Raw genomic sequence first — 93756 nt, 5'->3', positions numbered from 1 at the left:
AGTCGCCGCCGAACTCAACGCCCGACCCCGCAAACGCCACAACTGGGCAACCCCAGCCGAAGAACTCCACCGACTACTCTCGAATCCGTCCACATACGTTGCAGCGACCGCCTGAATCCAAGCGACGATTCGCGATCTCCCAGCACACTCGATGTCGTTGGGGGGGTGCGCGGTTGGGGGCTACGGGTTGATCGTGTTCTCACCGAGCTGGCGTCCCCACACGTGGTCGACGGCCAGGGGTTGACCCAGCTCCAGATGGTTGTAGGGCGCGATCGACGCACCGGTGTCCATCACCAGATACGGCATCGGCCACAGGTCGCGGGTCACCGACTGCCAGCAGCCCGGCCGCCCCTCGGGACCGCCGTGAGCGTTCACCCGTGGCAGGTTGTCGGGGTAGACGTAGGGGTTGGCCGCGCCGACGAGTTCGTCGCGCAAATTCAGCGAATAGCCGTTGCCGCCACCGAACCTCGAGAATGCGGGCTCGACGTCGTGGTAGTTGCGGATGGTGCAGAACAACTCGGGGCTGTACTCGTCGAGCAGGGCGCTGGTGGGCACCAGATCGGCGGCGCCGCGCACCAGGAAGGGGCCACCCCGTTCGACGACGTCGCCCGCGGTGTTTCCGAACCCGACCGACGCCATCAGCGCGGCGTCGAGGTCGTCGCTGCGCTCGTCGAGCGTGCGAGCGGTGGTGACCGCACCGGCCAAACCGTCGAAAAGGTCTGGCGCACTGGCGGAATAGACGTCGGCCAGATCGGCCAATCCCCGGGTGTCGTCCCGGAACCGGGGTAGCAGCGGAGTGACGTCGGCCAGGATCGCGTTGCCGTCCTCGACGGACTTGCCGAACCGGGTGCCGAGCCCGCTCAGGGCCTGCGCGGTTGCGCTGAGCGTCTGGTTGAGCTTGATCGGGTCGACGTGCTGGGTCACCTCGACGACGGTCTCGAAGAGCGTGTTGAACTCCGTGCTGGTGTTGGCCGAGCGGATCGGCGTGGCGGCGCTGACGCGCTGCGGCACTGGCTTGGCCGGGGACGACAGCGCGACGTACTTGTTGCCGAACACCGTGGACGCCTTGATCTGTGCCTCGACGTTGGCCGGCAACAGCGCCACGTCGGCGGGGTCGACGGCCAGTGCGATCTTGGCCATCGGCGCGCCGTCGACGTTCACGGCGTCGATGGCGGCGACGCGGCCGATTTCGACGCCGTTGTAGGTCACCTTGGAGCCCTGATCCATGGACAAGCCGGACCGAGGGGAGAGCAGCGTGAGCACGGTGGTGTCGGCGAAGACGCCGCGAAATTGGCACCACACCAACACCACGACGACGACGACGGCGAGGAACAGCACGGCCGCGGAGGTCTTGACCGGCGGGTCGTGGCGCCAATGTCGGAAGCGGGGCTCCAACGCGGCCACCGGAGAGCGCATGCCCCAGCTCCCTTCGGACCGTCGGCCACCGGCTGGAACGACGGCAGAAGTGTCCCAACCGGTTGGTGGGGGCGCAAGCATCACGACCAAAATGCGGCGTTGATCACCTACCCAGACGAAACATGGCCTGGGACACACTCATCGAGCACCTCAGGCGTTGCCAAAGCCAATCAGACTGTGCACGAGGGGCAGCGTCGCGCCGGTTGCAAAGCCGGGTGCGGCCGCGCAGACCGCGGGTATCGCGTTCACGACCTGCATCGCGGTGGCGACGTTGGCCGCGTTGACGTGCTCGAGCATCGACGCATCCCGCTTGAAGCTGGCCAGCGACATGAAGTGGGCCCGCATGGACGGATCGCCCTCGATGGTCAACGTCCACCCGTGCTGCGGTTTTGGCCAGTGCCCGGGGTATTCGTTGCCGACGGTCCACAGCGTCTCGATCTCGACCAGCGGCCGACCTTCGCGCCGGCCCACCCAGTTCCAACGCTGCCCCGCGGTCGTCCCGGCCAGCAGGACGCGATCGAAGATCTCGTGGTCACGCTTGGCGGCGACGGCGTCCACGCTGGCGGTGACCTCGTCGATGCCTGCGTGCAGCGCATCGGCCAGGAGCCACACCTGCTCGGTGAAGATCGAACTGTTGAAGGCCAGGAAGTCGCTTGCCGTCACCGAGATTTCGCCAACCGGCTGGCCGAAGCGCATGTTCTCGAAGGTGATTGCCGTGCTGTCGTAGGCCGACCAGTCGGCCCGCTCCTGCAGCTTGATCTCGTCGACGGTGCGACTCATACCGGACAGCGCCAGCGGCAGCACACCCGAGATGTTGCCGGGGTTCAGACCGCTGCCGTGGACGCTGGTGCCGCCACGAAGGCAAGCTGCCAGGACGCGATCGCGGTCGCGAAGACGAATCCTGTTGGGATGGAACAAGAAAGCGGTGGTGACGACGTTCTTGCCGCTGGCGAGGATGGCGCACACTTCGTCGACCGAGGTGAGTCGTGGCGTGTACACCACGCAGTCGGCCTCGACGGCGAGCACCCGTTCGGCGTCGGCCGAGGCGAGAACCCCGACCGGCGCGCGACCGAGGATGGTGCCCGCGTCGACGCCGTCCTTGTCGGCGGAATGAACCTTGACGCCCACCAATTCGAGCCCGGTGCGGGAGTCCAGGATGGCAGCCAGCGCCTCCCTGCCGACCGCGCCCGTTCCCCACGCGATGATGCGAAGTGCCACCACATCACAGTGACACGTCAGCCTCGAACTGTCTTCTGTTCGAACCTAGAGCATCCGGTCGAGCAAGTAGTGCGCCGTCGCCGTGACCAGAGCTCGGTCGTAGGTGATGGTGTAGTCGAAGCGCCGATCGGCTTCGGTGATCGAGCCGGACCCGTCTCGTTCACGGGCGATGAGCGCCGCGGCGGTATGGGCGCCGAGTGCGACCACGATCCATTCGGTGCACATGGGGTCGTCCGGATCGAGAGGGACGCCGCGGATGCCGTCGACGACGTCGGACGGCATGTCCTCGCCGAACACGGCGACCAACGGTGAGGTGCGTGCGAGTTCACGGTAGCGGCGGCGCGTGCCCGAGGTGAACTGGTCGACCCGCTGCAGTGCGCTGAGCACGATCGGAGGATCCGCGGAACGGGTTGCCTGACTTTCGATGTGGCGCGAGAACGCGGTCAGCGTGGCCTTGCGCGCGGTGCGAAGCCGTCCGGCGGCGGCTAGCTGCTCGAGGGGCGATTCGGCTCCGGGTTCGGTGAACGGCGCCCGCGGACGACGACCCCAACGGGCGGGCGCCCCTTCCTCGAGAGGGCCGGGATGGCCGAACCGGTAGCCCTGCCCGAGCGTCGCGCCGATCGACAGTGCCTGTTCGAGGTGCTCGGCGGTCTCGATTCCCTCGGCGAGGATGACGGCGCCGGCGCGCTCGTGGTGAGCGAGTACCGCAGCGAGGATGCGGGCTTGCTCGCGGTCGGGTTGGGATTGCACCAGGCGCAGGTCGAGCTTGATGACGTCGGGGTCGACGACGTCGAGCAGGGCCAGCGAGTCGGGATGACTGCCCACGTCGTCCAGCGCGATCGCGAACCCGTCGATCCTCAGCGCCGCGACCTTGTCCAGCAACGCCCGCGGGTGCGCGAGCAGGCCTCGCTCGGTCAGCTCGAAGATCAGGTCGAGTTCGGCGTGCCCACGCGCCAACATCTGGCTGTCGGCCACCGCGACGTGCCGCGTGGTGGGCTCGCAGTTGACCGCCAACATCGTGCCGCGCGCGAGCTGACCGTCGAGCGCGCCGGCGATGGCGGCGTCGATGCACGACCGGTCGAGCGCGTCGACTTCGCCGGCGGCCGCCGCGCTGTCGAAGACCGACAGCGGGTCGGCACCGCTGACCGAGGGCCACCGGGCCAGCGCCTCGAAGCCCACCGTCGCGCCGTCCTCCAGCGACACGATCCGCTGATAGGCCGGTTCGAGCGCCCGGCCCGTCAACGCGGGGTCCCAGCCGGTCGACGTCTCCGTGCGCGGTGTCATGGCAACTAGGTGGTCACCGACCGACTGGCACACGAACTCGATTGCTGCCTCATCGGATCGACGCTAGCAACGGAGTGGCACGGACGCGCGAATCCCCGAGCCCGCCTAGGCGAACGTTCGCAAATTGGCTAACCGCTCATGCGTGCCACGACGCCCATCGTGACACCGCGACGGTGACGACCGGTCCGTCGAGTGCCACCCGCTCGTACTGGCGGTACTTCCCGCGGAGCGCCGCGTAACCCACGGCCATCTGCTCGCCGCTCTCGTGCACCGTGGCCAGCCCGTCTGCCCGGACCCACCACAGGCGGGTCCAGTCGTCCTCGTAATGGTCGACCAGCAGACTCACCCGCGGGTTGGCGGCGATGTTGGCAAGCCGTCGCAACCGCCACGTCGACTTCCGCTTCGCGTCGACCGCGGTGTACAGCGTCGTCTCGCCGCCGACGGTCCGGGCGGTGAACACGACGGGCACCACGTGTGGCGCACCGTCGTCGCCAACCGTGGAGAGCACGGCCACCGGCGCATTCGAGAAGTGGGTGACTGCCTCGAAGTCGTTCACCGAGAGGGCTTTTGGGGGCTCACGCTCATCGGGGAGCGGGTGACGTTGATTTCCGGCTTCTTCGTCGGTCGCGAGGGCGGTCGCACGACGACCGGAGCCCGCTGGATCTCCGAGGCAGGTGGCGGTGGCGGCGGCGGTGGTGGCGGCGGGGGAGGTGGCGGCGGGGCCGGGACGTCACTTGTGGTCGTCGGAACGTCCGACGCGGTGGGCGCATTCGAGGTCTGGTCGGCAGGGGCGGTCTTCTCGTTGGAGGATCCCCAGAACGCCAACAGGACCACCGAGACGACGAGGGCCACGGCCGCGACCGAGACCGCGGCCACGACGACCGCCGTGCCACCCGTGCGGTACCACGGCGTCGGCGCGGGCTTGAAGTTCCACGTGCTGGAGTCGAAGGCGTCGAAGGTTTGCTCTTCGGCCGCGGTGGGAGGTGGCGGCTCGACCCAGTCGACATCGGGCTCGGGGTCCTCGGACCGTGCCAGGGCCAACCGATCCGTGTCGACTGCCTCGTCGACCGGATCGTCCAACCTGGCCTCCCCCGAGGCCTCGCCGTCCGCCACCCCACGATGTTAGGTGGCGACCAGCGCCGATGGACGCCCGGATGGCAAATTTCCCTGTCGTGTCGGTGATCCCCTCGAGGTAGACCGACAGTTCGAGAACCCCTGCCGACCCGAAGGCTCGACGGTAAGGTCCCCCGAGACTGATAGTGCAGACCCGATTCGTTCATCGTCGCGACCAGGCGCCGTCACCCCGACGCCACCGTCGCGCTTCCGGCCCCATGAGAAGGTTCGCCAATGAAGAAACTGCGGCTCGCCGCCAGCGCCTTGGTCCTCGTCGTCGCGGGTGGTCTCGTCGCGTGCGCGCCACCGGAGTCAAAGGACAAGGGAGAGAAGACCTCCACCGGAGTCAACGCCAGCGAGGCGACCTCGGCGGCCGACTTCGGCGGGACGGACATGTCGGGACTGGTCGACGCCGCCAAGAAGGAGGGCGAGCTCAACGTCATCGCGCTGCCGCCGGATTGGGCTAACTACGGCGCCATCATCAAGGCGTTCGGTGACAAGTACGGCATCAAGGTCAACTCCGCTCAGCCCGACGCGGCCAGCCAGGACGAGATCAACGCCGCCACCCAGCAGAAGGGCAAGTCCACCGCCCCCGACGTGTTCGACCTCGGATCGGCCGTCGCACTGGCGAACACCGCGCTGTTCGCGCCGTACAAGGTCGCGAAGTTCGACGAGATCGGCGCCGAGATGAAGGCTCCCGACGGCGCCTGGGTCAACGACTACGGCGGCTACGTCTCCATCGGTTACGACTCGGCCAAGGTGCCGGAGGTCAAGACCGTCGACGACCTGCTTCGCCCGGAGTTCAAGGGCAAGGTGGCCCTCAACGGCGACCCGACGCAGGCCGGGGCGGCGTTCTCCGGCGTGATGATGGTCGCCCTTACTCAGGGCGGGTCACCCGACGACATCGCCCCCGGTGTCAACTTCTTCGGAAAGTTGAAGCAGGCGGGCAACTTCCTGCCCGTGGACCCGACGCCGGCGACCGTCGAGTCCGGCCAGACGCCCGTCGTCGTCGACTGGGACTACCTCAACGTCGCCGAGACCAAGAAGCTGCCGTCGTGGAAGGTGGTGGTCCCACCCAACGCCGCGCTGGCGGGCTACTACTACCAGGCGATCAACAAGGATGCGCCGCATCCCGCGGCGGCCCGGTTGTGGCAGGAATTCCTCTTCAGTGACGAGGGCCAGAATTTGTACCTGCAGGGCAGCGCTCGGCCGGTGCGGGCCGACGCCATGGTCAAGGCGGGCACGATCGACAAGGCCGCCTACGGTCAGCTGCCACCGGTCGAAGGTTCTGCGGTCATCCCGACCCAGCAGCAGACCGACGCGGCCAAGAAGTACCTGGAGGCCAACTGGGCCAAGGCGATCGGCTGATCGCCCTGGCCAAGATCCGTAGTCGCCTCGTCGACTCCCTGCCACTGCTGCCGTTCTTCGCGGTGGTCGGGATCTTCCTGATCGTGCCGACGGTCACCGTCGTCGCGAGCGCGGTGGTAGAGGACGGCCACTTCACCCTGGCCCGGCTCAGCGCGTTGTTCTCCGGGACTGCGCTGACCGCGCTGGGCCGCAGCGTGTTCCTCTCGGGCAGCACGGCGGTGCTCGGTGCGGTGTTCGGCGCGCTGTTGGCGTGGCTGATCGTCTCGCGGCCCGCCACGTCGATGATCCGCCGCGGCGTCATCTCGCTGTGCAGCGTCCTGGCTCAATTCGGCGGCGTGGCACTGGCATTCGCCTTCCTCGCCACGATCGGTCTGAATGGGGTCCTGACACTCTGGGTGCAGGAGCACTTCGGCTGGAATCTGGCCGGCTCGGGGTGGTTGTACGGACTGCCGGGTCTGGTGTTGGTGTACACCTACTTTCAGATCCCGCTGATGGTCATCGTCTTCCTGCCAGCCCTGGAGGGATTGCGAGAGCAGTGGCGCGAGGCCGCGGTCAGCCTCGGCGCGTCGACGTGGCAGTACTGGCGCCAGGTGGCGGTGCCGCTGCTGACACCGGCGTTCCTGGGTGCGGTGCTTCTGTTGTTCGCCAATGCGTTTGCCGCCTACGCGACCGCGGCGGCACTGGTCAGCCAGGGCAGTCCCATCATCCCGCTGCTGATCAGAGCCGCACTCACCAGCGAGGTGGTGCTCGGCCAGTCGGGCTTCGCCTACGCCCTGGCGTTGGAGATGATCGTCGTCGTCGCCCTGGTGATGGGCGCCTACAGCCTGCTGGTCCGGCGGACGTCACGGTGGTTGCGATGAGCACCCGGGTGGCCAAGGCCGCACTGTGGGTGGTCTTCGGGCTGTTCTTCCTCTTCCCGCTGTACGCGATGGCCGACTTCTCCACGCGCAACTTGCTCAAGGGCGGGCGCACGATGGCGGCGTGGGCCAACCTCGTCACCGACGAGGCGCTCTACCAGTCGATCGTCACGTCGCTCTTGCTCGCGGTACTGACCGTCGTGGCGATGCTGATCCTGTTGGTGCCCACCATGATCTGGGTGCGACTGCGGACGCCGTGGGCCAAGGGCGCGGTGGAATTCCTGTGCTTGCTGCCGCTCACCATCCCCGCGTTGGTGGTCGTCGTCGGCTTGAAGAACGTCTACCTGTGGGTGACGTACTTCTTCGGAGAGTCCGCGCTGACCCTGACCTTCGTCTACGTCGTCGTGGTGTTGCCGTTCTCCTACCGCTCCATCGACGCGGCGCTCTCGGCGATCGACCTGGGCACCTTGTCGGAGGCGGCGCGGTCCCTCGGCGCGGGATGGGCGACCACGATCGCCCGCGTCGTGGTCCCCAACATCTGGTCGGGTGTGTTGTCCGCGGCATTCATCTCGGTGGCCGTCGTCCTTGGCGAATACACCATCGCCTCGCTGTCGGGCTATCAGACGCTGCCCATCCAGATCGTCGCGCTCGGCAAGACCGACGGACCCACCTCGGTGGCGGCGTCCCTGGCGACGCTGCTGTTCGGTTTCGTTCTGCTCCTTACACTTTCACTGGTCACCCGACGGAGGCGTCACGCATGAGCACCACTGGCGGGGTGGCGGTCGAGCTCTCCGACCTCACCCGCACCTACGGCACCGTGAAGGCGCTCGACGGGCTGAACCTGAAGATGGAGCCCGGTGAGTTCATCGCGCTGCTCGGGCCGTCGGGGTGCGGCAAGACCACCGCGCTGCGCATCCTGGCCGGGTTGGACAAGGCCACCTCCGGCACGGTCACCGTGGACGGCAAGGATCTGACGTCGGTGCCCGCCAACAAGCGGGACATGGGAATGGTGTTCCAGGCCTACAGCCTGTTCCCGCATCTGACCGCGGCCGAGAACGTCGAGTTCGGGCTCAAGATGCGGGGCAGCGCGAAGGGTGAAAGGGCAACGCGCGCAACCGAGATGCTCGAGCTGGTCGGGTTGTCCGAGCACACTCACAAGTACGCGTCGGAGATGTCGGGCGGTCAGCAGCAACGGGTGGCGTTGGCGCGTGCGCTGGCGATCCGGCCGCGGGTGTTGCTACTCGACGAGCCGCTCTCGGCGCTGGACGCCAAGGTGCGTACCCAGCTGCGCGACGAGATTCGCCGGGTGCAGCTGGAGGTGGGGACGACGACGCTGTTCGTCACCCACGACCAGGAGGAGGCGCTCGCCGTCGCCGACCGGGTCGGCGTGATGAGCAAGGGCCGCCTCGAGCAGCTCGCCCCGCCCGCGGAGGTGTACGCCAACCCCGCCACCCCGTTCGTCGCGGAGTTCGTGGGCCTGAACAACCACGTGCCTGCCCAGGTGTCGAACGGCCGGGCCACGGTGCTCGGCGCGGAGATGCCTGCGCTCGCCGGGTCGATCACCTCCGGCGTGGGGACGGCGATGGTGCGCCCCGAGTCGGTCACCGTCACCGCCGACGACGGCGACGCAACGGTCCGGTCGGTGGCGTTCCTCGGGCCCATCTCGCGGGTGTACGTCGAACTGTCCGACGGGTCAGTGGTGCATGCCCAGCTGAGCAGTTCGGCGGCCAGGGAATTCACTCCCGGCCAGCGGGTCGCCGTGGGCGTCGACCCCACCGACGTGCTGGTCGTGCCGCAGAAGTCCTAGACGTCCCTGACGGGTTCGATGCCCAGGTCACGGTAGGTGACCAGCGCCGCGAACGGCACGTTGCGACGGGCGAACCGACCGGCTGCCACGTCGCCACGGTCGACCATGGGGATGACGCCGGTGACGACCGCACCCGCGGCGACGACCCGGTCGAAGGCGATCTCGGTCGACCCGCCGGTGCTGATGACGTCGTCCACCAGCAGCACGCGCATGCCCGGTTCGATGCGGGTGCCTTCGATCCACTGTTCGCGGCCGCGCTGCTTCTGCTCCTTGCGCACCGAGAACCAGGCCTTGCCGGCCACCATGGCGATGCCGTGCGCCAGCGGGTCGGCGCCCATGGTCAGTCCGCCGACGGCGTCGTACTCGATGCCGGTCATGGTGGCGAGGTCGGCGCAGGCGCGGCTGACGACGGTGAGCCGCTCACCGGTGTCGATCGCGAACTTGCCGTCGATGTAGTCGTGGCTGAGCTGGCCGCTGGCCAGCGTGAAGGGTTCCTCGCGACGTTCGTAGCCACGGGTGCGGATCAGGTCGAAGGCGGCTTGCCAGCTCTCGGGGCGCTCGGACACGCAGTGATCGTAGGCCACGCGCTGGCGGGCCGGCTCAGGTCGCGCGCGTGGCGGGCCGGCTCAAGTCGCGCGAGCCCTCCGCGTCAGTTCGACCGTCGCCGCGCGCAATTCGTCGGCGGACCCGAGACGCTCGGCGAAGCCGATGCGCGGGTAGGCAACGCCGCGGTCGGTGGTCACCTTGAGGTCGAGACCGTAGCGGTCCACCCCCGTGCACGTGGCGGCCGTGGCGTCGGGGTAGCCGCCGAGCGTCCTGGCCATGGCGACCAAGGCCTCGGCGTGGTCGGCGTTGAGGTGCTCGAGGGCGCCTGCGGCGACCACCTGAACGGGATCGGGTTCGGCCGTGGCGTAGTCCGGCCCGGCGGCGGAGTCCATCCGGCCGTACCCGCCGACCCAGCGCACCCGGTCGACGCGCAGGACCCAGAGGGTGAAGTCGCTGTAGTCGACGTAGTACTTCGCCGCGGGGACGGCGTCGAGGTGGGCCTGGCGGGCGGCGGCCAGCTCGTCGCCGGCCGGCCGCTCGACGGCGCCGGCGAGAGTGATGCGGGAGTTGGCGAGCGGGTCGCTGTCGGTGGCGGCGGCGACGATCGCGATGCTGGCCCTGGGATCGCCGGCCAGGTTGCGTCCATGTTCGGCGAGGTTGGACACGCACAGCACCGGGGCCCCGCCGAGCAGCCCGTAGGTGACGAACGACGCCCACGGGTCACCGCTGGCGGTGAGTGAGGCCAGCGTGCCGGTGTTGGTCGACGCCGCGATCGTGCGGGCCTCCTCGGCGGCCGAGGGTCGAGCGGTGTTCACCGCCGCCGTCAGCGGGGGAGGAATCGACGGGGCGTCGCCAGGGTCGCCATGGTCGCGCAACGAGTCACCGGATGCCACGTCCGCACCCTACCGCCGCGCCCGCCGGGGGTGGCCGCTGAGCGGGCGTCGACCAGTTCGCTGGCGGTGGTCGGCGACCCGAAGCTCGGCCGCGTGGCGGTGTCCTGTGAGACAATCAACTCGTAGTATTTCAGCAGCTCAGGAGTCAAATTTAGCTGAGACGGGAGGGTCGTGCCGAACCCCGTGCTCGCAGTGCCGAGGCCAGTCGCCGCGTTGATTGCAGCGTTGCTGATGAGCTGCGCCGGCATGGGTGTGGCGGCCGCGGACCCCGACGACTCCGGCACGCCGAACGACCCCGGCAGCGGCACCGAGACGCCGCCGTCCAGCGAACCCGAACCGACGACGGGGATTCCGCCGAGCGTCACCCCTGAGATTCGGCCACCCAGCATCTTCGACATCCCCCAGACGATCGCCACGCAGCTGCGCGACATGTTCGGCAAACCGCTGAGCGTGTTCGGCAACGGCCGGGTGCCTGGCACCTTGACGTCCCCCGACGTCCCCGTCGGCGGTGCGTCCCCCGGACGCAAACGCGACCGGCCCTCGGCCGGGGACGTAGCGGAGGCGCCGGACTCGGCGCCACCGGAGGTCGTCACGCCAGCACAGGGCCGCCGGGCCGGCAGCACCGTCGAGGTCACGCTGCCGTTCACCCCGCCGGTCACCGTCCCCGTTCCGTCTCTCCCCGGGCCGGGTAGCGGGTCCATCCGGTGGTCGCTCGACCTCACCGACCCGTACGCCGCCTACACCTCGGTGGCGGAGACCCTGAACACCGTGAATTCGCTGTTGAGGGACGTCTACGCGCCACCCGACCCGTCGCCGGCCCCGACACCGTCTCCGTCGTTCCGCACGATGCAGGAGGAGCCGTCGGTCGTCGAGGCCGACGGGACCGACGGCGGGATGGCGCCGTCGACGGGGTCATCGAGGCTCTCGGTGCTCCAGGTGCCGGTACTGGTACCGCAGATTCACGTCCCGACGCCGCGGCCCATCACCGGATCGCCGCCCGCTGGTGCCCAGGTCTTCGAGGCGGGTTCGGCGGGCGCGCGGGCCCCCGCGGTAAAGGGCTCGGCGGCGCAGACCGGATCGACCCCGACCGAGCAGTTGCCTCCCACGGGGTCGGGCCAGGCGGGTTCGGCGTCGGCGTCGGGAATGGGCGCACCTGCGCCACGGCAGGGCTACCCGCGGTATCTGCGGACGGCGCGGGCCAACGAGATGGCCATGGTCGCGGTGCCGGGTCTCGCCGGTCTGCTCGCACTGACGTTCAGCGGCGGCGTGATCGGATATCGGCAGGCCAATTCGGGCCGCTACCTCCGGACCGGCGCCGCGCGCTTCCTGACGTGAGCCGGGCGTCGCCGCTGATTCAACGTGACCGCGCGTGGGTAGCTTTGAAGACTGATGACTGAGGCGATGAACCTTCCGTTCGACCAATGGCTTCCGACCCAGCGGTGGTACGCGGGCCGGGGTCGCGAGCTCTCCGAAGTGCGGATCGGCGAGGTGGTGCCGCTGCGCGGCGACCTCGACTTGGTGCTCCTCGACGTCGAGTTCACCGACGGCACCTCCCACCGCTACCAACAGCTGGTGCGGTGGGACGGCGATCCGAGCGCCGCGACCATCGGCACCTCGGGGGTGCACACCGGTTACGACGCGCTCTACGACCCGGCCGCGGCGACGTTCCTGCTGTCGCTGGTCGACGAGTCCGCCACCGTCGGCCCGTTGCAATTCTTGAAGGAGCCCGACGTCGAGCTGCCGCTGCACCTCGACGGTCGCGTCATCGGTGCCGAGCAGAGCAACACCAGCGTGGTCTTCGGGAACGCCGCAATGTTCAAGGTGTTCCGCCGCGTCACCCCCGGCGTCAACCCCGACATCGAGCTCAACCGTGAACTGGCCCGCGCCGGGAATCCGCACGTTGCCCGGCTGCTCGGGTCGTTCGAGACGAGCTTCGACGGCGAGTCGTACTCCCTGGGCATGGTCACCGAGTTCGCCGCCGATTCCTCGGAGGGGTGGGACATGGCCACCGCGAGCACGCGGGACCTGGCCGCCTCGGGCGCCGACTTCGCCGAGGAGTCCTACCACCTTGGAGAGGCGGTGGCGTCGGTACACCGGACGCTGGCGGACACCTTGGGCACCGAGGAGCGGCCGTTCCCGGTCGACGCGCTGCTGGAGCGCCTCGCGTCCGTGGCCGCGATGGTGCCCGACGTCGCGCGGTACGCACCGGCGATCGAGCAGCGCTACCGCGCGCTCGACGGCCAGTCCCAGACCGTGCAGCGGGTTCACGGCGACCTGCATCTCGGGCAGGTGCTGCGAACCCCGCAGCGGTGGCTGGTCATCGACTTCGAGGGCGAGCCCGGCCAACCCCTCGAGGAGCGCCGCAGGCCCGACTCCGCGTTGCGGGACGTCGCCGGAGTGCTGCGGTCCTACGAATATGCCGCTTACCAACGTCTGGTCGACGGATCCGCGGCCGACGACGAGTTGGCCGCGCAGGCCACCGCCTGGGTGGACCGCAACTGCGCGTCGTTCTGCGACGGGTACGCCGCCGGGGCCGGCACCGACCCCCGGGATTCCGGCGGAACGCTCGCCGCCTACGAACTCGACAAGGCCGTGTACGAGGCCGGCTACGAGGCGCGCTACCGCCCGAGTTGGCTGCCCATTCCGATGGCGTCGATCGCGCGTCTCGTGGGCGGCTAAGCCAAGGCGGCGACGGCGGGGCAGCCCGACCGTCCCCAGTAGTCTCACCGCTGATTCACAGGCGGGCCGAACGTCGGAATGGATCACTGTCTGATGTGACGTTCGCGCCCGGGACCGTGGTCGACCCGCCGGCCGTCCCCCAGCCCGCGTCGGAAGGGCTCCCCGCCGCGGTCTGGACCGGGGACCGGGTTCGCGTGGCACTCCTCCTGGTTGCCACCGCGGTGCTCTACCTGTGGAACGTCACCGTCAACGGCATGGCCAACCCGTACTACGCCGCCGCCGCGCAGGCCGGCTCGGTGGACTGGAAGGCCCTGCTCTTCGGATCGCTCGACGCGCACGACTTCATCACCGTCGACAAGCCGCCGCTGTCGCAGTGGGTGATGGGGCTCTCGGGTCAGCTGTTCGGCTTCAGCAGCGCCAGCATGCTGGTGCCGCAGGCACTCATGGGCGTCGGCGCGGTTGCCCTGCTCTACGGGGCGGTTCGTCGCATCGCCGGACCGGGCGCGGGCCTGCTCGCCGGGGCGGCGTTGGCGGTGACGCCGGTGGCGGTGCTGATGTTCCGCTTCAACGATCCGGATGCCGCGATGGTGTTGCTGATGACGGCCGCGGCCTACTGCACGGTCCGCGCCGTGGAGCACGGATCGGGCCGGTGGTTGGCTGCTGCCGGGGTGGCGCTGGGCTTGGCGTTCCTGGCCAAGATGCTCGAAGGCCTGCTGGTCATGCCTGCGTTGGCCGCGGCCTACCTGCTCGCCGCGCCGGTGCGGCTACGAGTGCGGCTGATGCACCTGGCCGGCGCTGGTGCGGCATTCGTGGTCTCGGCCGGCTGGTTCGTGGTGTTGACGATGCTGTGGCCGGCATCGTCGCGGCCGTACATCGCCGGGTCGACCGACAACGACTTCATGAACTTGGTGCTCGGGTACAACGGGCTGGCCCGGGTCATGGGCCACGGCCGTAGTGGCGGAGGCTCGTTCGGCGGCGGCCACGTCGGGGTGGCGGTGCTCGGGGGTGGGGGTGGCCATCCGCAGGGGCTCGGGCGGTTGCTCTCCGGAGAGTTCGGGTTCGAGATCGGGTGGCTGGTTCCCGCCGCGGTGGTGGCGACGGCGTCGACGGTCGCGCTGCGCGGCCGGGCGTCGCGCACCGACCCGGTGCGTGCCGGTGCGGTGCTGTTCGGCGGATGGTTCCTGGTCGACGGTCTGGTGTTGAGCTTCATGCAGGGCACCGTTCACCCGTACTACGGCCTGTCCGTCGCGCCACCCGTGGCGGCGATGTTCGCGATCGGCGTCACCGAGGCCTGGTCGCGCCGAGGCTACGCCTGGTGTCGCGCAGCGCTCGTCGCCATCGTGGCGACCGCGGGGCTGTACGGCTGGTGGCGGCTCGGCACCGGTGCGGTGTCGTCGCCCCTGCTGCGGTGGAGCGTCCTTGGCGCCACGACGCTGGCGGCGGTGGCGTTGCCGTGGTCGTCGCGGGTCGGGTGGCGCCACGTCGGGCCGGGCCTGCTGACGGTGGCGCTGCTCGCCGCGCTCGGCGGGCCCACCGCCTACGCGCTGGCGACCGTCGCCTCGGCGCATCAGGGCATCGCACCCTCGGTTGGCCGCTCGGGCACCGGCTTCGGCGGTGGACGCCCGCTCGCCAATTCCCAGCTCGACGCACTGCTGGAGGAGACCGACACGCCGTGGTCGGCGGCCGTGGACCGTTCGACGTCGGCGGCCGGTCTGGAGTTGGACACCGGCACGGCGGTCATGGCCATCGGCGGCTTCTCCGGCGCCGACCCCGCACCCACGCTTCGACAGTTCCAGGACGACGTCGCCAACCACCGGGTCGCGTACTACCTGGCGCCGCGGGGATCGGGTCGGGTGCCGTCGGCCGCGACCAATGGCAAGCGGTTGGCCTCCGACGTCGTGGCGCGGGCGCACTCCGACATCCTGCAGTGGGTGCGCAGTCTGTTCCCCGCGACGACAGTCGGCGGTGTGACGGTCTACGACCTGCTGGCACCCCACCGGGCGGGCGCTACCTGACCAACCGCCGCAGCAGCGACGACGCGGTGAAGACTCCGAGCGCCGCGGCGACCAGCAGCACGCCCACGTCGGTCAGGGTGTTGCCCGGCATGTCGATGAGCAGCGCACGCAGCGCGTTGACCTCGTAGCTCAGCGGATTCACCGCAGACAGCCACCGCAGCCACGGCGGCATCACGTCGACGGGGTAGAGGGCGTTGGAGGCGAAGAACAGCGGCATCGTGATGGCCTGGCCGATGCCCATCAGGCGGTCCCGGTTGCGCACCAGACCGGCCAGGGTCATCGAAAGGCACGCAAAGAACGCCGACCCGAGCACCACCACGACCATCGCCGCGAGGATGCGAAAGGGGTTGGCCGTCAGGTGAATTCCCATCAGGTAGGCGATCACCATGACGCCGACGACCTGTGCGACCGATCGCACCCCGGCGGCGAACGCCTTGCCGGTGATGAGTGCCGAGGCCGGTGCGGGGGTGACCATGAGCTTGGCGAGGATGCCGGCGTCGCGATCCCAGACGATCTGGATGCCGTAGAAGATCGAGATGAACAGCGCCGACTGGGCGATGATGCCGGGGGCGAGGAACGCCAGGTACGGAACCCCGCCGGTGTCGATGACGTGCAGCCGTGAGAACGTCTGCCCGAAGATCAACAGCCACAGCGCGGGTTGCACCATGCGGGTGATCAGCTCGCTGCGGTCGTGGGACAGCTTTTGCAGCTCGACGAGGGCGAATGCGCCCATGCGCCGCAGCAGCCCGCTGGCGCGCCGGATGCCACGCGGCGCCCGGATCAGCTCAACTGGCACGTCGCGCAGCCCTTCTGCTGGAACGAATTTCGTTCAATCCCCGTTTCGCCGCATCCTCGGTCAAGTCGGACCCGGCGTGGTGGCGGAAGACGTCTTCCAGGGTCGGGTCGGGGGAGGTGTCGGAGCGCAGTTCGGACTTCAGGTCGTGCGGTGAGCCGACGGCCTGCAGCACGCCGTGGTGCATGAGTGCGACTCGGTCGCAGAGCGCGTCGGCCTCCTCCATGTAGTGGGTCGTCAACAGCACCGTCATGCCGTACTCGGCTTGCATGTCGGCCACCTGGGACCAGACTCCGTCGCGGGCAATGGGATCCAGGCCGACCGTCGGTTCGTCGAGGATCAGCAGGGAGGGCCGGTTCACGAGTGCCTGGGCGAGTTCCAGCCGGCGCACCATGCCACCGGAGTACGTACCGGCCACGTTCTCGGCGACGTCGAGGAGCTGCATCGCCGCCAGCGCCTCGTCGACCCTCGCCCTGCGCTGCTTGCGGGGAACGTCGTAGAGCCGGGCGAACAGGTCGACGTTCTGCCGGCCCGTCAGGGCGGACTCGATCGAAAGTTGTTGTGGCACATAGCCCAGGTTGTGACGGATGTCCATCGTGTCGCGTCGGGCGTCGAGTCCGAAGATGCGTACCTCGCCGTGCTGAACCGGCGTGAGTGTGGTGAGCACCCTGACCACCGAGGTCTTGCCCGCACCGTTGGGGCCGAGCAGGCCGAGCGTCTCGCCGGCCTGGACCTCGAGGGTGACGTGGTCGACGGCGGTGAACTCGCCGTAGCGGTGCGTCAGGTCGACGCACTCGATCGCCGGGGTGGGGCTCACGCTTCCTCCTCGTGCAGCAGGCGGGTGACTTCGGACAGCACGGTCAGCCCGTCGCGGAGGCGCTCACGTTGGTCGTGTTCCAGGCGGGCCAGCACGGCGGCCAGTGCGGCCCTGCGGACGGCCCGCGATTCGTCGGCGACCCGCTGGGCCGACTCGGTGAGCTGGAGTCGACCGACGCGCCGGTCGCCGGGGTCGACGGTGCGCACCAGGAGCCCGTCGGCGCAGAGCCGCGACACCAGGGTGGACGCGGTGTTGGGGGCAAGGCCGAGCTCGGCGGCGGCGTGACGCACCGAGATGTCGGGCTGACGGCCCACCAGTCGCAGCAGTTCGGCCTGCGATTCGGGCAGGCTCGAGCCGATTCGGGGGCCGCCGCCGGACCGGCGGACCTGTCGGCGGAAGCGACCCGCGGTGGAGAGCAGTTCGGCCGCGAGGTCGGTGCTGATGGGCATCCGACCACGATACCTCTGTCGCAGAGGTAATTATGCGGACATCGGGGTTTATCCGACCGAGCCGTCGGGCAAGATGGCGGCATGTCCACATCCGATTTCGACGACTTCCCGCTGTCGCAGTCCGAAGAGCTCGACTCCGACGAGATCCGCAACGCCGACGGCGACGAGGTCGCCGATCCGCCCGAGCGCTGGATCGAGGCCAAGGACGACGAGACCCTCGACGAGCGACTGTCCGAGGAGGTGCCCGACGTGACGGCCGACCTCGACGACGAGGACGAGGACGACGCGACGGACGCCCACGACTCCGACGCCGGCGGCGGCCTCGAGGTGGTCTCCGACGACGAGCTCGACCGGCTCGACACGGAGCGCCACGGCACCGAGCGGGGTCAGATCGACGGCACGCCGGAAGACGGCACCTCGTTCTTCGACATCGTCGAGTAAGACCGCGGGTACCGGATGGCCCACCCACGGCGGGCCATCCGGCACGCGCTACTGCTCCGATTCCTCCGGGGCGGCCTGCAGCACCATCACCGAGCGGGCCTCGATGGTGATCGGCTTTCCGGCCGGCACGGGGCGGGCGCCCTCCATGACCGCACCCTCCACGGTGTAGATCACCGGCTGCCACGCCGAGCCGAATTCCTTGGGCGGAAGCGTGAAGTCGAGGGGCTCGTGGTGCGCGTTGAAGCTCATCACGAACGAATCGTCGGTCACGCGCTGCCCGCGGGGGTCCAGGTCGGGGATGCCCTGACCGTTGAGGTACACGGTGATGGACTTGCCGAAGCCGGAATCCCAGTCCTCGTCGTTCATCTCCGAGCCGTCGGGCCGGAACCACGAGATGTCGGGCAGGCGTTCGGAACCGCGCACGCGAACCGGTCGTCCGTCGAAGAACCTGCGCCGACGGAAGATGGGATGCGCGGCCCGGAGCGCGGCCACCGATTGGGTGAAGGCGATCAGTGACTCGTCGGCCTTGGACCAGTCGATCCAGGTGATCTCGTTGTCCTGGCAGTAGCCGTTGTTGTTGCCGCCCTGCGTGCGGCCCAACTCGTCGCCGTGACAGATCATCGGGACACCCTGGGACAGGATGTTGGTGGTGAGGAAGTTGCGCACCTGCTGGGCGCGCAACGCCAGGATCTCCGGGTCGTCGGTCTCACCCTCCACACCGCAGTTCCACGACTGGTTGTTGCTCTCGCCGTCGTTGTTGTCCTCGCCGTTGGCCTCGTTGTGCTTCTCGTTGTAGGACACCAGGTCTCGCAACGTGAAGCCGTCGTGCGCGGTGACGAAGTTGATCGACGCGACCGGCCTGCGCGCGGTGTGCTCGTACAGGTCCGCAGACCCGGTGAGCCGCGAGGCGAACTCCCCGAGGCTGGCGTCCTCGCCACGCCAGAAATCGCGGACGGTGTCACGGTACTTGCCGTTCCACTCCGTCCACTGGGGCGGGAAGTTGCCCACCTGGTAACCGCCGGGGCCGACGTCCCACGGCTCGGCGATGAGCTTGACCTGGCTGACCGTCGGATCCTGCTGCACCAGTTCGAAGAACGTCGAGAGACGGTCGACGTCGTAGAACTCACGGGCCAGGGTCGACGCGAGGTCGAACCGGAAGCCGTCGACGTGCATCTCGGTGACCCAGTACCGCAGCGAGTCCATGATCAGTTGCAGGGCGTGGGGACTGCCGGCGTTGAGGCTGTTGCCCGTGCCGGTGTAGTCCATGTAGTAGCGCTTGTCGTCGTCGACCAACCGGTAGTAGGCCGCGTTGTCGATGCCACGCATCGACAGCGTGGGACCCATGTGGTTGCCCTCGGCGGTGTGGTTGTAGACCACGTCGAGGATCACCTCGATGTCGGCGTCGTGCAGCGCACGCACCATGGCCTTGAACTCCTGCACCTGGCCACCGGGGGTCACGCTGGAGGCGTACTTGGAGTCCGGCGCGAAGAAGCCGATCGTGTTGTAACCCCAGTAGTTGGACAGGCCCTTGTCGATCAGGGTCGAGTCGTTGGCGAAGTGGTGCACCGGCATCAGCTCGATCGCCGTGATGCCCAACTCCTTGAGGTGCTCGATGATCGCCGGATGCGCGATCGCGGCGTAGGTGCCGCGGCTGCGCTCGGGAATGTCGGGGTGGGTCTCCGTCAAGCCCTTGACGTGCGCCTCGTAGATGATCGAGTCCGCGTATTCGTGCTGCGGCGGCCGGTCGGTGCCCCAGTCGAAGAACGGGTTGATGACCACGGACTTGGGCATGCTGGCCGCCGAGTCGTCGTCGTTGCGGCTGTCGGGATCACCAAAGTCGTAGCCGAACAGCGACTGGTCCCACTGGAACAAGCCGTCGATGGCCTTGGCGTACGGGTCGAGCAGCAGTTTGTTGGGGTTGCAACGCTGCCCCGAGGCCGGGTCGTAGGGGCCGTGCACGCGGTAGCCGTACCTCTGACCGGGTTCGACGTCAGGCACGAAGCCGTGCCAGATGTAGCCGTCGACCTCGGGCAACGTCAACCGGGTCTCGACGCCGTCGGCGTCGAACAGGCACAACTCGACGGACTCGGCGGCCTCGCTGAAGACGGCGAAGTTGCTGCCAGACCCGTCGTAGGTGGCACCGAGGGGATAGGCCTTTCCCGGCCACATCTCCCACTGAATCTGGACCGGGTCGGGCGCACCCGGCAGGGACTCCGGGATGACGGGGTCCGTCGCGGTCTCCTTGGAACTGGTGGCGGGCGAACTGGGTGAGGCCAAAGTGCACACTCCGTGTCGGGTGAAGATGGAACAAGCGACGATACGGGGCGAACGGCCGCACGAGCATGGCGGGCGAAACGCACCAACGTCAGGTATGCCGGTTGGCCACCGGGTGTGATCTGCCCGATTACGGGTGGTTGCAAACCGACGTCAATTTCCGTGTGTCCGCGCTCACGGCCTGGGCGGAGACGCCGAACGACACGGCGTTCGAGCGCCGCCCCGGGACGCGTGTGATGAGCCTCACCCGGTGGCGGCATTCGGGTCACCCGTCGGTCACCGACTCAACCCATGACGTCACGAACCGCCCCGAGGGGCCCACTCATCACCTACTCACGGAGGACGATCACATGACCACCACGCATCCCAGCACCAGCCTCACCGCCGCCGGCCCGTCGGCGCTGGTCACCTCGCAGGGCACCACCACGATCGCCGACACCGTCGTGACGAAGATCGCCGGCATCGCCGCTCGCGAGGTGCACGGCGTCCACGATCTCGGGGGCAGCGCCTCCCGTGTCGTCGGTGCCCTGCGCGAACGCATCCCCGGCGCCAACGTCGACCTCTCGCAAGGTGTTTCGGTCGAGGTCGGCGAGAAGCAGGCCGCGGTCGACCTCGAGATCGTCGCCGACTACGGCGTCTCGATCGCCGACCTGGCCACCGGACTGCGCCGCAACGTCGTCACCGCCATCGAGAGGATGACCGGACTCGAGGTCACCGAGGTCAACGTCACCGTCCATGACGTGCACCTCGACGGCGACGACGACGAGAAGGACGTCGCGCGGGTTCAGTAGAACCTGGCTGATCAGACGACGGCGACGCCCGAGGCTCGAAGTGATTCGAGGGCCTCGGTCGTCGTCGGCGGCGACACGCCCGCAGTCAGATCCGTCAGGACTCGGGTGGTGAAGCCCTCGGCCGCCGCGTCCGCCGCGGTGGCCTTCACGCAGTAGTCGGTGGCGATGCCGACCACGTCCACGGCGTCGACGTCGTGGTTGCGCAGCCAGTCTCCGAGCGTGGTGCCGTGGTCGCAGTGAAACCCCTCGAACCCGCTGTAGGCCGCGGAGTAGTGGCCCTTGTGAAAGACGTCCTCTACCGACGACGCGTCGAAGGCTGGGTGGAACTCCGCGCCGTCGGTGCCGACGACGCAGTGCTGCGGCCACGTCTCCTGAAAGTCCGGCTCGTCCGAGAAGTGCTCACCGGGGTCGACGTGATAGTCCATGGTGGCGACGACGTGGTCGTATTCGGCGCGGCGGACGGGGTCGGTGAGCAGGTCGGTGACGGCCTGGGCCACCGCGGCACCACCCTCGACGGCCAGTGAGCCGCCCTCGCAGAAGTCCTTCTGTACGTCGACGACGATCAGCGCGCGCATGCCCTCAGGTTATCCGCCGAAGAGCAGATAGAGCCCGGTGAAGGTGTAGCCGACCATGACCAGCATCATCGCGAGTTGCCCGGTCACCTGGTGTCCCTTGGGGAGCAGGTGCAGCGAGCGGTCGTGGGCCGCGATCACGCCTGCGACGTGGCCACCCACCACGAACGCCACCTTCAGCGTCGCGAGCACCGACGGGTGCGACGACAGCACGTAGACCGGCTGCACGTCGCCGAGCCAGCCCGATCCGAGGGGGTCGGCCAGGCGCAGCAGCGTCTGCTGGCCCCGTTCCACCAAGTAGGTCAGGTAGTGCGCGAAGACGTATCCGATGACGATGGGAATCAACGAATGCGCCATCAATCCTGGCAGTCGGCGGCGCTGTGCGGGGTCCACGCCGCCGGTCGCGCGGGCGGCCAGCCAGAACGTCGTCGCCACCACGGCGGCGAAGAACGCGAGCCCGGCGGTGCGCATCAGCACCGCGACCGTCGTCGCGTCCCCCGACACGTCGTCGACGAAGTTCCGCCACAGCGGCAGCGCCGAGAAGCTGTCGAATGCCGTGGATCCCAACAGGATGGCGAGCACGCCGAGGGTGCCCGGCCGTACCGGCATCGACGGCAGATGGTCGAAGGGGTTGCCGATCGCGATGCGCCCGTCGTCGTTGCGCCGCATCGGTGACAGACGTGAGGCCACCAGGCCGTACACCTCGAACGGATCGGCGCGGGCGGTCCACCGCGTCCCGAAGCACAGCGCACCGACGAAGGTCACCACCAGGTACGCCGACAGCCAGATCTTCACCGCCGTCAACGAACCCGGATCGGGGCTGGCCAGCTCGAGCCACACGAATGCGAACAGTCCGGCCGCGGCCGGCCAGTAACCGAGTGCGTCCGGATAGGTCAGGGGAGGTGGCCTACGGGAGGGCGCCAGCAGGCGGTAGACGGTCCGTACCGGCGAGAGCACCCGCCACACGGGACCGACGGCGAGCGACAGTGCCACCAGGCCGACCCACAGCAGCACGTAGAAGGTGCCGGGTAGCGCGTTGTCGCCGTCCTGCGGGCCGAGTACCGCGGCGGCCGTCACCCAGCCTGCCAGCAGCAGTCCCGCGCCGGCCACGATCCGGCGCGTCGCGGGCGCGTCGACGGCCGCGGTGATCGATTGCGGCAGTGGGCGACCCGGTTTGGCCGGGTCGAATCGTGGCTTCTTCCACGCCAATACGACCACCGCGAAGGTGAACGTCAGTGCCCATGCCGCACCGATCAGCGCGTAGGTGTAGGGGATCGGCAGATCGTTGGAACCGCCTAGGCCATGCGCAAGGATCACTGCACGGCGATGGAGGCGATCGTGCGGTTCAGTTCGTGCAGTTCGACGTCGACCTTGCCCGGCACGGCGACGGTGAACTGAAACGACTGACCGGCCTTGGGCTCGACGTCGAAGGTGTGCTCCGGGTTGGAGTGAACGTGCAGCTTGTCCGCGGCGTCGCTGTCGACCCGTATGACGATCGCCTCGCCCACCTTGGCCTGCAACTGCTCGTTGGTGGGCGTGACCTTGCCGTCCTTGATGTTCACGTCGACGACCAGTTGTTCCGGCGGTGCCTGCTGATCCGACATCTGCGGTGCAGCAGAGGAATTGGCGGTACCGGGCGCACTGCTGGTGGCGTCACCGGAGCCGTTGGATCCACCGCAGCCCGCCAGCAGAAGGGCGACGGCGGTGACGGCAACGAGGGTCGTGGGTGTCGTCTTGGTGATCATGACGGTCCATCTTCGTCGGTGAATCCTGTGCTCCCACTGTGGGTCCGGTCGTCCTCGGCGTCCTCTTCGGCGGCCAGCCGGCGATCGCGTCGCGCCACCCAGACGACGACCGCCACCACCACGATGGCCGGCGCGAAGGCCGGGATCGCCAGCAGCGCCGAGTGATCCGCGAGGATCACCACCTGGGTCGACTGCGTCATGCCTGCCCGGACGGCTCGAACTCGGGCTTGGTCGTCGTCGGCTCGTTCTTGTTGAGCCGGCCCGCGCCCCAGGTGAGTCCAGCGATCATGATCAACGTGCTGGCGAGGACGGTCAAGCAGCCGATCAGCCACAGCACCTGAGGGGTGTCGGGGTTGCGCTCGCGCTGCAGGATGGTGATCTCCGAGACGAACGGTCGGGTCATCTGCGCCTCGGCAGGCACTTCCGGCGCACCGATGCCAGGATCGCCGTGCAGGTAGATGGGCACCGCGGTCAGCATCCGGCCGTCGTGCACGCGCAGCAGCGTCTTCCACTGTCCCGACACGGGCATCGGCGCGGTGGAGCGGTAGTGGCCGGGGCCCACCTTCTCGAGGTGGTCGACGAAGACGCCGCGTTGGTTCGCCAGACCGCCCTGCCAGCCCAGCACCGACACCCAGTTGGGGTCCGCGCTGATGAGGTCGGGCGGATTGATCCGGATGTCGGCGGTGACCATCTTCTGGTCACCGATGCTCGGCGCCGGGGTCAGGGTGAACGAGGCGGTGGCGTTCTGCGGGACGTCGTAGCGCAGACCGTTGGCGGTCGCACCGCCGATGGCGAGGACGGTCAGCGTCACGATGCCGATGCCGATGGCGCGACTCGGCAACTTCTGGTTGGTCAGCACCATGCCGGCCATGGCGCCGCAGACACCGACCAGCGCCGCGACCGGCACCGCCATGGCGAGTGCCTCGGGCCAGATGCTGGTGGGCCAGGGGTACCGATACACGGCGTCGATCCAGAAGGACTCCAGCCACAGCCCGATGGTCGCGACGCCGATGCCGCCGACGAGACCGAACAGGAGGGGTTTCTTGACGAGCGGCGTGAGACCGATCAGCTCGACGACCACGGCGGCACCCAGGTACAGCGCGAACCAATTGATTGGCGCGCCGAGCACGGGGCCGACGATGAACGCGATCACGCCGCGAAGCGCGAGCGCCAGGATGGCCGCGATGATTGCCGCACCGCGGCCCAGCATCATCCTCGCGGCGACGAGTGCGAACGCGCCGGCGGCGGCGATCAGCATCGGTTCGAACACCTGGCGGAACTGCATCACGCCGAAGTCGAACTCGATCTGGTACACCGACAGGCCGATGACGATGCCGCCGAAGGCCAGGTACTGGATGAACTTGATGCCGGGGCCGTCCTTCGGCTTCTCCTCGCCGACGGCTCGGCGGCCCTCGTGTTCGAGGAACAGCGCAGTCAGCGTGGAGAAACCTGCTCCGCCGATCAGCATGAGGTGGGTGGGCCCCCACAGGGTGACGTCCTGACCGAAGATGCGATGCCAGACGTCGTCGAGCGGGAAGCCGATCAACGCGTAGAGGCCGCAGCCCGCCATCAGGATGCCGCCGACCGGGGCGTACCAGTGCCGCGTGATGCGCACCGCGGATGGCCCCGGCTTGTCATACGGCAGTACGCACGCCACGCAACCGGCGACGAAGAGAATGAACAACCCGAACAGGATGAAGTAGTGCGCGGGGTTCGCCAGCGGGCCGGGGTCGCGCCCCTTGCCGATGTGCAGGCTGACGTCCCAGATGAAGCCGAACAGTGCGGTGATGATGGTCGTGATGAAGAGCGCGATCGGCAGCGCCACCCAGGCGGGCCGGTTGAACTTTCGCCCAGCCCACTCACCGAGATCGTTCAGCCAGGTGATCTTGCGCATCCGGTGCTGGTAGCCGATCCACAGCAGCGCGGCCCCAACGACCACACTGGCCACGGACAGGCCGATCACCTCGTTGAGGGCGGCGCCGCCACCCTCGGTTCCCTGCGCGAGCAACGTGACGTTTGGTTGCAACGACTGCACTGTCATCTCCACCTGTCGAGTAGTGCGGGCGGGTGAACCCTACCGGCCGGTAATGTTGCCAGAGACGTCCAAGCGATACCAGGGGTACCGCACAGTTTGGTCGTCACTTCTTCCTCGGGGGCTTGAGCGCCTTCATCGCGAGATTCATCACCGGCTCCGGCACGCGGTCGCGCGCCTCCATCGCCCTGTTCGCCACCCGGGTCCGCGCCGGGGTGCCGCGGCCGAACCAGGCGTTCAGCGGTCCGCCCGTCGGCTCGAGCTGGACGTGCATCGGTGGGCGGCCGTCTGCCGCGCCCAGCGCGTTGGAGATGACCATCCGCTGGATCTCGCTGGTGCCCTCGAAGATCGTGTACAGCTTTGCGTCGCGGTACCACTTCTCCACGGGATGGTCCTTGATGTAGCCGTAGCCACCCATCGTCTGAATCGCGCGCTCGGTGGTCTTGACCGCGAGCTCGGTGGCGGCGAGCTTGGCCATCGACCCCTCGCCGCGTTCGAACGGGACGCCGGTGGCCGCCATCCAGGACGCGCGCCACGTCAGCAACCGCGCCGCGTCCAACTGGGTGGCCAGGTCGGCGAGCGGAAACGCGATGCCCTGGTTGTCGATGATGGGGGCGCCGAACGCCTCGCGATCGTTGGCGTAGGTGGTTGCGTACTCGAGGGCCGCGCGGGTGATCCCCAGCGCCTGAGCGGCCACCATCGGGCGGGTCTGCTCGAGCGCGCCGAGTGTCGCCGATCCGGAGTGCTTGCCGCCCTCCACCGCCTCGCGGGCCTTGGCCAGCTTGTGTTCGAGTTTCTCGTGGCCGCCGAGCAGGTTGGCGCCGGGCACGCGCACCGAGTCGAACCGAAGCTCCGCAGTGTGGGAGGCGCGGCAGCCCAGCTTGTCGAGTTTGCGCACCATCTCCAGCCCCGGTGTGCCGCCGGGCACGATGAACAGGGCCTGGCCCTTGTGGCCGAGCTCCGGGTCGACGTTGGCGTTGACGACGTGCACGTCGGCGATGCCGCCGTTGCCGATCCACATCTTGTGACCGTCGATGATCCAGTCGTCCCCGTCACGGCGGGCCGTGGTGCGCAGGTTGCGCACGTCGCTGCCGCCCTCGGGTTCGGAGATCGCGAGCGCAGCGAGCTTGAGGTCGCCCGGGGTGCCGAAGCACTGCGGCGCCCATTCCAACATCTGCTCCGGGGAGGCGGCCTGCCCGATGGCCGAGAGGGCCAGGGCTGGCATGACGACGGCGAGCCCGATGCCCGCGCAGCCCCAGAAGAGCTCCTCCATGAACATCGGCAGAGACAATCCGGTGGGGTCGCCGATCAGGTCGCGGTAGAACAGCGGGCTGTAGAAGCCCTCCCGCGCAGCCTCCTCGAGCACGGGCCACGGGAACTCCTGGCGGGCGTCGTAGTCGGCGGCCACCGGCCGGACGACCTCTTCGGCGAACACGTGTGCGCGACGCGCAAGGTCGTGTTGGGCGATCGTGGGGGTGAGGTCGAAGCTCATCGGAGGTCACCTGCTTCCTCGGTGCCGACGCCGGCGCGGCGGCTTTCAGTACACATGTGTTCACTGATACCCATCGACGGCTCAAAGGAATCGTGGTCGGCCTAGCCTCGAGTGGTGCGGCTTCCAGCCCAGGGGCTTCGGCAGCGTGACGGCGTGACGTGTGGACCCGCCGTCGCCGTGATGGCGGGTGCCCTGCTCGACGCCACGTCGGACGCACCCCCGGACCCGGCCTGGTTCGCCGCCGAGCAGGTCCGCGTGCACGCCGCCGTGAACCGGGTCTGGCCGCGGGCCCTGGGCACCACCCCCCGAGGCGTGGCGCGCGCCATCGGTGCGCACGGCGTGCGGTACGGCTGGCGACGGATGCGGCGTGGTGACGGGTTCGCCGACGTGGAACGCGCGGTCCGTGCGCACCGGCCGGTGGCGATGCTGATCGGCAACGTGGTGCCGCGGCACTGGGTGCTCGTCATCGGCTGCGACGGTGACGTCTGGGAGTGCTACGAGCCGTCCTCCGGGCAGGTCAGGCGGGTGTCACCGGCGGCGGTTCGCGGCGGGCGTCTCCACGGCCTCGGGTTCCCGAGGGCGTTCGCGTTCGTCCTCCCGCATTCGAACATATGATCGAAGCATGGGCGAGTTCCAGTCGATCGGCTATCACGGTCAGCCGGTGGCCCAGGCGTTTCGCCGCGTCGACCCGCCCATCCCCGTACTGGTCGACCTGGCTGCCGTGTTCCCGCGTGAGCCGCACCGCGCAGGCGGGTACAACCCGGCCGGTCTGCAGATGCACGCCGTCGTCGAGGGTCGGCTCAGCTGCTGGGGTCTGTGCGAGCAGGGTTTCTGGTGGGGTCTGGTGACCTACGACATCGCCTACGGGCCGAGTCGCAAGTCCGTGACCCACTGGATTCCGTCGTGGACGCTGCGGCGCCAGAGCGAACGGCGTCCGTAGGGTGCAGGTATGGCTCGCAAGTTCGCTACCGCTGATCGGGTGGACCGCCCCGCACTGCTCGACTTCGTCCGGCCCAGGCACCACATGGTGCTCACCACGTTTCGCTCGGACGGCTCGTTGCAGAGCTCGCCGGTGACGGGCGGCGTCGACGAGGCGGGCCGCATCGTGATCGCGAGCTATCCGCAGCGGGCCAAGTCGGTCAACGTGCGCCGCGATCCGCGGGCCAGCGTGACGGTGCTTTCGGAGGAGTTCAACGGTCCGTACGTCCAGGTTGACGGGGACGCAGAAGTCCTGGACCTGCCCGACGCGGTCGAGCCCCTCGTCGAGTACTTCCGAGCGATTGCCGGTGAGCACTCGGACTGGGACGAGTACCGGCAGGCGATGGTCGACCAGGGGAAGTGCCTGATCAGGGTCACCCCGGTGCGGTGGGGCCCGGTGGCCACCGGCGGATTTCCGCCGGCGTGAGGGCGGTGCTCCCGGCCGGGCGACGACGCCGCGTTGCGGCAGCTAGCCGGTCAAACTATAGTCTGGACACATGTCCAGAGCGCAGATTCCCACTCTGGCCGCGGTGAGCTAGCCATGCGGATTGCGCTTCTGTCGTATCGAAGCAAGACCCATTGCGGCGGGCAGGGCGTCTACGTCCGTCACCTGAGTCGCGGTCTCGTCGAGCTCGGCCACGACGTGGAGGTGTTCTCGGGGCAGCCCTACCCGGAGGGTCTGGACCCACGGGTCCGCCTCACCAAGGTGCCCAGCTTGGACCTCTACCGGGAGCCCGACCCGTTTCGGGTGCCCCACGTTCGAGAGTTGCACGACCGCGTCGACGTGCTCGAGCTCCTCACGACGTGGACGGCCGGATTTCCCGAACCCAAGACGTTCTGCATGCGCGTCGCCCGCATCCTCGCCGGGCGGCGCGACGACTTCGACGTCGTCCACGACAACCAGAGCCTGGGCGACGCCCTGCTGAAGGTGGCCAAGCTGGGGTTGCCGGTGGTCGCCACCGTGCATCACCCGATCACCCGCGACCGCGTCGTCGACGTCGCCGCCGCGAAGTGGTGGCGCAAGCCGTTGGTCAAGCGGTGGTACGCGTTCGCCGAGATGCAGAAGCAGGTGGCCCGCAAGATTCCCGAGCTGCTGACGGTCTCGACCTCGTCGGCCGTGGACATCGCCGACGACTTCGACGTCGACCCCGAGCAGTTGCACGTGGTGCCGCTCGGGGTGAACACCGAGTTGTTCCGGCCCAGTGAGAATCGGGTGCGCAACCGCATCATCGCGATCGCGAGTGCCGACGTGCCGCTCAAGGGCGTCAGCCATCTGCTGCACGCGGTGTCGCGGCTGCGGGTCGAGCGCGATCTCGACGTCCAGTTGGTTTCGAAGTTGGAGCCCAACGGTCCCACCGAGAAGCTGATCGCCGAACTCGGCATCTCCGACATCGTGCACAGCTCGAGCGGTCTGAGCGACGAGGAGCTGGCGGCCCTGCTCGCCTCGGCCGAGGTGGCCTGCATTCCCTCACTGTACGAAGGCTTTTCGCTGCCTGCGGTCGAGGCAATGGCCAGCGGTACGCCCATCGTGGCCAGTCGCGCCGGCGCATTGCCCGAGGTCGTCGGCGAGGACGGCGTGTGCGCCCGCCTGGTACGGCCCGGCGACGTCGACGACCTGACCAGGGTGCTAGGTGAACTGCTCGACTCCCCGTTGGAGTTGCGCAGGCTCGGCGCCAACGGCCGCACGCGCGCCGTCGACGTCTTCAGTTGGGAATCCGTGGCCGCTCAGACGGTCTCGGTCTACGAACGCGCGATGAAACGGGTGAAGACATGTTGACCGTCGACTTCGACAGGTTGGGCGTGGGTGCGGGTAGCAGCCTCATCGACGTGGGATGCGGTGCCGGACGGCATTCGTTCGAGGCGTTCCGCCGGGGCGCCGACGTCGTCGCGTTCGACCAGGACGTCGCCGAACTCAACAACGTCGACGCGATTCTCCACGCGATGCAGGAACAGGGCGAGGCGCCCGCGTCGGCGAAGGCGGAGGCCGTCAAGGGTGACGCGCTCGACCTGCCGTACGACGACGGCACCTTCGACTTCGTGATTGCCTCGGAGATCCTCGAGCACGTCCCGCAGGACGACGCGGCCATCGACGAGCTGGTTCGCGTGCTCAAACCCGGTGGCCGACTTGCCATCACGGTGCCGCGCTGGCTGCCCGAGAAGGTGTGCTGGGCGCTGTCGGGCGAGTACCACGCCAACGAGGGCGGTCACATCCGTATCTACCGGGCCGACGAATTGCTCGAGAAGGTCACCGCCAGGGGGCTGCGATTCGAGCACCAGCATCACGCGCATGCGCTGCACTCGCCGTTCTGGTGGCTCAAATGCGCTGTCGGCGTTGACAAGCCGGACAATCCGCTCGTCAAGGCGTACCACCAGATGCTGGTGTGGGACATGATGTCGCGGCCGTGGTTGACCCGCAACGCCGAGTCCCTCCTCAATCCCCTGATTGGCAAGAGCGTCGCCCTGTACTTCGAAAAGCCGGCGGCCTGACCCATGCGGCGTCATGACATCCCTGGGATACCAGGCGTGTTGACGCCGGAGCAGTGCCGGCAGACGGCGGTCTCCATTGCCGCGACGCAGGAATCCTCCGGTGCGCTGCCCTGGTTCGCAGGCGGTCACACCGACCCGTGGGACCACGTCGAGAACGCGATGGCGCTCACCGTGGCCGGACTGTGGGAGCCCGCGCGTGCGGCCTTCCAGTGGTGCCGCGACGTACAGCGCGACGACGGGTCGATGCCGATCCAGATGCGCAACGGCGTCCTCGAGGACGGCAACAGCGACAGCAACTTCTGTGCCTACGTCGCCACGGGCGTGTGGCACCACGTGCTGGTCACCGGTGACCTCGGCTTCGCCAGGTCCATGTGGCCGGTCGTCGAGGCGGCCGTCGAGTTCGTCCTCACCATGCAGCTCGACGGTGGCCAAATCGCTTGGGCAAGAGGCCCTTCGGGCATCATCCCGGAGGCGCTGCTGACCGGGTGCGCCAGTATTCACCACAGCATTCGCTGCGCGTTGGCGCTGGCGAACCGCCTCGGCGAGTCCCGGCCGGAGTGGGAGGTGGCCGTCGGCAGCCTCGGTCATGCGATCACCGAGCATCCCGAGGCGTTCAACCTCAAGGACGACCACGCGATGGAGTGGTACTACCCGGTGCTGGGCGGGGCGCTGCGCGGAGACGCCGCCCGCGCGCGCATCGACGAACGGTGGAACCGGTTCGTGGTGTCCGGTCTCGGCATTCGGTGTGTCGACCACCGGCCGTGGGTGACCGGCGCCGAGACATGCGAGCTGGTGATGGCACTCGATGCGATTGGCGATTCGGCACGGGCGCACGAACAATTCGCGGCCATGCAGCACCTTCGCGAGGAGGACGGCTCCTACTGGACGGGTCTGGTGTTCACCGACGGCAAGCGCTGGCCGGTGGAGCGCACCACGTGGACCGGGGCTGCGGTGATCCTCGCCGCCGACGCCTTGTCTTCGACGACGCTGGGCAACGGGATTTTCCGCGGCGCCGATCTTCCCCGCGGTCTGGTGGGCGACTTCGACTGCGCCTGCGCGTCGTTCGGGCGCTGAGCGACGCTCAGCGCGTCGGGCCGTGGTGGTGGCTCCTGTTGCCGCCGCTGCGCTTGGCGCTGTACATGGCCTTGTCCGCGACGCCGACGAGGTAGTCCACCATCGCCGCGTGCTGCTGGGCGGGCACGTCCTCCAATGGGGCGCATGCGGTGCCGACGCTGGCGGTGATGGACACCGGGAGGTCCGCGACGGCCTCGCAGATGCGCTGCGCCAGCGGGCCCGCGTCGCCGACATGGGACGTGTCGGCCACGATGAACTCCTCGCCGCCGCTGCGCGCGACCACCGCCGTGTCGGCCGTGCTCGCTCTCAGGGCCTTCGCCACCTCGACCAGCACGCGGTCGCCGGCCAGATGACCGAAGCGGTCGTTGATGGACTTGAAGTCGTCGAGGTCGATCACCGCCACGAGCAGGAACATGTCGGCGGCCGGCCGGGCGACGATCAGCCCCATGGTCTCGAGCTTGAACGACCGTCGGTTGCACAGGTCGGTCAGCGGGTCGAGGTCGGCCCGGACGAGGTCGTCGCCGAGCGCACGGATCAACACCTGGATCGCCAGCGGCATTGCGATGTTCACCTGCAGCACCAGGAACAGGTCGACCACGGCCAGGGCGACGTGTCCGTCGGCCATCATCCTGCCTGCCGCGTAGCCGGCGACGACCGCCGCGACGGTGAAGTTGTAGACGACGTACTTCGAGGTGAGGAAGAACGCGATGTAGGCGCCGCTGATGGCAAAGGCGACGCAACCGACTAGCGAAGCCATCGGGGCCGGGTAGGCCAGGCAGGCCAGCGCGATGGACGTGTTGGTCACGATGGCGAAGGCGGTCGCCTGAGCGCGGGTCGGCCAGCGCACCGTCCACAGGATCATGCCGGCCACGCCGCCGGCGAACGCGGTCCACGTCATCGCGATGGCTCCCGCGTCGCCGGGGCCGTCGGTGCCGACGACCAGGGCTACCAGGCACAGGGCCAGCGACGCGGAGATTCCGGCCATCATGACGCGGGCGGTCGCACTGATGCCGTGCGCGTGCAGGTATCCACTGAGCCAGTCGTAATGACTGGGCTGCAACCACCATCGGCTGAATGAAGCCACGTCGTCCCCAATCCCGGTGTCCGATTATGCACGAACGTAAGTTCTCGGATATGCCGTGTGACGGGACGAATGCCAGCAAGCGTCGGTAGCGTCGTCGGCTGGGCGACCTGAGGCGTCGCCGCACTGGCAGTGAGGAGTCCACGGTGGGCACAGCTTTGGACCGCGCGACGTGGGAGTTGCGCACGTGTGCGCGGCGGGGACACGTGACCTACGCCCCGGACGACGAGGCTCTGGCCGAGCGGCTCAGCGGGACGACGGGTCTTGGCGAGGTGTGGCGCTGCCTGCGCTGCGGCGACTTCGTGCCTGGTCCGCCCCACGGGCGAGGGCCGGCCGACGACGCCCCGATGGTCATCCGCGGCAAGGCATTGCGGCAGGCGATCATCCTGCGGGCGTTGGCGGTCGAGCGCTGGATCCGTGCGGTGGTCATCGCGCTGGCGGCCTACGCGGTGTGGAAGTTTCACGGCGCGCAGGGGTCCATCCAGGCGGCCTTCGACCGCGACCTCCCGCTGTTGCGCAACGCCGGCATCAAGGTCGACCAGATGACCGCGATCCACGAGCTGGAGAAGGCCTTGGCGGCCAAGCCGTCGACGCTGGCGCTGCTGACCGCGGCGCTGATCGCCTACGCGGTGATCGAACTGGTGGAGGGTGTCGGCCTGTGGTTGCTCAAGCGCTGGGGCGAGTACTTCGCCGTGGTCGCGACATCGGTGTTCCTGCCGTTGGAGGTGTACGACCTGCTGTCCAAGGGCGTCACCACGACGCGCCTGGGTGCCTTCGTGATCAACGTGGCGGCCGTCATCTATCTACTGGTGTCCAAGCGCCTCTTCGGCCTCCGCGGCGGCCGCGCGGCCTACGATGCGGAGCGCCGAGGCGAGCAGCTGCTCGACGTCGAGCGGGCCGCCGCTCGCGCATAGGAGCAGTCGAGCGGGCCGCCGCTCGCGCATAGGAGCAGTCGAGCGGGCCGCCGCTCGCGCATAGACCGAACTAGGGCAGCGTCTCACCGGGTGTGCCGGAGGTGCGCTCCAGGACCCGCATCGAGCCGATCGCCGAGACCTCGCGGAACGAGCCGGTGTCGAGCGCGCGTCGGTATACCCGGTACGGGGCCTGGCCGCCGTCGTCGGGGTTGGGGAACACGTCGTGGATGACGAGCGAGCCGCCGACGGCGACCCAGCGCGCCCAGCCGTCGAAGTCCTGCTGGGCCGCGGCGTCGGTGTGTCCGCCGTCGATGAACAAGAGCCGCAACGGAGTTCGCCACGAGCGGGCGACGAGCGACGACTTGCCGACGACGGCGACGACGTTCTCGTCGAGTCCGGCGGCGTCGAGGGTGTGGCGGAGCGTCGGCAGGGTGTCGAAGAGCCCGGTGACGTCGTCGACCATGGTGGTGTCGTGGTACTCCCACCCGGGCTGGTGCTCCTCGGAGCCGTGGTGATGGTCGATCGTGTAGAGCACGCCGCCGGTCTGCTGCGCGGCCGCACCCAGCATCACCGTCGACTTGCCGCAGTAGGTGCCGATCTCGACGCCCACTCCGTCGCCGAGGTAGGTGACCGCCGCGTCGTAGAGCGCGCGGCCCTCGTCGGCCGGCATGAACCCCGTGACCTGCTCGGCGAGTGCGAAGAGGCGGGCGGCCGCGGGCGGCAGGGCGGTGTCGGTGGCACTCATGACGGCCAACTTACCGTTGCTGGTGTCACCGAGTTGTAGTAGCGTCCGGACACGTGTCCGATCCGGCCTTGGAGTCGACTCGGCGCCGTCTGACCGCCAAGCAGGCCGAGACCGTGGACCGGCTCGGGCGAGCCGCGGTCGACCTCCTCAACCGCGACGGCTTCGCCGCCTTGACCGTGCGTCGGGTGGCCGCCGAGGCGGGGGTCGGCGCGGCTACGGCCTACACCTACTTCTCGTCCAAGGAGCACCTCGTCGCCGAGGTGTTCTGGCGCCGCCTGGCCGCAGCGCCGCCGGCGCCCCACGAGTCCGACGACCGGGCCACCCGCGTCGTGGACGTGCTGCAGCACATTGCGCTGTTGGTCGCCGACGAGCCGGAGTTCGCGGGCGCGGTCACCAGCGCGCTGCTCGGCCGGGATCCCGACGTCGAGGCATTGCGTCAGCGCATCGGCGTCGACATCAGGGCGCGGCTGACGGCGGCGCTGGGTCCGCAGGTCGACGAGGACGTCATCGACTCACTCGAGATGCTGTACAACGGAGCGCTGGTGCGGGCCGGGATGGGCTACGCGTCCTACGAGTGGATCGCACAGCGCTTGGAGAAGGCGGCGCGCCTCATCCTCGGCTGATCGGCAGGCCGAGGATGGCTCGGGCCGCGGTGACGGCGGGGTCGACGATGCCCCGGACGTCCTGGCCGTCCTCCACCAGCAGCGCCGTCAGCTCGCGGAGACCGCCGAGCAGGATGAGCGCCAGGGGGCGCGAGATCGGCGCCAACCCGGCGGCGTCGAAACCGGGACTGTTGCTGATCGCGACGAGCATGTCCGTAAGGTGTTGCATCGCAACGCGATTGAGCGGGCGGGCCAGATCGCCGAGGGCGGGCGCCTCGCGGATCCAGCTCAGGGTGATCGCAGGCCGGGATTCGATGTGGTCGACGTACGCGCCGACGGCGGCGGCGATTTGCACCTCGGGGGCGGCGTCGCCGTCGACGGCGGCGGTGATGCCGGCGATCAGGTCGTCGTTGTTGGCGCCCAGCAGTTCGACGAAGCACTCCTCCTTGCTGGCGAACTCGTCGTAGAACGTCCGCTTGGAGGTCTTGGCGCCCCGGACCACGTCGGCGACCGTGGTCGCTCGGTAGCCGCGCTCGGCGATCGACTCCGCCAGGCCGTCGAGGAGTCGTCGGCGAAAGGCGGTCGCACCGGCCGGTGAGGTGTCGTCGACCGTGGCGGTACTCATCGTCGGTTCACCTCCACCCTTGCGCGCGCTCGGTACTAAGCGGTACCGTACTACACCAAAGCCGGTACGCCGCGGTACCGCATGATCTGGGGAGCCCTTCATGAGCGAAGCCACCATCGAAGCGCCAGCCTCGACGCCGGCGCCGATCCTGCCGCCCAGTCCGCGGCTCCCCAAGGCGATCCAGGCCCTGGGGTTCGTCGTAGCCCGGCGCCGCACGGTCGAAGCCATGACCCGCCGCCACGGCGACGCGTTCACGCTGCGTGTGCCGGTCTTCGGCAACATGGTCGCCGTCGCCGAGCCGCAGCTGGCCAAGCAACTCTTCGCGGCCAACACCGACGACGTCGGCAACATCCAGCCCAACCTCAGCCGGATCCTGGGTTCGGGTTCGGTGTTCGCCCTCGACGGCGCCGAGCACAAGCGCCGCCGCAAGCTGCTGACGCCGCCGTTTCACGGCAAGAGCATCAAGAACTACGAGGTCATCTTCGAAGAGGAGACGCTGCGCGAGGCGGCGTCGTGGCCCGAGGGCCAGCAGTTCGAGTCGCTCGAACCGATGATGCGCATCACGCTCAACGCCATCCTGCGGGCCGTCTTCGGCGCCGAGGGCGAGCAGCTAGACGAGCTGCGGCGCATCATTCCGCCGTGGGTCACGCTGGGATCGAGACTGGCCGTGCTGCCGACGCCGTCGCGCACCTACGGGCGTCTTACCCCGTGGGGTCGGCTCGCCGCCTACCGGCGCCAGTACGACGCCGTCGTCGAGCGGCTGATCGACTCGGTCGCCGCCGACCCTCACTTCGAGGAGCGTGACGACGTCCTGACGTTGCTGCTGCGCAGCACCTACGAAGACGGCTCGGCGATGTCCCGACGCGATATCGGCGACGAGCTGCTGACATTGCTCGCCGCCGGTCACGAGACCACCGCGTCGACGCTGGCCTGGGTGTTCGAACGGGTGTCGCGCCACCCGCAGGTGCTCCGTCGACTGGAGGACGAGGCGCGCACCGGGGACAACGAATACCGCCAGGCCACCATCCTGGAGACGCAGCGGGCGCGCACCGTCATCGACTTCGCCGGCCGCCACGTCTACGCGCCGACGTTCGCACTCGGCGACTACGTGATTCCGCGCGGATACTCGATCTTCGTCGCGTTGGGGCACATCCACGGCCGCCCGCAGGAGTTCCCGTCGCCCAAGCTGTTCGACCCGGAGCGCTTCCTGGGCAAGCGGCCCGCGACGCCGGGGTTCGTCCCCTACGGCGGTGGCACCCGTCGCTGCGTCGGTGCGGCGTTCGCCAACGTCGAGATGGACGTCGTCCTGCGAACGGTGTTGCGCCACTTCGAGATCCAGACCACCACCGCGCCCGACGAGAAGATCCACTCGCGCGGGGTCGCGTTCACGCCGAAGGCGGGCGGCCGCGTGATCGTCCGCCGCCGCCCCACCCCCCTGGCCTGACCCCTCGCGGGGAAAGCGCCCTACTGCGAGGCGGTTTCGCGCTTGGGCAGCTTCCAGCCTGCCCGCGGGAAGTGGCAGGTGTAGCCGTTGGGATACCGCTCCAGGTAGTCCTGGTGCTCGGGCTCGGCCTGCCAGAATTCGACCGCGGGCGTCACCTCGGTGACCACCTTGCCCGGCCACAGGCCAGAAGCCTCCACGTCGGCGATGGTGTCCAGCGCGACGGCCTTCTGCTCGTCGTCGACGTAGAAGATCGCCGAGCGATAGCTGCTGCCGACGTCGTTGCCCTGGCGATCCTTGGTGGTCGGATCGTGGATCTGGAAGAAGAACTCCAGGAGCGCGCGGTAGTCGGTCTGCGCGGGGTCGTAGACGATCTCGATGGCCTCGGCGTGCCCGGGGTGCTTGCGGTAGGTCGGGTGGTCGTTCTGCCCGCCGGTGTATCCGACGCGCGTGTCCACCACGCCCGGCTGCTTGCGGATCAGGTCCTGCATCCCCCAGAAGCAGCCGCCTGCCAGGATTGCCTTCTTGGTCGTCATGCCTTCGCCTCTCGGTTGCCGAACAGTGTCGTGTACTCGCCGTAGCCCTCGGCCTCGAGGTCGTCGAGATGGACGAACCTCAGCGAAGCGGAGTTGATGCAGTAGCGCAACCCTCCGGCCTCGCGGGGACCGTCGTTGAAGACGTGCCCCAGGTGACTGTCGCCGTGCGCCGACCGGACCTCGGTGCGCACCATCAGATGGCTGAAGTCGCGCTTGGAGATCACATTGGCGGCGTCGACCGGTTTGGTGAAGCTGGGCCAGCCCGACCCGCTCTCGAACTTGTCGGTCGAGGCGAACAGCGGTTCACCGGAGACCACGTCGACGTAGAGACCCGGCTCGTGGTTGTCCCAGTACTCACCGGTGAACGGCCGCTCGGTGCCGTTCTTCTGCGTCACCTGGTATTGCTCCGGCGACAGCGCGTTCACCGCGGCCGGGTTCTTGTCGTAGGTTCTCTGCTTCGGAGCTGCCACTGGTCCTCCTCGGGTAGACATTCGTGTAACCCCCGGCACCCACTGAAAAGTTCCCGTCGACTGCTCGACAAACCCAGGTAGAACGTGTTCTAGTCGGTGGCGTGACGGGTACCACGTTCAGTCGCGCCGAGCTCGTCGAGGCGTTCGCCGGATTCGAGGCCACGGTCGGGCGGGCCGCCGCCACCAGGGACTGGGATCCATGGGTTGACCAGTACACCGAGGACGTCACCTACGTCGAACACGCGGCGGGCACGATGCGCGGCCGCGAGCAGGTGCGGCCTTGGATCTGGCGCACGATGGAGAACTTCCCCGGCAGCTACATGACGTCGTTCCCGTCGCTGTGGACGGTCGTCGATGAAGCGCGAGGAGTCGTCATCTGCGAGCTCGACAACCCCATGCGCGATCCCGGTGACGGCACCATCATCAGCGCCACCAACATCTCGATCGTCACCTATGCCGGTGACGGTAAGTGGCGCAGGCAAGAGGACGTCTACAACCCCCTGCGCTTCGTCGCGGCGACCGTGAAGTGGTGTCGCAAGGCCGACGAGCTCGGCACGCTGCCCGACGAGGCGGCGCAGTGGATGGCCACCTACGGTGGGGGCGCCCGATGACCGCCCTGGTGATCGGCGCCAACGGATATCTGGGTTCGCACGTCACCCGCCAGTTGGTGGCCGACGGCCACGACGTCCGGGCGATGGTGCGAGCCGGAGCCAAGACCGTCGGCATCGACGACCTCGACGTGACGCGCATCGTCGGCGACATCTGGGACGACGACGCCCTGCACGAGGCGATGCTCGGATGTGACGTCGTCTACTACTGCGTCGTCGACACCCGCGGCTGGCTGCGGGATCCCGCGCCTCTGTTCCGCACCAACGTCGAGGGCACCCGCAACGTCCTCGAGGTGGCCTGCCGCGACGACGTGGCCGCCGGTCTTCGACGGTTCGTCTTCACCAGCAGTTACGCGACGGTGGGACGCAGGCGCGGCCGGGTCGCCACCGAGGAGGACGTGATCGACCGCCTCGGCCGCGTGACGCCGTACGTCCAGTCACGCGTTCGGGCCGAGAACCTCGTCATGCAGTACGTACGGGATCGCGGTCTGCCCGCCGTCGCCATGTGCGTCTCCACGACCTATGGCGCCGGCGACTGGGGGCGCACCCCCCACGGGGCGATCATCGCGGGCGCCGCCTTTGGCAAGCTGCCCTTCGTGATGAGCGGCGTCGAACTGGAGGCCGTCGGAATCGACGATGCGGCAACGGCTTTGATCCTGGCGGCCGAGCGAGGCCGAGTCGGGGAGCGGTACCTGATCTCGGACAGGATGATCAGCAACGCCGACGTCGTACGGATCGCTGCCGAGGCCGCCGGCGTGCCGCCGCCCACCCGGTCCATCCCGTTGGCGCTGGCCTGGGCGATGGCCGTGCTGGGCAGCGTGAAGGCGCGTGTCACGGGCACCGACCAAAGGCTCTCGGTCGACTCATTGCGCCTGATGCGGGCCGAGGCACCCGTGGACTGCAGCAAGGCCAAACGCGAACTCGGCTGGCAGCCGCGACCGTTGGAGGAATCCATCCGGGAGGCGGCCCGATTCTGGGTGGGTCTGCGGGAGGCCAAGAAGCGCAGCACGCAGACGGGCTGACCCTCAGGCTTCGAGCCGCCGACGAATTACCGAGATGCGTTGCCGTAGTTCGTCTTCGGTGATGACGCCGCGGACCAGCAGCGAATGTGCCAGGGACACCAGCTGACTCTCCGGATAGGGCAGGTCGGAATAGACGGTGGCCGAGAGCGCGTCCTCCTCGTCGCGACGTGCCTTGAAGTCGGGCACCGGTGCGTCGCAGCCCGCGTTGTCGAGCGCGTCGCAGAGCCCGTCCAGGCTGGTCTTCCACGGCGGCACGGGGTTCTCGACGCCGTACTTGGCGGCCACCTTGGGCCAGACGTGATCGCCGTCGATCATCGTTCGCAGCACGTCGGGTTCGGCGGCCATCGTCATTCCCCGACCGGGTGCGTCGCCGGCCGGGTCGCGGTGACGACGTTGGTGGTCACGCCGGGCTTGGGCAGCGCGACGCCGATGAGACAGTCGCGGGTGACGATCTCGGTCAGCTGGTCCTCGGTCCAACCGTCGGTGCCGGCCGGTCGCACGGGCATGACCATGAAGCGGTGCTTCTGGTTGGAGTCCTGGACCCGCACCTCGACGTCGTCGCCGAGGTAGAGCCCGAATTCCGAGAGCACCTGCCGCGGCCATCGCACCAGTCGCCGACGGTAATTCGGCGTGCGGTACCACTCCGGTGAGTTGCCGAGGATGGGGCGCGGATAGCAGGAGCACAGGGCACAGACGATCACGTGATGCAGTGTCGGGGTGTCGGCCAGGATCTGGAACGCGGTGAAGTCGCTGGGCGTGCCGAAGCCGGTGGGTTCGAGCCAGTCGACGCCGACCTCCTTGCTTGCCGTCATCGGTTCGGTGACGGCGAGGCGTGCGAAGTCGGGGTCGAGCCACGCCCTGGCGACCAACCGTGCCGCAGGGGTCGGACCGATCTGCTCGGCGAACTCGGTGAAGAGCCGATGCTCGGCGGCGGTGAAGATGCCCTTCTCGATGCAGAGTTCACGCAGCGCGATCTCGAGCACCTCGAAGTCGGTGACCTCGTCGACCATCGGCTTCACCGTGCGGTCGTGGTCGTGGTCGTGGTCGTGGTCGTGGTCGGTCATGTCGGTCCGTTCACTCGGCGGCGAGCAGCCAGCGCTCGGGGATCTCGGTGCGCAGCGTGTCGGCGGCCGGGCCGTTGAAGTCGTCCCACAGCTCGGCCATGGTGAACTGCACGACGTAGAACCACTCCGGCTTGGCGTCGGGGATGTCCCAGGTCTCGTCCTCGGCGGCGGGACTCTCGTAGGCGACCGCGGCGATCTCACCGGTCGCCCCGCGCACGTATTCCGGTGTGCGCGTGTAGAACAGCACGGGCAGCTCGCGGACGAGCACGCGATCACCGACCGCGAACTTCGGCGCGCCCGCCCTACCCGCGTAGACCTGGGGGTCGCCCTTGCCCTGCGCGTGCACGATGTGGGTGTTGCGCGTGATGCCGGAACCGTCGCCTTCGAATCTCGGTTGCGCCCGCAGGGTCTTGCCCTGCAAGCCTCCGGCGTAGCGCTGCTGCACCTCGGCCATCCGCTCGGTGAGTTCCGTTAGCCCGACGAGGTGCTTCTCGACGAGCACGCGCGCCACCGACAGCAGCCACCTGCCGTAGTAGGGGAACCCCAGGTACACCGTCCGCTGGACGTCGACGTTGCCGATCCGGCGCCGCTCCTCGGACAACCAAATGCCACGCCAGGCAAGCACTTCGCAGATGACGTAGGTCATGTGCTCCCAGTACTCGTAGTCCTTGTCCTCGTACTTCATGGGAGCGTCGGGTTCGCCTCCGACGTCGTGCACCGGCTTCATGTAGGCGACGAACCGGGCATGGTCGAGCTGGTCCGGCGTGGGTGCGTCGGGAAGTTCGGGGTAGGAGGACTTGAGCCGTGCGACGAGGGCGAGTTGAGTGGCACGTTCGGCCGCAGTGCTCATCGCGCTGATCCTCCGCCGTCGGAAGCTGCCGATGGTCGAGCGCCCTGCACTGCCAGCGGCTGCGTCTCGTGAGGCTAGCACCGGGGCGTTTGCCGAGGTGGCGATTTCGAGGTGTCCGGGAACGGCCTCACCGCCACCCTCAGGCAGCATGGGGGGATGACCGTCACCTTCATCACCGGAGCCAACAAGGGCCTGGGCTACGAGACCGCACGCCGACTCGTCGAGCAAGGCCACACCGTGCTGCTCGGCGCCCGCGACCCGGCGCTCGGCACCGCCGCGGCCGAGGCGCTCGGCGTCCGCTTCGTTCAGGTCGACGTCACCGACGACGCGTCGGTGGCCGCCGCCGCCAAGGACGTCGAGACCCACGAAGGCGTGGTGGACGTGCTCATCAACAACGCGGGGGTCTCCGGGCCCTACGCCGACGCCGCGGACCTGACCGCCGCGGACTTCCACGCCGTGTTCGACGTCAACGTTCTCGGCGTGGTCCGCATGACCACCGCCTTCCTGACCCTGCTGCGGCGCTCGGCCGACCCGGTCGTCGTCAACGTGGGCAGCGGCATGGGATCCCTTGAGCTCACGCATGATCCGACGCGCCCAGAATCGTCGATGGTGGCGGCGGCGTACACGTCGTCCAAGGCCGCGCTGACCATGTTGACGACGCAGTACGCCAAGGCATTCAACGACATTCGGATCAACGTCGCCGACCCGGGCTACACCGCGACGGACATCAACGCGAACTCCGGACCACAGACGGTCACCGAGGGCACCGACGCCATCGTCGCGCTCGCCACCGAGGGTCCCGGTCACCGCTCGGGGCGCTTCGTGGACCGCCACGGCGAGACGTCCTGGGGGTAGTCACGCGCTGACTGCTCGCGCGCCGAGCACGGGTTGACGCCGCCTGCCGTCGTCGAACCCGGGGGCCCAGGGCCACCGGCCACGGCCGTCGGCCCACACCAATTGGACGGCGCTGACGTCGTAGCCGCCGATGGCGATAGCGATTCCCATGTGAGCGTCGGGGTGCGCCACGTCGACGACTTCCACCCGGGTGTTGGCGGGCAGCACGAGCCGGTCGCCCGCCACGGGCCGACGACCGGGGACCATCCGCTTGACGAACGTGTCGAGCAGCCAGCGGGCGTCCCTCGGGGGCAGGCCGGTCACCAGGATCTCCGGCAGGCCGCGATAGTGCAGCCCGACGGTGTAGGAGAAGGGTGTTCGGGCGTCGTCGACGTGTTGCACGGCCCAGCCGTGTGCCGCGATGGTGTCGCGGATCAGCTCGAGGTAGTCGTCGAGTGTCTTGTCCGGGTGGTCGCATTGCCAGCACATGGCGTTTCCGTCCTTCTGTCGATTCGTGCCACGAGCGTGCGTCGCGGCACCGACAGCCGGTGCGTCCACAGCCGCTGAGACGGTGCGTCATCCACAGTGGCGAATCGATCCACAGGCGGCGCTACCCCATCCGCCCCGCGTCGACCATCCGAATCACCGCCGCGCCCTCCTCGTCGGACGCCTCCAGGTCTACCTCGACGTCGAAGCCCCAATCACGGTCACCCGCAGGGTCGTCCAAGATCTGACGCACCTCCCACAGGCCGGGCTGGCGGTCCACGATTAGCAGGGCCGGACCACGGGCGTCGGCGCCGGTGCCCACCGACTCGTGCTCGTCGAAGTACTCGTCGCCGATCTCGGCCCAGCGCTCCGTGGTCCAGCCGGCGTCGCCGTCGAGTTGCCCGAGGTCGTACCACCGGCGGCGGGCGAAGAGTTCGACCCGGCGGAAGAGGGCGTTGCGGACCATTGCCGTGAAGGCCCGCTCGTTGCCCGTCAACGGACGCGGTCGGGCCGGCACGGCCACCGGGGCATTCAGTGGCTGGTCGGGGCTGGTCAGCTGCTCCCACTCGTCGAGCAGGCTCGAATCCACTTGGCGCACCAGCTCTCCGAGCCACTCGACGACGTCGGTCACCTCCTCGGTGCGGGCCGAGGCGGGCACACCGGAGCGCAGCGCCTTGAACGCGTCGGACAGATAACGCAGTACCGCGCCCTCCGACCGGGTCAACCCGTACACGCTGACGAACTCGCGGAACGTGAATGCCCGCTCCCACATCTCGCGCACGATCGACTTTGGCGACAGCTGACCGTCGGCGGCCCACGGATTGCTCTGCAGATACACGTCGTAGACGTGTCCGAGCACGTCGGCCAACGGCTTCGGGTGGGTGATCTCGTCGAGCAGCGCGATGCGCTCGTCGTACTCGATGCCCTCGGCCTTCATCGCGGCGACGGCCTCACCCCTAGCCTTCTTCAGTTGTGCGGACAGGATCTGTCGCGGATCCTCCAACGTCGCCTCGATCACCGAGACGACTTCCAGCGCAAAGGTTTCCGATTCGGTGTCGAGCACGTCGATGGCGGCGAGCGCGAACGTCGACAGCGGTTGGTTGAGGGCGAAGTCGGTCGGCAGGTCGACGGTCAGCCGGTAACGCCTCCCGTCGGCCTCCGGCTCGGGGAGTCGTTCCAGCACCCCGGCCTGCAGCAGCGACCTGGCGATGCCGACCGCTTCTCGGATCAGCCGCAGTTGACGCTTGCGCGGCTCGTGGTTGTCGGTGAGCAGCCGCCTCATCGCGACGAAGGGGTCGCCCGGTCGATCCACGACGTCGAGGATCATCCCGGTCGACACCCGCATGTTGCTCACCAGCGGCTCGGGAGTGGCCTCCGTCAACCGCGTCATGGTCTTCTCGCTCCACGGCACCATGCCCTCGGGCACCTTGCGGCGCACCAACTTCCGGCGCTTCTTGGGGTCGTCGGCGACCTTGGCGAACTGCTTGAGGTTCTCCACCTCGTGCTCGGGCGCCTGCACCACGACGGTGCCCGCGGTGTCGTAACCCGCCCGGCCGGCGCGGCCGGCGATCTGATGGAACTCCCGGGCGTTGAGCAACCGGGTGCGGGTGCCGTCGTACTTCGACAACGCCGAGAACACGACGGTGCGGATCGGCACGTTGATGCCGACGCCGAGGGTGTCGGTCCCGCAGATGACCTTGAGCAGTCCGGCCTGCGCCAACTGCTCGACGAGGCGGCGGTACTTCGGCAGCATCCCGGCGTGATGGACGCCGATTCCGTGCCGAACCAGACGCGACAGCGTCGACCCGAACGCCGACGAAAAGCGAAAGGCACCAATCAATTCGGCGATGGCGGCCTTCTCCTCCTTCGTGCTGACGTTGACGCTCATCAGCGCCTGGGCGCGTTCCAGCGCCGAGGCCTGGGTGAAGTGCACGACGTAGACCGGAGCCTGCTTGGTGTCGAGCAAATCCTGGATGGTCTCGTGCATCGGCGTGGTCGCGTAGTAGTAGTGCAGCGGTACGGGTCGTTCGGCTCCCGCGACCAGTGCGGTGGCCCGGCCGGTGCGCTTGCTCAGGTCCTCCCGCAGGAACGTGACGTCGCCGAGGGTGGCCGACATCAGCAGGAACTGCGCGCGGGGAAGCTCCAGCAGCGGCACCTGCCAGGCCCAACCCCGGTCCGGATCGCCGTAGAAGTGGAATTCGTCCATGACGATCATGTCCGCGGCCGTGTTGGTCTCACCTCCCTCGCGCAGTGCGGTGTTGGCCAGCACCTCCGCCGTGCACGCAATGATCGGCGCGCCCGCGTTGACCGACGCGTCACCGGTCAGCATTCCGACGTTGGCCGCCCCGAACACGTCGCAGAGCGCGAAGAACTTCTCGCTCACCAAGGCCTTGATGGGCGCGGTGTAGTAACTGCGCCGGCCGCCGGCGAGCGCCGCGTACAGCGCCCCGGTGGCGACCAGCGACTTACCCGAGCCGGTCGGGGTGGCCAGGATGACGTTCGCGCCACTGACCACCTCGATGAGCGCCTCTTCCTGGGCGGGGTACAGGACGGTGCCGCTCGCCTCGGCCCACGCGGCGAACGAGGCAAACAGCTCGTCGGGATCGGCGCCCTTGGCGCGCAGCGTGGACAGGTCGCTCGGGTCGGGCAGGAGGGCTGCAGGGGTGGTCATCGTGGGTCCAGCCTGCCCGACCGGACCGACTTGGAGTAATTCCGTGCCCGCGAGGGCATCCCCCTCCCCATGTCCAGGCGAAACGAGTACACCGGCCAGACGTGCGTCTGCGGCCGTCCGACCTATTACCGCGTGGTGCAGGTCGGCAACCGGCCGGAGTCCCGCCGTGGGCCGTCCTGCTGGCATGACGGTTGTGCCGAGCACGGCAGCTGGCAGGACCGCGACTAGTCCCCAAGCGGCCTCCGAGGTGCTCTGACAGACTCTCGTGGTGCCTACCGTCAACGGCCACGTCTCCCACTGGTTCGACAAGATCCCCGCACCGCGCACGGCGCTGCCGGGTGACCGTGACGCCGACGTCTGCATCGTCGGCGCCGGCTTCACCGGACTGTGGACGGCCTATTACCTGAAGCGCGCCGACCCGTCACTGCGCGTGACCGTTCTGGAGGCGCGGTTCGCCGGGTTCGGTGCGTCGGGCCGCAACGGTGGTTGGCTCTCCGGAATGGCCCCGGGCGACCGGCACGCGATGGCCCGCGAGCGCGGCCGCGACGCCGTCGTGGCGTGGCAGCGGGCGCTCAACGAGGCCATCGACGAAGTCGTCGACGTGGCCGCCCGCGAGGGCGTGGACGCAGGCATCGTCAAGGGCGGCACCCTGCAGATCGCGCGCAACGCCGCCCAAGCCCAGCGCCTCGCCGAGCGGATGGCCGAGGAACGCAGCTGGGGCGCGACCGACTACGCCGAGTTGACGAGTGACGAAGCGGCGCAACGCATTCGGTTCTCCCGCGTGGTCGCGGCCTATCACACGCCGCACTGTGCGCGCATCCAGCCGGCGGCACTGGCCCGCGGGCTGGCCGACGTCGTGGAACGCCTCGGCGTCGACGTCTACGAGATGTCCCCGGTGACGGAGATAGCCGCCGGGCGGGCCACCACGCCGCGCGGCACCGTCCGGGCGCCGGTCGTCCTGCGTGCCACGGAGGGCTTCACCGCGGGGCTGCCGAGTCTCAAGCGGCAGTGGTTGCCGATGAACAGCTCACTGGTCGCCACCGAGCCGATCGCACCGCAGGTGTGGGATGCCATTGGGTGGGCCGGTCGCGAGACGGTCGGCGACATGGCGCACGGATTCTTCTACGCCCAGCGCACCGTCGACGACCGCATCGCCATCGGCGGGCGCAGCGTGCCCTACCGCTACGGCTCGCGCACCGACCTCGACGGCCACGTGCCTTCTCGCACGATTCGGGAGCTGACCGCCGTGCTGCACGATGTCCTGCCTCAGGTGCGCGACGTGCCGATCGCGCACGGGTGGTGCGGCGTGCTGGCGGTGCCCCGGGACTGGTCGGCGGGGGTGAACTTCGACCGCTCGTCGGGGCTGGGCTGGGCCGGTGGCTACGTGGGCCACGGCGTCACCGCGACCAACCTGGCCGGGCGCACGCTGGCTGACCTGGTACGTGGCGAGAAGACCCCGCGCACGGAGCTGGCATGGGTGGGGCACCGGTCACGGAAGTGGGAGCCCGAGCCGCTGCGATGGCTCGGCGTGCGCAGCCTCTACCTGGCGTACAAGGCCGCCGACCGGCACGAGTTCGGCGGGCGTACCACCACCTCGCCGATCGCCAAGGTCGCCGACCGGATCACCGGCAAGCCCTAGGCCCTGGCCTCTGCCGCGGCCTTCAGGCGCTGCAGCGTCAACTCGATGTTCTTCGCGTTCTCCGACGTCCGGTCCGAGACGCCCGTGGCGATGCCCCCTGGCTTGCGGAACCAGCCAGGCCGACGGTCCCAGGTCTGCTCGGTGACGCGACATCCGCCGTCGACGGGTTCGATGTCGTAGCGCCAGTGCGCGATGGGGATCATCGTGTGCTTGACGTCGAAGGCGAACACCCGGCCGGGCTCGGCGTGGGTGACGGTGCACGTCGTGGTCCACGACTTGGCGCCATTGGCGTTGTGTCCCTTGAACACCGCGCCGGGGGTGGCGGGCTCGCCCCGGTGCCACCGCATCGCGTCGGCCTCCTCGGCCAGCGTGGCCATGGTCGGCAGGTCGGTGATGAGCCCGTACACGTCGGCGCAGCTGGCCGCGATGGTCACCGATGCCTTGGCGGTGGGTTCGCTCATGGCGCGATGGTAGCGAGCCGCCTCGGAAACATTGACCCCTTCGCAAACGTTGGGTGGGTCATGAGCGAACGTACGATCCTTCAGCCCACCCGAGAGCACCCCATCACCGTCACCCCGACCGGCGCGCACGTCGTCGTCACGGTGAACGGCGAAGTGGTCGCCGAGACCGACGCCGCGCTGACTCTGCAGGAGTCGACGTATCCGAGCGTGCAATACGTGCCCCTGTCCGACGTGGTGCCCTCGGCGCTCGTACGCAGCGACACCACCACCTACTGCCCGTACAAGGGCGAGGCGAGCTACTACCACGTCAGCGCCGGCGGGCAGACGGTCGACGACGTCATCTGGACCTACGAGCAGCCGTACGACGCGGTCGCCCCCATCGCAGGTCATGTGGCCTTCTACGCCAACAAGGCCGACGTCGTCGTCGGATAATCTTTGGCGGTGTCCAGTCACGCCAGCGTCACCTTCTCCGGGCCCGCCAGCCCGGCGATGACGCTGTCGCCGCAACGCCGTGGTCCGGGTGACCCGTGCTATCGCACCGTCGACGGGGCCATCTGGAAGACGAGTCTGCTGCCCAGCGGGCCGGTGACTGCGCGCATCGTGACGTCGGCGCGCAGCATCGTGGAGTGCGAGGCATGGGGGGCCGGGGCTTCGGAGTTCCTCGACCGGCTGCCGGCGCTGCTCGGGGTGGACGACGACCCGAGCGGGTTCGCCCCCGAGGAACCCACGATCGCCGCGGCCCACCGCAGGGTGCCGCACCTTCGCCTCGGCCGCACCGGTCAGGTGCTCGAGGCGCTCGTTCCGGCCGTGCTCGAACAGCGGGTGGCGGGCAAGGACGCGTTTCGGGCCTGGCGGCTGCTGGTGACGAAATTTGGTGCGCCCGCGCCGGGTCCGGCTCCGGACCGCATGCGGGTCCCGCCGTCGGCCGACGTGTGGCGGCGCATCCCGTCGTGGGAGTTCCACCTCGCCAACGTCGACCCGGGTCGGGCCAGGACACTGGTGGGGTGCGCCCAGCGCGCGGACGCGGTCGAGCGTCTCTCGACGCGGCCGCCCGAGGCCGCGCGCACCGCGTTGATGACGCTGCCCGGGGTGGGGATCTGGACGGCCGCCGAGGTCGCCCAACGGGCCTGGGGTGACGCCGACGCGTTGTCGATCGGGGACTACCACCTGTCCAACGTGGTCGGGTCGACGTTGCTGGGGCACCGGATCGACGACGAGGAGATGATCCGCCTGCTGGAACCGCTTCGGCCGCACCGGTTTCGGGCGGTTCGGCTGCTGGAGGTCAGCGGGCTGGCCCGCAACCCGCGATTCGGCGCGCGGATGGCCATCCCGAACCTGCGGGCGCTCTAGTCGCCAAGGCGGGCGGCCACCCATTCGACCAGCGGCCGGGCCGCACGCCAGTCCGCCCTGACCGCGTCGACGAACGCCGGGGTGTGGATGATCGGCTCGAAGCCGTACTCCTTGGTGATCGTCAGCGAGCGATGCCGCAGCAGGTCGATGCGGGGATGGTCGGCGTCGAAACCCCGCGGTGAGGTCTTGAGGCGGTCACCGCCGACGGTGAAGCCCGCCCGGGTCAGCTTCGCCAGGATCTTGACCAGTTGGTCTCCGGTCAGCTCGTTGACGATCGACGCGCGGATCCTCGCCAGATCCGACGAGCTCGCGTCGTAGAAGCCCGCCCCGGTACGCACCCCGCGGGCGGCGATCTCCACGTACCACCCGCACGCGGGGCCCGCCCCCACGTACGCGCCCTGGTGGGTCTTGTACGGCGTCTTGTCCTTGGCGAACCGGACGTCGCGAAACGGGCGAAAGACCTTGGCAGTGCCGAACTCGGGCTCGAGGGCGGTCACCAGCGCGGTGGTCGGTGCCTTGACGCAGGTCAGGTAGACGTCGCGATGCGCCTCCCAGAACGACTTGGTGTTGTCCATCTCCAAGTCGTCGTAGAAGTCGAGTGCGGCTTCTGGGAAACCCGCGAACCCGCCCGTCGGCTCAGTCACGAGGCCGAGCGTAGCGACGTGATCGCCGGGGCCGGAAGGGTGTAACCCGGAGTGCGGGTGGGTAGGAGTCATCTCGAATACGCGATCGAGATTAAAGGGAGATACGACGCATGGCTGGTTTCACGATTCCGGGTATGTCCGACAAGGACGCCGGCGAGGTCGCCACTCTGCTGCAGAAGCAACTGAGCACCTACAACGACCTGCACCTGACGTTGAAGCACGTGCACTGGAACGTCGTCGGCCCGAACTTCATCGGGGTTCACGAAATGATCGACCCGCAGGTCGAACTGGTTCGTGGCTATGCCGACGAGGCTGCCGAGCGCATCGCCACGCTGGGCGCGTCCCCGAAGGGCACGCCGGGCGCGATCCTCGAGGACCGCACGTGGGACGACTACTCGGTGGGCCGCGACACCGTGCTGTCGCACCTGGCCGCACTGGACCTGGTCTACAACGGGGTCAACGAGGACACGCGCAAGGCCATCGAGACGCTCGAGGAGCTCGACCCCGTGTCCCAGGACATGCTGATCGGTCACGCCGCCGAGCTGGAGAAGTTCCAGTGGTTCGTGCGGGCGCACCTCGAGAACGCCGGCGGAGAGCTGGCCAACGAGGGAGCCAGCACCGAGAAGGGCGCGGCCAAGAAGGCCAAGGCGTAGCGATCACCGGCTGAGCCAACAGCCGCAGCGGGCCCGCATCCTCCTCGGGTGCGGGCCCGTGGCGTGCGTGGCTCAGTTCACCTCCTCCAACTTGTCGTCGCGAACCGGACGGTCGGCGAGTTCTTCGTTGCGGCCGAACAGAAGTGGGTATGCCGCCCCGGCGACGGCCGCGCCAACCAACGGTGCCAACCAGAACAGCCAGAGCTGGGCCGGTGCGCCGGCGCCGTTGAAGAATGCCACCGCCGTCGACCGTGCCGGATTGACCGACGTGTTCGAGATGGGGATCGAGACGAGGTGGATGAGGGTGAGGGTCAGGCCGATCGCCAGACCCGCGAAACCCCTTGGGGCGCGGTCATCGGTGGAGCCGAGGATGACGAGTAGGAAGATCGCCGTCAGGACCACCTCGGCGATGAGCACCGCGACCATCGAATAACCGCCGGGGGAGTGGTCGCCATATCCGTTGGCGGCCATGTTGCCCGTGGCGCTCCAGCCGGCCTTGCCCGAGGCGATCACGTAGATGACGCCGCCGGCAACGACTCCGCCGATCACCTGGGCAATCCAGTACGCGGGCAACGCCTTCCACTCCACCCGCCGCGCGATCGCGGCACCCAGTGTCACGGCGGGGTTGAAGTGGCCACCGGAGATCGTGCCGAAGGCGTAGACGCCTGTCAGGACGGTCAGACCGAATGCCAGCGACACGCCAAGGAATCCGATGCCGAGCGCTGTTCCGTCGGACGGGAACTTCGCGGCGAATACGGCGCTGCCGCATCCACCGAGTACGAGCCAGAACGTTCCGATGAACTCGGCTGCCAGGCGGTGCGGCATGGTGGGTGCGGTCATGGGGGGCCTCCCTCGGCAGCACGTCGTTGAACTGCCCGTTCCGCCAGCATCACACGCGACCAAACACCATGGGAACCGTCGATGCCGAACCTTGTCCCGATGGTGACCGGGCTATTCGAACTCGTCCTTGACGATCTTCGCCTCGCCGCGCCGTTCGGCCTCGGCGCTCTCGCGGTTGATTCGCTGGGATTCGTAGATCGAGACGTTGCTGCGCGTGATGAGCAAGTAGGCGATACCGACGGTGATCATCGCGCCGGGCAGCACCGAGAACGACCCCGTCATCTCGGCCACCATCAGCATCAACGCAAGCGGTGCGTGGGCAATGCTGCCGAAGCACGCCATCATGGCCACCACCACGAAGACGCCCGGGCCACCGGGAAGTGCGGGCAGCCCGGCCAGATCGGCCAGTCGCCAGATCGCCGCGCCGACGAACCCGCCGATCACCATGCCGGGGCCGAAGATGCCGCCGGAGCCACCGGTGCCGATCGACAGCGACGTGGCGAGGATCTTGGCAAAGGGCAGGATAAGCACGATCCACAGCGGAATGGTCATCAGCGTGTCGCGCGCCGACGCCAGCTGAACCCAGCCGTACCCGCTGGCCAGGACTTGCGGGACGAGCAACGCGAGCAGCCCGACGAGCAGTCCGCCGACGGCGGGCTTGAGCACTTGGCCGCCCGGCAGGCGCTTCGTCAGCGCGACGGTGCCGTAGAACACCTTCGCGTAGAGGTAGCCGACACCCGCCGAGACGACGCCGATCAGCAGGAACCACCCCAGCTGGGTGGGCACGAACTGGTAGTCGCGGGCTACGAAGCCGAACAGTGGGTCGAAGCCGAGCAAGGAGCCGTAGACCGCGTACGCGGTGCCGGAGGTGATGAACCCGGGGACCAGCGCGCGGTAGTCGAAGTCCTCCCGGTAGACGATGGACGCCGCCAGGACGGCACCGCCCAGCGGCGCACCGAAGATGGCGCCGATACCGGACCCGATGCCAAGGGACACCGCGACGCGTCCGTCGACGTCGGACAGGTCCAGTCGGCGTGCCAGCAGCGAGCCGAAGCCCGCCGAGATCTGTGCGGTCGGGCCTTCGCGGCCGGCCGAACCGCCCGAGCCGATCGTCAGTGCGCTGGACACCAGCTTCACCAGGACCGCCCGCGACCGGATGGACCGGGGATCGGTGTGGACGGCTTCGATCGCACTGTCGGTGCCGTGCCCGGCGGCTTCTGGGGCGAACTTGGCGACCAGCAGCGCCGAGATCAGCGCACCGCCGAAGGTGACCAGCGGAATGGCCCAGGCCCGGCTGAAGCCGATGGACCCCCGTTCCCCTCCTTCGGCTGCTGCCGCGGGCGGTCGATAGCCGCCGAGATCGCCGAGCAGGAACTCCCCGGCGTACTCCAGCGCCAAGTAGAAGACCACAGCGCCCAGGCCGGCGATGACGCCGATCGCGATGCCAAGGATCAACCATTTGCGCAGATAGCCCGAGTTTCGGACGACGGCGCCGAGCCAGCCGCCGGTGCTGCCAGCCTGGGTCATGCGCGGATGCTAACAGCGGGAAATGGGCGTCCAGGGGACCCGCCGAAGTGCGTCGTTGGCCACAGGCGGTGGACCCTCGACGAGGGGGTGGGGAGCTAGGGCACGCGGTCTTCGTGGTCGCCGCGTCGACGCGTGGTCTGCGCGCCGACGAGCGGGATTTCCGACATCGAGGCGGAATGGGTTGTGGCGCAGGAGGATTGGACCGTGCACTGACCTGGTGGTCGGCATCGGCTGCGGCCGTGGTCGGCGGGTGTCGCGTGCGAACCCCCGCGGGGCGGCCGTGGACACGGTAGTCTGGCCCGCAAACCAATTGCCAGCAAATTTCTTACCTCGGTATGTCGCGAGAACATGGTCGTTATGAATCTCCACAGCAAACTGTGCGGCAACATCCTGGGTGGCGGGGTGGGAACCGCCGTCATCCGCCACGGCGACGCGAGTGCCGTCACCGGCGCACCGCAACAACGGATTTCGTCGTCGCGCCCAAGCGGCGGCCGCCACGTGCCCAGATCGACCCAGCAAGATCGTTAGGCTTGACTAAGTTGGCATGTCAGGCGGGGTTTGTCATATCGTTTCTCCATTCGTGGCGAGTGGGAAGTCCCGTCGTTCAGTGCTGCACGCAGATCGACCCATCGCCCGCCGGCAACAGCCGTCATCGACGGCTGTCAGCATCAGGCTTCCATGAGGTGTGAAGGGCAGGTGGGAATGGCGCCCAGCGACCATGGCTCGAGGCAGGGAGGCCGCGCACAGGGCCTCTACAACCCGGCCTACGAGCACGATTCCTGCGGCGTGGCGATGGTGGCAGACATGCACGGCCGCCGCAGCCGCGACATCGTCGACAAGGCCATTACCGCCCTGCTCAACATGGAGCACCGCGGTGCCCAGGGTGCCGAACCGAACACCGGCGACGGGGCCGGCATCCTGCTGCAGGTTCCCGACGAGTTCCTGCGCGCAGTCTGCAAGGAGGAGGGCTTCGATCTTCCGCCGGCAGGCACCTACGCCACCGGCATCGCGTTCCTTCCGCAGTCCTCCCGTGACGCCGCGTCGGCGGCCGAATCGGTGCAGAAGATCGTCGAGGCCGAGGGCCTGACCTTCCTGGGGTGGCGCGACGTACCGACCGACGACTCCTCCCTTGGCGCGCTGGCCCGCGACGCGATGCCCACGTTCCGGCAGATCTTCATCACCCTCGGCGAGCGCAGCGAGGGGGACTGGTCGGACGCCGACGTCATGGCCCTCGAACGCCGCGCCTACGTGGTGCGCAAGCGTGCCGAACACGAGCTCGGCACCAAGGGACCGGGCCAGGACGGTCCCGGTCGCGAGACCGTCTACTTCCCAAGCCTTTCCAGCCAGACGTTCGTCTACAAGGGCATGCTCACCACCCCGCAGCTCAAGGCGTTCTACCTCGACCTGCAGGACGAGCGGCTGACCAGCGCGCTGGGCATCGTCCACTCCCGCTTCTCGACCAACACGTTCCCGTCGTGGCCGCTGGCGCACCCGTTCCGGCGCGTCGCCCACAACGGCGAGATCAACACCGTCACGGGCAACGAGAACTGGATGCGCGCCCGTGAGGCGCTCATCAAGACTGACGTCTTCGGCTCGCACGCCGACGTCGACAAGATCTTCCCGGTCTGTACGCCCGGTGCGTCGGACACCGCCCGCTTCGACGAGGTGCTCGAGCTGTTGCACCTCGGCGGGCGCAGCCTGCCGCACGCCATGCTGATGATGATCCCCGAGGCGTGGGAGCGGCACGAGAGCATGGATCCCGCGCGTCGCGCGTTCTACGAGTACCACTCCTCGCTGATGGAGCCGTGGGACGGCCCGGCGTCGGTGTGCTTCACCGACGGCACCGTCATCGGCGCCGTGCTGGACCGCAACGGTCTGCGGCCGTCACGCATCTGGGTCACCGAGGACGGTCTCGTCGTCCTGGCGTCCGAGGCCGGCGTGCTCAACCTCGACCCGTCGACGGTGGTGCAGAAGATGCGCCTGCAGCCCGGCCGGATGTTCCTGGTCGACACCGCCCAGGGCCGCATCGTCTCCGACGAGGAGGTCAAGGCCGAACTGGCCGCCGAGCAGCCGTATCAGGAATGGCTGGACGCCGGCCTGTTCCACCTCGGCGACCTGCCCCCCGGTGACTACGTGCGCATGCCGCACCACCGCGTCGTGCTCCGTCAGCAGGCCTTCGGCTTCACCTACGAGGAGCTCAACCTGCTGGTCGCCCCGATGGCGCGCAGTGGCGCGGAGGCCATCGGCTCGATGGGCACCGACACCCCGGTCGCCGTGCTGTCGTCGCGGCCGCGGATGTTCTACGACTACTTCCAGCAGCTCTTCGCCCAGGTGACCAACCCGCCGCTGGACGCGATCCGCGAAGAGGTGGTCACCAGCCTGCAGGGCACCGTCGGCCCCGAGGGCGATCTGCTCAACCCGACCGCCGACTCCTGCCGTCAGATCGTGCTGACCAACCCAATCCTGCGCAACGCCGAGCTGTCGAAGCTGATCTGCGTCGACCCCGACCACGAGATCCGCGGCCACAAGCACGGGCTGCGCGCGGCGGTCATCCGCTGCCTCTACCCCGTCGCCCGGGGCGGCCAGGGACTCAAGGAAGCCCTGGACGACGTCCGGGCGAAGGTGTCGGCCGCCATCCGTGACGGGGCCCGCATCATCGTGCTGTCCGACCGCGAGTCCAGCGAGTCGCTGGCCCCGATTCCGTCGCTGCTGAGCGTCTCGGCCGTGCACCACCACCTGGTGCGCGACCGGACGCGCACCCAGGTCGGTCTCGTCGTCGAATCGGGCGACGCCCGCGAGGTGCACCACATGGCCGCCCTGTGCGGTTTCGGTGCCGCCGCGATCAACCCCTACATGGCGTTCGAGTCCATCGAGGACATGGTCGACCGCGGCATCATCACCGGCATCAGCAGTGATCAGGCCAAGGCCAACTACACCAAGGCCGCCGGCAAGGGCGTGCTGAAGGTGATGTCCAAGATGGGCATCTCCACGCTGGCGTCCTACACCGGCGCCCAGCTGTTCCAGGCCATCGGCATCAGCCAGGGTGTGCTCGACGACTACTTCACCGGGCTGCACTGCCCCACGGGCGGCATCGACCTCGACGACATCGCCGCCGACGTCGCGTCCCGTCACACGCTGGCCTACCTCGACCGTCCCGACGAGCGGGCGCACCGCGAGCTCGAGGTCGGCGGCGAGTACCAGTGGCGCAGGGAGGGGGAGTACCACCTCTTCAACCCCGACACGGTGTTCAAGCTGCAGCACGCCACCCGCACCGGCCAGTACGCGATCTTCAAGGAATACACCAAGCTGGTCGACGACCAGAGCGAGCGGTTCGCCTCGCTGCGTGGGCTGCTCAAGTTCCGCACCGGCGACGATGCGGTGCGGCCACCCGTTCCGCTCGACGAGGTGGAGCCGGTATCGGAGATCGTGAAGCGATTCTCCACCGGCGCAATGAGTTACGGCTCGATCTCGGCCGAGGCGCACGAGACGTTGGCCATCGCGATGAACCGGCTCGGTGGTCGCTCCAACTCCGGTGAGGGCGGCGAGTCGGTCGACCGATTCGACCCCGACGCCAACGGCGACTGGCGCCGCAGCGCGATCAAGCAGGTGGCCTCGGGCCGGTTCGGCGTGACGAGCCACTACCTGACCAACTGCACCGACATCCAGATCAAGATGGCGCAGGGCGCCAAGCCCGGTGAGGGCGGCCAACTTCCGGGCCACAAGGTGTACCCGTGGGTTGCCGAGGTGCGGCATTCGACGCCGGGCGTCGGGTTGATCTCGCCGCCGCCGCACCACGACATCTACTCGATCGAGGATCTCGCGCAGCTCATCCACGACCTGAAGAACGCCAACCCGAGCGCCCGCGTGCACGTGAAGCTGGTGTCGGAGAACGGCGTCGGCACCGTCGCCGCCGGTGTCTCCAAGGCGCACGCCGACGTGGTGCTGATCTCCGGTCACGACGGCGGCACGGGTGCCACCCCGCTCACGTCGCAGAAGCACGCCGGCGCTCCGTGGGAGCTTGGCCTTGCCGAGACGCAGCAGACGTTGCTGCTCAACGGTCTTCGCGATCGCATCGTCGTGCAGGTGGACGGTCAGCTCAAGACCGGCCGCGACGTCGTCGTCGCCGCACTGCTGGGCGGCGAGGAGTTCGGCTTCGCGACCGCCCCGCTGGTGGTGGCCGGGTGCATCATGATGCGGGTGTGTCACCTCGACACCTGCCCGGTCGGTGTCGCCACCCAGAACCCGTTGCTGCGCGAGCGGTTCAACGGCAAGCCCGAATTCGTCGAGAACTTCTTCCGCTTCATCGCCGAGGAAGTGCGGGAACTGATGGCGGAGTTGGGCTTCCGCACGGTCAACGAGATGGTCGGTCAGGTCGGCACGCTGGACACCCGTCAGGCCGCCGCGCACTGGAAGGCGCGCAAGCTGGATCTGTCGCCGGTGCTGGTGGAGCCCGACTCGGCGTTCATGAACCAGGATCTCTACTGCAGCTCGCGTCAGGACCACGGGCTGGACAAGGCCCTCGACCAGCAGCTCATCGCCCAATGCCGTGAGGCCTTGGACAATGGGTCGACGGCACGATTCAGGACCACCATCGCCAACGTCAACCGCACGGTCGGCACCATGCTCGGCCACGAGCTGACCAAGATTCACGGCGGGCAGGGACTTCCGGACGGCACCATCGACATCACCTTCGACGGATCCGCGGGCAACAGCTTCGGGGCCTTCCTGCCCAAGGGCATCACCCTGCGCGTGTACGGCGACGCCAACGACTACGTCGGCAAGGGTCTGTCCGGTGGACGCATCGCGGTGCGACCGTCGGAGTCCGCGCCCGCCGAGTTCGTCGCCGAAGACAACATCATCGCCGGCAACGTAGTCCTGTTCGGCGCCACCAGCGGTCAGGCCTTCCTGCGGGGGCAGGTCGGCGAGCGGTTCGCGGTACGCAACTCGGGCGCCCACGCGGTGGTCGAGGGTGTCGGCGACCATGGTTGTGAGTACATGACCGGAGGCAAGGTGGCCATCCTCGGCCCCACCGGTCGCAACTTCGCCGCGGGCATGTCCGGCGGTATCGCCTACGTCTACGACCTGCACGGCACGTTGTCCGACAACCTCAACAGCGAGATGGTCGAACTCGAGAGGTTGGACGACGACGACGTCACGTGGCTGCGCGACATCCTCGTCGCGCACGTCGACGCCACCGATTCGGCCGTCGGCCAACGGGTTCTGTCCGATTGGGAGTCTCAACTGAAGCACTTCGTGAAGGTCATGCCGCGTGACTACCGGTCGGTTCTGACGGCCATCGCCGAGGCCGAACGCAACGGCGAGGACGTCAACACCGCGATCATGGCGGCGGCTCGTGGCTGATCCGCGCGGCTTCCTCAAGCACACCCACCGCGAGACGCCGCAGCGTCGCCCCGTCCCGCTGCGTCTGCGTGACTGGAACGAGGTCTACGAGGACTTCCCCCACGACGTACTGCAGAACCAGGCGGCCCGCTGCATGGACTGCGGTATCCCGTTCTGTCACAACGGATGTCCTCTCGGCAATCTGATCCCCGAGTGGAACGACCTGGTGTTCAAGGACCGGTGGCGCGACGCGATCGAGCGGCTGCACGCCACCAACAACTTTCCGGAGTTCACCGGGCGGCTGTGCCCGGCGCCGTGTGAGGCGTCCTGCGTCCTTGGCATCAACCAGGATCCGGTGACGATCAAGCAGGTCGAGGTCGAGATCATCGACAACGCCTACGACGAGGGCTGGGTGGTGCCGCTGCCGCCGCACCGCCTGACCAACAAGAAGGTCGCCGTCGTCGGATCGGGTCCCGCGGGCCTGGCTGCCGCACAGCAGCTCACCCGGGCCGGGCATCAGGTGACGGTGTTCGAGCGCGCCGACCGCGTCGGTGGCCTGCTGCGCTACGGCATCCCCGAGTTCAAGATGGAGAAGCGCCACATCGACCGTCGTCTGGAGCAGATGACGGCCGAGGGCACGACGTTCCGTACCGGGGTGGACGTCGGCGTCGACCTCACCGCACAACAGCTGCGGTTGAACTACGACGCCGTGGTCCTCAGCGGTGGTGCCACCGCGTGGCGCGACCTGCCGATCCCCGGCCGCGAACTCGACGGCATCCACCAGGCGATGGAATACCTGCCGTGGGCCAACCGGGTGCAGAACGGCGACCCCGTGGTCGGCGACGACGGCGAGCCGCCGATCACCGCCAAGGGCAAGAAGGTCGTCATCATCGGTGGCGGCGACACTGGAGCGGACTGCCTGGGCACCTCGCACCGGCAAGGCGCTGCCAGCGTGCACCAGTTCGAGATCATGCCGCGGCCTCCCGAGGAGCGCGCCGACTCGACACCGTGGCCGACCTACCCGCTGATGTACCGGGTGGCCTCCGCGCACGAAGAGGGCGGTGAGCGGATCTTCTCGGTCAACACCGAGGAGTTCATCGGGGTCGACGGTCACGTCACGGCGCTCAAGGTGCACGAGGTCGAGATGCGTGACGGCAAGTTCGCCAAGGTCGAGGGCAGCGACTTCGAACTCGAGGCCGACCTGGTGCTGCTGGCCATGGGCTTCGTCGGTCCCGAGAAGTCGGGCCTGCTGACCGACCTACGGGTCGAGCTGACCGATCGCGGAAACGTCAAGCGCGACGACGACTTCCAGACCTCGGTGCCCGGCGTGTTCGTCGCCGGTGACATGGGGCGTGGACAGTCGCTCATCGTGTGGGCGATCGCCGAAGGCCGGGCCGCCGCCGCGGGCGTCGATGCGTACCTCATGGGTCAGACGGCGTTGCCGGCGCCGATCAGGCCGACGGCCGCACCTCAGCGCTAGTTCTCGTTCGCCGACACTACGGTTGTTGCGCGTTATGGCGCTGAAATGCGTCAACAACCGTAGTCTCGCGGGCCGGGCGCGAGTCTCAATAACCACTTTAGTCACATCAGAAACATCCGACTTTTGTTCGGCGCGTCTGCTGGTGTTAGCCAGATCACAGGTGTCTAATGGTTCCCGGGGGTTATGCACCAGTGTTTCCCCACGGTGAGCCAGACGACGGCAGGAGTGAGCACCGTGTACAGCAATTCAATCGTCCGTTCTCGTATGGGCCGTATTGCCTGGTCCCTGCTTCGACACCCGGTGCGGAGCCGCGACTTTCCGGCCAAGCACGAGCGCTTGATGACGGCCGCCGAACTCGTTCGCTACGGCGTCTGACCCAACTGCTGCATCCCCGTGGCCTTCGGGGAAAGTTTGCTTAGGCCATGTATCGACTCGGGCGTCAGTAACCGCTAGAGAGCAATCGTTTCCCTGCTGCGGTGCGCCTCACCGGTAACCGCGTCGAAGAAGTACGTGCGCTCCGCTGGCATCGACACCCCGATCGGCGTTCCGGGGTCCAGCATCGTGCCCGCCGGCGCGTGCACGATCATCCGGGTGTCCTCGCCCACCAGCGCGGTGACCAACGTGTGACTGCCCAACGGCTCGACGAAGTCGACGCGGGCCGGCACCATGCCGTCCGCCCGGGTGGTGTGCACCGAGACGTGCTCCGGTCGCGCGCCGACCGTCACCGGCCCGTCCGGGGTCGCCGCCACGTTGATCGCCGCATCCGCGACGTAGAGCATGCCACCGCGCACGACGCCGGGCAGCAGGTTCATCGGCGGACTGCCCATGAACGCCGCCACGAAGGTGTTGGCCGGGCGGTTGTAGATGTCGTCGGTCGTGCCGACCTGCTGCACCTCGCCCCCGGACATGACGCACAGCCGATCCCCGAGCGTCATCGCCTCCACTTGGTCGTGGGTGACGTAGATCGACGTGACGGGCAGTTCCCGGTGCAGCCGCTTCAGATCACCGCGAACCTGGTTGCGCAGCTTCGCGTCGAGGTTGGACAGGGGTTCGTCGAGGAGGAATGCCTGCGGTTGACGCACCAGTGCCCGTCCCATCGCCACCCGCTGCCGCTGCCCGCCCGAGAGCTGGCCGGGCTTGCGGTCCAGCAGACTGCCGATCTCGAGCAGGTCGGCGGTCTCGCGGACGCGCCGCTCGATCTCGGCCCGCGGAGTCCGGCGCTGCCGCAGCCCATAGGACAGGTTGCGGTACACCGTCATGTGCGGATAGAGCGCGTAGTTCTGGAAGACCATCGCGATGTCGCGGTCGCCGGGCGCCAGACCGTTGACCACCGAGCCGCCGATCCGGATCTCTCCGGAGGTCGGCTTGTCCAGGCCGGCGAGGAGCCGCAACGCGGTGCTCTTGCCGCACCCCGACGGCCCCACCAAGATGAGGAACTCGCCGTCGCCCACGGTCAGGTTCAGGCCCTTGAGCGCGGTCACCCCGCCGGCGTACTGGCGGGTGACGTCGCGAAACTCGACTTCTGCCAACGTATTCCCCTCAACCCTTGATTCCGGTACTGGCGACCGACTGGACGAAGTAGCGCTGTGCGCCGATGAATACCAGCAGCATCGGCAACAGGCTCATCACGTTTGCCGCCATCAGCAACGGCCACTTGACGCGATGGGCACCCTGGAAGTAGCTCAGCCCCAAGGGAATCGTCATCTGATCCTGAGACGTGATGACGATGAGCGGCCACAGGAAGTCGTTCCACGAGGTCAGCACCGTCAACGCCGCCAGCGTGGACATGGCCGGCAGCGACAGCGGCAGCACGATCTTGAACAGCACCCCGAGGCGCGACGTGCCGTCCACCCGGGCGGCCTCCTCGAGCTCGACCGGCACCGTCTGGAAGAACTGACGAAGGAAGAAGATGCCGAACGCCGTCGCCAGGTTGGGCAGCATCAAGGCCCCGATGTGGTCGATGCCCAGACCCGCCCAGACGTTGTCCCCGAACCACTTCACGATCAGGAACACCGGGATCATCGTGACCTGGAACGGCACCATCAGGGTCGCCATCAACGTCACGAACAGTGCGCCGCGGCCGAGGAAGCGGATGCGGGCGAAGGCGTACCCCGCGAGACTGCAGACCACCAGATTGCTGATCAGCACCACCACGGTGACCATCGCGCTGTTGAGGAAGAAGTGGCCGAACGGCGCCGCCGCCCACGCCTCGGAGTAGTTCTCGAACCGTGGCCGCTCCGGCAGGAGCACCGGTGGAAAGTGGTTGGTCTCGCTCTCGGTCTGCAGCGAGGTGACCAGCATCCACAGCAGCGGCAGGATCAGGACGAACGTCATCGGGATCAGCACCAGGTGCCACGGGCTGAACGGCAACCTCAGCCGGCGGGGCGAGGCCGGCTCGTGCTGTGGCGCAGGTGTTTCGATGACGGGACGTTCGGTGGTCGTCATCAGTTCTGCACGTGCTTCCGTGCGAGCCGGAACTGGACGGCGGTGATCAGCAGGATGACGACGAACAATGCGTAGGCCATCGCGGCGGCGTACCCGGCGTCGAAGTGGACGAATGCGCGGTCCCACAGGTAGTAGACGATCACGGTGGTCGCCCGCAGCGGGCCACCGCGGGTGGTGGCATACACCTCGTCGAAGAGTTGCAGTGCGTTGATGGTCAACCACACCAGCAGGAACAGATTGGCCGGGCCGAGCAGTGGCACCGTGATCGTGCGGAAGCGGGTTGCGGCGCTGGCGCCGTCGATCATCGCCGCCTCGTGCAACTCGGGCGGAACACCTTGCAGCGCAGCCAGATACACGATCACCGAGAACCCCGTCCAGCCCCAGATCGTCATCGCCACGATGACGAACAGCGCCTGTGACGGCGAGGCGAGGAAGGGCTGAGACGAGATGCCGACGGCGTTGAGCCCGGCGTTGACCAGACCGTAGTCGCGGTCGGTCAACCACAGGAAGATGATGCCCTGCGAGATTGTCGAGACCGCCATCGTGATGTAGGCGGCGGTGCGGTACACCGAGATGAAGCGCACCGACCGGTTCATCGCCGCGGCGACGAAGAGCCCCACGAGCATCGTGCCGGGGACGAAGAGGGCGGTGTAGACGATCGTGTGCTTGATCGCCTCGACGAAGACCGGGTCCTCGGCGAGCTTGCGATAGTTGGCCAGCCCCACCCACGGCGTCTGCGGCCGCAACAGGTCGGACTGCTGAAACGACAACTGCAGCGACATCAGCACCGGCAGCAGGCCGAAGATGCCGATGAGCACCGCGGCGGGGCTCACCAGCGCCCACCCCGCCACCGTGTCGGTGCGGCCCAGTCGTCCCAGCAGTGACGGCATGCCCTCTCCCGTCCTACTTCTCGGCCAGGGCCGTGTCGGCGGCCTGCGCCGCGGCGTTCAGTGCGTCCGCAGGCTGCTGCTTGCCGAGCATGACCGACACGATGGCCTGCCCCAGCGCCTCGGACACGTCGGGATACTGGCTCACCGTAGGCCGCACCTTCTTCACGTTGTCGAGATTCTCGACGAAGGTCGACGTACCCGGCACGTTCTCGTTGAGCTTGGTCAACACCGACTGGTCCTGGCCCACCGACGTACGGATGGGTAGATCGCCCGTGCCAAGGGAGAACGCCTTCACCTGTTCGGGAGCCGAGAGCCACTTGACGAAGTCGATCGCGGCACGCTTCTTCGCGTCACCGTTGTCGAACACCACCCAGTTGTCCGGACCGGCGATCGTCTGGTGGCCGCCGCTGGACCCGGCGAACGTCGGCATCACCTGCACGCCATAGGAGATGTCCGACAGCTGACTCAAATCCCATGGGCCCGTGACCAACATCGCCACCTTGCCGCTGTTCATCAGCTTCGGCCCGTTCTCGTTGGTCGTGTCGAGGTAGACGGACTTGTCGTTCACGGCCATCTGCTGCAGCACGGTCAGCGCCTTGACACCCTCCGGGGAGTTGAACGCCGCCTTGGTGCTGTCGGAGTTCAGGATCTCGCCGCCGGCCTCCCAGAGCATCGGAAGGTAGTGCCACGTGGTGTCTTCGCTGCCGTCCGCCGGAATCAACCAGCCGTACTGGCCCTTGCTGGGGTCGGTGAGCTTGGCGGCGGCGGCCCGGAAGTCGTCCCACGTCCAGTCCTTGGTCGGCGGTGCCACACCCGCCTCGGCGAACAGCTTCTCGTTGTAGACGATCGCGAGGTTGTCCACCAGGGCAGGCACACCGACGACCTTCTCGCCGACCGTCGCGGCCTCACGTTCGGCCGGGTAGAAGTCGTCCCACTTCCAGTCGGGCTGCTTGACCTCGTCGGCCATGTCCACGACCTGGGGAATCTGGGCGATGTTGGGCGACCACGATCCGAACATGTAGGCCACGTCCGGCGCGCTGCCGCCGCGCACCGCCGTGAGCACCTTCTGCAGCACCAAGTCGTTGCTGGAGTACAGCTCGCTGACCTTCACGTCGGGATGGTCCTTGTTGTACTGGGCGATCAGGCCCTTGAACACCTCGCCCTCGGTGTCCTGATAGCCGTGCCACACCGCGATCTCGGTCGGACCCGACGGCGACGAGCCGCCGCCACCGCAGGCGGTGAGGACGAACGCCAGGATGGCGACCAACGCGATACGGAGCCGAGATCGGATCATTGGGACACTCCTTATTGGGTTCTCATGGCACGAGCGTGGTGCGGAGCGGTTCGGGCAGCAGATCACCGTGCGCGACGGTCAGGTCGTCGCACAGCTTCCAGATCTCGTCGACGGTCAACGTGGCCGAGGTGTTGGGGTCGACCATCGCGGCGGCTCGCACCAATCGCGGATCCCCGTCGACGGCGGCCCTGACGGCGAGCTCGACCGGGCCGAGGAAGTTGCGGTTGAGCGCGGCGCACTGCGGGGGCAGATCGCCCACCTTCGTCGGGTGGGCGCCGAGGGCGTCGAGCAGGGTAGGCACCTCGACGGCCAACCCGTTGGGCAGGTTGGTGATCAGGCCGTCGTTGACGACGTTGGCCGAGATGACCCGTGGCTCGCCCGTCTCGAAGGAGTGAATCACCTGGGGTGCGTACTCCGTGGATTCGGTGTCGATGCCCAACGTCGAGTTCCCGGCCAATTCGGACCGCACCCTGGCGTATTCGGCCAGGTTGGCCTCGCTGATGCGGACGTACGCGCCGACGTCGAGACGCAGCCGATCCACCTCGTCGGGGTGGTGCAGGTACCACGGGACGTACTCGCTGGAGTGCTCGCTGGTCTCGGTGGGGTAGTAGCCCAGCCGACGGTACATGTCGACCCGGACCCGACGTCGCAATTCGGAATCGGCCGAAATCCGTTGATCGAGAATCGGATACAGACTCTGGCCGCCACGTTCCCAGCGCAACACCCATGCCTGGTGGTTGACGCCGGCCGACCAGTACGACACCTCGTCGAACGGCACGTCGACGATCTCGCACAGTCCCCGCATCGTCCAATACACCGAGTGGCAGAGGCCCAAGACCTTCAGCTGTGGTGCCACGTGTCGCAGGTAGGTCACGTTCATGGCCATCGGGTTGGTGTAGTTCAGCAGCCACGCGTCGGGGCAGACCGCCAGCATGTCCTCGGCGATGCCGGCCAGCACGGGGAAGGTGCGCAACCCTCGGAAGATACCACCGATGCCGATGGTGTCGCCGATGGTTTGGTGCAGTGCGTACTTCTCCGGAATGTCGAAGTCCCGCACGGTCGCAGCGTGCATGCCGACCTGGATGACGTTGATGACGTAGTCCGCACCGGCCAGCGCCCGGCGTCGGTCGGCGATCGCCACCACCTCCGGCTGCGCGCCGGCGGCCGCGGCGGTCGCATGGGCGATGGCCTCGGCGGTCTCGAGGCGCTCGGCGTCGATGTCGTGCAGGACGACCCGAACCGAACCCAATTCGGAAAAGGAGAAGACGTCACCCAAGAGCTCGCGGGTGAACTCGACGCTGCCGGCGCCGACGATGACGATGGTGGGCTTCATGCCCGTTCCGTCTGAGCCGTCGGTTCCAGCACCGCTGCCGTCGGCGCCTCACCGCGCCGCTCGTCGGCGTAGACCATGAGCGTCGATCCGACCAGCGCCAGCACGATTCCGATCGCCCCGTACGGCGTCGGCAACGTCTGGTAGGCCACCAGCGAGATGATCACCGTCAGCGCGGGCGCCAGCGCGTTGGTGGTCGGCGCGACGATCGAGGCCTTGCCACGGGCGAGCGCCATCACCAGGAACAGCGCGCCGATCGCGTTGAGGATCTGCGTGCCCGCCGCCAAAGCCGGCGCCTGCCAAGGGAAGTCGGTGGGAATGCCACCGAGTGACAGCAAGGCGACCGGGATCAGGAGCAGTCCGCTGATGGTCATCCAGCCGAACGTCGTCGCCTCGTTGACGCCGATGGTCGCGGTCTTGCGCATGAAGTAGGCCTGCACGCCCCACGCCACGCAGATCACGATGGCCAGCAACAGCCACGGGCCCGACGAGCCCTCGGAGTCACCACCGGTGATGGTGAAGAGCACGATCGCCGCGAGTGCCATCACGAGACCTACGCTGGCCAACACGGGAATGCGCTCGCGCAGCAGCACCATCGCCATCACCACGGTGATGGCCGGGGAGATCGAGATGATCGGGAAGATCAGGTAGGCGGGGCCCATGGTGAGGGCCTGGAAGAGCGCGAGCTGACCGCCCGCACCGGTGAGGCCGATCAGCAGGCCGTAGATCGTGGCGGCCGGACGTCGGTCCCACCGCTGGCCGCGCAGGATGACGGCGGCGGGGATGATCATCGTCAACGCCCAGATGGAGTAGATCATCTCGTCGGGATAGCCGTACTTCGTCGCGGGGAGCGCGGAGAAGGCGCCCCACACGCCCCAGAAGATGATGAGCAGCGTGGCGTAGAAGATCCAGCCGCGGGTGCGCTTGGTGGTGTCGGTCATGATGTCTTCACCTCGTCGAAAGTGGTTGCGTTGTGCGCCAGTCGACCAACCGCATCGTCAGTCAACGGTCGCCCCCGGTGCTTGGCGGCGTACAGGGCGGCGCCCAGTGCCGGATCCAGTAGCGGACGTCGCAGGTCGTAGTCGGCCTGCTGGCCCTTGAGTGCGTCGACGAACAGGGTGCGGAAGTCCTCGTCGGAGAACATTCCGCCCGAGTACGACACCGGCACGGTCTCCTCGTCGGTGAAGCCGACCAGGGTTCGGGTGGTGTCGACGAGGACGACGAGTTCGGCGACGGCGTCGACGAGGATGCGGGCGGCCACCGCGTCCTTCTCGTGGGCGGCCTGACAGACCGTCGTCGCGAGTGCCGCGATCGACGTGCGGTTGCCGCCCCAGGTGTCGATGACCAGGCTCACCAGGTCGAGGTCGCCGGCGAGGTCGAGACGTTCGGTGAGCAGGGTGTAGAGCGGACCACGGCTCAGTCGCCCGTCACTCATCCGGCTGAACGCGTTCAGCCCCTGCGTGGCAACCCAATACGCCGAACCCTCGTCGCCGAACAGCTCACCCCAGCCGCCGACGCGGTGACCCGTGCCCTGGCGTTCCCCGTACGTCATCGACCCGGTGCCGCTGATGACGTTGATGCCGTCCTCGCCGGCCAACGAGCCGGCCCATCCGCACACCATGTCGTTGTCGCAGCTGTAGCGGTCGTGGCCGAGGACAAGGCCGGGCACGGCGTCGAGCTTCTCGACGTCGGCACTGGCCTCGCCGTAGCCGGGTAGCCCGAAGAAGGCGGCCGTGATGTCCGACGTCTGGATGCCCGCCTGCGCGCAGACATCGGTGATGCCCTGCGCCAGAGCGCCTTCCACGACGTCGAAGTTGGAGTTGAAGTAGTAGGACGGCGGAGCGGTGGCACGTGCCAGGATCCGGCCGTCATCGTCGACGAGGGCGAAGGCAGTCTTGGAACCTCCGCCGTCGACGCCGAGGTAGTTAGGCATGGACGTCCCCGTTCGTCATCGGATGGATGGTGACGCCCTTGACGACGCGGCTGACCTCGCCGGAGGGGAACGGGTTGTCCGGAGTCTTGCGGTATTCCAGCGACGTGAACAGCGCCACGTACTGTGCGAACACCAGATAGGGCAGCGCGACCACGGCGTCGTCGAGACCAACGAGCCCCGGAAGTACCAGGGCCGGGCCGAGTTCGGCCGGAATGGGTTCGGTGGTCAGCACCGTGACCGCGTCCTGGCCCAGCTGGGCGCGGATCTCGGCGATGATGTCGAGGTCGTAGAGGCGGGTGTGCGGATCGGTCGAGACGTACACCACCACCAGCGTGTCGGCGTCCAGGACGGACTTGGGACCGTGGCGGAAACCCAGGGGTGAGTCGAAGTACGTCACGACCTCGCCGGCGGTCAGCTCCAGTAGCTTGAGGGCGGACTCCCTGGCGAGGCCCTCCAGCGGACCGCTGCCGAGGTAGACGAACCTCTGCTTCTTGCTCTGCGCCAGCGCGCGAACGTCGCGCTGGGAATCGATCAGCTGCTGGGCTGCCGCGGCAAGGGCATCCACGTCACCGGGTGAGGCCGGGCCGAGCATCAGCAAGCAGGACAACAACATCGACGTCAAACTCGACGTCATCGCAAAGCCGACGTCGTTGGTGCGCTCGGGCATGTACACCACCAGCGACTTCTCCCGGCCGGTGTGCTCGCGCCCCAGTTTGCCCTCGCGGTCGCAGGTCAGCACCAGATGCCAGACATCGTCGACCAGTTCGTCGGCCAACGCGGTGGTCGCAAGGCTCTCGGGACTGTTGCCCGATCGACCGAACGACACCATCAGAGTGGGGGTTTCGCGTTCGAGGAAGTCCAGCGGGCCGGCGACGATGTCGGTGGTCGCGATGGCGTCCACGCGGCGCTTCAGGTGGCGACGCAAGGCGGGCGCGGCGATCTCACCGGCGAACGCCGAGCTGCCTGCGCCGGTCAACACGATTCGCAGGTCTGGCTTCGCGAGGAGCTCGCCGAGGAAGGCGTCGGCCTGCTCGTCGGTGCGCCCCGCAACCTCACGCCAGGCGTCCGGCTGTTGGGCGATTTCGAGAATGGTCGAGCCGCCGTCTTCTTGGGCGGGGATGGTCGTCATAGGGCTGCTCCTGAGGTCAGGCACGCGCGTGCGTACGGTCGGATGGCGTCGCGGATCCGGTCGATCACCAGAGCCTGCGGGGTGGGTTCGAGGTGGCCGGCACGAATGCGCTCGTACTGGCCGGGCAGGAATTGACTGATCAGGGGCAGGGGCACGCCCGTGCGGTCGAGGTTCTCCAGGAGGGTGCGCCGGGCCGCGTCCACTTCGGGGTCGGCCCAGTAGTAGCGCAGGCGATCGCTGTAGCTGTAGCGCCGGGCCGTGCGCTGCGCTTGGGGCGGGCCGCCGTAGTAGCCCTCCCAGTACTTGGGCTCGGCCAGCATCCTGCGCTCGAGGACTTCGACCAGGTTCGACCGCGAGGTCCGCGGCACCAGCTCCCCCTCGATCGTCGCCAGCGCGAACAACGCCTCGCGCATCGCGAAGGTCAGGCCGGGTCCCACCTTCAGGATCGCCCAGTGGTCCTCGACCAGTTCCCGAAGTCGTTCGGGCCGTTGGTAATCGGTGGAATGCGCCTCGAAGACGAGGTTCGCCTCTGCGTCGAGGACGCTCCGCAGTTCGACGGTGGCCTCGCGCCGGTAGTCGAACACGTTGACGTGGTCGAATTCGACGCCGGGTTGCACCACCAGGGCGACGACTCGAGGCCACACGTCGTCCAGTCCGGCCGCGGCGAAGGCCGAGCGATGCGCGTCGATCGTGGCCCTCGCGCGGCTCGCCGGAGTTGGCACGAGGTGGTCGAGCGTCTCGTGGGCGCCGCCCGGGACGGGCACCTCGGTGCCGATGACGTACGTCGGTCCCGGCGACCCCGCCTGGTGCGCAACGTCTTCGGCGACGCGCATGAGCCGCGCCGACCGTGCGGCGACGACGTCGTCGGACAGCACGTCGGGGTCGTCCGCGCACGACATGCTGCAGTCCAAGTGGATCTTGGTGTACCCCGCCTCGACGTACGCCGCGATCAGCACGTCCGCCTTGGCCATTGCCGCAGCGGAGTCTTCGTTCTGCCAACGGTTGGGCCCCAGGTGGTCCCCACCGAGAACGACGCGGTCCCTGGCGAAGCCGGTGTCGTCGGCAATGCGCAGCACCAGATCGCGGAACTCGGCGGGACGCAGCCCGGTGTAGCCGCCGTACTGGTCGACCTGGTTGGACGTAGCCTCGATCAGCACGTAGCCGCCGTCTTCGGCGGCCTGCGTCATCGCGGCCTGCACCACGGTCGGGTGAGCCGAGCACACGGAGTAGATGCCGACCGGGCGGCCGGCCTTGTGCGCGGCGACGGTCTCGGCGAGCCAGTCGACGCGTCGTAGCGTGCCGGTCATCGGGTACTCCCGTTCGCCACGGGTCGCGGCACGACCGCGTCGCAAAGTTCGGCCACCGCGTCCGCGATGGCGGTGCGGGCGGCGGTCAGCGCGCGCCGGGGATCACTCGCGGTGGGATTGGTCACGAGTGAGTCCCGCAGCGCCGAGGTGTAGGCGACGTTGAGCGCCGTGCCCACGTTGACCTTGCGGATGCCCGCGGCGACGGCGAGGCGGAGCTGGTCGTCGGGAACTCCGGAGGAGCCGTGCAGCACCAGGGGTACGGGGACGGCGGCGGCGAGCCGACCGATGAGGTCGACGTCGAGCGCGGCGTCGCGGGTGGTCATCGCGTGGGAGCTGCCGACGGCGACGGCGAGACCGTCCACTCCGGTGGCGGCCGTGAAGGACGCGGCCTCCGCGGGATCGGTGCGCACTCCGAAGTCGTGCGCCCCGCCCTTGCCGCCAATCTCGCCGAGTTCGGCCTCGACCCACAGACCGGCACGGTGGCCGCGGTCGGCGAACGCGCGGGTCAGGTCGACGTTGTCGGCGTAGGGCAGGTGGGCGGCGTCGATCATGATCGAGGTGACGCCGAGGTCGGGCGCGGAGGCGAGGGCCTCTTCGATGAGCGCGACGTCGGTGACGTGGTCGAGGTGGATGGCCAGTGGCGCCGACGACTGCGCGGCGATTCCCGCACAGGCCGAGACCAGTGGGGCCAGCCGGCCGCCGTGGAAGCGGATGGTGTTCTCGCTGAACTGGAACAAGACTGGCGTACCGGCGCGTTCGGCCCCCTCGGCGATGCCCTCGGCGTGCTCGAGGGTGACGACGTTGAACGCCAGGACGGCGGTCCCGTCGCCCACGGCCGAGCTGATGAGGTCGGCGGTGGCGGTCAGGCTCACGAGCTCACTCGGAGGTGGGGGTGTGACGTGGGGAACATCTATCGATCATGAGAAGCTCGCTCAAAGCGCGCAATGCAAGCGGGCAAAACGGTCAGTAAAAGTGATCGTCGCGGCCCCGTCCCGAGGAGAGTTCAGCGATGTCGATCAAGCGCACGGACCGGATGCGCGAGGTGTTGTCCCTTCTTCGTGACCGCGGGGAGGTGGCGTCGCAGGTGCTGTGCAGCGAGCTGAAGGTGTCGGTGGCGACGTTGCGGCGCGACCTCAACGAACTCGAGGAACAGGGGTTGCTGGTTCGCACCCACGGCGGCGCGCGGGCTCTCGACCCGAGTGGCAGTGAGATCCCCGTGCGGCTCCGGGACCACCGCATGGTCGCCGTGAAACGCCGAATCGCCCAGCGCGCAGCCGCTTTGATACCGGCGGGCCCGCAGGCCGTCGCACTCACCGGTGGCATCACGACCGGCGAGGTGGCGAGATCGCTCAAGGGCCGCCCGAACATGACCGTCGTCACCAACTCGCTGACGATTGCCGCCGACTGCGCAGTCGACGCGCACATGAAGGTGATCGCGACCGGTGGCCTGGTGCGCGCCAACACCCTCGAGGCCGTCGGCCCCATGTCGGAGCACGCATTCCAGGTGATCACCGTCGGGACGGCCGTCCTCGGCGCCGACGGCATGTCCGCCGAGATCGGCGCCACCACCTACGACGAGGCCGAGGCGCGTACCGCGATCGCGATGGCGGCGAACGCGCAACGCGTCGTCGTCGCCGTCGACGGATCGAAGATCGGAAAGGTGACGCTGGCGAAGATGGTGCCGCTCAGCGACATTCACCACCTGGTCACCGACTCGACGGCCAATCCTCACCAGCTCGAACGCATCGCCGCAGCGGGCGTGCACGTTCACGTCGTGGCGGTCGACGACGACGCGTGAGGCCTAGGGCGTCGTCAGCAGACCCGAGTCGCGGATGGCCTCGGCCAGCGGTTCCAAGACGGCGGGGTCATAGGGCGGCGGCAGGTAGATGATCGCGAGGTCAAGACCCTCGGCGCCCAGTGCGACGCAATCCTCCACCAGGGCTTGGTAATTGCGGTCCTCGCCGAGGCGGACGTGCGCGGAAAGAGTGATCTCCTTGGGGTTGCGGCCGATGTCGTTGCAGCGGGCGCGTAGGACGTTGCGCTTCTGGGCGAACTCTGCGGGCGTGCCGCCGACGAAGTTCCAGTGGTCGGCGTACTTGGCGGTCAGCGGAAGGGTGCGCTTCTCGCCGCTGCCGCCGATGCAGATCGGGGGGTGCGGCTGCTGCGGGCCCTTCGGCTCGTTGCGGGCGTCCTTGAGCTGGTAGTACTTGCCGTCGAAGGTGGTGGACTCCTTGGTGAGAAGGCTGGTGAGCACCTCGCAGGCCTCCTCGAAGCGGTCGAAGCGCTCCTTGATGGTGCCCAGCTCGATGCCGTAGGCGCCGGACTCCTCTTCGTTCCAGCCGGCACCGATGCCTAGCTCGAGGCGTCCGTTGGAGATGACGTCGAGGGCCGAGGCCATGTTGGCCAGGACGGCGGGATGCCGGTAGTGGATGCCGGTGACCAGCACGCCGACCCGTAGCCGCTTGGTGGCCTGCGCCAACGCGGTCAGGGTGATCCAGCCCTCCAGGCAGGGACCGCTGGAGTCGGAGAAGATCGGATAGAAGTGGTCGAAGGTCCAGCCGGACTCGAACACGTCGATGTCGTCGGCGGCCTGCCAGATCGGCAGCATCTCCGACCACGTGGTGTTTTGGGGGGATGTCTTGAAGGCGAATCGCACTCGATCAAGCCTAGACCCGGAACCTGGCACGCGTCGACGAGTTTGTCCGCCGGCGCGAGTCGGTATGGGCATGAACGAGATGACGCCCCTGGTGGCGAAGGCCTGTGCACGGACCTCCGATGTCCTCGCGGGCGTGACCGACGACCAGCTCGACGGAGCCACTCCGTGCGAGAAACTCTCCTTGCGTGAGGTGGTGGCGCACCTCGGCGGACTGGGCGTGGCGTTCGCCGCCGCGGCGCGCAAGGACCTCGGCGAACTGACCGACAGCCCGCCCGGCGCGGCGGCCTTCGAGCTGGACGCCGACTGGCGAACCCGCTACCCCGACAATCTGGCCGCGCTGGCCGACGCGTGGCGGGAGCCCGACGCCTGGGACGGCATGACCCGAGTGGGCGGAGTCGACCTGCCCGGCGGGGTGTGCGGAATGGTCGGCCTGACCGAGGTCGTGGTGCACGGGTGGGACGTGGCCGTGGCGTCCGGACAGGCCTACGAGATCGACGACGACGTGGCCGAGGCGGTGCGCGCGCACCTGGCGAGCTTCACCGCCGACGGGCCGGTGGAGGGACTCTTCGACGCCGCCGTCGAGATCGACTCGTCGGCAACGACATTGGACCGTGCGATCGCGCTGAGCGGTCGCGATCCGCGGGTGTGGGCCTAGGCGCGCTCCGGAGCGACGGCGTGATGCACGTGCGGACTTGATAGCGCCGGCGATATGGAACGGCTCGGGGTGTCAGCTGGGCGCGACGAGCGACGTCAATTCTGTTCCGTCGTCGGACAGTTGGACGAGTGATGTGTCGATCCGCCAGACGTGGCGGAGCGAGCCGAACGGAGATTGGATCGACCAGAGGACGTCGCACGTCGCGAGGTCCACGGCTTTCGTTACGAGTCCCACGTTCGGGGTATTGGATTGGAAGATGGCCACCTTGCCGTCAGTGGCAAGGTAATTCGCCAACGTGACCTTGCAGGCTTTCCCCTCCGAGCCAGTAGCAAGGTCGTATCGCTGCGGATCGTGGTCGAACGACTGCCCACCGGCGAACAGCGTGGTTCCAATGAGGAGCACGGGATCGCCGTTCTCGAACCGTGAGATGTTGGCTAGTTCGTGGCCAGCGGGGCTGTAGACAGTTGACTCGACGATCGGGATGTCCATCGAGCTGGTAGAGAGGAAGCCCGAACCGTCGGCGCGCCCCATTTTGTTGCCGGCGATATCGAAGAATTCAACACCAACTGGCATGGAAGTCGATTGCGGCTCAACGACTTCGACCGCGAATCCGCCTGGGTACACCACGGCCGATGCCCAGCTCAGGCCTGGGTCGAGTTCCGGTGTGACGACCTTGCCGTCTGCGAGCGAAAAGACCGTGGTTTCGTCCCCACCGGCGGCTTGGGTCGCCAGATTCTGCGGCGCGACGTTGGTCGCTCGTGACGGCCTCGTGGTCACCTGCCCCTTTCCGGGCACGAACCACGTCGTTGCGGCGCGCGGGCCAATCCCGAATACACCCTGCCCAGTCGTCTGGGCCACCGCATACGAACCAGCCTGGACGACGTGAAGGGCGCCGGACGACGTTCGAAGATCGGTTGGGCCGGTGAAGGTCACGAGACCCGAGCGAGTGTCCACGACCCAAGCAGTTCCGCCCTGGTCGCCGTCGCGAAGGCACACTATGGCCTCGGGTCCATTGAGGAAGCACTCAGGCGAGAACATCGCGGCGTCGAGTCTGACCGGCGCGAACACACGTTCGCCCGTGAGCGCGTCGACGCCGACCAGCCACCATTGACTGCCCGCCGCGTCGGGAGTCCGTGCGATGAGGAACCCACGAGAGCCCTGGTCGCCGACGAAGGGTTGTGACCAGATGGGGTCGGCGCTCGAGGCGAATGTACTTGCGGGCGGTAGACCGACGTCTCCGATGCGTGCCGTCCACCCTGCAACGGGTCGCACGTCCATACGTGAGGCGAGGAACGTCTGAGGTGGCGGCGTCCAGTTCGAATCCCTCGTCGCGCCGAGGGACTCATCGCCGTCGTACTTGCCGGAGACGACGTAGACGGCAATCGCGGCGACGAGCCCCACCAGCGCCACGACTGCCACCAGGATGAGCGCACGATTCCGCCGCCGCGACGGGGGCCCGGATGGTGGAGCGGGAGGTAGCGGAGCAGGTGGCGGCGCGTAGTTCCAGGTCACGTCAGTCGTCGTCCTGGTAGCGAGTCGCAAAGACGCGTGCCTTCTCCGCCAGGACGTCGGCGGGCGCTGGCAGCCCAAGTTCCCGCTCGAGAAGTCCACGCGTGGCAGCCGGGTCGTGGCCGAGTTGCTGCATGAACGCCGCGGTAAACGAATGCTGAGCCGCCAGCGCCTGCTTGCGCGCGAGTGTCGCCAAGACGACGATCTCGTCGGCCAGCTGAGCCTCGCTCCACTCCGCGACGGAGTGCGCCAACTCAACAGTCACGATCCGCCCGCTCAACAGCGCTGTGGTCGAGACCGTGGCCTGGGGATTGGACACCGTCACGAGAAGGGTGTCGACCTCGTCGATCTCACGTGAGAAGTCGGGATCGTCGTCCTGAGGGACGGCTTCCGCGTAGTCGCCGTCGAGTTCGTCGCCATCCCATCCCGGCCCGAAGCTCGATGTCTGGTCAGACATCGGCGAGCCTCAGTCGACGTTCGTACTCACACATTGAATACCTCGCCGATGGACCGGCCTTCGCGGTAGTCGACGTCGTTGTAGTTGACCGCCGCGACGTCGAGCTTCTCCTTGAACTCGGTCGACACCGTGTAGAGGGTGTCACCGGCATCCCTTCGAGCGGTCTCGCCCTCGGACATCGCTTGGCTGGTGGCATAACACACCAGTCCGTGGGTTTCCTCAATCTTGGCGGCGACGTCGGCGGTCTCTCGATTGGCGCCCACGATCTTGTTGGCCGCGGTCTCTTGAAAACCGCCCAGTTCGGTCAGGTGGTCGGTGACGACCTTGAGGTTGAATTCCAGATCAGACACGTGTGTCCTCAGTCGTTGAGCGTGGTGGTCACGGATGTGGGGGTGCCGGCGCGTCGTACGGCGTAGCCGGTGGCCCGGTCGGCGGTGGTGTCATTGGCTTGACGGGCGTGAATTTCGTCGTCGGATGAAGTCGAGAAGGGAGATTGGCCTGCCGATCCTGTTCGGGTACGGCGAACCTTGGCTCTCCGGACGTGTCCTTCTTGGCTGCGGCATACGTCTCGGCAGCCGTTCCGATCTTGCGCGAGTTCTCCAACGCATTGTGCGCAAGCACCATCATCGTCATGTTCGTGGTGCCCATTGCGGCGGCGACGGCGGCGGAATCTGCGGCGAGCTTGGCCGTATTGAGACCGGGCACGAGCAGCATCCACGAGGTGGCCAAACCGTAGTCGTAGAGCCCTTGAGACGCGGTGTCGAGTGTGTTGCGGGCGCGGACGACTTGTTCCGCCTCCGTGTCGAGAACCCTGCCCACCTCGGCATCGGCAACGGACATCTTCGACACCATCCTGCGGTGAGCCTTGCTCAGTTCGTCGTACTTGGTCGCGGCCGCGCCGTCCCACACATCGGGGTTGACTTCAGCATTGATAAGGGTCTCGACGGCCTCCTCCAGCTTCACCGCGGACGCGCTGTATCCGGACCCGCCGTGTGGATCGCCCGATCCGGTGAGCTTCTTCTCGCCTTCGATCGCCAGCTGCGCAGCCGATAGGATTGGCGAATCCGCCAGTTTGCCGACGGAACCCAGATATTTTGCGGGGACACGCCCGATCTCGACGCCGAGAGCGCCCGCACCCTCGATCACGTCGTTCGCATCGCCGAGGAGTTTCCGACCATCGGTGAGTACGCCGTGCACGTCGCCGGTGGCGAGGTCGCCCAAGAGCGCTGGCACGTCTTCGACGCCGCTTCTGATGCCGTTGCCGAGATTGAACAGCTTCTCCAGAATGCTCACGCAGATCCCCCTTGACGTCAGCCTAACAATCCGTCGACCACTCCCAAGGCACATCTTTCCGGCGCCCACCAGGGGTATTGAACGCCCTCATTCGCGGGCACACTGGAACCGTGGACCCCGTCACGGCGCTGCGCCAGATCGCCTACTACAAGGACCGTGCCCGCGAGGACTCTCGCCGGGTGATGGCCTACCGCAACGCCGCCGACGTCGTCGAGCGCCTCGACGACGCGCAGCGCGAGAAGCACGGCGCGGCCAACAGCTGGCAGTCGCTGCCCGGGGTCGGTCCGAAGACCGCCGCGGTCATCGCGCAGGCCTGGGCCGGTCGCGAACCCGACGTCTTGGCCGAATTGCGGTCCAATGCAAAGGATCTCGGTGGCGGAGAGATACGCGCGGCGCTCAAGGGCGACCTGCATCTGCACTCGAACTGGTCGGACGGGTCGGCACCGATCTCGGAGATGATGGCCGCCGCCAAGGCGCTCGGCCACGAATACTGCGCACTCACCGACCATTCTCCCCGCCTGACCGTCGCCAACGGCCTGTCAGCGGACCGGCTGCGTGAGCAGCTCGACGTCATCGACGAACTGCGAGAGACGTTCGCGCCCATGAGGATTCTGACCGGCATCGAGGTCGACATCCTCGACGACGGCAGCCTCGACCAGGAGGACGAGTTGCTCGACCGGCTCGACGTCGTCGTGGCCAGCGTGCACTCGAAGCTCAAGATGGACTCCGCGGCGATGACTCGCCGGATGGTGCGCGCTGTCTCCGAGGGCAAGGCCGACGTGCTGGGTCACTGCACCGGCCGACTCGTCGAGGGCAATCGGGGCGTCCGACCCGAGAGCAGCTTCGACGCCGAGAAGGTGTTCACCGCCTGCCGCGACCACGGCACCGCCGTCGAGATCAACTCCCGCCCCGAACGTCGGGACCCGCCCACGCGGTTGCTCGCGATGGCGTTGGAGATCGGCTGCGACTTCTCCATCGACACCGACGCCCACGCGCCCGGGCAGCTGGACTTCCTCGGCTACGGAGCCCAACGGGCCCTGGACAACGGCGTTCCCGTCGACCGCATCGTCAACACCTGGCCGGTGGACAAGCTGTTGGCTTGGACGGCATCGAGCTAGTCCGGCAGCATTGGCATTTCGAGTCCCGGATCCCGGCCGAGGAGCACACCTCGCGTCACCGACGCGTTGCCGAACCGCTGACGCACCTGGTCCATCGCCGAGTCGACGGCCAGCAGGTCCGCCGCCGACCCCGTCGGCCGACGCCCGTCACCCGAGGAGTCGAACGGCAACTCCAACTGCTGGGCGCCCTCGCGGTCGATGTTCGACACCGCGAACCCCACCAACGTCAACCCCCGCTCGGCGATCAACGGACCGGCTGAAGCCACCAATCCCCTTGCCGCGCCCAGGATGACGTCCATCGACGCGGTAGCTCGGGGCAGCGTGCGCGATCGGGTCGCGCGGCTGAAGTCGTCGAACCTCAGACGCAGCACGACCGTCCTACCGGTGCGATCGGACTTGCGCATCCGACGCGTGATCCTGTCGACCAGGTTCACCACGACGGCGTCGACCTCGCTGTCGGACATGGTGTTTCCGGCACGACCCAGGGCGCGCTGGGCACCCACCGAATGGCGCCGTACCCCGGTGACGACGCGTCGCCGGTCGATGTTGCGTGACAGCGCGAACAACTGACGGCCCATGCCGCCGCCGACGATCGAGCCAAGCATCGTCTCGCTGAGCTCGGCCACCTCCGCGACGGTGTGAATCCCGTGCGCATGCAGTTTGTCGGCGGTCTTGGCGCCCACGCCCCAGAGTCGTCGTACCGGCAGCGGATGCAGGAACGCGAGCTCGCGATCGGGCGGCACCAGGAGCAGTCCGTCGGGCTTGGCCTCCTGGCTGGCGACCTTGGCGAGGAACTTGGTGCGGGCGATGCCGACGGTGATGGGCAGCCCGACGCGGTCGCGGACGTCATCGCGCAGTCGCGCACCGATCTGCACCGGCGTTCCCGAGACCCGTGCCAGTCCGCCGACGTCGATGAACGCCTCGTCCACCGACAGCGGCTCGACGAGCGGGCTGGTGTCGTGGAACACCTCGAACACCGCCGAGCTGGCGTCGGAGTAGGCCGCCATCCGCGGCGGCACCACGATCGCGTGCGGGCACAACTGCAGCGCCTGCCGCCCACCCATCGCCGTACGCACCCCGTACGCCTTGGCTTCATAGCTCGCCGCCAGCACCACCCCACCACCGACGATCACCGGCTTGCCGCGTAGCGCCGGATCGTCGCGTTGCTCCACCGAGGCGTAGAACGAGTCCAGGTCGGCATGCAGGATGGTCGCCTGCCCGGACTGCACCACCTTGGACACGAACACATGTTCGCATCGGACTCCGACGGGCGCTAGGGGGTGTCGCCGTAGATGCTGGTCAGCCAGATGTGCACCAACGTGTCCAGGACCCGATCGATCGGCACGGACGGCACCTCCGCACCGAACGTGGTGAGCATGACCTTCTCGTTGAGCAGGTTGAGCGCCGTCGCCAGGTCGGTGGACGGCACGGTGTCCGGGGCGGCGCCCCTGGCTCGCTCCGCGTCGATGATCGCCGCGCCGTGGGCCACCCACTTCTGCATGAAGGTCGACCACAACGCACCGATGTCTGCGTGGGTCCTGGACTGCGCGGCGGCCAACGACACCGCCCGGTGAAGGCCGAAGGTACGGACGAAGATCTCGATGCCGTCGTGCCACAAGGCCTTGGCCTCGGCCGGTGGGTTGGCGGTCAGGGCGTCCAGTGCCGAATCGGCCTCGACGACCACCCGGTTGAGCAGCGACACCAGGACGGCTTCCTTGGACGCAAAGTAGAAGTAGAACGTCGGCCGCGAGAGGCCCGCGCCCTTGGCGAGGTCGTCGACGGAGACGTCGGCGAAGTTCTTGTCTTCGAGCAGGCGCTCGGCGGTGGCGAGAATCGCTGCCTCGCGCTCGTCACCCGAAGGCCGCGTCGAACGACGGCCGCGCCCGGTGCGAGTCGTGCTGGCGGTGGTCATGACAGCGACTTTACTCGATGTCGAAATATTCGACTAACTGTTGACCGATTCGACACACCGTTGATAACGTGACGCCATGATCGAACACCTCGACGTCCTCATCGTCGGCGCCGGCATCTCCGGCATCAGCGCGGCCTGGCATCTGCAGGACCGCTCGCCGTCGAAGACCTACGCCATCCTCGAGCGCCGCGAGAACATGGGCGGCACCTGGGATCTCTTCAAGTATCCCGGCATCCGCTCCGACTCGGACATGTTCACCCTCGGCTTCCGCTTCAAGCCGTGGACGTCGGCCAAGGCGATCGCGGACGGTCCGTCGATCCTGTCCTACATCAAGGAAGCCGCCGCCGAGAACGGCATCGACAAGAACATCCGCTACAACCACCGCGTCGTCGCCGCCGACTGGTCCGACGCCGAGAACCGGTGGACCGTCACCGTCGACACCGGTGACGACGAAATCACCATGACGTGCTCATTCTTCTTCGCCACCACCGGCTACTACAACTACGACGAGGGCTACTCGCCGACGTTCCCGGGGTCCGAGGACTTCGCAGGCACGATCGTGCACCCCCAGCACTGGCCCGAGGATCTCGACTACACGGGCAAGAAGGTCGTCGTCATCGGCAGTGGCGCAACGGCGATCACGCTCATCCCCGCATTGGTCAACAGCGGCGCCGGACACGTCACGATGCTGCAGCGTTCGCCGTCCTACGTCGGCTCGCTGCCCGACGTCGACCCGGTGGCCGTCGCCGCCAACAAATACCTCCCGGAGAATCTGGCCCACGTGGTCAACCGCTGGAAGGCGATCCTGTTCAGCACCTTCCAGTACCAGTTGGCGCGCAAGTTCCCGAACTACATGCGCAAGACGCTGATGACCATGGCCAAGCGCCGGCTCCCCGAGGGCTACGACGTCGAGAAGCACTTCGGGCCCAGCTACAACCCGTGGGATCAGCGACTGTGCTTGGCGCCCAACGGCGATCTGTTCAAGACGATCCGCAAGGGCAACGCCGACGTCGTCACCGACACCATCGACACCTTCGTCCCCGAGGGCATCAAGCTGACCTCGGGGCAAGTGCTCGACGCCGACATCATCGTCACCGCAACGGGTTTGAACATGCAGCTGCTCGGTGGCCTCAAGCCCACCCTGAACGGCGAGCCCATCGACCTGACGTCGCTGATGACGTACAAGGGCCTGATGTTCTCCGGCATTCCCAACTTCGCCATCACCTTCGGGTACACCAACGCGTCGTGGACGCTCAAGGCCGACCTGGTCTCCGAATTCGTCTGCCGGGTCCTGAACTACATGGACGACAACGGCTTCGACCGCGTCGTCCCCGAACACCCCGGCGCGTCGGTCGGCGAACTGCCCTTCATGGACTTCGCGCCCGGCTACTTCCTCCGCTCGATCGACCAGCTGCCGAAGTCGGGCTCGCGGGCACCGTGGCGGCTCAAGCAGAACTATCTGCTGGACTTGCGACTCATCCGCCAAGGCAAGGTCGACGACGAGGCCCTGCACTTCACCAAGCACCGCGCGGCCGTCAACGCCTGACCCGACCGACTCCGCCGAGCGCACGCTCGTTGGACGTAAACCCCAAGGTGGGGCCGCCAACAAGCGTGCGTTCGGCGTTCGGGGGTCAGGCGGGGACGACCACTATGCCGTCGTCGTCGCAGTAGGCGATCTCGCCCGGGGTGAACGTCACCCCGCCGAAGGTCACCGGCACGTCGCGCTGGCCTTCGCCGGTCTTGGTTCCCTTGCGAGGGTTGGTCCCCAGCGCCTTGACGCCCAGATTCATCGTGCGCAGCGCGGCGGCGTCGCGAACCGCCCCGTGCACGATCACCCCCGCCCAGCCGTTGTCGACGGCGAGACCGGCGATGACGTCGCCCACTAGGGCCGTGTGCAGCGACCCCTCGCCGTCCACCACCAGAACACCGCCGTGCCCCGGCTCGGACAGCATCGACTTCAGCAACGCGTTGTCCTGAAAGCACCGCACGGTGCTGATGGGTCCGGCGAACATGGTGGCACCACCCAGATCTTGCATCTGCAGATCGCAGCTGCGGACGTCGGGATAGATGTCGTCGACGAGGTCGGCCGTGGCACGGGGTTCGATGGTCACGGCTCGATGCTAGGTCAGTCCTCGGAACCCCGACGCGCCAGCAGGACGACGAGCAGGGCCAGCGCTCCGGCGGCCACGGCGACCACCAGCGGCAGTCGGGATTGCTCGGGTCCGGGCAACGGAATCGGCGTGGGTGCGCTGGCAACCGTCGACTTTGCTTCGGCCGCAACCTCTTTCGCAGCAGAGACGGAAGGCGCCGGGGCGACGGGCGGTGCGGGCGCCGGCGGTGGCGGGGGAGCCGCCTTCTTGGCCGGTGCCTTCTTCGCGGGAGCCGCCTTCTGAGCCGGAGTGGCCTTCGCGGCCGGGGCGGCCTTCTTGGCGGGTGCCTTCTTCGCAGGCGCCTTCTTGGCGGCCTTGGCAGGCGGCGTCTTGGCAGGCGTCTTCGCCGGTGCCTTGGGCGCCGGGTTGGTGCCAGCGTCCGGCGACCGGTCGTCGGGCGTCGAGCCCTGTCGATCCTGCTCGTCGGCCATAGCGGCTGCTCCTTTGCGATCGGCGACGGGGACCATCATGCCAGTCCCTCGAATCGACTATCCGGTCACCGCCAGCGCGGCCGCAAGCGTCACGGCGACCGCCATGACCGCGAGCTCGAACCGGGACTTGCCCCGCGACACGTCCACGGTGACGCGATGCGACCGCGCCGCGGGCAACCAGCCGGCGCGGTTTCGGGCGGCCAGCACCACCAGGACGACCGTGACGACCAGCTTCGCCGCCAGCACCCGCCCATAGGCCGTCGCGTAGAGGTCGGTGGGCGACCGGAGCGTCTCGACCGCCCCCACCACCCCGAACACCAGCAGCCCGACCACGCACCAGAGCGACATCCGAGAAAACCGCGGCAGCACCCGGGCCCACTGACCCCGGTGGGTCACCACCAGGACCAGGGCCGCGAGGACGCCGCACCACAGCGCCGCCGCCAACGCGTGCACCGCGACCGCCATGCCGCCCAGCGGATTCTCGGAGAGGTGACCCACCAGGCTGCGGCCGGCCACCCCGACGGCCGCCGCGCCGACGGCGACCACCCCCGGCGTCGACGACGGCACGGTGCCGCCGGGCGAGGCGACCGCGAGGCCACACACCACCACCGCCGCGACCAGACACACCAGACCGGCGCGACCCACGGCGGTGTCGACGGTGAACACCACGGTGGTGCGCACGCCAACCCGGGCCGCCGACGAACCGGCCGCGTCGACCGCGCCGAGGAAGAGTCGGAACAGTTCGGCGACCGCCCACAACGCGGACACCACGACCAGCGGTCGAGCGGCTCGCCCAGCCAGCTCGGCGCGGTGACGCCCGACGTCGAGCGCCGGCACGACGACCAAGCCGAGCGTGACCACCGCCGCCAGGTCGCTCGTGGCGCGGACCGCACTGTCGGCCGGTGAGTTCTGGGGGTACGCGAGTGCCCAGGCCAACCCGGCGGCGCCCCCGACGCACAGGGCGCCGAGGGCCACCGCTCGAGGTCGAATCACGTGCGCCGCCGCACCGCCAGCCACGCGCCGGCAGCGACGATGACGGCCGCCAGCGCAACGAACGGCCACACCGGCACGCCGTCCGACGCGTCGGAGGATCCTCCGGCCTTCGGCCCGGGAGACCCGGTGCCGGCCACCGTCAGCGTGAACGACCACGCGCCGCTGACCACGTGGCCGTCAGCGGAGGTGACGCGGTAGTTCACGGTGTAGGTGCCCGTCGGGCCCAGCGGCAGCACCGCGATGCTGGCCACGGGGCCCTGCACCTGCACCTGTCCCGTCGACCAGAGGTTGCCGTCCGGCCCCACGACGGTCATCGCCGCGAAGTCGGTCTGCAACCGCTCGTTGAACGTCGCGCTGACCCGCGCCGGGCCGGTGGCGACGGAGCTGTCGGGTGCCGGGTCGGCCGCCACCCGGATGGCGTGGGCGGACGCGACGCCGGCTCCGGCCAACGCTGCCGTCGCGAGCGCCACGCCGATCAGGACGGTGGCCGTCAAGCGGCGGATCACGTCCGGCGGCGTCCGGTCAGCGCCACGACGAATCCCACTGCGGCGAGCACCAATGCACCGCCGGCCAACCACCGTGCGGTGTCGTCGGGCCCCGCCGCGGCCGCGGCGCCAGGCTGCGCGGTGGCGCCGGGCTCCGCTGTCGCCGTGGCCGTGGGCGCCATCGGTTGACCGTGATCGTCGTCGCCGCCCGCCGGTGGGCCGCTCAGCGTCAGTTCCGGCGCTGGATGCTCGGGCTCGCCGCCCCCGGGCAGGGGTGGCTGGTCCCACCGCACGACCGTGCCGTCCGAGTAGGTCTGGGTGGCAGGCAGCGTCACCGTCGGTTGATTCGGCAGCGTCACCGAGACGTGGAACAACGCGAACTGGTCGGACGAGATGCCCACCGACGGTGCGGCGGTCCAGGTGACCGACCGGACCGTGCCGGCAGCCGCGTCTCGGTCCAGCCGCGCCGTCCACCCGGGCATGACCTCGGTGCGGGCGGAGGGGACGTTCGGCAGGGTAACGCTGAATTGCGTTGTCAGCGAGCCTGTTTCGGATTCTCCCGGAACGCGGAACGTCAGCACCGACGTGCTGCCCGGTGACGCGCCGTCGGCGTCGACGTGGACGTGCGCGGACGCGATTGCCGGACCCGTCGCGACTGCGACGGACATGACGGCCGCGGTGGCGGCGGTCGTGATGAGGGCGCGCGAGGTCGCCCGGTGAGTGGTTCTCATGTGGATGTGCCTTCGTAGGTCGGAGGGGTCGTGTCGGTCAGGAGGCGACGACGACCGGTGGACCACGATGCGACAACGACGCCGACAGCAGGCGTACGGACTGAAGGGGTTGATCGGCACCGTCGACCGACGTCGTGGTCGGTCCGGCGACGGGGTGGCCGACGAGGCGCGTGGCGGCGACCACGACCCGCGACAGCGCGGCGGCCAGACGGCCCCCGACGGAGATCAGGGCCGCACCGAGCGCCACCGCCACCACGTGGGCAGCGAGCATCGGCAGTGGCGGCGCCCCGCCGGCCGCCGCGTGGGCGTGCCCACCGGCGCTCAGCAGGACGTGGCACAGCAGCTGGCCGGCGGAGAGGACCGCCACGAGCGCCCGGAAGTCGACTGCGTGGCGGATGGTCGCGACCAACGTCCCCAGGGTGATCGACAGCAACGCCAGCATGGCGGCGGCGGGTCCCGACGGCAGACCGCCGCCGGCGAATCCGTGTGCAGCGACGGCCAGTGCCGCCGTCAACGCCCCGGCCGCCGCGCCCTGAAGGCGCGTCGCGGCAGGGGTTCGACGGCGGGACGGGCGCTCGATCAGACCACTCCGAGGCGCGCCATCAGATCCGCGTCGACTCCGTCCAACTGCTCGCCGATCGCGGCGTGCGCGGCCTTGCGTCGAGGGGTTGGCATGTTCTCCGCGGCGGTCACCGCGGCGGAGAGGTCGCGCAATCGGTCGGTCACCGCACTGACGAACTGCTTCGTCTCGGCGTCCTTGGGCTTCTTGGCCGCGACCTGCTCGAGGGTCTGCTCCGCGCTGGCGATGCGCGCCGACAACGCTCCACCGGCACCGGAGAACTGGCCCACCTGGCTCAGCGGGACGCCCAGCCGGTCGGCACGCCGCTCGTCGACGAACCCCCGCGCGGCGATGGCGGCCCGGTAGGCAATCGGCACGACGACCGGGGCGAGCATCCGCGACACCGTCAGCGCCCGGCGGATGCGCGACGCGGACAGCAGCTTGCCCTCGCGGGCCGCCCTCAGCTGGGTCTCGGCGACCTTGAGGGCAGTGCGGTCGCTGGCCCGCTGCGCCTTGAGGCTGGCCTTCACGGTCTTGACCTGACGCCGGGCGTCGGCCTTGATGCGTCGCGCCTCGTTCTTCGCGGAGAGGCGCGCCTCCAGCTTTGCCTTGGCCTTGATGGCCTTGGCCTCGGCACGCCGAGTCGCCCGGCTCTTCCGCCGTCTGAACAGGCCCATCCCGGCTGCCTCCCGGTCATTTCGTCGTGATCTGGCGCCCTTGGGTGCGCTGATGTCGCCAACACTAATGCCGACGACCCGACGGTCCCGGTCCACCCCCGGTGCAGGCCGCGTGCTCGACGAAACTCAGCAAACGGTGGCCTCCACTCGTGCGAGAATCCAACCGTGGCCACGCGCGTTCGCATCGCCGCGGCGGCCTGCATGATCGCGACCTGGATGCTGGTCGCCGGAGCCGGCGCCGCGGTGGCCTTGGCCGAGCCCGAACCGTCCCACGGCGACGACGTCGGCGCCGCGCCGGCCGACCCGACGTCCGGCCCGTCCGCCGAACCCTCGGCAGGACCGTCGCCAGGTTCGTCGCCCGGCGCCGATTCGCCCACCGGGACCTCCTCGACCCCAACCAAGCCCACGTCGACGGTCGGCGACGGCCGCGGCGGTGCGCCCGAGCCGTCCGGCACACGCCCCACGCCCACCGTTACGCCCACCGCGGCGGCCGACGACCCCAAGGACGAGCCGGGATGGGCGTGGTGGCCGTCCTGGTGGCACTGGTGCTGGCCGGCACCGCCGGGACCCGGCGTCCCACCTGGCCCGGGGGTGGGCACGGGCAACCACGGAGGCGCCACCATCGGAACACCGCCTCGCGGAGTGGGCATCCCGAGGGCACCTGCGTTACCGGTCGTGCCAGTCGACCCGGTGGCCGACCCCGTCGGTGGAACGTCAACGGCCGCAGCGCAATTGCCATTGGTGCCCATCACGCTTCCGGCGGTCGTCGTGCCGCTCGGCGCCGGTCCCGGTGGCGGCACGTCCGCCGGATCCGGTCCCGCGCCGGGACCGCTGCCGCCCCGCGCGACCGGCGGGGCACCCGCTGCCGCCCCGCCGCGGGTCAGCGAACCGAACGCGCCCGCCTTCGGCGCGAGCAACGGCACGATGCCGTCGTCCTACCGAGCCGGCTATGGCAATTACCTGCGCACGGCGGGTGTCGGCGACATGGCCGCCGTCGCGCTGCCCGGCGTCGCAGGCATCGCCGCACTCACCCTCGCTGGCGGTGTGCTCGGTGTCCGGCAGGCCCGCGCCGGGCGTGTCGTCCGCGCCAACGGCACCGCCCGATTCATGGGATGACCGAGAATCGAAGCGTCGACGCGAAAGGACGGGGATAGTGGAGTCATCGAGAGGGGGTTCGAATGCCAGCCAGTCGTCGCGTCACACGTGCGGTCAATGAGGTGCTCGACCTTGCGCCCCGACGAGGAGAGGTGTCGCTCGCACGTCTCGTGGAATCGGTGTCCGAGAGCCGTGGTCGACCCATCGAGCTGAAGATGGCGGACCTGCCGTCGGGGGTGTGCGGCCAGTGGCGCCAGTACGCCGACCGCGACGTCTTCCTCATTCAGCAGGGTCTGCCCGCAGGGGACCGGACCCTCGCCCACGAACTGGGGCACCTCGTCCTCGGGCACGAAGGCATCTCCGTGGTCGAGGCGGCCCGCGACCACACCGAGTTCGCGAGCTCCGACCTGATCGGCTACATGCTGAACCAGCGGACCGGATGCATGGGACCCAGCGGCGAGGACCTCGAGCAGGAAGCCGAGGACTTCGCGGCGCTGCTCATCTACCGGCTGGGCCGGCTGCCGTCGGACCGCGCGTCCATCGTGCAGGTGCGCCTCGGAGAGGCGTTTGGTTGATCGTCTGGGTGATCGCCGGTCTGCTCGGACTGGCCACCGGCTTGCGCATCGGCTGGGCGCTCGTCAACAAGCAGTCACTGGTCAGTGCGGCGATGATCCTCGCTCTCGGCAGCCTCGGATTGGTGGCAGCACTCAACTGGGAGCCCCTGACACTGCTGATCGACACCCTCGTCCGGTGGCCCAACGTCTCCACCGTGCTCAGCCAGGTCGCGCTCATCTCGTGCGCGGCGGGGAGCTGCGTCATGATCACCTCGGCCGCCTCCGAGCGCGCTCCTGCGGTGATCCGTCGAATCGCGGTCGTCCAGTACGGGATTGCCGCCCTGATCGCGGCGCTGACCCTCGTGGCGTTCTTCACCTCCCCCCAGCAGCCGGAGATGGCGCCCCAGGAGTACCTGCGCCGCAACCTGGGGTCCGGGGCGATGACGGTCTCGTGGCTGTTGCCACTGCTCTACGTCATGCTCGCGCTGACCCTGGTCGCCTGGGCCGGCATGCGTCACTCCAACCGCACCCGACGGGGACGGGCCCTGTTCGTGTTCACCGTCGGCGTCGCGCTGATGGTGCTGGCCAGCGCGTTCTTCCTGTTGCGCGCCGTCGGCACCACGGAATTCATCGGCGTCGGCGCCGCGGCGACACTGCTCGGCTGCGCCATGCTCGTCGTCGCCAGCGGATCGCTGCTGCCGAGCGTGGAGGATTGGTTCGGGGCCCGCCACGAGCTACGCGTGATCCAGCCGCTGCTCGACGAGCTCAGCCGTCGGCACCCCAACGTCGGCATCGGGGTGCGGCCCCGCGGGCCACTGCTGTTCCGCGTCGCCGAGCAGATGTCGATGATCTCCGACGCGCTCTACCTCGAAGCCACCCGCGCACTCGGTGACCACACCGTCGGGGAGGACTTCGACGACGACGCGGGCACACCGGACGTGGAACCCGAGGAGCAAGCACGGCGCATCGCCGAATGGATCGACAACGGCCGACAGCGGCCCGGGGATGACGCGGACGCCACGTTTCCCGGACCGCATTGGCTACGCCAGCCGCCGTCGTATTCGGACCGCGAGTGGATCCTCGCGATCGCCGATCAGTATCGGACGCTGGAGAACAGGGTCAGCGTCTCGTCGAGCTGAGCCGGTCTAGTCGTCGAGGTGTTCTTGACGACGCAGCTCGTCGACCTTCTGCACGATGTCCTGCTGAGCCTCGGGCGAGAGCCCCACGGTGCGGGCCGCGATGCGACGGATGCCCTCGTCGCGCATGCTCGCCAGCCAGGTGAGTTCCTTGTCCAGCTTCTCGTAGTACTCGTCGTCGGTGAAGTACGCAGGCTTGATGCGGAAGAAGTTGGCCAGCGCCGCCATGGTGGCCACCGAGGGGTTGGTGCGGTTGCCCGAACGCAGCTGCGAGAGGTACGGCGCCGACATCGTCACCCCCTCTGACTTCAGCGCGGCAATGACTTCGGCCGACGTATGAGGGCCGCGTCCAGGGGGGTAGACGGTGTCGAATAGGCGGTTCAGCCTGGCCGAAAAAGTCATGCTCATAGATCTGTCCTCCACTTGGCGTTACGAGCGGGCGTCCCTCGAGGCGTATTTGCTGATCATCGTAGCGAGACTTGCGCCGACAGCCAAGTGCAAACCACCCTAGAGTCCCCGCCAACCCACGGTACTACCGTTCCCTGGGTGGTCTAGCAGCAGTTTCCTCGGGGTTTCACCGCCGTGAACTGCGCTGCCGCTAAGCCAAAAATGACGCGCGAGTTGTTTTGCCCTGTGTTCCGGCGTGCCGAGATCCAAATAACGAAGCCCGGCCCCGGGTCCGAGCAATCTGACATTCGCGCCGATTCGACGGCATCGGTGATTTGCTCGAAAAGTTGACGGCCTGACGCAGAGCTAGCTACCACGGCCACCTTCGCCCACGTCATTCGCCGCCGGAGTCGAACGGGACGCGCAGCGCCGATCCTCGAACTGACAGTAGCCAATGGTCGCTTCCGGCCGACAGGCCGACGAATCGCGTACCCAAGAGGCCGCGGAAGGGCCCTCTGGAGTGCCCCGACGGCGCTACGCCGCAAGCAGCATGGCCAACACGGCGGTGTCGGGATGCGTGATCGGGTCGACTCCGACCCTGCTGACCATCGAGGTGATCGTGCCGTCGGATTCGGCCTCCACCCACGCTGCGCGGTGGTCGAGACCCAGGTGCGGCAGACCGGGCAGGAGGACGCACCCCGAGGCCGCGCCCGCGCACTCGGGAAGCGACGGCATCGTCTCCGACGGGGGGTGCAGCATCAACAGCGCCGGTGGCTGGCGGCTGGCGAAGTACCCGGGCGGAACGGCCGCGTCACCGACCACGGTGCCCTCGGCCATGACCAGGCCGACGGTGCCCGGTGCCGGTTCGTCGGGCAGCTCCTCGCGGACGCCGAAGATCGTCGTGGTGGAGAGCAACCCGGGCAGCGACGCGACCCGCACCGCCACGATCAGCAGTTGTGCCCATTCCTTCGTCGAGTCCGGCCAGCGGCCCGAGACCACGAAACCCTTCAGTGATCCACCCGAGTGGAAGGGTGCGACTTCGATGGCGCCATGAGATCCGCTGTCCATCCTCGCCTCCGATCGGTCCGCAGGGGTGCCGCCCGACACGGCTGTGGGTCGATCACGGAAGTTTGCGGCAGGTGGCGGCTGGCACGCAAGAGGACACGAGTGCCGGTAACACAACCGACACTGAACCCCTCAGCGCGTCCGACCCCGCGCCTGTGGCCATACGACGCGGTAGGACCCCTCGGCCGTGACCGGCCCGAAGTCGTGGGAATCGGAGGCGAACCGGGCCCGCGGATTGTCCGAGCGGGCCTCGAAGATGGTGCCGTGCGAGGACGGATGGACGTCGCCGACCCTCTTGACGAGCCACCGGCTGGACTTCGTCGGATCGCGGAACACCCGGATTTGGCCCCGCCGGGGCTCGCGACCGTCGCGCAGCGTCAGCAGCCACTGTCCGGGACGCAGCGTCGGGAGCATCGACTCGCCCTCGACCCGAAAGACTCGTAGAGGCAAGCTTCGCGGAGCTTGATTGCCGCTCATGCCCAAAGGGTAAGTTGGACACATGCTTCCTCGACTCTTACCCAACGCAACTCCCGCCCACGCCCACTGCGATCTCTACTGCGGTGTCTACGATCCGGCCCAGGCCAAGATCGAGGCGTTGTCCTGCCTCAAGACGCTCAAGAAGTTCCACGACTCCGACGACGAGCACTTCAAGACGCGCGCCATCATCATCAAGGAGCAGCGCGCCGAAGAGGTCAAGCACCACCTGACGGTGCTGTGGGCCGACTTCTTCACCAAGGACCACTTCGAGCAGTTCCCGAACCTGCACCAGCTCTTCTGGGACGGCGTGCACGGCGCGGGCGACGTGAAGAAGTCCACCGACGTGGCGGTCGCCGAGAAGCTGCTGAAGACGATCGACGAGATCTCCGACATCTTCTGGCAGACCGAGAAGGCCAAGGACATGGGCGTGTACCCGCCCGCCTGATCACCCCCTACGACGAAGGCCGGCCCCGCGCTCTGCGCAGGGCCGGCCTTCTCGTTGGCTGGGTCGGTGTGGAGGTCAGGTCAGGACGATGAGGGCGAGCACGCCGAGCAGGGCGAGCGCGATCAATCCGGCCCGCAGACAGGCCATGAGGTGGCTATGGGTGTACACGTGGGCCGACGTGTGCCATTCCGACGGTGGTACGGCTCCTGGCCTCATGGGATGCGATGCCATCGACAGCTCCTGACCTGCGCGATCGCCGTTTCCGACTGAGTGAGATCAGTCACAACGGAGGTTGGTGATGGCGATCATAACGCCTGAGCGGCGGACGCCAAAAATCGCCCGTCACACGAGTGACCGCCAGGGGCAGATGGTTAGTTCGGCGTGCTTTTTCGCTCGTCCGTTCACGACCTGTTGATCGTTGCTCGCCGCCGATCCCAGTTGTCCACAGGCATGGGTGACTCGGCGGCCAACGCCCCGGGTCAGTCGGGGTCGGAGCGTTTCCACCCCTGTGCATGAACCTGTGGAAACTGTGGATAGGGCTCTGATAGCTGTCGGCACCGTGCCAGCATTGGGGGTACGTGATGCCGCGACGAGCAAGGAGTGGGCAGTGACTGACGACACGGTCGGGGAGGTCCAGATCGCCGACGTCCCGGAGACCTTCGACGAGTCGGTGGTGCTCCTCGACGTCCGTGAGGACGACGAATGGCAACGTGGGCACGCCGCCGGCGCCCAGCACATCCCCATGGGCGACGTGCCTGCGCGCGTCGACGAGATCGACCCCGACGCGACGCTCTACGTCGTGTGCCACGCCGGCGGGCGGTCGATGCGCGTGGCGCAGTGGTTGGCACGCAACGGCTACGAACCGCAGAACGTCACCGGGGGAATGCTGGCATGGGCCGGAGCCGGGCGAGCGGTCGTGACCGACGACGGCTCGGCGGGCAGCGTCTGAGGAACCGTAGGCTGGTCGCGTGATCCAGGTCTGTTCGCGGTGCGGCACGCGGTGGAACGTCCGCGACCGCCAGCGCGCTTGGTGTCCTCGCTGTCAGGGGTCGCTGCTGCCACCGTCGGCCGAGCAGGCGCCGCAGTGGACGCCTCGGGCTGACGCGGGGAAGCCAAATGCCGCCGGTCCGGCGCAGCGCCTCCCGGCCGGCTACCGCTGGATCGCGGTCCGCCCGGGCGCGGCACCGCCACCGCGTCGCTCGCCGCGTCCGCTGGGGCCCACGCCCAGGTACGCAGTCATCCCGCGATGGGGCTTGCAGGATCGGTTGGAGCCGCCCCCGCCCGAGGCGACGGTCCAGCCGCCGCGAACGGCCACGCGCATGGTGCAGACGACCGTGCTGATCACCCTTCTGGCCCTGGCCTTCGCCGTCGTGGTGCACATCGCCAATTACGCACTGCTGCTGTGGAACCGCTCCCGGTTGCTCAACCCGATCGTCGCTGGTGCGGCGACGTGGGCCGGGGTGGCCGCCAGCGTGCTGGTGTTCTTCGCGCTGATTGCGACCACCGTCGTGCTGATCAATTGGCTGATCGCCCGGCGTGCGAGCACCTACGCCGAGCACGGGGTCGAGGATCCGCGTCCGGTGTGGCAGCTCTGGGTGTGCTGTCTGGTGCCCGTGGTCAACCTCTTCTGGGCGCCGGTGTTCGTCCTGGAGCTGGCGCGGGTCGAGGGACGGCTGTCGTGGCTGCGCACCCCGATCGTGGTGTGGTGGTGTGCATGGTGGGTCAGTTTCCTGGTGTCGGCGTTCTCGTTCGCGACGAGCTTCACCACTGATTCCCAAGGCATCGCCAACAACACGGTCGCCGTCACCATCGCGTATCTCGCCGCTCTGGCCGCCCTGCTGCTGACGGTCCGGGTCTACCAGGGGTTCGAACACACTCACGGCGTCGAGCGGCGGCCTACGAAGCGCTGGGTCGTCGTCGCCGACGGCACGCCGCGCGACGCATCGCCGTCACCGGAGCCCGCCGAACAGTCGGAGTCAGACGATCGGGAGACCGATACCGCGACTCGCGTCGAGCGCGACCACGAGCAACGGGCCACATCGGGCATCATCAGCGCATGACGTCAGCCGACGGGGCAGTGGGGGGCCATCCGTTCGTGGTGGCGCACCGGGGCGCGTCGGCAGAACGTCCCGAGCACACGGTGGCGGCCTACGAGCTGGCCCTGCAGGAAGGTGCCGACGGCGTCGAATGCGACGTGCGGCTGACGCGTGACGGGCACCTGGTCTGCGTGCACGACCGGCGGGTCGACCGCACGTCGAACGGCACCGGTTTGGTGAGCGACATGACGCTTGCCGAGTTGCGCGAATTCAATTACGGCGCCTGGCATTCCAGTGCCAACGTCGACGGTGGGCAGGGCGAGACCGGGCTGCTCACCCTCGACGACCTAGTCGGGTTGGTCCTGGATTGGAACCGCCCGGTCAAGATCTTCATCGAGACCAAGCATCCCGTCCGCTACGGCGCGCTGGTGGAGAGCAAGGTGCTGGCGCTGCTGCACCGCTACGGCATCGCCTCGCCGGCGTCGGCCGATCTGTCTCGGGCCGTGGTGATCTCCTTCTCGGCGGCCGCGGTGTGGCGGATTCGCCGGGCGGCGCCGATGCTGCCCACGGTGCTGCTGGGCGACACGTCTCGTTACCTGGGTGGCAGCGCGGCGACGACGGTGGGCGCCACCGCGGTGGGGCCGTCGATCGCCACGCTGCGTGAGCACCCCGAACTCGTCGACCGTGCCGCCGCGCACGGCAGGGCACTGTACTGCTGGACCGTGGACCACTACGAGGACGTGCGCTACTGCCGCGACGTCGGCGTGGCGTGGGTGGCCACCAATCATCCTGGCCGCACCAAGGATTGGCTGCAGAACGGCCTGTCCGAGGCCCGGCCCGACGGCGCTTAGAGTCTGCCGCCGGCGGCCTTGGGGGCGGTGGCGTCGGCCTCGTCGGCGCTGACCTCGCGGGCGACGAAGTCCTCCAGGTGGAACAGGTCGGCACCCGCGCGCTCGCTGACCCGAACCAGCGTGGTCATCAGCGCGACTTCCTCGACCTGTTCCTTGAGGAACCACTGCATGAACTGCTCGCCGAGGTAGTCGCCCTCATCGCGCGCGACGGCGGCCAGGCGGCTGATGTGGTCGGTGACGGTCCGCTCCTGCTCGAGGGCCAGGCGCAGCGCATCGGTCGGCGTGGTGAACGAATTGCGCACGGCGTCGACGCCCGGGATCTCGACCTCGACGTCGCGGTCGACGAGGTACTGGACGATCATCATCGCGTGGTTGCGCTCGTCGAGGGCCTGAGCGTAGAAGTGCTTCGCCAACTGCGGAAGATCGGCGGCGTCGAAGTGCACGGCGATCGCGGTGTATTGCTGCGACGCGGTGAACTCCATGCGGATCTGTTCCTGGAGCAGGTGGTGGAACTTCGTCTCGTGGGTGGTGACTTCGCTCATGCTGTGAACGCTAGTGCAGGTCAACGGCCATTGTCATCAAAGGTCTGACTAATTAAGGCCAGGTTGCCCTAATCCGCGGGCCGGCTAACGTACCCGTTGGAAAGGGTTTGCTATCAGCGTTGGCAAACACAGGGTTGGCTAACCGCTGCCTGCGTCGAGCACGTCCTGGGGAACAGCGGCATCGGTCGCC

At 68.3% G+C, this 93756-nt stretch carries 100 protein-coding genes (1 of these 100 running past the window's edge); 39 read left to right on the top strand and 61 right to left on the bottom strand.

What is annotated here, in order from left to right; genetic code table 11:
• Window positions 1–180: 180 nt before the first annotated feature.
• The 5 genes from H7K45_RS19355 to H7K45_RS19335 form a co-directional block, all read right to left on the bottom strand.
• A complete protein-coding gene (locus H7K45_RS19355; protein ID WP_263997516.1) occupies window positions 181–1416 on the bottom strand; it encodes an MCE family protein in 1236 nt (411 codons plus the stop codon).
• Between the two features lie 150 nt (window positions 1417–1566).
• The gene (locus H7K45_RS19350) at window positions 1567–2634 is read right to left on the bottom strand and encodes an NAD(P)H-dependent amine dehydrogenase family protein (protein ID WP_263997515.1); all 1068 of its coding nucleotides are present in this window, start codon (window positions 2632–2634) and stop codon (window positions 1567–1569) included.
• A gap of 45 nt (window positions 2635–2679) precedes the next feature.
• Window positions 2680–3918 (bottom strand): sensor domain-containing phosphodiesterase, encoded by a 1239-nt coding sequence (locus tag H7K45_RS19345; protein WP_263997514.1) that lies wholly within the window; start codon window positions 3916–3918, stop codon window positions 2680–2682.
• A gap of 136 nt (window positions 3919–4054) precedes the next feature.
• The gene (locus H7K45_RS19340) at window positions 4055–4474 is read right to left on the bottom strand and encodes a TIGR03668 family PPOX class F420-dependent oxidoreductase (RefSeq protein ID WP_263997513.1); all 420 of its coding nucleotides are present in this window, start codon (window positions 4472–4474) and stop codon (window positions 4055–4057) included.
• Window positions 4471–5031 (bottom strand): hypothetical protein, encoded by a 561-nt coding sequence (locus H7K45_RS19335; RefSeq protein WP_263997512.1) that lies wholly within the window; start codon window positions 5029–5031, stop codon window positions 4471–4473. Before H7K45_RS19335 ends, H7K45_RS19340 begins: the two co-directional genes overlap by 4 nt.
• Window positions 5032–5265: 234 nt before the next feature.
• On the opposite strand from H7K45_RS19335, the gene H7K45_RS19330 reads away from it, so the two are divergent.
• The 4 genes from H7K45_RS19330 to H7K45_RS19315 are packed head-to-tail and all read left to right on the top strand — an operon-like array spanning window position 5266 to window position 9063.
• Complete coding sequence (locus H7K45_RS19330; protein WP_263997511.1) at window positions 5266–6399, top strand: ABC transporter substrate-binding protein; 1134 nt, start codon at window positions 5266–5268, stop codon at window positions 6397–6399.
• Between the two features lie 5 nt (window positions 6400–6404).
• The gene (locus H7K45_RS19325; RefSeq protein WP_263997576.1) at window positions 6405–7259 is read left to right on the top strand and encodes an ABC transporter permease; all 855 of its coding nucleotides are present in this window, start codon (window positions 6405–6407) and stop codon (window positions 7257–7259) included.
• Entirely contained in the window at window positions 7256–8017 is a 762-nt protein-coding gene (locus H7K45_RS19320; protein WP_263997510.1) for an ABC transporter permease, read from the top strand. Before H7K45_RS19325 ends, H7K45_RS19320 begins: the two co-directional genes overlap by 4 nt.
• A complete protein-coding gene (locus tag H7K45_RS19315; RefSeq protein ID WP_263997508.1) occupies window positions 8014–9063 on the top strand; it encodes an ABC transporter ATP-binding protein in 1050 nt (349 codons plus the stop codon). Before H7K45_RS19320 ends, H7K45_RS19315 begins: the two co-directional genes overlap by 4 nt.
• Here H7K45_RS19315 and H7K45_RS19310 read toward each other — a convergent pair.
• Together H7K45_RS19310 and H7K45_RS19305 are read right to left on the bottom strand one after the other, a co-directional pair.
• Entirely contained in the window at window positions 9060–9629 is a 570-nt protein-coding gene (locus H7K45_RS19310) for an orotate phosphoribosyltransferase (protein WP_263997507.1), read from the bottom strand. The two genes, H7K45_RS19315 and H7K45_RS19310, sit on opposite strands and share 4 nt — an antisense overlap.
• 60 nt (window positions 9630–9689) lie before the next feature.
• Entirely contained in the window at window positions 9690–10502 is an 813-nt protein-coding gene (locus tag H7K45_RS19305) for a HugZ family pyridoxamine 5'-phosphate oxidase (protein ID WP_263997506.1), read from the bottom strand.
• Window positions 10503–10673: 171 nt separating this feature from the next.
• On the opposite strand from H7K45_RS19305, the gene H7K45_RS19300 reads away from it, so the two are divergent.
• The 3 genes from H7K45_RS19300 (at window position 10674) to H7K45_RS19290 (ending at window position 15196) form a co-directional block, all read left to right on the top strand.
• Window positions 10674–11837 (top strand): hypothetical protein, encoded by a 1164-nt coding sequence (locus tag H7K45_RS19300; RefSeq protein ID WP_263997504.1) that lies wholly within the window; start codon window positions 10674–10676, stop codon window positions 11835–11837.
• A gap of 66 nt (window positions 11838–11903) precedes the next feature.
• Entirely contained in the window at window positions 11904–13181 is a 1278-nt protein-coding gene (locus tag H7K45_RS19295) for a maltokinase N-terminal cap-like domain-containing protein (RefSeq protein ID WP_263997575.1), read from the top strand.
• Between the two features lie 95 nt (window positions 13182–13276).
• Window positions 13277–15196 (top strand): ArnT family glycosyltransferase, encoded by a 1920-nt coding sequence (locus tag H7K45_RS19290; protein WP_263997503.1) that lies wholly within the window; start codon window positions 13277–13279, stop codon window positions 15194–15196.
• Here the strand turns inward: H7K45_RS19290 and H7K45_RS19285 are convergent.
• The 3 genes from H7K45_RS19285 to H7K45_RS19275 are packed head-to-tail and all read right to left on the bottom strand — an operon-like array spanning window position 15189 to window position 17255.
• Window positions 15189–15929, bottom strand: coding sequence for an ABC transporter permease (locus H7K45_RS19285; RefSeq protein WP_263997574.1), 741 nt, complete (start codon window positions 15927–15929; stop codon window positions 15189–15191). The genes H7K45_RS19290 and H7K45_RS19285 overlap by 8 nt on opposite strands.
• Window positions 15930–15981: 52 nt before the next feature.
• Window positions 15982–16806, bottom strand: a complete 825-nt coding sequence (locus tag H7K45_RS19280) for an ATP-binding cassette domain-containing protein (RefSeq protein WP_263997502.1) — start codon at window positions 16804–16806, stop codon at window positions 15982–15984.
• The gene (locus tag H7K45_RS19275; protein WP_263997501.1) at window positions 16803–17255 is read right to left on the bottom strand and encodes a MarR family winged helix-turn-helix transcriptional regulator; all 453 of its coding nucleotides are present in this window, start codon (window positions 17253–17255) and stop codon (window positions 16803–16805) included. The genes H7K45_RS19280 and H7K45_RS19275 overlap by 4 nt, the downstream gene beginning before the upstream one ends.
• 81 nt (window positions 17256–17336) lie before the next feature.
• On the opposite strand from H7K45_RS19275, the gene H7K45_RS19270 reads away from it, so the two are divergent.
• Complete coding sequence (locus H7K45_RS19270) at window positions 17337–17696, top strand: hypothetical protein (protein ID WP_263997500.1); 360 nt, start codon at window positions 17337–17339, stop codon at window positions 17694–17696.
• Between the two features lie 48 nt (window positions 17697–17744).
• Here the strand turns inward: H7K45_RS19270 and glgX are convergent, their stop codons facing one another.
• A complete protein-coding gene (gene glgX, locus H7K45_RS19265) occupies window positions 17745–19865 on the bottom strand; it encodes a glycogen debranching protein GlgX (RefSeq protein ID WP_263997571.1) in 2121 nt (706 codons plus the stop codon).
• Window positions 19866–20320: 455 nt separating this feature from the next.
• Here glgX and H7K45_RS19260 point away from each other — a divergent pair, with 455 nt between their 5' ends.
• Complete coding sequence (locus H7K45_RS19260; protein ID WP_263997499.1) at window positions 20321–20761, top strand: Asp23/Gls24 family envelope stress response protein; 441 nt, start codon at window positions 20321–20323, stop codon at window positions 20759–20761.
• A gap of 11 nt (window positions 20762–20772) precedes the next feature.
• Here H7K45_RS19260 and H7K45_RS19255 read toward each other — a convergent pair whose 3' ends face one another.
• From H7K45_RS19255 to H7K45_RS19230, 6 genes are all read right to left on the bottom strand, one after another.
• Window positions 20773–21336, bottom strand: coding sequence for an isochorismatase family protein (locus tag H7K45_RS19255; protein WP_263997498.1), 564 nt, complete (start codon window positions 21334–21336; stop codon window positions 20773–20775).
• A gap of 9 nt (window positions 21337–21345) precedes the next feature.
• Window positions 21346–22650, bottom strand: a complete 1305-nt coding sequence (locus H7K45_RS19250; RefSeq protein ID WP_263997497.1) for a hypothetical protein — start codon at window positions 22648–22650, stop codon at window positions 21346–21348.
• Window positions 22647–23078: a hypothetical protein gene (locus H7K45_RS19245; RefSeq protein WP_263997496.1), complete on the bottom strand. Its 432-nt coding sequence runs from the start codon at window positions 23076–23078 to the stop codon at window positions 22647–22649. Before H7K45_RS19245 ends, H7K45_RS19250 begins: the two co-directional genes overlap by 4 nt.
• Complete coding sequence (locus H7K45_RS19240) at window positions 23075–23278, bottom strand: hypothetical protein (RefSeq protein WP_263997495.1); 204 nt, start codon at window positions 23276–23278, stop codon at window positions 23075–23077. The genes H7K45_RS19245 and H7K45_RS19240 overlap by 4 nt, the downstream gene beginning before the upstream one ends.
• Complete coding sequence (locus H7K45_RS19235) at window positions 23275–25119, bottom strand: hypothetical protein (RefSeq protein ID WP_263997493.1); 1845 nt, start codon at window positions 25117–25119, stop codon at window positions 23275–23277. The genes H7K45_RS19240 and H7K45_RS19235 overlap by 4 nt, the downstream gene beginning before the upstream one ends.
• A 97-nt stretch (window positions 25120–25216) precedes the next feature.
• On the bottom strand, window positions 25217–26602 hold the full coding sequence (locus tag H7K45_RS19230) for an acyl-CoA dehydrogenase family protein (RefSeq protein WP_263997492.1): 1386 nt from the start codon (window positions 26600–26602) through the stop codon (window positions 25217–25219).
• 114 nt (window positions 26603–26716) lie between these two features.
• On the opposite strand from H7K45_RS19230, the gene H7K45_RS19225 reads away from it, so the two are divergent.
• The 6 genes from H7K45_RS19225 (at window position 26717) to mmpH (ending at window position 31141) form a co-directional block, all read left to right on the top strand.
• Window positions 26717–27217, top strand: coding sequence for a hypothetical protein (locus H7K45_RS19225; RefSeq protein ID WP_372512581.1), 501 nt, complete (start codon window positions 26717–26719; stop codon window positions 27215–27217).
• Between the two features lie 7 nt (window positions 27218–27224).
• Window positions 27225–27542: a hypothetical protein gene (locus H7K45_RS19220; protein ID WP_263997490.1), complete on the top strand. Its 318-nt coding sequence runs from the start codon at window positions 27225–27227 to the stop codon at window positions 27540–27542.
• Between the two features lie 9 nt (window positions 27543–27551).
• A complete protein-coding gene (locus H7K45_RS19215; RefSeq protein WP_263997489.1) occupies window positions 27552–28007 on the top strand; it encodes a PPOX class F420-dependent oxidoreductase in 456 nt (151 codons plus the stop codon).
• Between the two features lie 114 nt (window positions 28008–28121).
• On the top strand, window positions 28122–29357 hold the full coding sequence (gene manT / locus H7K45_RS19210; protein ID WP_263997488.1) for an MMP alpha-(1->4)-mannosyltransferase: 1236 nt from the start codon (window positions 28122–28124) through the stop codon (window positions 29355–29357).
• Window positions 29351–30067: a class I SAM-dependent methyltransferase gene (locus H7K45_RS19205; RefSeq protein WP_263997487.1), complete on the top strand. Its 717-nt coding sequence runs from the start codon at window positions 29351–29353 to the stop codon at window positions 30065–30067. Before manT ends, H7K45_RS19205 begins: the two co-directional genes overlap by 7 nt.
• 3 nt (window positions 30068–30070) lie before the next feature.
• A complete protein-coding gene (gene mmpH, locus H7K45_RS19200) occupies window positions 30071–31141 on the top strand; it encodes an MMP endo-(1,4)-3-O-methyl-alpha-D-mannosidase (RefSeq protein ID WP_263997486.1) in 1071 nt (356 codons plus the stop codon).
• Between the two features lie 7 nt (window positions 31142–31148).
• On the opposite strand, the gene H7K45_RS19195 is transcribed toward mmpH, so the two are convergent.
• Window positions 31149–32225 carry a GGDEF domain-containing protein gene (locus H7K45_RS19195; RefSeq protein ID WP_263997485.1) on the bottom strand — a complete coding sequence of 359 codons (1077 nt, stop codon included), beginning with the start codon at window positions 32223–32225 and terminating at the stop codon, window positions 31149–31151.
• Between the two features lie 143 nt (window positions 32226–32368).
• On the opposite strand from H7K45_RS19195, the gene H7K45_RS19190 reads away from it, so the two are divergent.
• On the top strand, window positions 32369–33136 hold the full coding sequence (locus tag H7K45_RS19190; RefSeq protein ID WP_263997484.1) for a DUF2127 domain-containing protein: 768 nt from the start codon (window positions 32369–32371) through the stop codon (window positions 33134–33136).
• A gap of 70 nt (window positions 33137–33206) precedes the next feature.
• Here H7K45_RS19190 and H7K45_RS19185 read toward each other — a convergent pair whose 3' ends face one another.
• The gene (locus tag H7K45_RS19185) at window positions 33207–33881 is read right to left on the bottom strand and encodes a class I SAM-dependent methyltransferase (RefSeq protein ID WP_263997483.1); all 675 of its coding nucleotides are present in this window, start codon (window positions 33879–33881) and stop codon (window positions 33207–33209) included.
• 53 nt (window positions 33882–33934) lie between these two features.
• Between H7K45_RS19185 and H7K45_RS19180 the strand changes: the two genes are divergently transcribed.
• Window positions 33935–34504, top strand: coding sequence for a TetR/AcrR family transcriptional regulator (locus H7K45_RS19180; RefSeq protein WP_263997482.1), 570 nt, complete (start codon window positions 33935–33937; stop codon window positions 34502–34504).
• Here the strand turns inward: H7K45_RS19180 and H7K45_RS19175 are convergent.
• Window positions 34491–35108, bottom strand: a complete 618-nt coding sequence (locus tag H7K45_RS19175) for a TetR/AcrR family transcriptional regulator (RefSeq protein WP_263997481.1) — start codon at window positions 35106–35108, stop codon at window positions 34491–34493. The genes H7K45_RS19180 and H7K45_RS19175 overlap by 14 nt on opposite strands.
• A gap of 100 nt (window positions 35109–35208) precedes the next feature.
• Between H7K45_RS19175 and H7K45_RS19170 the strand changes: the two genes are divergently transcribed.
• A complete protein-coding gene (locus H7K45_RS19170) occupies window positions 35209–36552 on the top strand; it encodes a cytochrome P450 (protein WP_263997480.1) in 1344 nt (447 codons plus the stop codon).
• A gap of 20 nt (window positions 36553–36572) precedes the next feature.
• Here H7K45_RS19170 and msrA read toward each other — a convergent pair whose 3' ends face one another.
• Window positions 36573–37085: a peptide-methionine (S)-S-oxide reductase MsrA gene (gene msrA, locus H7K45_RS19165; RefSeq protein ID WP_263997479.1), complete on the bottom strand. Its 513-nt coding sequence runs from the start codon at window positions 37083–37085 to the stop codon at window positions 36573–36575.
• On the bottom strand, window positions 37082–37576 hold the full coding sequence (gene msrB, locus H7K45_RS19160) for a peptide-methionine (R)-S-oxide reductase MsrB (protein WP_372512580.1): 495 nt from the start codon (window positions 37574–37576) through the stop codon (window positions 37082–37084). Before msrB ends, msrA begins: the two co-directional genes overlap by 4 nt.
• Window positions 37577–37656: 80 nt before the next feature.
• Between msrB and H7K45_RS19155 the strand changes: the two genes are divergently transcribed.
• Window positions 37657–38166: a nuclear transport factor 2 family protein gene (locus H7K45_RS19155; RefSeq protein WP_263997477.1), complete on the top strand. Its 510-nt coding sequence runs from the start codon at window positions 37657–37659 to the stop codon at window positions 38164–38166.
• Window positions 38163–39185 (top strand): NAD-dependent epimerase/dehydratase family protein, encoded by a 1023-nt coding sequence (locus H7K45_RS19150; RefSeq protein ID WP_263997476.1) that lies wholly within the window; start codon window positions 38163–38165, stop codon window positions 39183–39185. Before H7K45_RS19155 ends, H7K45_RS19150 begins: the two co-directional genes overlap by 4 nt.
• Before the next feature lie 3 nt (window positions 39186–39188).
• On the opposite strand, the gene H7K45_RS19145 is transcribed toward H7K45_RS19150, so the two are convergent.
• Genes H7K45_RS19145 through H7K45_RS19135 form a run of 3 tightly spaced genes read right to left on the bottom strand, consistent with a single transcriptional unit; the run spans window position 39189 to window position 41099 of the window.
• Window positions 39189–39530, bottom strand: coding sequence for a thiocyanate hydrolase (locus H7K45_RS19145; RefSeq protein ID WP_263997475.1), 342 nt, complete (start codon window positions 39528–39530; stop codon window positions 39189–39191).
• A gap of 2 nt (window positions 39531–39532) precedes the next feature.
• Window positions 39533–40249, bottom strand: a complete 717-nt coding sequence (gene scnC / locus H7K45_RS19140; protein WP_263997473.1) for a thiocyanate hydrolase subunit gamma — start codon at window positions 40247–40249, stop codon at window positions 39533–39535.
• Window positions 40250–40259: 10 nt separating this feature from the next.
• Window positions 40260–41099 (bottom strand): SH3-like domain-containing protein, encoded by an 840-nt coding sequence (locus H7K45_RS19135; protein WP_263997472.1) that lies wholly within the window; start codon window positions 41097–41099, stop codon window positions 40260–40262.
• A 156-nt stretch (window positions 41100–41255) separates the two neighbouring features.
• Here H7K45_RS19135 and H7K45_RS19130 point away from each other — a divergent pair, with 156 nt between their 5' ends.
• Window positions 41256–41954 carry an SDR family NAD(P)-dependent oxidoreductase gene (locus H7K45_RS19130; RefSeq protein ID WP_263997471.1) on the top strand — a complete coding sequence of 233 codons (699 nt, stop codon included), beginning with the start codon at window positions 41256–41258 and terminating at the stop codon, window positions 41952–41954.
• Here H7K45_RS19130 and H7K45_RS19125 read toward each other — a convergent pair whose 3' ends face one another.
• Together H7K45_RS19125 and H7K45_RS19120 are read right to left on the bottom strand one after the other, a co-directional pair.
• A complete protein-coding gene (locus H7K45_RS19125) occupies window positions 41955–42422 on the bottom strand; it encodes a DUF4262 domain-containing protein (protein WP_263997469.1) in 468 nt (155 codons plus the stop codon).
• Window positions 42423–42543: 121 nt separating this feature from the next.
• A complete protein-coding gene (locus tag H7K45_RS19120; protein WP_263997467.1) occupies window positions 42544–45090 on the bottom strand; it encodes a DEAD/DEAH box helicase in 2547 nt (848 codons plus the stop codon).
• A 69-nt stretch (window positions 45091–45159) separates the two neighbouring features.
• Here H7K45_RS19120 and H7K45_RS19115 point away from each other — a divergent pair, with 69 nt between their 5' ends.
• The gene (locus H7K45_RS19115) at window positions 45160–45318 is read left to right on the top strand and encodes a hypothetical protein (RefSeq protein ID WP_263997466.1); all 159 of its coding nucleotides are present in this window, start codon (window positions 45160–45162) and stop codon (window positions 45316–45318) included.
• A 40-nt stretch (window positions 45319–45358) separates the two neighbouring features.
• Entirely contained in the window at window positions 45359–46729 is a 1371-nt protein-coding gene (locus H7K45_RS19110) for an NAD(P)/FAD-dependent oxidoreductase (protein ID WP_263997465.1), read from the top strand.
• Here the strand turns inward: H7K45_RS19110 and H7K45_RS19105 are convergent.
• Window positions 46726–47190 (bottom strand): SRPBCC family protein, encoded by a 465-nt coding sequence (locus H7K45_RS19105; protein ID WP_263997464.1) that lies wholly within the window; start codon window positions 47188–47190, stop codon window positions 46726–46728. The genes H7K45_RS19110 and H7K45_RS19105 overlap by 4 nt on opposite strands.
• Before the next feature lie 60 nt (window positions 47191–47250).
• Between H7K45_RS19105 and H7K45_RS19100 the strand changes: the two genes are divergently transcribed.
• Both H7K45_RS19100 and H7K45_RS19095 read left to right on the top strand, forming a co-directional pair.
• Window positions 47251–47622 (top strand): DUF427 domain-containing protein, encoded by a 372-nt coding sequence (locus H7K45_RS19100; protein WP_263997463.1) that lies wholly within the window; start codon window positions 47251–47253, stop codon window positions 47620–47622.
• Between the two features lie 57 nt (window positions 47623–47679).
• Window positions 47680–48540 (top strand): DNA-3-methyladenine glycosylase family protein, encoded by an 861-nt coding sequence (locus H7K45_RS19095; RefSeq protein WP_263997568.1) that lies wholly within the window; start codon window positions 47680–47682, stop codon window positions 48538–48540.
• Here the strand turns inward: H7K45_RS19095 and H7K45_RS19090 are convergent.
• On the bottom strand, window positions 48537–49184 hold the full coding sequence (locus tag H7K45_RS19090) for a DUF2461 domain-containing protein (protein WP_263997462.1): 648 nt from the start codon (window positions 49182–49184) through the stop codon (window positions 48537–48539). The two genes, H7K45_RS19095 and H7K45_RS19090, sit on opposite strands and share 4 nt — an antisense overlap.
• Before the next feature lie 110 nt (window positions 49185–49294).
• Here H7K45_RS19090 and H7K45_RS19085 point away from each other — a divergent pair, with 110 nt between their 5' ends.
• Window positions 49295–49837 (top strand): Dps family protein, encoded by a 543-nt coding sequence (locus tag H7K45_RS19085; RefSeq protein ID WP_263997461.1) that lies wholly within the window; start codon window positions 49295–49297, stop codon window positions 49835–49837.
• Window positions 49838–49909: 72 nt separating this feature from the next.
• On the opposite strand, the gene aqpZ is transcribed toward H7K45_RS19085, so the two are convergent.
• Both aqpZ and H7K45_RS19075 read right to left on the bottom strand, forming a co-directional pair.
• Entirely contained in the window at window positions 49910–50677 is a 768-nt protein-coding gene (gene aqpZ, locus H7K45_RS19080; RefSeq protein ID WP_263997460.1) for an aquaporin Z, read from the bottom strand.
• Window positions 50678–50788: 111 nt separating this feature from the next.
• Complete coding sequence (locus H7K45_RS19075; protein WP_263997459.1) at window positions 50789–52204, bottom strand: chloride channel protein; 1416 nt, start codon at window positions 52202–52204, stop codon at window positions 50789–50791.
• Window positions 52205–52906: 702 nt separating this feature from the next.
• Between H7K45_RS19075 and gltB the strand changes: the two genes are divergently transcribed.
• Both gltB and H7K45_RS19065 read left to right on the top strand, forming a co-directional pair.
• On the top strand, window positions 52907–57565 hold the full coding sequence (gene gltB, locus H7K45_RS19070; RefSeq protein WP_263997457.1) for a glutamate synthase large subunit: 4659 nt from the start codon (window positions 52907–52909) through the stop codon (window positions 57563–57565).
• Complete coding sequence (locus H7K45_RS19065; RefSeq protein ID WP_263997456.1) at window positions 57558–59024, top strand: glutamate synthase subunit beta; 1467 nt, start codon at window positions 57558–57560, stop codon at window positions 59022–59024. The genes gltB and H7K45_RS19065 overlap by 8 nt, the downstream gene beginning before the upstream one ends.
• Before the next feature lie 449 nt (window positions 59025–59473).
• Here H7K45_RS19065 and H7K45_RS19060 read toward each other — a convergent pair whose 3' ends face one another.
• From H7K45_RS19060 to H7K45_RS19015, 10 genes are read right to left on the bottom strand one after another with little or no spacing between them, the layout of a single operon-like run.
• Window positions 59474–60553: an ABC transporter ATP-binding protein gene (locus H7K45_RS19060; protein WP_263997455.1), complete on the bottom strand. Its 1080-nt coding sequence runs from the start codon at window positions 60551–60553 to the stop codon at window positions 59474–59476.
• Between the two features lie 10 nt (window positions 60554–60563).
• Window positions 60564–61469 carry a carbohydrate ABC transporter permease gene (locus tag H7K45_RS19055; protein WP_263997454.1) on the bottom strand — a complete coding sequence of 302 codons (906 nt, stop codon included), beginning with the start codon at window positions 61467–61469 and terminating at the stop codon, window positions 60564–60566.
• A complete protein-coding gene (locus tag H7K45_RS19050) occupies window positions 61469–62359 on the bottom strand; it encodes a carbohydrate ABC transporter permease (RefSeq protein WP_263997453.1) in 891 nt (296 codons plus the stop codon). Before H7K45_RS19050 ends, H7K45_RS19055 begins: the two co-directional genes overlap by 1 nt.
• Window positions 62360–62372: 13 nt before the next feature.
• A complete protein-coding gene (locus tag H7K45_RS19045) occupies window positions 62373–63653 on the bottom strand; it encodes an ABC transporter substrate-binding protein (protein ID WP_263997452.1) in 1281 nt (426 codons plus the stop codon).
• A gap of 22 nt (window positions 63654–63675) precedes the next feature.
• Window positions 63676–64986, bottom strand: coding sequence for an alpha-galactosidase (gene melA / locus H7K45_RS19040; protein WP_263997451.1), 1311 nt, complete (start codon window positions 64984–64986; stop codon window positions 63676–63678).
• Complete coding sequence (locus H7K45_RS19035) at window positions 64983–65924, bottom strand: DMT family transporter (RefSeq protein ID WP_263997450.1); 942 nt, start codon at window positions 65922–65924, stop codon at window positions 64983–64985. The genes melA and H7K45_RS19035 overlap by 4 nt, the downstream gene beginning before the upstream one ends.
• The gene (locus H7K45_RS19030; RefSeq protein WP_263997449.1) at window positions 65921–66916 is read right to left on the bottom strand and encodes an N-acetylglucosamine kinase; all 996 of its coding nucleotides are present in this window, start codon (window positions 66914–66916) and stop codon (window positions 65921–65923) included. The genes H7K45_RS19035 and H7K45_RS19030 overlap by 4 nt, the downstream gene beginning before the upstream one ends.
• Entirely contained in the window at window positions 66909–68045 is a 1137-nt protein-coding gene (locus H7K45_RS19025) for an SIS domain-containing protein (RefSeq protein ID WP_263997448.1), read from the bottom strand. Before H7K45_RS19025 ends, H7K45_RS19030 begins: the two co-directional genes overlap by 8 nt.
• The gene (locus tag H7K45_RS19020) at window positions 68042–69352 is read right to left on the bottom strand and encodes a D-tagatose-bisphosphate aldolase, class II, non-catalytic subunit (protein WP_263997447.1); all 1311 of its coding nucleotides are present in this window, start codon (window positions 69350–69352) and stop codon (window positions 68042–68044) included. Before H7K45_RS19020 ends, H7K45_RS19025 begins: the two co-directional genes overlap by 4 nt.
• Window positions 69349–70224, bottom strand: a complete 876-nt coding sequence (locus H7K45_RS19015; RefSeq protein ID WP_263997446.1) for a class II fructose-bisphosphate aldolase — start codon at window positions 70222–70224, stop codon at window positions 69349–69351. The genes H7K45_RS19020 and H7K45_RS19015 overlap by 4 nt, the downstream gene beginning before the upstream one ends.
• A 137-nt stretch (window positions 70225–70361) precedes the next feature.
• Here H7K45_RS19015 and H7K45_RS19010 point away from each other — a divergent pair, with 137 nt between their 5' ends.
• Window positions 70362–71150, top strand: coding sequence for a DeoR/GlpR family DNA-binding transcription regulator (locus tag H7K45_RS19010; protein ID WP_263997445.1), 789 nt, complete (start codon window positions 70362–70364; stop codon window positions 71148–71150).
• Window positions 71151–71153: 3 nt separating this feature from the next.
• Here the strand turns inward: H7K45_RS19010 and H7K45_RS19005 are convergent, their stop codons facing one another.
• Window positions 71154–72008: an LLM class F420-dependent oxidoreductase gene (locus tag H7K45_RS19005; RefSeq protein ID WP_263997444.1), complete on the bottom strand. Its 855-nt coding sequence runs from the start codon at window positions 72006–72008 to the stop codon at window positions 71154–71156.
• Window positions 72009–72078: 70 nt separating this feature from the next.
• Here H7K45_RS19005 and H7K45_RS19000 point away from each other — a divergent pair, with 70 nt between their 5' ends.
• Window positions 72079–72663 carry a TIGR03086 family metal-binding protein gene (locus H7K45_RS19000; protein WP_263997443.1) on the top strand — a complete coding sequence of 195 codons (585 nt, stop codon included), beginning with the start codon at window positions 72079–72081 and terminating at the stop codon, window positions 72661–72663.
• Between the two features lie 72 nt (window positions 72664–72735).
• Here H7K45_RS19000 and H7K45_RS18995 read toward each other — a convergent pair whose 3' ends face one another.
• The 4 genes from H7K45_RS18995 to H7K45_RS18980 form a co-directional block, all read right to left on the bottom strand.
• Window positions 72736–74082: a 9-bladed beta-propeller domain-containing protein gene (locus tag H7K45_RS18995; protein WP_263997442.1), complete on the bottom strand. Its 1347-nt coding sequence runs from the start codon at window positions 74080–74082 to the stop codon at window positions 72736–72738.
• Between the two features lie 94 nt (window positions 74083–74176).
• Window positions 74177–74629: a hypothetical protein gene (locus tag H7K45_RS18990; protein WP_263997441.1), complete on the bottom strand. Its 453-nt coding sequence runs from the start codon at window positions 74627–74629 to the stop codon at window positions 74177–74179.
• Between the two features lie 26 nt (window positions 74630–74655).
• Window positions 74656–74979, bottom strand: coding sequence for an ESX-1 secretion-associated protein (locus H7K45_RS18985; RefSeq protein WP_263997440.1), 324 nt, complete (start codon window positions 74977–74979; stop codon window positions 74656–74658).
• A 28-nt stretch (window positions 74980–75007) separates the two neighbouring features.
• Window positions 75008–75922, bottom strand: coding sequence for an EspA/EspE family type VII secretion system effector (locus H7K45_RS18980; RefSeq protein ID WP_263997439.1), 915 nt, complete (start codon window positions 75920–75922; stop codon window positions 75008–75010).
• A 110-nt stretch (window positions 75923–76032) separates the two neighbouring features.
• Between H7K45_RS18980 and H7K45_RS18975 the strand changes: the two genes are divergently transcribed.
• Window positions 76033–77040: a PHP domain-containing protein gene (locus tag H7K45_RS18975; RefSeq protein WP_263997438.1), complete on the top strand. Its 1008-nt coding sequence runs from the start codon at window positions 76033–76035 to the stop codon at window positions 77038–77040.
• Here H7K45_RS18975 and dinB read toward each other — a convergent pair.
• Window positions 77037–78281, bottom strand: coding sequence for a DNA polymerase IV (dinB, locus tag H7K45_RS18970; RefSeq protein ID WP_263997437.1), 1245 nt, complete (start codon window positions 78279–78281; stop codon window positions 77037–77039). The genes H7K45_RS18975 and dinB overlap by 4 nt on opposite strands.
• Before the next feature lie 32 nt (window positions 78282–78313).
• Window positions 78314–78952 carry a TetR/AcrR family transcriptional regulator gene (locus tag H7K45_RS18965; protein WP_263997436.1) on the bottom strand — a complete coding sequence of 213 codons (639 nt, stop codon included), beginning with the start codon at window positions 78950–78952 and terminating at the stop codon, window positions 78314–78316.
• Window positions 78953–79028: 76 nt separating this feature from the next.
• On the opposite strand from H7K45_RS18965, the gene H7K45_RS18960 reads away from it, so the two are divergent.
• Complete coding sequence (locus H7K45_RS18960; RefSeq protein WP_263997435.1) at window positions 79029–80498, top strand: flavin-containing monooxygenase; 1470 nt, start codon at window positions 79029–79031, stop codon at window positions 80496–80498.
• 85 nt (window positions 80499–80583) lie between these two features.
• Here H7K45_RS18960 and rraA read toward each other — a convergent pair whose 3' ends face one another.
• The 7 genes from rraA to H7K45_RS18925 all read right to left on the bottom strand — a co-directional run bounded on the left by rraA (window position 80584) and on the right by H7K45_RS18925 (window position 84978).
• Window positions 80584–81063 carry a ribonuclease E activity regulator RraA gene (gene rraA / locus H7K45_RS18955; protein WP_263997434.1) on the bottom strand — a complete coding sequence of 160 codons (480 nt, stop codon included), beginning with the start codon at window positions 81061–81063 and terminating at the stop codon, window positions 80584–80586.
• A gap of 14 nt (window positions 81064–81077) precedes the next feature.
• Window positions 81078–81533 carry a hypothetical protein gene (locus H7K45_RS18950; RefSeq protein ID WP_263997431.1) on the bottom strand — a complete coding sequence of 152 codons (456 nt, stop codon included), beginning with the start codon at window positions 81531–81533 and terminating at the stop codon, window positions 81078–81080.
• A 57-nt stretch (window positions 81534–81590) separates the two neighbouring features.
• Window positions 81591–82526 (bottom strand): CopD family protein, encoded by a 936-nt coding sequence (locus H7K45_RS18945; protein WP_263997428.1) that lies wholly within the window; start codon window positions 82524–82526, stop codon window positions 81591–81593.
• A complete protein-coding gene (locus H7K45_RS18940; protein ID WP_372512589.1) occupies window positions 82523–83029 on the bottom strand; it encodes a copper resistance CopC family protein in 507 nt (168 codons plus the stop codon). Before H7K45_RS18940 ends, H7K45_RS18945 begins: the two co-directional genes overlap by 4 nt.
• Window positions 83029–83742: a YcnI family copper-binding membrane protein gene (locus H7K45_RS18935; protein WP_263997427.1), complete on the bottom strand. Its 714-nt coding sequence runs from the start codon at window positions 83740–83742 to the stop codon at window positions 83029–83031. The genes H7K45_RS18940 and H7K45_RS18935 overlap by 1 nt, the downstream gene beginning before the upstream one ends.
• Before the next feature lie 37 nt (window positions 83743–83779).
• Window positions 83780–84256, bottom strand: coding sequence for a hypothetical protein (locus H7K45_RS18930; RefSeq protein WP_263997425.1), 477 nt, complete (start codon window positions 84254–84256; stop codon window positions 83780–83782).
• A 65-nt stretch (window positions 84257–84321) separates the two neighbouring features.
• Complete coding sequence (locus tag H7K45_RS18925; RefSeq protein WP_263997424.1) at window positions 84322–84978, bottom strand: DUF6474 family protein; 657 nt, start codon at window positions 84976–84978, stop codon at window positions 84322–84324.
• A gap of 165 nt (window positions 84979–85143) precedes the next feature.
• Between H7K45_RS18925 and H7K45_RS18920 the strand changes: the two genes are divergently transcribed.
• From H7K45_RS18920 to H7K45_RS18910, 3 genes are all read left to right on the top strand, one after another.
• On the top strand, window positions 85144–86094 hold the full coding sequence (locus H7K45_RS18920; RefSeq protein WP_263997423.1) for a hypothetical protein: 951 nt from the start codon (window positions 85144–85146) through the stop codon (window positions 86092–86094).
• Between the two features lie 62 nt (window positions 86095–86156).
• On the top strand, window positions 86157–86648 hold the full coding sequence (locus tag H7K45_RS18915; RefSeq protein ID WP_263997422.1) for a DUF955 domain-containing protein: 492 nt from the start codon (window positions 86157–86159) through the stop codon (window positions 86646–86648).
• Window positions 86645–87766: a hypothetical protein gene (locus H7K45_RS18910; protein WP_263997421.1), complete on the top strand. Its 1122-nt coding sequence runs from the start codon at window positions 86645–86647 to the stop codon at window positions 87764–87766. The genes H7K45_RS18915 and H7K45_RS18910 overlap by 4 nt, the downstream gene beginning before the upstream one ends.
• A 6-nt stretch (window positions 87767–87772) precedes the next feature.
• Here the strand turns inward: H7K45_RS18910 and H7K45_RS18905 are convergent, their stop codons facing one another.
• The 3 genes from H7K45_RS18905 to H7K45_RS18895 form a co-directional block, all read right to left on the bottom strand.
• A complete protein-coding gene (locus H7K45_RS18905) occupies window positions 87773–88171 on the bottom strand; it encodes a helix-turn-helix transcriptional regulator (RefSeq protein WP_056552065.1) in 399 nt (132 codons plus the stop codon).
• A 513-nt stretch (window positions 88172–88684) separates the two neighbouring features.
• Window positions 88685–89218: a peptidase gene (locus H7K45_RS18900; protein ID WP_263997420.1), complete on the bottom strand. Its 534-nt coding sequence runs from the start codon at window positions 89216–89218 to the stop codon at window positions 88685–88687.
• Between the two features lie 129 nt (window positions 89219–89347).
• Complete coding sequence (locus tag H7K45_RS18895) at window positions 89348–89692, bottom strand: S26 family signal peptidase (RefSeq protein WP_263997419.1); 345 nt, start codon at window positions 89690–89692, stop codon at window positions 89348–89350.
• Window positions 89693–89714: 22 nt separating this feature from the next.
• Between H7K45_RS18895 and sodN the strand changes: the two genes are divergently transcribed.
• Window positions 89715–90137: a superoxide dismutase, Ni gene (gene sodN, locus H7K45_RS18890; protein ID WP_263997418.1), complete on the top strand. Its 423-nt coding sequence runs from the start codon at window positions 89715–89717 to the stop codon at window positions 90135–90137.
• A 75-nt stretch (window positions 90138–90212) separates the two neighbouring features.
• Here the strand turns inward: sodN and H7K45_RS18885 are convergent, their stop codons facing one another.
• On the bottom strand, window positions 90213–90368 hold the full coding sequence (locus tag H7K45_RS18885; RefSeq protein ID WP_263997416.1) for a hypothetical protein: 156 nt from the start codon (window positions 90366–90368) through the stop codon (window positions 90213–90215).
• Between the two features lie 376 nt (window positions 90369–90744).
• Here H7K45_RS18885 and H7K45_RS18880 point away from each other — a divergent pair, with 376 nt between their 5' ends.
• The 3 genes from H7K45_RS18880 to H7K45_RS18870 are packed head-to-tail and all read left to right on the top strand — an operon-like array spanning window position 90745 to window position 93024.
• Window positions 90745–91086: a rhodanese-like domain-containing protein gene (locus H7K45_RS18880; protein WP_263997415.1), complete on the top strand. Its 342-nt coding sequence runs from the start codon at window positions 90745–90747 to the stop codon at window positions 91084–91086.
• Window positions 91087–91105: 19 nt separating this feature from the next.
• Window positions 91106–92197: a DUF4328 domain-containing protein gene (locus H7K45_RS18875; protein ID WP_263997414.1), complete on the top strand. Its 1092-nt coding sequence runs from the start codon at window positions 91106–91108 to the stop codon at window positions 92195–92197.
• Window positions 92194–93024 (top strand): glycerophosphodiester phosphodiesterase, encoded by an 831-nt coding sequence (locus H7K45_RS18870; protein WP_263997413.1) that lies wholly within the window; start codon window positions 92194–92196, stop codon window positions 93022–93024. The genes H7K45_RS18875 and H7K45_RS18870 overlap by 4 nt, the downstream gene beginning before the upstream one ends.
• Here the strand turns inward: H7K45_RS18870 and H7K45_RS18865 are convergent.
• Both H7K45_RS18865 and H7K45_RS18860 read right to left on the bottom strand, forming a co-directional pair.
• On the bottom strand, window positions 93021–93566 hold the full coding sequence (locus tag H7K45_RS18865) for a ferritin (protein ID WP_263997412.1): 546 nt from the start codon (window positions 93564–93566) through the stop codon (window positions 93021–93023). The two genes, H7K45_RS18870 and H7K45_RS18865, sit on opposite strands and share 4 nt — an antisense overlap.
• 138 nt (window positions 93567–93704) lie before the next feature.
• On the bottom strand, window positions 93705–93756 hold the final stretch of the coding sequence (locus tag H7K45_RS18860; protein ID WP_263997411.1) for an LCP family protein. Its footprint extends 1193 nt past the window's final position; 52 of the gene's 1245 nt are visible here — the last part of the coding sequence; its start codon lies beyond the right edge, outside the window — the gene reads right to left on this strand; it ends in the stop codon at window positions 93705–93707.

It is taken from the genome of Mycobacterium yunnanensis (assembly GCF_025823185.1).
GTDB classification, from domain to species: Bacteria; Actinomycetota; Actinomycetes; order Mycobacteriales; family Mycobacteriaceae; genus Mycobacterium; species Mycobacterium yunnanensis.
The sequence above is the reverse complement of the archived record's forward strand: the minus strand, read 5'-3'. Positions and strand labels throughout refer to the sequence as shown.

Coding starts and splice junctions, on each gene's coding strand:
- H7K45_RS19275 (WP_263997501.1), bottom strand. CDS start 17,255: ATGCCCATCAGCACCGACCTCGCGGCCGAACTGCTCTCCACCGCGGGT.
- H7K45_RS19205 (WP_263997487.1), top strand. CDS start 29,351: ATGTTGACCGTCGACTTCGACAGGTTGGGCGTGGGTGCGGGTAGCAGC.
- H7K45_RS18925 (WP_263997424.1), bottom strand. CDS start 84,978: ATGGGCCTGTTCAGACGGCGGAAGAGCCGGGCGACTCGGCGTGCCGAG.
- msrB (WP_372512580.1), bottom strand. CDS start 37,576: ATGTCTACCCGAGGAGGACCAGTGGCAGCTCCGAAGCAGAGAACCTAC.
- H7K45_RS19215 (WP_263997489.1), top strand. CDS start 27,552: ATGGCTCGCAAGTTCGCTACCGCTGATCGGGTGGACCGCCCCGCACTG.
- sodN (WP_263997418.1), top strand. CDS start 89,715: ATGCTTCCTCGACTCTTACCCAACGCAACTCCCGCCCACGCCCACTGC.
- H7K45_RS19315 (WP_263997508.1), top strand. CDS start 8,014: ATGAGCACCACTGGCGGGGTGGCGGTCGAGCTCTCCGACCTCACCCGC.
- aqpZ (WP_263997460.1), bottom strand. CDS start 50,677: ATGACCGCACCCACCATGCCGCACCGCCTGGCAGCCGAGTTCATCGGA.
- scnC (WP_263997473.1), bottom strand. CDS start 40,249: ATGACCGACCACGACCACGACCACGACCACGACCACGACCGCACGGTG.
- H7K45_RS19185 (WP_263997483.1), bottom strand. CDS start 33,881: ATGAGTGCCACCGACACCGCCCTGCCGCCCGCGGCCGCCCGCCTCTTC.
- H7K45_RS18935 (WP_263997427.1), bottom strand. CDS start 83,742: ATGAGAACCACTCACCGGGCGACCTCGCGCGCCCTCATCACGACCGCC.
- H7K45_RS19345 (WP_263997514.1), bottom strand. CDS start 3,918: ATGACACCGCGCACGGAGACGTCGACCGGCTGGGACCCCGCGTTGACG.
- H7K45_RS18905 (WP_056552065.1), bottom strand. CDS start 88,171: ATGAGCATGACTTTTTCGGCCAGGCTGAACCGCCTATTCGACACCGTC.
- H7K45_RS18950 (WP_263997431.1), bottom strand. CDS start 81,533: ATGGCCGACGAGCAGGATCGACAGGGCTCGACGCCCGACGACCGGTCG.
- H7K45_RS19095 (WP_263997568.1), top strand. CDS start 47,680: ATGACGCTGTCGCCGCAACGCCGTGGTCCGGGTGACCCGTGCTATCGC.
- H7K45_RS19245 (WP_263997496.1), bottom strand. CDS start 23,078: ATGATCACCAAGACGACACCCACGACCCTCGTTGCCGTCACCGCCGTC.
- H7K45_RS19045 (WP_263997452.1), bottom strand. CDS start 63,653: ATGATCCGATCTCGGCTCCGTATCGCGTTGGTCGCCATCCTGGCGTTC.
- H7K45_RS19120 (WP_263997467.1), bottom strand. CDS start 45,090: ATGACCACCCCTGCAGCCCTCCTGCCCGACCCGAGCGACCTGTCCACG.
- H7K45_RS19030 (WP_263997449.1), bottom strand. CDS start 66,916: ATGCCTAACTACCTCGGCGTCGACGGCGGAGGTTCCAAGACTGCCTTC.
- H7K45_RS19105 (WP_263997464.1), bottom strand. CDS start 47,190: ATGAGCGAACCCACCGCCAAGGCATCGGTGACCATCGCGGCCAGCTGC.
- H7K45_RS19115 (WP_263997466.1), top strand. CDS start 45,160: ATGTCCAGGCGAAACGAGTACACCGGCCAGACGTGCGTCTGCGGCCGT.
- H7K45_RS18870 (WP_263997413.1), top strand. CDS start 92,194: ATGACGTCAGCCGACGGGGCAGTGGGGGGCCATCCGTTCGTGGTGGCG.
- H7K45_RS19175 (WP_263997481.1), bottom strand. CDS start 35,108: ATGAGTACCGCCACGGTCGACGACACCTCACCGGCCGGTGCGACCGCC.
- H7K45_RS18915 (WP_263997422.1), top strand. CDS start 86,157: ATGCCAGCCAGTCGTCGCGTCACACGTGCGGTCAATGAGGTGCTCGAC.
- gltB (WP_263997457.1), top strand. CDS start 52,907: ATGGCGCCCAGCGACCATGGCTCGAGGCAGGGAGGCCGCGCACAGGGC.
- H7K45_RS19255 (WP_263997498.1), bottom strand. CDS start 21,336: ATGCGCGCGCTGATCGTCGTCGACGTACAGAAGGACTTCTGCGAGGGC.
- H7K45_RS18900 (WP_263997420.1), bottom strand. CDS start 89,218: ATGGACAGCGGATCTCATGGCGCCATCGAAGTCGCACCCTTCCACTCG.
- H7K45_RS19150 (WP_263997476.1), top strand. CDS start 38,163: ATGACCGCCCTGGTGATCGGCGCCAACGGATATCTGGGTTCGCACGTC.
- H7K45_RS19320 (WP_263997510.1), top strand. CDS start 7,256: ATGAGCACCCGGGTGGCCAAGGCCGCACTGTGGGTGGTCTTCGGGCTG.
- H7K45_RS18885 (WP_263997416.1), bottom strand. CDS start 90,368: ATGGCATCGCATCCCATGAGGCCAGGAGCCGTACCACCGTCGGAATGG.
- H7K45_RS19050 (WP_263997453.1), bottom strand. CDS start 62,359: ATGCCGTCACTGCTGGGACGACTGGGCCGCACCGACACGGTGGCGGGG.
- H7K45_RS19100 (WP_263997463.1), top strand. CDS start 47,251: ATGAGCGAACGTACGATCCTTCAGCCCACCCGAGAGCACCCCATCACC.
- H7K45_RS19010 (WP_263997445.1), top strand. CDS start 70,362: ATGTCGATCAAGCGCACGGACCGGATGCGCGAGGTGTTGTCCCTTCTT.
- H7K45_RS19025 (WP_263997448.1), bottom strand. CDS start 68,045: ATGACGACCATCCCCGCCCAAGAAGACGGCGGCTCGACCATTCTCGAA.
- H7K45_RS19295 (WP_263997575.1), top strand. CDS start 11,904: ATGAACCTTCCGTTCGACCAATGGCTTCCGACCCAGCGGTGGTACGCG.
- H7K45_RS18865 (WP_263997412.1), bottom strand. CDS start 93,566: ATGAGCGAAGTCACCACCCACGAGACGAAGTTCCACCACCTGCTCCAG.
- H7K45_RS18990 (WP_263997441.1), bottom strand. CDS start 74,629: ATGTCTGACCAGACATCGAGCTTCGGGCCGGGATGGGATGGCGACGAA.
- manT (WP_263997488.1), top strand. CDS start 28,122: ATGCGGATTGCGCTTCTGTCGTATCGAAGCAAGACCCATTGCGGCGGG.
- H7K45_RS19220 (WP_263997490.1), top strand. CDS start 27,225: ATGGGCGAGTTCCAGTCGATCGGCTATCACGGTCAGCCGGTGGCCCAG.
- H7K45_RS19285 (WP_263997574.1), bottom strand. CDS start 15,929: ATGGGCGCATTCGCCCTCGTCGAGCTGCAAAAGCTGTCCCACGACCGC.
- H7K45_RS19000 (WP_263997443.1), top strand. CDS start 72,079: ATGAACGAGATGACGCCCCTGGTGGCGAAGGCCTGTGCACGGACCTCC.
- H7K45_RS19270 (WP_263997500.1), top strand. CDS start 17,337: ATGTCCACATCCGATTTCGACGACTTCCCGCTGTCGCAGTCCGAAGAG.
- H7K45_RS19085 (WP_263997461.1), top strand. CDS start 49,295: ATGGCTGGTTTCACGATTCCGGGTATGTCCGACAAGGACGCCGGCGAG.
- H7K45_RS19130 (WP_263997471.1), top strand. CDS start 41,256: ATGACCGTCACCTTCATCACCGGAGCCAACAAGGGCCTGGGCTACGAG.
- H7K45_RS19145 (WP_263997475.1), bottom strand. CDS start 39,530: ATGGCCGCCGAACCCGACGTGCTGCGAACGATGATCGACGGCGATCAC.
- H7K45_RS19135 (WP_263997472.1), bottom strand. CDS start 41,099: ATGAGCACTGCGGCCGAACGTGCCACTCAACTCGCCCTCGTCGCACGG.
- H7K45_RS19075 (WP_263997459.1), bottom strand. CDS start 52,204: ATGACCCAGGCTGGCAGCACCGGCGGCTGGCTCGGCGCCGTCGTCCGA.
- H7K45_RS19355 (WP_263997516.1), bottom strand. CDS start 1,416: ATGCGCTCTCCGGTGGCCGCGTTGGAGCCCCGCTTCCGACATTGGCGC.
- H7K45_RS19020 (WP_263997447.1), bottom strand. CDS start 69,352: ATGACCGGCACGCTACGACGCGTCGACTGGCTCGCCGAGACCGTCGCC.
- H7K45_RS18965 (WP_263997436.1), bottom strand. CDS start 78,952: ATGACCACCGCCAGCACGACTCGCACCGGGCGCGGCCGTCGTTCGACG.
- msrA (WP_263997479.1), bottom strand. CDS start 37,085: ATGACGACCAAGAAGGCAATCCTGGCAGGCGGCTGCTTCTGGGGGATG.
- H7K45_RS19260 (WP_263997499.1), top strand. CDS start 20,321: ATGACCACCACGCATCCCAGCACCAGCCTCACCGCCGCCGGCCCGTCG.
- H7K45_RS19055 (WP_263997454.1), bottom strand. CDS start 61,469: ATGACGACCACCGAACGTCCCGTCATCGAAACACCTGCGCCACAGCAC.
- H7K45_RS19170 (WP_263997480.1), top strand. CDS start 35,209: ATGAGCGAAGCCACCATCGAAGCGCCAGCCTCGACGCCGGCGCCGATC.
- H7K45_RS19330 (WP_263997511.1), top strand. CDS start 5,266: ATGAAGAAACTGCGGCTCGCCGCCAGCGCCTTGGTCCTCGTCGTCGCG.
- H7K45_RS19240 (WP_263997495.1), bottom strand. CDS start 23,278: ATGACGCAGTCGACCCAGGTGGTGATCCTCGCGGATCACTCGGCGCTG.
- H7K45_RS19035 (WP_263997450.1), bottom strand. CDS start 65,924: ATGACCGACACCACCAAGCGCACCCGCGGCTGGATCTTCTACGCCACG.
- melA (WP_263997451.1), bottom strand. CDS start 64,986: ATGAAGCCCACCATCGTCATCGTCGGCGCCGGCAGCGTCGAGTTCACC.
- H7K45_RS19235 (WP_263997493.1), bottom strand. CDS start 25,119: ATGACAGTGCAGTCGTTGCAACCAAACGTCACGTTGCTCGCGCAGGGA.
- mmpH (WP_263997486.1), top strand. CDS start 30,071: ATGCGGCGTCATGACATCCCTGGGATACCAGGCGTGTTGACGCCGGAG.
- H7K45_RS18960 (WP_263997435.1), top strand. CDS start 79,029: ATGATCGAACACCTCGACGTCCTCATCGTCGGCGCCGGCATCTCCGGC.
- H7K45_RS18895 (WP_263997419.1), bottom strand. CDS start 89,692: ATGAGCGGCAATCAAGCTCCGCGAAGCTTGCCTCTACGAGTCTTTCGG.
- glgX (WP_263997571.1), bottom strand. CDS start 19,865: ATGTGGCCGGGAAAGGCCTATCCCCTCGGTGCCACCTACGACGGGTCT.
- H7K45_RS19230 (WP_263997492.1), bottom strand. CDS start 26,602: ATGAGCTTCGACCTCACCCCCACGATCGCCCAACACGACCTTGCGCGT.
- H7K45_RS19125 (WP_263997469.1), bottom strand. CDS start 42,422: ATGTGCTGGCAATGCGACCACCCGGACAAGACACTCGACGACTACCTC.